Raw genomic sequence first — 113,238 nt, forward strand, 5'->3', positions numbered from 1 at the left:
CGGCGGTGTGTAGTTGAATGCGTTGAAGAAGCTGTAGGGCGCAAGGTTTCGGACACCCGATGGGCTGATCGAGGAGATCCAGCCGATCGGCCGGGGCGCAACGATGGCGTTGAACGGATCGTGGGGCAGCCGGCAACCGGCGGAGGGCTGATAGTAGTGGGCATCGTCTCGCGCCATGGTGCGTGCCAACCTCATTTCGATATCAGCGATATGTCGAGAGAATAGTCGTACGGTGGTTGGCGGGCCGTTACCGCCGGGTGCTGGCGTTGTGCAGTGCACGCACGATGCTGTGCTTGGCCAGATCGACTTTGAACGCGTTTTCACTCAGTGCGACAGCATCAGCCATGGCCAATTCGGCAGCGACACGGAAAGTTTCGGTGTCGGCGGGTTTTCCGATCAGTGCAGCTTGGGCAGCGGGTACCCGCCAGGGCTTCGCGGCCACGCCACCCAGCGCGATCGCCGCGGAGGTGACGATGCCGTCGTCGATGGTCAGACCGACGGCCACCGACACGAGGGCGAACGCGTAGCTATGCCGGTCGCGGACCTTGAGATACCAACTGTGGTAGGCATATTCAGATGGCGGTAGCTCGATGCCGACAATCAGTTCACCCGGTTCCAACGCATTGTCGCGCGATGGGCGGTCTCCGGGGAGCTGGAAGAACTCCGACAGCACGACGGTGCGGGAGCCCGCGCGCGACCGAACGTGCACGACGGCATCGAGGATCTCCAGTGCCACTGCCATGTCGGAAGGGTGCACTGCCACACAGGACGGGCTGGTGCCGAACAGCGCGTGCTCGCGGTTGAATCCGTTGCGTGCGCCGCATCCAGAACCAGGCTGACGCTTGTTACAAGCGGGGAACGAGAGGTCCATGAAGTAGGGGCACCGGGTGCGTTGCACGAGATTGCCACCGGCAGTGGCCATGTTTCGCAATTGCGTTGTCGCACCGGACAGAATCGCCTGCGAGAGCACGGGATAGCGGGTGCGGACCAGGTGGTGATTGGCGATCGTGCTGTTGGTCACGCCGGCGCCGATCAGGACGCCGCCGTCAGCGGTGCCGGTGATCTGATCGAGGCCGAGCCTGCCGATATCGACCAACGATGATGGCTCGGCGACGCCGAGTTTCATCAGGTCCAGCAGATTGGTGCCGCCCGCGTAGTACACGGCCCCGGTGGCGCCCGCAGCGTCGAGGGCATCGTCGACGTCACGGGCCCGATGGAAGCCGAAAGTTCTCATCGGCGGCACTCCGGCAGGCACGAGGCGATCGCGTCGACAATGTGCGGGTACGCCCCGCAGCGGCAGATGTTTCCGGCCATCCGTTCCCGAATCTCGTTGGTCGACAGGGTTTCAGGGCCTCTGGCGAGATCGTCGTAAGGGCCGTCGAACGATGCGGCGGACAGGTCGCCACGGGCGTGCTCGCTGAGCATCGCGTGCGCGGAGCTGATCTGGCCGGGAGTGCAATAGCCACATTGGAAGCCGTCGTGGTCGATGAATGCCTGTTGCAGTGGATGGAGCTGGTCGCCGTCGGCGATACCCTCGATGGTCAGCACGGTGGCACCGTCGATCGACACCGCGAGGGTCAGGCAGCTCAGCACGCGGTGGCCGTTGACGCTGACCGTGCAGGCGCCGCAGAGGCCGTGGTCACAACCCTTCTTGGTTCCGGTGAGCTGGAGGCGTTCGCGCAGCAGATCGAGCAGGGTCGAGCGGACATCGGTTTGTACCGTGAATGGGTCACCGTTGATCGACAGTTCGATGGTGTACCTGGAATCGCTGGCAGGGGTCATGGTGTTGGGTCCTGGTGTGTTTCGCCGAACGGGGACAACAGGTTTCCGATGGTGATCGGCAGGTCGCGCAGGCGCCGGCCGGTGGCGTGGAAGACGGCGTTGGCGACCGCGGCAGGCACACCGCAGATGCCGATTTCGCCGATGCCGCGCGCCCCGAATTCCGTCAGGTGGGTATCGGCGCCATCAATGAAGGTGATGTCGAACGATGGGATGTCGGCGTGGGTCGGCACGTAGTACTCGCCCAGTGAGTGGCCGGTCCCCGGGGAGTACGGAACCTGTTCCAGCAAGGCCATGCCGAGCCCGAACGTGATGCCGCCGAATACCTGACTGCGCGCCAGCTTCGGGTTGATGACCCGGCCGCAGTCCATCACCGCGACCCACCGTGTCACCGATGCCCGTCCGATTTGTTCGTCCACCTCCACCTCGCAGAAGTGGGCGCCGAATGATTGCGACATCGGGCCGCCCTGTGGTGCGCCATCGCTGGAACCGGTGAAGGTCAGGTGGTCGAGCAGTGCGGTATCGGCGGCGGCCAGCAGTGTGGCAATAGTGGTAATGGGGTGTGCCGGGTCAGTGCTGACGACATTGCCGCCGCGGATGTCCATCGAGGACAGGGTGTTTCCGGCATACGGCGCGTCGGCGTCGGCAATGAGGTGCTCAAGCAGCCGGCGCTTCCATTCACGGCCGGCGTTGAAGACCGCCGAGCCGACGGCGGCGGTGGTTTGCGATGCTCCGCTGTAGGGCGCGGTGGGAAAGTCCGAATCGCCGGAGAAGAACATGACCTGTGGCAATTGCAGGCCGGCGGAGTCTGCGGCGATCTGGGTCATCACGGTTCTGACGCCGGTACCGACTTCGTGGGTGGCTGAGGAGAATTCGACCGTGCCGTCGGGCTTGGTGTGGACGTGACAGCCGGCCGGCATCCGGCGTCCCGGGTAGGTGGCGGTTGCCATGCCCCAGCCGACCAGGATGCCGTCGCGCCGCAGCGAGCGGGGTTGGTGCGGTCGGTGCTCCCAACCGAACCGGTCAGCCCCTTGCCGATAACACGCGATCAGGTGCTCCGCGGACCACGGCCGACCACTGGCCTGGTCTTCATCGGCGTAGTTGGTGATCCGCAGGTGCAGTGGATCGACATCGAGCGCGTAGGCGAGTTCGTCCATGGCGACTTCCAGGGCGAACAGACCGGGCGCTTCGCCCGGGCCGCGCATGAAGCACGGGGTTGGGTTGTGCACCCGGGCCACGGTGTGCGACACCACCATTCGCGGTGACTCATAGAGAAATCGCGTGGACAGCCCGGTCGGCTCGCAGAAGTGGGCGATGGTCGACGTTTCGGTGAGGGTGTGGTGCTCGATGCTGGTCAGCCGGGCCTGTGCATCGGCGACCAGGCTCAGGTGCTGTTCGGTGGGCGGACGGTGCCCGGTTGAGGTGAACATCTGGGCGCGGGGCAGGACGAGCTTGACGGCCCGTTCCGTCATCCGTGCCGCGACGGCGCACAGCACCACGTGCATCCACATGAAGCTCTTCGAGCCGAACGCTCCGCCGACCAGCGGTGAGACGATTCGGATGTTTTCGACCGCGATGCCTAGATACGTTGCCAGCGTTTGCCGTTCGCCGGCAATCCACCGGGTACTGTCGTGCACGGTCAGATGGTCGCCGTCCCACCTCGCGATCGTCGATGCCAGTTCGATCGGATAGTGAGCGTTCTCCGGCGTGGTGTATCGCGATGCGATCTTGATGCCGTCGACGGGTTCGTCGGCGGGACCGCGGTGGTCTTGGAGCTTTTCCTCTTCGAGCTTCACGAAATGATCGGGCTGGTACACGCCGCTGCGTACGATCTCGTCGCGGTCCTGATGCTCTGGCCGGTCGAGCACGTCCCATGCGGTCAGCAGGGCCGGCAGCTCGTCATAGGCCAGATCCATCAGCGAGGCTGCGTACCGCGCATTCTCCAGAGTGTCCGCGACCACCAACGCCATGTGCTGACCGCGGTGCTGGACCGTCAGATCCGATAGCGGTGGGCGCCGTTCCAATGGCAGATCCCAGGTGAGATCGGTTGGAAGAATGCGCAACGCAGGACAATTCAGCGGCGACAATACGCACGTCACGCCCGGAGCGGAGTGGGCGCGGGCGGTGGCGGCCACCAGCGAGTCATGCGTGACGTGGCCGTGCGACACAGTGGACTGCACCATGACCGCATGCAGCACGTCGGGCAGCGCGGCATCGGCCGCATAGTGGGCCCGGCCGGTCACTTTGTCGCTGCCCTCGACCCGATTGACGGGCCGCCCGATTGCTTCGTCGCGTGTCAACGGATGGCTCGGTCCCAGACCGGGGCGCTCTCGGTGGTGCCGAGCCGCGATACCACCGCGCGGGAAACACCCACCGCCGCAATGTCCTGCAGTGACCGCAACCGATAGTTCTCCCATTGGCGTAGTGCCGGTTCCGGTAGCGGATCGTGCGCGGTCCGGCCCCGCAAGGCCTGCGCCAAGAACGCGGCGTCGCCGATCGATTTGGAGGTGCCCGACGCGGTATGGGGCCGTACGGTGCCTGCCGCGTCGCCGATGACAAACACCGGCCCGCGCCGCATTCGTCCGCTGGCCAGATCCATCACCGGCTGCAGAAACGGCTTCGACTGGGCGACCAGCTGGGCCATCAAGGGCGGAAGTTCGTTGGCGGCCGATGATTCCAGGGTGGCCGCGCTCGCGGCAGACACATCCGCGGCCGGCAGAAAGTACTCGTATCGTCGGCCGGACCGGCCGGTCATGATGTCGCCGAAGGCTTCTTCGGAGGCGTTGACGTACCACACCCAGTTGACTCGCCGCCGCCCCGGTTCGGTCTCGCCGTCGGGGCCGGGCACCAGATAGCACAGGAACTGAACGCCGTTGGCACTGAACATGGTGAACCGGTCGGTCAGTTCACTGGTCAACTCGGCGGGTAGGTCGCTTTCTCGTTCCAGTCCACGCCAGGCGACATACCCGCTGTACCGGGGATGCTCTGGCTGCACGAATTGCCGTACGGTGGAACCAATTCCGTCGGCTCCGATCACCACATCCCAGTCGGAGGTGGAGCCGTCGCCGAAGGTGAGGGTCACGCCACGTTCTCCCGGTGCCACCGCGGCCACCTCGGTGCCCGGTAAGTAGACGACGTCGCCCAGCGAGCCCCGAAAGGCGCGGTAGAGGGTATCCCACGCGGTCATTGTCTGCGGTTGAGTGAAGACTCGGGGCGGGCTATGCCGGTGCAGCAGTTGGCGTTCCACGAGCGGCACGCTCACCGCAGCGGGCGAGATATGCGAGATCGACAGCAGTGCTTCGATTTCCGGCTGCATTACGACGCCGGCACCGCGCCCTTCGAGTCGACCGGCGGTCTGTTCGAACACGGTGATGTCTGCGGTGGTGACGCGGCGCAGCTCCAGGGCTGCGGCCAGCCCGGCCAGCGAACCGCCGACGATCGCCACTGTCCAGCGTTCGGGATCGCCGGTCATAATTTGAGGATTCGATCGGCGTTGCCGGAGGCCACGCCGGCCAATTCGACCACGGGAATCGGTAGCCGCCGCAGGAATTCCGCACCGGCCAGCGGAGACCGGTAGGGATAATCCACCGAATACATCAAGCGCTCGGTGCCGACGACATCCCGGGCGCACATGAACGGCGGCGTGGTGAAGTAGCCGCTCGTGGTGATGGTGAAGTGGTCCAGAAAATAGTCGCTGACGGACCGCTGCAGGCCAGTGACGGATGTGGGTAACCCGTCCTGGGCGCGAAACAGGGAGTACGGCAAGTGTTCACCGAGATGTCCGATGATCAGCCGTGCCTTCGGGAAGCGATCGAGTACGCCGGCGAGAATGATTCGCAGACAATGTAATCCCAGTTCGGCATGCCAGGCGTACGCCGCGGTGGCCAAGAAGTATGCGCTGGTCTCGGGGAGTCCGGCGGTATAGGTCTCCTGTACGGCGCGCGGCGGCGGCGATGGGTGTAGATACAGCGGCACGTCGAGCTCTGAAGCAGCCTCGAAGATGGGACTATAGCGCGGATCGTCGAGAAACGATCCTCCTTCGGTGCCGTCGAGAAAGCCGCCGACGCAGCCCAATTCGCGTACACCGCGGTACAACTCGTCGGCAGCGCGGTCGGGCTGCCCGAGTGCCAGGCTGGCGAACATCCGCAGCCGGTCGGGGTGCCGGCGGGTCGCGGCGTACGCGGCATCGTTGGCGTCGCGGACCAGTGCGGTGGCGTCACGCGGCGTCAGCCGATGCTGAGCGCCGGCAGCCAGTGAGAGCACCTGGACGTCGATTCCGCCCGCATCCATGGCTGCGATTCGGGCGTCATCGAGATCGACCAGGGCGTTGTGCAGTGCCGCCGATTTGGCCGCCTGCGGCAGGAACTGTTCGGTGGCTGCCAGATATTCAGGGGTGGCGTAGTGCTCCTCAAGTGCGACCACCCGAACCGGGACCTCGGCAGGGCTCGCGGGAGACGGATACACCGTGATCGTCATGCAACCTCCTGGGCGCCCCGGGGCCCGGGGGAGCGGTCATCGGCGATTGTCGGCCGCATGCCAGAGTCCCAGCGCATCGTACGTCCCGTCATCAGTCAGGTGACTGCTGTCAATGTGCGGAACCATCGTGTCGCCGAGATTCGGCCAGTCATCCAACTGATCGCGAGCGCGTCGGCGTCGGCTATACAGAGGGACACGATTTCTCCAGGCACCGAGAGGAAGACCAGGTAATGATCTCCGTTGATCCGAGTCGGCGCCCGTCGATCGCTCGTCGGTTGCGTTGGTCTGCAGTAGGACTGGCCGGCCTGCTGGTGGCTGGCTGTGCCGGAAATCCGGCTGCGACCGGTCCCACCACCGCGCCCAGCCAATCGGCCAGTCAGGCAGTCGGCCCTCAATACGACTCTGTGCATGTCTACGTTGGGCCGGGTCAACTCGACACCTTTGTGCGCAGTTGGCTCGCCACCTTCGGCGGATCCACCAAGCCGGCCGCCGTTGCCACGGTCACCCCTACCCCCAGCCAGGCCAAGTCGCAGCTCATCTTGTCGCCGGTCGGCACGATCTCGGCGTTCGAGTACACCACCGCGGTGCCGTATCCGTTCGGTTCCGAGCGCACCGGCTGGCTGGTGGGCAACTTCGACGCCGGAGTTCAACAAGCCCGCGATGCCGGTGCTGCCGTTGTCGTTGCACCATTCCCCGACCCGATCGGCCGCGATACCGTCATCCAGTTTCCCGGCGGAGTCAATGCCCAACTCTATTGGCACACAACAACACCCAACTATCCGCCGGTGGCGTCGGTACCCGATAACCGGATCTACCTCCCTGCGGCGACCGTGGATCAGTTCCTGAAGAGTTATCTCCAGTTCACCCACGGAAGCATCGACACCGATGCGGCGACCGCCGATGGCGCCCTCGTTGGCAGGCCGGGAACCACGTTCCGCCGGATCCACCTCACGTCGGCTTTCGGCAACACACTGATCGCGGTCACCGACGGTCAGCTGCCGTACCCGTATGGACGGGAAGTCGCGGGGTATGCGGTGAATGACGTCGCGGCGATCACGCAGAAGGCAGTGGCCGCCGGTGCGCGGGAGCTGGCCCCGGCTGTGCATGCGGGCACCGCGACTTCGGCGATCCTGCAGTGGCCGGGTGGCTATATCGCTGAACTCCACACCGTTTGATCAGCTACGGTCTCCCGAGTGGGCGGCTAGGCCAGAGCGTTGGCATTGACTGTGGATGGGCAGGTCGACCAGCAGTCGTTCTTCCAGATTCGATAGTTCGCGCCGATCGCCGAACCGACTGTGCAAAAGGCCGACGGCCGGAGGCCGTCCTGTCGGACTGGCTTCCGGCCGTCGGTAGGCGGGCTTGTTCAGTTGGTTTTTGCCCTCTCTACCGCCGCCCGGAGGGTGCGACGAGGTGTTCGTCCACCCAGTCGCCGAAGGTCTGCCACCCGATTTCCGGATAGCGTCGGAGCAAGTCGGCGATATCGGCGCTATAGCCCTGCACGGACAGGAAGCTGAACATCGCCCGCATATCTGCGGAGGCGATTCGGGACGGGTTGTAGGTGATCAGTTCGATCGGGTAGCCCAACGTATGTTCGAGCGCGGCGGTCATCTGTTGCGGTGTCGGTGCATCCGATGCAATGTCGATGCGCAGCCCGGTAAACCGTTGCGGGTCAACCAGAATGGTGGCGACGAACCGACCCAAGTCGCGCCGGGACAACTGCTGCAAAGGTGTGGTGGCCGGAAGTGGCAGCGCGAATCGACCCGACTGAAGCTCGTTGATCCCGCCGAGCAGATTGTCGTAGAAGTAGGTCGGGCCGACGATCGTATGGGGCACACCGGAGGCGGCCAGTGCCTCTTCGATACGGGCTTTGCTTTCGAAATGCGGAATCCCGGTGTGCTGGTCGGCATTGGACACCGAGGAAAGGACCAGGTGGGGCACCCGGGCTTGCACGGCGGCACCGATGATGTGCAGTCCTTGCTGCACTTCGATGTCCGGGCCTTCCTCGAAGGGCGTGGTGACGGCGAAGACTCCCGCGACGTCCGTGAACGCTTCGGTCAGCGCTTGTTCATCGCCCAGGTCGGCCGCAGCGACCTCGATACCCGCCTGGGACAGCTTCTGCGCGCGAGACGATTGCGGGTTACGTGCAACGGCACGTACCCGTAGACCACGCTCGACGAGGGCGCTGGCGACCGCACCGCCGGTGGCTCCGGTGGCACCGATTACCGCGTACGTGTCAGCCATGTTGGTCTCCTTGCTCAGCGGCCTGTCGTTTCAGCACATAGGTGTGTTCGCCGTCGAGTACCAGCTCACCGCGTTGACTCTTCACGGACACGGCAGCGTTAACCCGGCCTGGGGCGCCGTCGGGGACCAGTTCGGTGATCTCCAGTTGTGGGTACAGGGTGTGCGGGAACAGCGTCGCGCCGGGCGCGGCGAAGGCCAGTACCTGGAGCCCATGGACCACCGGTGCCGAATGACCGTGGGTCCGAGCCCATTCCGCGTAGTAGTGCACCGGATGGTTGTCGGCCGATATCGCCTGGAAGGCCGACGCGTGGGCGTCGGTGACTGTGCGGCTGGGAGCGCGGAACACTTCTCCGACCAACAGGTCCTCGAATGTTCGCGCGGGCACCAGTCGGTGTTCGTTCGGGTCGAACGTGTCGGCGTCGCCGGGCACGTCATCTCCTTTCTGGTATCACGTACCGGGGTCGGCTACGTGAACGCTCGTCGGTAGTTCGGCGGGTAGGGCAGTTGATGTCCGAGGCGCTCGGCAGCCTGTCGGATCCACGAGGGGTTTCGGAGCAGGACACGGGCGAGGAACACGGCGTCGGCTTGTCCGCCGGCGATGATGCCCTCGGCTTGGTCGGCTTCGGTGATCAATCCGACCCCGGCAGTGGGCATCTGGGTGGCTTCGCGCACCTGGGTTGCGAACGGTATCTGGTAACTGGGGTAAACGCGGATGGCGGCATCCGGGGCCGACCCTCCACTGGACACATCGATGAGGTCCACGCCGAGTCCTTTGAGCTGACGCGCAAGTTCGATGGTGTCGGAGACGGTCCAGCCGGGGCGCTCGTCTGTGGTGTCGCCGCCGAGCCAATCGGTGGCAGACGCCCGGAAGAACAGTGGCAGGTGTGCCGGCCAGCTTCGGCGTACGGCCGTCGCCACTTCCAGCGCGAAGCGCATCCGGTTGTGCAGGGTGCCGCCATAGTGGTCGGTGCGCCTGTTGGAGTGTGGAGAGAGGAACTGGTGGATCAGATAGCCGTGGGCGCCGTGCAGTTCGAGAACCTGAAACCCCGCTGCGGCGGCGCGCCGGGCTGCATCGGCGAACCAGGTGACGACATCGGCGATCTCGGCAGCGGTCAGCGCGGCAGGGGCGGGCAACCTGCCGAATGGTAACGGGCTGGCGCTGACTGTGGGCCAGGTCTGCGGTGCCCGGTCGGGGTCGGGCCAGGGCCGGCCGGTGGCAGCCTTACGGCCGGCGTGCACGATCTGGATACCGGGGATAGAGCCTTGGGCAACAAGGAAATTGGTGATCCGGCGAAACGATTCGGCTTGGCGGTCATTCCACAGCCCGAGGTCGTACACGCTGCTGCGCCCCGCGGGGTCCACGGCGGTGGCCTCGACCATGACCAGCGCCGCGCCGGCGGCCGCACGCGAGCCCAGATGCTGCAGGTGCCAGTCGGTCGGCGTGCCGGCGTCGGGTCCGTCGGGCACGGCGGCGAACTGCATCATCGGCGACATCCACGCGCGGTGCGCGAAGGTGACCTCGCGCAGAGTCAGCGGGTCGAACAGGTGGGTCATGGTTGGTCCGACGGCTACTTCGGACGCGTGCGATAGGCGGGCAATGCCGTGGTGCTGCGGGTCAGGTCGACGAACAACGGCTCGTACGTGTCGTCGGCGTCGACCGCAGCCCAGAGGCGGTCGCGACCGGCTGCCGATATAGGCAATGCGGAAGGGTCATCGACCGCCGACAGCAGGGTGTCGAAGTCCTCCGCCGATGCCCGCAACGGCCGGGGATTGGATTCGTCCAGGGCCCGGTTGACCACCGCGGCCATCGGGCCGACACCGAACAGGCGCAATGCGGTCGGATAGTCACCGCCGAGTAGGTCGGTCAGGTCCAGGGCTTCGCGCAGGCCGACCTCGGCAGCCATCACAAACGCGTTGGTGATCAGCTTGTACGCGACCCCCGAGCCATACGGACCTACGCGTTCCACCGTGCCCAGCGCTGTCAGCAGGGGGTCGGCCTGCTCGAGCGCTTCGGGTTGGCCGCCGGCAAGGAACGTCACCGACTTCTCCCGTGCGTAGCGCACCCCGCCGACAATCGGCGCGTCGACCAGCAGCACGCCGTCGGGGGCATGCGCCTGAATCTCCCGGGCGGTGGCCGGTGTGGTGGTGGAACCGATCACCACAACCGATGCCGCACGGGCGGCTGTCAGTGCGCCGTCTTCGCCGAGCAGCGCGGAGGGGATGTCACTGGACATGGTCAGACACATCACGAGGTCAGCGTGCCGCGCACAGTCGGCCGCAGACGAGGCCCGCCGGGCGCCCGCGGCCACCGCCGCCTGCAGTCTGGGCGGATCGATGTCGTACGCACTGACGGCGAAACCGGCAGCGAGCAGATGCGGCAGCATGGCCGAGCCCATGTCGCCGACGCCGACGAGCCCGACAGAAAGCATGATCCTCCGATCGTCGACCCATCTGGCAGGTTTGCTTGCGTGCAACGTCGAGTCTGCAAGATGCAGCCGGCGGCGTCATCAGTCGGATGACTGGGGTCGCCGCGATGACCAGTGCAGGCCGAGGCGATCGGCGTAGAGTCCTCGGCACCGAAGGCCTCGTCGATTGGGAGGACATCGTGGGTCGCGACGTGGTGCTGGATCCGACGATTGCACGCCTGGTCGCGTCGATGGCGACACCTCCGACGCTGGGGCAGTTGGGACCACTGGACGGTCGGTTGGCGCTGCGTGAAGCGCAGCGAACCGTGATCGAGCAGCCCGGGACAGAGGCGCGGTTTCATGCCGCGCCGGTGGGTCCGTCTGGGCTGGTGGGGTTTTGGCTGGTACGGCCGCGCGACGAGCCGGGCCCGCTGCCGGCGGTTCTGTATGTGCATGGCGGTCGATTCATGTTCGGCGACGCCGACACCCACGGGCACGTCGTCGGGGCGATCGCCTCGCGGTGCCGGGCCGCAGTACTGGTTCCCGAGTACAGCCGGGCGCCCGAAGCGAGGCATCCGGTTGCGTTGGAGGAGTGCTATGCCACTCTGCTGTGGGCCCGTGACAACGCAGACCTGTTGGGTGTCGACGCGAAAGCGATTGCGCTGGCCGGTGATTGCGCGGGAGCGACGATCGCGGCCGCCGTCAGCATGGTGTGCAAGTCCCGCGGTGGCCCGCGGCTGCGTGCGCAGCTGCTGTACTATCCGCCAACTGATGCACGGTGTGAATACCCGTCCCACGACGCCTATGCGGAAGGTTATCTGCTGACCAGCGATGAGCAAGCCTGGTATTGGGATCAGTACTGCGATGGTGATGCTGATTGCCCGACGGTATCTCCGGTTCGCGCTGCGGTGGATGATCTCGCGGGGTTGCCGCCGACACTGATCGTCACCGCTGAGGCCGATGTGGTGCGCGACGAAGGCGAAGCGTTCGCCGATCGGCTGCGCGCCGCCGGGGTACCGGTGACGTGCACCCGCTACTTGGGAACGGTTCACGATTTCGTGGTGCTCACCCAGCTCAGCGACACCCCATCGGCGCGGGCGGCCCTTGATCAAGGTGTGTGGTTCCTCAATCAAGCGATACACCGATGACAAGACGCTGCCTGAATGTGCTGCGCAGGAGGCGGTTTACCCAGTGACGATGACACGTCCGGAGTTGCCCATCGTTGGGCGTGCTCAACTTATCGGTCTGATCACTGAAGTCGTCTCGGCGGCTGCGGCCGCTCCGCAGGCCGTGATTCTCGTCGGCGAACCCGGCATGGGAAAGTCGACGCTGCTGCGGTACGCGGTGGCATCGCCGGACTCGCGGCACGCGACTGTTCTCTTTGCCGGCGGTTCCGAACCAGATCACGTGCGGCCCTTCACGGCGTTGACGGAGTTGATCTGGCCTATCGTCGACCGGATCGCGGAACTGCCGGTGCCGCTGTGCGATGTGCTGCGTGACATCGTCGACGGGGGCGCTGCCGCCGACGATCACGGTCCGGCATTGATCCAGCAGGCGGTGCTGGCGCTGCTTGCGATCGCCGCCGCCGACCGGCTCCTGGTGATCGTGCTCGATGACTTCGACCGGTTCGATCCGGATTCGCGTCAGGTGCTCACCTACGTCGTCGGCAGGGTGCCGCACCTTGCCGTTCGCGTGCTGATCAGCGCGCGGCAGGTGGATTCCCTCAGCGGTATCGACCGTTCGGTCAGGGTGGTCGAGGTCGCGCCGCTGACCGACGCCGCGGCGGCGGAGTTGATCGAGACGCAATCCTTGGTGCCCGACGCGAGTGTGCGCGGCGAGATCATCCGCTGGTCCGGCGGGAATCCGTTGGCGCTGATCGAGTCTGCCCGCTTCTACGGCAAGTCAGGCTCGGCCAGCTTCCGCGGCAACTACATGGTCGGAACCGGATTCGCCCACGCGTTGTTCGCCGCGCAACTGTCGGAGCTGCCGGCCGATGCCCGCCGATTGACGCTGTTCGCTGCCGCCGGTGCCGGATACGAGACCATCGACACGATCACCGCCGCAGCGGGTTTCGGTGCGGACCTGTGGCGATGGGACCCGGCGATCGGCCGGTCGCTGGTGGCCGTCACCGAGGACCGGCGGGTGCGGTTCAGTCACCCCCTGCTGCGCAGCGTGGCCTACAGCGAGGGCGATCTGGCTGATCGCCGCACCGCCCATATCGCGCTCGCCGCCTCTCCGCAGCTGGATGTAGCTTGCCGCGCTTGGCATTTGGCGGCCGCGGCGCCCGGCCCGGATGAGTCGGTGGCGTCTCTGCTGGAACAGGGCGCCGAGCGTTCGCGGCAGCGGGGCGGATACCTGGAGGTGGCCAGGGCAATGCAGCGCGCAGCTGAATTGAGCCCGGGTTCTGACGATGCGGCTCGGCGGTTCACCTTGGCCTCGGTTGCGGCCAATTTCGGTGGTGATCCATCCTGGGCACTGGCGTTGAATGCCAGCGCCGTACAGCGCTCGGAGGACCCTGAGATCATGGGGCATGCCGCCTTGACCCGAGCCTCGGTGCTGCTGCAATCGGCGCGTCCGGCCGAAGCGGCTGAATTGGTTCGCAGCGCCCTCGACGGTGCGCCGCCGGTCAACTCGCGCCTGCGATTGGCCTTGATGTACGTCGGCGCCTCGGCGTCGTATTACTCGGGCGAATTGTCCCATCGGGCCCGTCTTGGGCCGTGGCTGCAGGAGACGGACCGAGACACCCTCGGCGACAGCGTATTTCCGACGCCGTTTCCGGCTGGGGCGGGTCCGGTGCAGCGGGCGTACATCGCCATGTATGCCCAGAGTGCAGGCAGCGCCCACGACCGTCCAGCGCCCTGGGACCGGCGTTGGCTGCACCCGATGCCGGCTTCCGTTGAGGCGTTTCGACGTCTGATCGTGGGGGCGATGGCCTATGCCACCGAGGACAGTGGCCTGGCGGTCACCGAACTGCGGGAAGCCGTCGAGCAGCTCAAGGCCGCCGGTGGCCTGCGCGGATTCACCTTCGCCATCGCGCCACTGGCGTGGGGACTGTACGACACCGGGCGGTGGTCAGAACTGCGGGCGTTGCTTGATGAGACTGAAACCTTGTGTGCAGTCTATGATCTGGCGTTGCTCCATGCCGAAAGCAATGTCGTGCGTGCCCATCTGCTGGCCTGCGTCGGTAACACGGATGCGGCGGATGCGGCCGTCAGTGCCACCTCCCGTGTGATCGCCGACAGATGTGGCAGTGCGACACGGGCGGCGCTTACCTGGGCCATCGGGCGGAACGCGCTGGCGCGCGGTGAGTTCGCGACGGCCTATCAGGCATTTCGCCAGCTGTTCGACTCCGAGGGCGAGCCGGCCCATTTCGTCGTGTCACATCGCGCGATCGCCGATCTGGCCTGGGCTGGTGCGCGCAGCAGTCACCTCGAAGAGATCAGGCCCCTGGTGGCCTCGATCGGGCGTCAGCTGGGCTCCAATCCACCTGTGCGACTGCGGCTTCTGCGGCACCAGGCGCTGGCGTTGACCACGACGACGCATCTGGCCGAACGCCACTACCGCCTGGCGGTCTTCGATCCGGCCGGGGACCAGTGGCCCATGGAACGTGCGCGAGCACGTCTGCATTACGGCGAATGGCTTCGGCGGGTGCGTCGCCCCGCCGAGGCCCGGACGCAGCTCACCGCTGCCTTGGAGGTTTTCGACCGCCTGGGTGCGGCGCCGTACGCGCAGATCGCGCGCGCCGAACTCCGTGCGGCCGGGGTCACGGGGTCTCCTGGGGCGACTGCGGTTTTCGGCTTGGATTCACTGACGGCGCAAGAACGCCAGATCGTATCGATGGCGGCCTCCGGGCTGACCAACCCCGAGATCGGCCAGCGACTCAATCTGTCGCCGCGAACGATCGCCTCCCACCTGTACAACGTGTATCCCAAACTCGGTGTCAGTCGGCGCCATCAACTGCGCGATCTGTTGGGGGACTAGGCGCGTCTCCCCATCTTTGGATGTGCTCGCCTCAGCCGCAAATTCCCTTGGTAGCCACATTGATTCGACTAACCGTATCGCGGGAGAATCCGTCTAGTTCGTTGGTGGTGGGTGGAATGGTTGGTACCACCACCATTGGGCGTGTTCGCCGGTGGGTCCGGGGCATGGTGGGACGTCGGGTGGTGGGGTGGTTGGTGGTCGGGCCAGTGAGCTGTTGGTGAGTTGTTGTCCGGTGGTGTCGGTGACGATGAGTTGGTCGGCGGGTCCGGTGATGGTGATGGCGCCGCGGTGATGCAAGCGATGATGGTAGGGGCACAGCAGTGCCAGGTTGTGTAGTTCGGTGGGGCCGCCGTCTTCCCAGTGCTGGAGGTGGTGGGCGTGCAGGCCGCGGGTGGCCCCGCAGCCGGGCACCACACAGCACCGGTCGCGGTGTTCGAGGGCGCGGCGTAGGCGGCGGTTGATCTGCCGGGTGGTACGTCCGGCGCCGATCACCTTCCCGCGGCGCTGCAGCCAGAGCTCGCAGGTCGCATCGCACAGCAGCAGTCGACGTTCGTCCTCATTCAGCAACGAGCCCAGATGAAGTGACGCAGCATCATTTTCGACATCGAGGTGTACGACGACGGTGGTGTGCTGTCCGTGCGGGCGGCGGGCCACCTCGGTGTCCCAGCCCGCTTCGATCAGGCTCATGAACGCATCGACGGTGTCGGGGAACGGCGGCGCCTGCTCCGACACCGACGCCTCGGTGTCGTGGTCGCGTTTCCAGTCGGCGATCAACCCATCGTGATGGGACTGCAGTCCGGCGTCGAATGTCGCGGCCTGCAGCTTGGGTAACCGGATCCGCCAGGTGGTGTACTGGTCGCTGGTGGTCTTGGTGATGAAGCGTTCCGGTTCAGGCCGTGGATCGGGGTCAGGGCGTGGTTCCAGTTTGATGGCGGTGCGTAGCTGGTTCACGGTGGCCACCGCGGCCAGCTCGGCGTAGTGCGCATCGGAACCCTCGGCGGCGTGTTCGGCGATCACCCCGACCTGATCCAACGACAGTCGACCCGCACGCATCCCATCGGCGCAAGCCGGGAACTCCGCCAGCCGCTGGGCGACGGTCACCAGGGTTTCGGCGTTGTGTGGTGTGACCCCGGTTTTCCAGGCCACCAGCGCCGGCAGTGACCGGGCTCCGGTAGCGCCCCACAGTTCGTCACGTTCGATCTCCGCGACGATCTGCACCAGGCGCCCGTCGATCGCGTTGCGCTGACCGGTCAGCTCCGCGATTTCCTCGAACAACACCTCCAGCCGCTCACCGGGGTGCACCCCGGCGGCCAAAGGTGTTGCGGCGGTGGACATGACACCATCATCGCAGAGGGGTCCGACACGTTTCCGACGCCGACAACTCGACCAGCAAAAGCCACGCGCCCTAGTGACTGCTCGGGTCGGTGATGATCTCGACCATCGCCGGACCCGGGTGGTTGAGTGCGTCTGCGATGGCCTCAGATAGCTCCGCTGGATCGGTGATCCGTCGACCGTAGGCGCCGCAGTCTCGTGCGAACGCGGCGAAGTCTGGATTGTGCAACGACGTCTGCCAGACCGCGTATTCGGCGCCGCGTTGCTCCTCGCTGATCTTGGCGAGTTCACCGTTGTTGAGCAGGATGTGGGTGATGTTCATGCGGTACTTCACCGCCGTGGTGAAATCGGCGAGGTACTGACCGAAGCCGCCGTCGCCGGTGATCGCCACGATGGGACGGTCGGGTGCCGCCGCCCAGGCGCCCAGCGCCGCGGGGAAGCCGAACCCGATGGAGCCGAGATACCCGGACATCAGCACCGACTGTTCCGCGGTTTCGAAGTATCGGCCGAACGAGTATGCGTGGTTGCCGACGTCGACGGTCAGGACGGCATTCGCCGGCACCAGACGGCTGAGGTCATCGAAAACTGTTGCGGCAGCGACCCGTCCGCCCGGCTGCTTGACGGCCCGGCGGGCCTTCTCCGCCCGCCAGACGGCCCAGCGCTGCGCCATCTCCGGGCGCTGGTCCACCAGCGCCGGGTTCGGGCGAAGGCCGTCGAGAACGGCGGCCGCGGTGACTCCGACGTCGCCGAGCACCGGTACCGTGACGGGACGGAACCGGCCGAGCATCATCGGATCGGTGTCGACCTGGACGATCGGCTTGTACGGAGAGATTCCGGTGTGATTCGAGAACGAGGCACCGAACACCAGCAGTATGTCGGCTTTGTTCATCATCCACGACGCGACCGGAGTTCCCGACCGCCCGAGCACGCCGCAGGCGAGCGCGTGCGTGTCTGAGATCTGTCCCTTGGCTTTGAACGTGGTCAACACCGGTGCGTGCAGACGTTCGGCGAGGGCGATGATGGCCGGCATGTCGAACTTGGCCCCAGCGCCGACGATGACCAACGGCCTGGTTGCCGTTCCGATGAGCTCGAGGGCCTGCTCCAGCGCGGCCGCCGGAGGCGACACCCGAAGGTCGGGCATACGGCCTTGTGGCCCAGAGGGTTTCTGATCCGGCGCCTCGAGAATCTGCACCTCGTCGGGGAGTACCAGGTGGCCGACACCGCGTTCCAGGATGGCGTGTTTGAGGGCCATGGTCATCAGTTCGGCGTGGTCGGAGCCCGAGCGCACCATGGCCGAGTAGACGGAGACATCGGCGAACGCCGCGAGCAGGTCGATGTCCTGGAATGCGCCCTTGCCTGCGACCGACGAATCCACATTGCCGGAGAGCGCAAGGACTGGGGCACGGTCGGATTTGGCGTCGTACAGGCCCGTCAGCAGATTGGTCGATCCCGGACCGGCGATGCCGAAACAGGCGGCGGGCCAACCGGTGAGCTTGCCGTAGGCGGCCGCGGCGAATGCCGCGGCACCTTCGTGCCGGATGCCGAAATACCTTAACTTGCCGGCTGTTTCGGCGCGGTGCATGGCTTCGGCAACACCGAGATTGGAGTGGCCGACCATGCCGAAGACGGTGTCGACGCCCCAGTTGGTCATGGTCTCCACCAGGACGTCGCTGACGGTCCGCGGGCGCACGGCAGGGGGCGGAGTGCCGACGTAGATACCGTCCTCGCGGACCTCCACCGGGTAGGTCCGGACGTTGAAGTCGGGGCCACCCGCGGCCTCGCCGGTGAACGGATCGAAGTCGAAACCGTGCCAGGGACAACGGATCTTGTTGTTCTCGACGGTTCCCTGGCCGAGCGGTCCGCCCTGATGGGGACAACGGTTGTCGATGGCGCCATAGCGGCCGTCGAGCTTGGTCAGCGCGACGGTCTTGATCCCGACGGGGCACATGGCCACTTCGCCGTCGTCGAGTTCGCCTGCATCGGCGGCCTTGTGCCAGTTGAGATCCTGCTCGGTCACAGTGGAACGGCTCCTGCGTAAGGGACTCCACTCAGATAAGCGAAATCACGGTCGAAGGTGACGAGATCGTCGATGTGGAAGTCGGCCAGACTCCGGTGACCGCACGCACGGGCCAGGACCACCATCAGATCGACCGCCGCGCGCAGGAATCGGTTCAAGCGTTGTGCGCCGGCCGGTATGGGCAGTCGGGCGCGCAGGTGGGGATCTTGCGTGGCGATACCGGACGGGCAGGTGTTGGTATTGCACGCGCGCATTCCGACGCATCCGATGGCTTGCAGCGCCGCGTTGGACAGGCCGATGGCGTCGGCGCCCAACGCCAGCGCTTTGACCATGTCGGCCGGCGTGCGGATCCCCCCGGTCACGGCCAACGTGACGTGATCGGCTTGGGAACGGTCGAGGTGCCGGCGGGCGCGGGCCAGTGCGGGGATGGTGGGCACGGAGATGTTGTCGCGGAAAATCGTTGGGGCCGCACCGGTTCCGCCGCCTCGGCCGTCGAGGATGATGTAGTCGACCCCGATCTGGAGTGCGGCGTCGATGTCGCGTTCGATGTGTTGGGCGCTCATCTTGTATCCCACCGGGATACCGCCGGAGAGCTCGCGCACTTGCGCGGCGAATTCTTCGAACGGTTGCAATGACGTCCAGTCCGGGAATCGCGCCGGTGAGATGGCCGCGGTCCCCGGTGGGAGTCCACGAACCTCGGCGATCTTGCCGACCACCTTGTTGCCGGGCAGATGGCCGCCGGTGCCGGTCTTGGCACCTTGGCCGCCCTTGAAGTGGAATGCCTGCACCTGACGGATCCGGTCGAAACTCCACCCGAATCTGCCGGATGCGAGTTCATAAAAGTACTTCGAATTATGTTGCTGCTCTTCGGGAAGCATGCCCCCCTCGCCCGAGCAGATACCGGTTCCCGCCAGTTCGGCGCCGGCGGCCAGAGTGGTCTTGGCTTCCTCGGACAGCGCGCCGAAGCTCATGTCGCTGACAAACAGCGGGATGTCGAGGATCAGCGGTCGCTGGGCCGCGGGCCCGATGACTGTCTGAGTGCTCACCGGTTCTTCGTCGAGCAGTGGCAGCCGAGCCAGCTGTGCGGTGACGAGTTGGATCGACTCCCAGGAGGGGAGCAGATCGCGCGGCACGCCCATGGCCGCGGTCGGGCCGTGTTCGCTGTTCAGTCCGTGCGCAGCCCAGTCATGGATCTGAGTGACGAACGGTTCCTCGGCTGTGTTGGCCGGCTTGATCCACTTGCCCTGGTAACCGTCGTCGTAGTAGCTCTGCGGGTTGGCGCGGGCATAGGCGTCCACCGCTGCCTGATCAACGTAGACAGATCCGTCGGATATCCACGTGGGGAATGTCGCCAGCGCGACAGCGGGGTTCACCGGTGCGACCCCGGTCTGGATCTCGTAGCGCCAGCCGTGCACGCCGCAGACCAGCAGGTCTCCGTCGATACGGCCGTCAGACATCAGTGCTCCGCGGTGCGCACAACGGCCGTACAGTGTCCGGACGTCGTCTCCTTGCCGAACCAGCACGAGGTCCACACCGGAAACTCTGGCAGGCGCCGGTGTGCCTTCGACCAATTCCAGCAGTGATGCGACCCGCACCGCCGCTGTGAGATCAGAGGCCATGGGTGGTGTGCATCAAAGTCATGTCGCTCCTCGGCCAGTGGGCGCCCGCGGGAGCGGGATGGCCAGTGTAGGCAGAACTGTCTACTGAACTCTGGCGGATTGACGCCCCTGAGCACATCAGTCACCTGACTGATGCGCCGCGCGGGTGGGCGTCGGAGGCTGTTGGGCAATTACCAAGGAGTGAATGCGATGACCACTGTTGCCGACCACATCATCGCCACGTTGCGGGCCAGCGGCGTCAGGCGGGTCTATGGGTTGCCCGGCGACAGTCTCAACGGGTTCACCGATGCGATCCGCCGGGCGGGTGGTTTCGGCTGGGAGCACGTGCGGCACGAGGAAGCAGCGGCGTTCGCCGCCGCGGCCGATGCTGCGGTGACCGGTCAGCTGGCAGTTTGCGTCGGCAGCGCCGGTCCGGGAAATCTGCACCTGATCAACGGCTTGTTCGATGCGCAGCGCAGCAGGGTGCCGGTACTGGCGATCGCCGCGCACATCCCCATGGCAGAAATCGGATCCGAGTACCACCAGGAAACCCATCCGCAGGAGCTGTTCCGCGAATGCAGTGTGTACTGCGAGATGGCCAGCACCCCGGAGTCGGCCCTGCGGATCTTGGAGATCGCCATGCGAACCGCGATCGAAGAGCAGGGCGTGGCAGTGGTGGTCATCCCCGGTGAGCTCTTTCTGCATCGGCTGCGTGATGTCGGCCCGGTCCGGCCGGTGCTGCCCAGCCAGTCGGTACTACGGCCATCGGCAGAATCGCTGCGCCGCGCCGCCGACATTCTGAACGCGGCAACCCGGGTCACCATCCTCGCCGGCGCGGGTGTGGCCGGCGCCCATGCGCAGTTGGTCGAGTTGGCGCGGACGTTGCAGGCGCCGATCGTGCATGCGTTGCGCGGCAAGGAGTTTGTCGAGTACGACAATCCGTACGACGTCGGGATGACGGGGCTGTTGGGTTTTGCCTCAGGCTATAAGGCCATCAAGGAAGCCGATGTGCTGTTGATGTTGGGTACTGATTTTCCGTACCGACAGTTCTACCCGGAAAATGCCACGGTCATTCAGGTCGATATCCGGGGAAGACACCTGGGGCGGCGCACAGATGTCCACCTGGGACTGGTCGGCGCGGTGGGCGACACCCTTCCCGCCTTGCAACCGCTGGTGGTTGCCAAGGCCGATCGCACGCATCTGGACCGTGCACTCGGCCACTACCGCCGCACCCGTGAGCGGCTTGATGCGCTGGCGGTCAACGACCGCGACCGTACCCCGATCCGCCCCGAATACGTTGCCGCACTGGTCGACCGCGTTGCTGCCGATGACGCCGTCTTCACGGCTGATGTGGGTTCGCCGGTGGTCTGGGCGGCCCGCTACCTGACGATGAACGGCCGACGCCGGCTCATCGGCTCCTTCAACCACGCCACCATGGCGTGCGCCTTGCCGCTGGCGATCGGTGCTCAGACCGCTTTGGGTGCTCGCCAGGTCGTCGCTCTGGCCGGTGACGGCGGCCTCACGATGCTGTTCGGCGAGCTGATCACGTTGGTACAGAACCGATTACCGGTCAAACTGGTGCTGTTCAACAACGCCTCGCTGAATTTCGTAGAGCTGGAAATGAAAGCCGCCGGGATCGTCAACTACGGCACCGGCCTGAACAATCCCGATTTCGCACGCGTCGCGGAAGCCATCGGACTGTTCGCCCGCCGGGTTGAGCATCCTGCAGATCTGGAGTCCGCACTCGCAGCGGCGTTCGCCCACGACGGACCTGCATTGGTCGATGTGGTCACCGCACGGCAGGAACTGACCATCCCGCCGACGATCACCGCCGAACAAGCGAAAGGTTTCTCCCTGTTCGCCATTCGCACCATTCTCGCGGGCCGCTCTGACGAGCTCCTCGACCTCGTCACCACCAATGTCGCCCGCCGGATCCTCGACTAGCCGTCAGTTACCGTAGTGGCCTACCCACCGCTTGCCCTGCTGCCCAGTGGAGGTGACCTCGATGAGAAATAGGGCCGTGCTCCAATGGATTCACCACAGGTATGAGCGCAGCGAGGACGTCCTTGCCGCGACCGTCATCGACACCTTTGATCGGTCTCCGTACCCGGCCGGAGCGATGATGGCTTTTGACCGAGCCGGGCTGTTCGAAGGCAGTGTGTCCTCGGGCTGCGTCGAAGCGGATCTCTATGAGCGTACCCGGGCCACGTTCAGCGAATGTCCGAGTACGATTGCCGAAATCGGTTGTCAAATAATCGATTTCGAGGCCAATCGCCCCGACGGCGATCCGTTTGCCCCGCCGGGCCCATGCCGCGGAACTCTCAGGGTGGCGGTGCACCCGGTGACACCACTGCATTTTCCGGAATTCGCTACCTTCATGCTCGCGCTGCAGGGTGGTCTGCCTGCGTGCACCTTCTTGAATCTGCGTACGGGGCAGACTTCGCTGACGCAGCCTGACGATTCGCCGGTGTTCTGCACGCACTACGTTCCGGCGCCGCGGATGTTGATCTTCGGCAGCAGTGACATTGCCACGGGGCTGGCGGTATTGGCCCGGCAGATGAACTACTCCGTGACCGTGTGTGATCCGCGGTCCGCATTCCTGCAAACGGAACGCTTTGCGCCCGCGGTGGAACTGGCTGTGGACCGGCCGGATCGCTACCTGCGCCAGGAACGAGATGCCAGCCGTATCAACGCGCAAACGGCGATCGTCGACCTGACGCATGACGACCGGTTCTCCATTCCGTTGCTTCTAGAGGCCCTGGATTCGCGGCGGTGGCGGGACAGCAGCCGGCCGAGATTCGTCGGGGCCCTCGGATCGAGGAGTCGCTCGGCACGTAAGCGTCATAGCCTGCGCGAAGCAGGATTACTGCCCGACGACGTGAACCGGCTGCAGGCGCCGATCGGCCTGGACCTTGGTAGCCCAGAAGCGCCGGACATTGCGTTGTCGATTGTCGCCCAGGTCGTCGCGGCTGCCAATGGAGGCAGCGGGTTACCCCACTGCACCGCAGACACGGCGGTCAGCAGTCAGTCGGTCGACTGATGACGAGCTACGTGGCGCACCGGACACTCGTCGGGGGACCAGGCGACCGATGAGGAGACGAGATGGCTGACCTGACAGGCAAAGTGGCGATTGTGACCGGTGGCGGGTCGGGAATCGGGGAGGCGTCCGCGGTAGCGATGGCACGAGCCGGCGCCGCGGTGGTCATCGGTGGCCGGGATGCGGGAAGGGCGGAGGGAGTCGTTGCGGCCATCCGGGGCGCAGGAGGCCGGGCGGTATTTCAGCGGACCGACGTGAGCCAACCTGCTCAGGTGAAGGCTTTGGTCGAGCGGACCGTCGATGAGTTCGGTCGTCTCGACATCGCCCACAACAACGCCGGTGCAGACGGCGAGCAGGTCCCGCTGCACGAGCAGGACATCGACGGGGCGTCGTTGCTCTTCGATGTGAACATCAAGGGGGTGTTCTACTGCATGAAGTACGAGATCGAGCAGATGCTGAAAACCGGTGGGGGAGCGATCGTCAACACGTCCTCGATCTTCGGCTTGAACGGCTATCCCGGCTGGTCCCTGTATACCGCAACCAAACACGCCGTCACCGGTATGACCAAGGCCGCGGCCCTGGACTACGCCACCCAGAACGTCCGGGTGAACGCGGTCGGCCCGGGGCCGGTCGAAACCGCGCTCTTGGCCAACGGTACCGGCGGCGACCCGCACAGCTATGCCGCGTTCGTGCCCATGGGGAGAATCGGGCAGCCCGCCGAAGTCGCCGATGCGGTGGTCTGGCTGCTGTCTGACGAAGCGCGTTACGTCACCGGCCACACGCTGCCGGTCGACGGTGGGGTCTGTTCGCAGTAAACCGTACGAGTCACGGCGTGATCATCGTCCGAGACACCGGTTCGGCGGCCTGTTGCCGGGCAGATAACCCGCGCTGCAGCCCGAGCAACAACGCGTTGCGGGTCTCCTCCGGCGAGATCAGCTCGTCGAATCCGAGACGCTCGGCGGATCGGATCGAGGCCTCCAACTCCATCTGCTTGAGCACCTCGCTGAAGTCCTCGCCCGCGTGTGAGGCCCGGCTCATGGCGGCTGCACTCATCGCGCCCATGGTCGCGCCGGGGTAGGCGAACGTGGCCACCTGATCGTCAAAACCCAACAGCGACATCACCATTGAACCGAAGCCGAACGCTTTGCGCAGTGTCACGTGCAGTTTCAGTGTGGTCGCTGCGGTCTGTGCGGCGAACATCCTTGCGCCGCTACGCAACACACCGCTGCGCTCTGATCGGCTACCGGGCAGCATTCCGGGGTTGTCGGCCAGGAACACGATCGGCAGGTGGAATGAGTCGGCGACCATGATGAAATGCGCTGCCTTGTCGGCGGCATCGGCGTCGATCGACCCGGCCAATACCTTGGGCTGGTTGGCCACCACCGCCACCGGATGCCCGCCGAGGTGGGCCAGCGCGCAGATGATGGCCGGCCCGAACTTGGGCTGTACCTCGAACCAGTCCGCGGAATCGAACACTACGTCCAGCACCGATCGCATGTCGTAGCCGCGTCGATTGTCCCGGGACACGATGTCGAGAAGTTCAGGGGTCGGCCGGGCGGCCGCGTCATCGGAACCCATGAGGTCCGGCGGGTATGACCATGCGCTGGAAGGGAAGTAGGACAGGTAATACCGAATGTCGTCGAGTACGGCGACGTCGCCGGCGGCGTGGTTGTGGATCACGCCGCTGGCCAGTGCGACGGCGGGGCCGCCCAGGTCTTCCTTCGTAATCTCCTCTCCGGTGGCCTCTTTCACCACCGGCGGCCCGGCGGTGAAGATGGCGCCCTTGCCGCTCATGATGGAGAAGTCGCACACCGGCGCGACCAACGCGCCGTGTCCGGCCGATGGGCCGAGCACCGCGGCGACGGTCGGGACTTTGCCCGAGCATCGGGCCTGGGCCAGCAGGTCGGTGGGGGTGCGCCCGTAGTGCCCGCCGCCGGGCCGAAAACCCGCACCTTCCAATAACATCACCAATGGCACCTTGGTGCGCAGCGCCAGTTCGGCGAGGCGGTAGCGTTTGGCGTTGCCGCCGGGCCCGATGCTACCGGCCAAGGTGGTGAAGTCTTCGGCGCCCAGCATCACGGGTCGTCCTTCGATGGTGCCTGAGCCTGCGACGATGCCGTCGGCCGCGACATCGCCGCCCACCAAAGTGCCGAATTCGCAGAATGATCCGGGGTCGAGCAGATGCTCGATGCGTCCGCGGGCGTCGAGCTTGCCGGTGGCGTGGTGCGTGTCCAGTCGCTCCGGTCCGCCCATGGCCCGCGAGTGGCGCCGCCGTGTGGTGAGGTCGTCGAGGGTGTGCTGCCAGCCCTGCGCATTGCTCATCGGTCGGTCCATCCCTCTCGCGCCGTTGACCCTACTGAATTGCTTACTGTAGCGTCTGCGGTCATGTCCGTCGGCACTGTGTCGAAGCTCAAGATCGACGGGGGCATCTTCGGCGATCTGCGAGGTGCCCCGCAGATCGCGCGGGATCTGGAGCGCGAGGGTTTCGACGGCTGCTGGACCGGCGAGATCAACCACGACCCGTTTCTGCCGCTGCTGCTGGCGGCCGAACACAGCCGGCACCTGCAGATCGGCACCAGCATCGCGGTGGCCTTTGCCCGCAGCCCGATGACCCTGGCCAATCTCGGCTGGGACCTGCAGGCATATTCACAGGGGCGATTCATCCTGGGCCTGGGTACCCAGATCCAGCCGCACATCGAGAAGCGCTTCAGCATGCCGTGGTCGCACCCGGTTCGGCGAATGCGCGAGTTCATCCTCGCGCTGCAAGCGATCTGGGATTGTTGGGGGCATGGCACCGAGCTGAGCTTCGACGGCGAGTTCTACACCCACCGCCTGATGACGCCGATGTTCACCCCCGAACCCCAGCCGCACGGCACTCCGCCGATCTTTGTCGCAGCCGTCGGGGAGCGGATGACCGAGATGTGCGGTGAGGTCGCCGACGGTCTGCTGGCACACGCCTTCACCACCCGCCGTTACCTGGACGAGGTCACCATCCCCACCTTGCAGCGCGGACTGCAGCGGTCGGGCCGCAACCGGGCAGACTTCACCGTGGCCTGTCCGGTGTTCGTCGTGACCGGTACCGATGAGGCGTCGATGGCCGGCGCCGCCACGGCAACCCGCAAACAGATCGCGTTCTACGCCTCGACCCCGGCCTACCGTCCGGTGCTGGAACTGCATGGTTGGGGGGATCTGCAGACCGAGCTGCGGCACCTGTCGCTGGACGGTCGATGGGACGAGATGGGCACCCGGATCGACGATGACGTGCTTGATGCGTTCGCCGTGGTGGCGCCGGCGGAGTCCTTGAGCGCCGCACTTCACGAGCGCTGCGCGGGGGCGATCGATCGCGTGATGCCGGCGTTCCCGTCCGGGCTCCCGCGGGGCGTCGTGACTGACGTCTTGGCCCGGTTACGCCAGTGAAGGGACACCCGTGAATACCCGCATCATCGATCAGGCCGCCAGCGTGCTGGCCACCCCGTCGGCGTACACAGATGAGCCGAAATTCCATGCCGCACTGGCACATCTGCGTGTCGCCGCGCCGGTGTCCTGGGTTGAGGTTCCTGGATATCAACCGTTCTGGGCGATCACCAAGCACTCCGACATCATGGACGTCGAACGGGCCAACACGTTGTTCAGCAACTCGCCCCGGCCGGTGCTGGTCACCGCCGAGGCCGACGAGGTGCAAGCCGACATGGGCATCAGCACGTTGATCCACATGGACGACCCCCAGCACCGCGTGGTGCGGGCCATCGGTGCCGACTGGTTCCGGCCGAAGGCCATGCGGGCCTTGGAGTTACGCGTCGACGAGTTGGCCAAGCGCTACGTGGACGAGATGGTGCGGGTCGGGCCGGAATGTGACTTCGCGCAACAGGTGTCGGTGAATTTCCCGTTGTACGTGATCATGTCGCTGCTCGGCGTCCCCGAGCAGGATTTCGCTTCGATGCTCAAATGGACCCAGGAACTGTTCGGCAGCGACGACGACGAGTACAAGCGCGGCGCCAACATGGAGGACAACGTCGCCACCATGATCGAGCTGTTCGGCTACTTCACCGAGTTGACGGCGTCGCGTCGGGCCACCCCGACCGCCGACCTGGCATCGGCGATCGCCAATGCAACCGTTGATGGACAACCGCTTTCGGACATCGAGACGGTGTCGTACTACATGATCGTCGCGGCGGCCGGACACGACACCTCCAGTGCGACCATCTCCGGTGGACTGCACGCGTTGATCGACAATCCCGATGAGTTGGCCCGGTTGCGTGCACATCCGGAGCTGATGCCGTCGGCCGTCGAGGAGATGATCCGATGGGTCACTCCGGTGAAGGCGTTCATGCGTACTGCGACCGCGGACACCATAGTGCGCGGCGTGCCGATCGCGGCCGGGGAGTCGGTACTGTTGTCCTACCCGTCGGGTAACCGCGACGAGGATCTGTTCGACGAGCCGTTCCGTTTCGACATCGGCCGAGATCCCAACAGACACGTGGCGTTCGGGTACGGGGTGCATTTCTGTCTGGGCGCGGCGCTGGCCCGAATGGAGATCAACAGTTTTTTCACCGAACTGATCCCGCGATTGGCAGCCATCGAATTGGCCGGCCGGCCCGAGTATGTCGCGACCACGTTCGTCGGTGGCCTCAAGCATCTCCCGATCAGGTACCGCGTCACCTCTTAGCGCGAGCAGACACAAATGTGCCCGACACGCCGGGAAATTGGGGACATATGCGTCTGCTCGCGGGACTAGCAGCAGCGCGGGTCGGCTGAGGACAGGCTGTACCGCAGCTTCCAGTAGTCGCGCTCGGAGAGCACCGGCTCGCCCGGGTGCGTGCGGCGTCGATGCTGCAGATACCGGTCGTAGTGGTTGTCGCCCATCAATGACCGGACGTACCAACCGATCTGCTGGGTCAGGAGGGCAAGGCGTCCCATTGGCGCTGCACCTCCTTCTCTGTGGCGGTCGGAATCAGCCCCCGCGGTGCAAACAGCTTGGATGGCAGCGGTTCATCCTCGGTGAGCGGCCTGCCGCCGCCGCGCGCGGCTCGGATGGCGGCGACCACACCGACCAGCACGACAGTCACCACCAGCACGGCGAACACGATAGACAGCGTGCCCTGAATGGCGGTATTGCGGATGACGGCGTCGATCTGTTCGGGCGTCTTGGCCGAGCCGAACGAGGTCTTACCCGCTGCCTTGGCCGCGGCGTACACCGAATACTGCTGCCAGTAGCCGATTTTGGGGTCGGCAGAAAATATCTTCTGCCACGACGCGGTCAGCGTCACCAGGGTGTCCCACAGCAAGGGCAGCGCAGGTATCCACGCCCACTTGAGCAACCCCTTCTTGATCACCACGACGGTCACCAACGTCAGTGCGATCGCCGCCAGCAGCTGATTGGCGATACCGAACAACGGGAACAGTGTGTTGATACCACCGAGCGGATCGGTGACACCCATCAGCAGGATGCTGCCCCAGCCGGCGACCACGAGCAGGCTGCATGCCCAAGCTCCGAGCTTCCAGCTCGGGTCGCGCAACTTCGCAAGGGGCCCACCGAGATTGCCCAACGCGTCGGACAGCATGAACCGGGCCACCCGGGTTCCGGCATCCACCGTGGTGAGGATGAACAGCGCCTCGAACATGATCGCGAAGTGGTACCAGAACGCCTTCATGCTGGTGCCGCCGAACACCTGATGCATCACCTCAGACATGCCCAGCGCCAGCGTCGGAGCACCGCCGGTGCGTGAGATGATCGAGTGCTCACCGACTTCGGTTGCGGCACTGGTGATCTGCTGTGCGGTGATGGGAACGCCGGACAAGCCGAGGCCGTTCGCGTAGGCCGCGGCGCTCGAGGCAGTGGTTCCGGTCGCTGCGGTCGGAGAGTTGAGCACGAAGTACAGGTGCTGATTGAGGATCGATGCGGTGATCAAGGCCATGATCGCGACGAACGACTCGGTCAGCATGCCGCCGTAACCGATCAGCCGCATCTGTCCTTCCTTCTCCAGCAGCTTCGGCGTAGTTCCCGATGAGATCAACGAATGGAAGCCGGACAGTGCCCCGCAAGCAATGGTGATGAACAGGAACGGGAACAGTGCTCCGGCGAACACCGGACCGTCGGCGCGGGTGGCGAACTGGGAGACCGCCGGTGCCTCCATGACCGGACGGGCGATCAGGATGCCGACCGCCAGCAGTGCGATGGTGCCCACCTTCATGAAGGTCGACAGGTAATCGCGCGGTGCCAGCAGCAGCCAGACCGGCAGCACCGACGCGGCTAAGCCATAGCCGATGATGCACCAAGTCAGCGTGACCTTGGACAGGGTGAACCATTCTGCGCCCCAAGGTGTTTGGGCCACCCAGCCGCCGCCGGCAACTGCGGCGAGCAGCAGCACGACGCCGATCAACGACACCTCCGATACCCGGCCCGGGCGCACGAACCGCAGATACAGGCCCATGAATATCGCGATCGGAATGGTCATGGAGATGGAGAAGACGCCCCACGGACTTTCGGCCAGGGCGTTGACCACCACCAGCGCCAGCACCGCGAGCAAGATCACCATGATGACCAGGACCGCGAGAATTGCTGCCGTGCCGCCGAACCCACCGAGTTCGTCGCGCACCATCTGGCCGAGCGACCGACCGCGCCGGCGCGTCGAGATGGCCAGCACCAAGTAGTCCTGCACGCAGCCGGCCACCACCGCGCCGACGATGATCCAGATGGTGCCGGGCAGGTAGCCCATCTGGGTGGCCAGCACCGGCCCAACCAACGGCCCGGCGCCGGCGATGGCGGCGAAGTGATGGCCGAACAGCACCCGCCGGTCGGTGGGCAGGTAGTCGGTGCCGTTCTCGAAGATCTCCGCCGGGGTGGCGTGGTCGTCGCGCGGCCGGACGATCTTCATCTCGATGAGCCGGGCGTAGAACCGGTACCCGACGACATAGGAGCAGATCGCCGCGATGACGAACCACACCGCGTTTACGCTCTCGCCGCGGGCGAAGGCGATGACCGCCCACGCGGCCGCACCCAGCACCGCGATGATTCCGAATATCACCCGGTGCCGCACGGTGATGGACGAGCGGTCGATGATCGCGACGGGCGGCAGATCCGGATCGGTGCGGACATACGCGATGTCACCGTCGGTCGATTCCAGACTGCCGGTTGTGGTGGCCATGGGCCCATCCTGTCATCGCTGCTGGCGGTGCGAGAGCGAACACACGGGTAATGCTCAGCGCTCGTACAGAGAACGCACCGTGTCGATGGTGTCGGCTTCGTCCGGTCGCTTGTCGTTGCGATAGCGCCGCACCCTGGCGAACCGCAGGGCCATACCGCCCGGGTAGCGCGATGAGCCCTGAATGCCGTCGAACGCGATTTCTACGACCTGCTCTGGGCGCACTTGCACCACGCCGCCGGCGGTGCCGGCAATCCGGCTGTAGCCGTCTGTCGGACCGTCCGCGAGCTCGGTGAAGCGCTGGGTCTGCCAGTCCAGCATCTCGTCGGTCATTCCTTTGAATGTCTTGCCCAGCATCACGTATCCGCCGGTTTCCGGGTCCCGGGCACCCAGGTGGATGTTCGACAGCTTGCCGGTGCGCCGCCCCGAACCCCATTCGACGGCGAGCACCACCAGATCCAGTGTGTGGACCGGCTTCACCTTGAGCCAGCCCGCCCCGCGGCGACCCGCCTCGTATCGCGCGGCCGGGTTCTTGACCATCACGCCTTCGTGGCCGGCGGCCAGTGTTTCGTCGAGGAAGCGTTGGGCTGCAGCCGGATCGGCCGTCATCGTGCGTTGCACCTGCAGGTGCTCGGGCACCACTTCGCCCAGTGCTGCGAAGCGTTCAGTGGCCGGTAGGTCCAGCAGATCGGCGCCGTCGCGGTGCAGCACGTCGAAGAAGAATACCGACAGCGGTTGGGTCTGCTCGGCTCCGTGTTTGGCAACCCGGGCGGCGGTGACCTGGAACCGGTGCGGCCGGCCGTCGGGGCGCAGAGCGATGGCCTCGGCGTCGGCGATCAGGTCGGTGACAGGCAGATCCAACACGGCGTCCACCACGTCAGGAACCCGGGACGTGATGTCCTCCAGGCTGCGGGTGTACACCGACACCGCGCTACCGTGGCGATGGATCTGCACCCGGACGCCGTCCAGCTTCGTCTCGAATATCGCAGTGCCGCCGATCTTTTCCAGGGCGTCACTGACGGTGACCGCGGTCTGCGCGAGCATCGGACCCACCGGCCGTCCGACGGTCAGGGTGAAGCGCGCCAGGCCCCCTGCGCCGTCGGATATCGCCGCGGCGGCCACGGTGGCGAGGTTGCCGCTCAGCATGGCTGCGCGTTGTACGTCCGGGGTGGGCAGGTTCGCCGCACGTGCAACCGCGTCGGTCATCACCCCACCCAGTGCGCCCTGGCGCAGTTCGCCGCCGAGCAACCGGTGCAGAAAGGTCTGCTCGGCTGCGGTGGCCGCGCCGAACACCGTGTGCAGCAGCTGTGCGCGTTTGGCTACCGAGCCGGGGCCGTTGACCGCCTTGATCGCGGACAGCGCACCGTCGACGTCGGTGACCGTCAGCACCGCATGGTCGGCAGACGGGGGGAGCGACCGCAACGCCGCCCAGCCCACGCCGATCTGCCGTTGCGGTAATTCACCGGAGAGCCAGTCGACGACGACGGCGATGATGGCCGGATCCGCGGTCGCGGTGAGTAACTCCGCGATCCGTTTGATCTTCGCGGACCGGGCCGCAGCCGAGCTCACCTCGGCAGAGGCCAGCGCGACGTCGGCGAGCATCATGAGCTCAGCGTGTCATGCGGGTCCGACAACATTCAGCAGATCGGCCAGCGCCGCCGCCTCGGCTCCAAGTTGTTCGACGCGGTCATGATGCCCGGCGGCAAGCAATGTCATTGCGGCGCTGTGACGTTCGTCGATCTCGGTCTGGATCAGTGCGCGAATCTCAACGTCGGTCAGGCTCCGTCGCGTCACTTCGGCGGCGCCCAGCCCGCTGGCGCTGTCGGCGATGGCTCCGGCTTTGGGCACGATGATGTCCGGTGTTTCGGCGTTGTCGATCGCGCTGAGCGCGGACCGCAGCGCAGCTGTGCGCACGGTGGCGCGCGCCTTGCGGGCGATGAGCAGTTGGTCACGCAGGGTCGTACGCCACCGGACGGCGGGTTGGGTCATCCCGACGACCGTAGTGGTGTGGCCGGGGTTCGTCATTTGACTTTTTCGGTACCGCCGAGCAGAGGCGCGGCCGTCGAAGTGTTGTGGTGTCCCGCCCAGTGTCGTACGGTCAACCTACTTGATTAGCTGTTCTAGAAGAATTTGCCTACGCTCCACGCCTGTCGAGGGTCGCTGAAAGGGTCACGGTTGCAGAGGGTTTCGATCGGGCGCCGACTGAGCCGACGCTGGATGCTGCTGGTGGCGGCGGTGGTCATTGCGCTGGCCGGATTCACTGTGTACCGCCTGCATGGCATCTTTGCCTCACACGACGTCACCTCCACACCCAGCGGCTCGGGCAACGACATCGTGCCGTTCAACCCGAAGCATGTGGTCTTGGAAGTCTTCGGCCCACCCGGCACGGTGGCAACCATCACCTATCTGGACGTCAACGCCCAACCTCAGCGCGTCGATGGTGCCAAGCTGCCCTGGTCCTACGACACGACAACGACTCAGCCGGCGGTCTTCGTCAACGTTCAGGCGCAGGGGGACAGCGACTCGATCGGCTGCCGGATCAAGATTGACGATGTGGTCAAGGACGAGAAAACGGTGCACACCTTGAACGCCTACACCTCCTGCCTGGACAAGTCCGGATGAGCAGCCACCGGATTCCAGACCTCATCCGGCGGCTGTCGGTGGTGATCGCGCTGTTCTGGCTGGCCCTGGCAGTGGTGACCAATGTCTTCGTGCCGCAGCTGGAGACGGTTGCCGAAGCACACAACGTCTCGCTGAGCCCTCACGACGCACCATCACTGCAGGCCAGCAAACGCATCGGCAAGGTTTTCCAGGAGTTCGACTCCGACAGTTCGGCGATGATCGTGCTCGAGGGGGACAAGCCGCTCGGTGCCGACGCACACCACTATTACGACGGCCTGGTGCAGAAGCTTCTCGGTGACACCAAGCACGTCGAACACATCGACAACTTCTGGGGCGATCCGCTGACTGCGGCCGGCTCGCAGAGTGCAGACGGCAAGGCCGCGCTGGTGCAGGTGTACCTCGCCGGCAACCAGGGCGAGTCGCTGGCCAATGAATCGGTCGACGCGGTGCGTAACATCGTCGACCACACTCCGCCACCTCCGGGCATACGGGCCTATGTCACAGGGGCTGCACCCCTGGTCACCGATCAGTTCGAGGTGGGCCGCCACGGCACGCTGAAGACCACCCTGATCACCCTCGGGGTGATCGCGCTGATGCTGTTCTCGCTCTATCGCCGGCTGACCACGGTGCTGTTCGTGATCTTCACCGTGATGATCGAGTTGACGGCATCCCGCGGTGTCGTCGCCGTGCTGGCGAATGCCGGGATCATCCAGCTGTCGACGTACTCGACCAACCTGCTGACGCTCTTGGTCATCGCCGCCGGCACCGACTATGCGATCTTCCTGCTCGGCCGCTTCCACGAAGCGCGCTATGAGGGGCAGGACCGGGTCTCGGCATTCAACACGATGTACCACGGGACCGCGCACATCATCCTGGGATCGGGCTTGACGATTGCCGGTGCGGTGATGTGTCTGACCTTCACCCGGCTCCCGTACTTCCAGACCCTGGGTGTCCCTGCCGGTGCGGGCGTCCTGGTCGCCGTGGTGGCGGCACTGACCCTGGCGCCGGCGCTGCTGTGCATCGGCCGGCACTTCGGCCTTTTCGAACCCGTACGCCGGCTGCAGACGCAGGGCTGGCGGCGCATCGGCACCGCGATCGTGCGCTGGCCCGGGCCTATTTTGGCGGTGACGGTCGCCATTGCCCTCATCGGTCTGCTCGCACTACCGGCATACAAGACGAGTTATGACGCTCGGCCCTACATGCCCGCCAGCGCACCGGCCAATGTCGGTTATGCCGCCGCGGAACGGCATTTCTCGCAGGCGCGGCTCAATCCCGAGCTGCTGATGATCGAAGCCGACCACGATCTGCGCAATTCAACCGACATGATCCTGCTGGAACGTGTCGCCAAGGCGGTCTTCCACACTGACGGCATCGCCCAGGTGCAAGCGATAACCCGACCGCTGGGCACGCCGCTGGACCACACGTCGATACCGTTCCAGATCAGTGCGGGCAACTCATCTCAGATCAACAACTTGCCGTTTCAGCAGGCGCGCGGTGCCGATCTGCTCAAACAGGTCGACGTGATCAACAACTCGATCAACATTCTGCGGCAGCAGTATGCGTTGCAACAGCAGTCCGGGGCGATCACCGATGAGCAGGCCAAGGCGTTCCAGCAGACGGTTGCGACAGCGAACGACCTGCGCGACAAGATAGCCAACTTCGATGACTTCTTCCGGCCGCTGCGCAACTACTTCTATTGGGAGCCACATTGTTTCGATATCCCGGCCTGCGCCGCTTTGCGGTCGGTATTCGATGCACTGGACGGCATCGATGCGCTGGCCGATGAATTGGGCAACGTCTCGGGCAGCATCACCAAGCTGGACGAATTGCAGCCGAAGCTGTTGGCGCTGATCCCGCCGCAGATCGCCACGCAGCAGAAGAATCGCGATCTGACGCTGACGAACTACGCCACCACCTCGGGTATCAACGATCAGACCGCCGCGGCACTACAGAATGCCACCGCGCTGGGCCAGGCCTACGACGCCTCGAAAACCGATGACTCCTTCTATCTGCCGCCAGAGGCATTCACGAACCCCGAATTCCTGCGCGGGATGAAGCTTTTCATGTCGCCGGACGGGAAAGCTGCCCGGATGATCATCACTCACGACGGCGATCCCGCTACGCCTGAAGGTATTTCGCACATCGACGCCATCAGGCACGCCGCGCAGGGAGCGGTCAAGGGCACGCCGCTGGCGGGATCCAAGATCTATCTCGCGGGCACGGCGGCCACCTACAAGGACATTCAGGACGGCGCCAAATACGACCTCATGATCGCCGGCGTCGCCGCACTCAGTCTGATTCTGCTGGTGATGATGTTCATCACCCGAAGTATTGTCGCGGCGGTCGTCATCGTCGGCACCGTGGCGCTGTCGTTGGGCGCCTCGTTCGGGCTTTCGGTGCTGATTTGGCAGGACCTTCTCGGTATCCAGTTGTTCTGGATCGTGTTGGCATTGGCCGTGATCCTGCTGCTGGCGGTCGGCTCGGACTACAACCTGCTGCTCATCTCCCGATTCAAGGAGGAGATAGGCGCAGGCTTGAACACCGGCATCATCCGGGCGATGGCCGGGTCCGGCGCGGTGGTTACCGCAGCCGGCCTGGTGTTCGCGGCCACCATGGCCTCGTTCGTCTTCGCCGATCTGCGGATCCTCGGTCAGATCGGCACGACGATCGCGCTCGGTCTGCTCTTCGACACACTGATCGTGCGTTCGTTCATGACCCCGGCAATCGCAGCCCTGCTCGGCCGATGGTTCTGGTGGCCGCTACGGGTACGGCCCCGCCCCGCAAGCCAAATGCTGCAACCCTATGGATCACGCGCAGCGGTTCGACAGCTCCTGTTGTGGGAAGACGGTGACCCCGTCTCCGGGGTGTCGACACACTCTGGTTCATGACGACCGGGGCCGCCGAAGATGTTCGGCAGCGGCCAGTTTCATAGCGGGGGGCAGATCAGACAGTGAGCCCGTCAGCTGTTTCGGGCTCCGTCACCGGCACGTCCTGCAGGTTCTTCTTCAGCCGTGCGACCCGGCGGAGCTGCGCGGCGATGTTCATGGAAGTCAACATGGGGATCCCGCCGATGAACGTGCGGAAGGAGGGGTTCCCGCCGTGCACGTGCAACTCGAACAGGCACCCGACCACGTAGAAGAATCCCATGCTGAAAAGCACCGCGGGCATGGCATACGCCAGCGGTGATCGAGCATCGGTCACCAGTTCGGTCGCATACTCGAATTCGTCCCGGGACAGCGGTTCGCGCTTGCGCACCTTGACGAGAATCGCTTTGTGGGCGCCCACTTTTTCACCCAGTACAGCGGGTGTCCGCTTCTCCAGCCGACCGATGTACACAAACACGCAAGTGGCGAAAGCGGTTGCCATCGCACCGGCGAGGATGGTGAGCTCACCCCACAGGCCGATATCTGTCATGGGCGCTCCTTTGCTTCCGACCAAATGTCGCAACATGTTTCAACTGACAGGGCCGCGCTGGCGGCTGGTGAGGAACTGAGGAAAACGCTACCTGATCTGCGGGCGCCGCGACATGACATCGCGTTCGGGCGTTCAGGCGGCCACGCTGAAGGACACCGAATGCCAGCCACTTGCGCCGTCAGGCATCACATCGGCCTGCTGGGATGTCTGCACTGCTCCGGTGCCATCGGTGGCGCGCACGGTGATCAGATGCGGGCCGGTGTCCTGCGCGTGCCACGGCACGCTCCACAGTCGCCAGGTGTCGTTGGAGTAGTTCGCACCGAGTTGGGCGGCTTGCCATTGTCCGGTACCGCCAGGAGTGTCGATTCGTACCTCGACCGCGCGGACCCCGCGGTGCTGGGCCCACGCGACACCGCCGAAGGTCACCGGTCCTCGAGGTATCTGGGCGCCGTCGCGGGGTACGTCGACGCGGGACTCGGTCTTGATCGGGCCACGTTCCGCCCAGCCCAATCGAGTCCAATATGCCTGCGCTCGATCAAATCTGGTCACGTCGAGGTCGACGAGCCATTTGGTGGCCGACACGTAGCCGTACAGGCCCGGCACCACCAACCGGGCCGGGTAGCCGTGTTCGGTGGGCAGCGGTTCGCCGTTCATCGCCACCGCGAGCAACGAATCCCGGTCATCGGTGAGGGCCTCGATCGGGGTGCCTGCGGTGAAGCCGTCCACGGATCGGGACAGCACCATGTCGGCGTCGGCGTGTGGACCCGCATGAGCCAGCAGGTCTCGCACGCGATAGCCGGTCCAGGTGGCGTTCGATATCAGGTTGCCGCCCACCGGATTTGACACGCAGGTCAGCGTTACCACCTTGTCGACCGCCTCGAACTGCGCCAGATCCTCGAAGCGGTAGGTGATTTCGCGGTCGACCATGCCGTGGATCCGTAGCCGCCAGTCCTGGCGGTCCAATTGGGGAACGCTCAGGGCGGTGTCGATCCGGTAGAAGTCGGCGGTGGGCGTGATGAACGGCGCCAGCTCCACGCCGGCTGGTTGCACGGTCGCCGGGACGGGAGCGGCGGACATCTTGGGCACCGGCGGGGCGAAGGCGTTGCGGTCACCGGCCACCGATGACGTCACGCGGCTGAGTATCGCGCCGGCCACTCCGGATGCCGTTCCGACCGCCAGGAAGCCGACAGTGGTCAGGGTTCGACGCCGACCGAGGTCGGTGTCGGTGCCGGGACTGGCGTCGGCACGCCGACCGAGTCGCTCGGAAACCAGCAGACGCAGCACGGTGATGCCGGCGACCGCTCCGAGGAGCGTGGGGATGACGTCGACCGGGCGGGCGCCGCTGCGGGTCAGCACCGCCGCACCGGCCACGACGCCGGCCAGGCCGATCGCGACGCTGCCGGCCAGCACTGCCTCGAATTGTGCTGTCAGCGTTGCGATCACCGCGATGACCACGAGCACCGATATCGAGAGAAACAGCTTGTCGTTGGTGCCGAAATTCTGGATCGCCCACTCTTTGACCGGACCGGGGGTGAGATCGATGATCGCTGACCCCACCGCGGTGCGCGCATCCGCGTGCGGTCCGAACGGTACCGCCACCAGGGTGGCCACGCCGAGGGCGATGGCCGCGGCCGCCAGTCCGCGCAGACGCAGGCTCGGGTCGCGTTGACGTGCCACATGGCCACGGTACTGCGCAGCCGGTCGGAAAGGTCTGACGAAAGTGTGACATCAGCTAAGTTGGGTTTACAGTTTTTGGACCTTTTGGAAAGGCGACCATATGGAGATCGCAGGTAAGAAGGCCGTCGTCGTGGGCGGCGCATCCGGATTCGGCAAGGCCACCGCGGAGCTGTTGGCCAAGCGCGGCGCCGCGCTTGCGATCCTGGACCGGCCGCAGTCCGACGGCAAGGCCGTGGCCGCGGAGATCGGAGGCTCGTTCTACGAGGTCGACATCACGGACTTCCCCGGCACCGAGACGGTGCTACAGCAGGCCATCGACGACCTGGGTGCGTTGCACGTCATCGTGACCACTGCCGGTGGCGGTATCGGCGAGCGCACCGTGAAGAAGGACGGGCCGCACAGCCTGGAGTCCTTCCAGAAGACCATTGATCTGAACCTGGTCGGCTCGTTCAACATCAGCCGGCTGGCCGCGTGGCAGATGAGCAAACAGGAACCGGTCGACGCCGACGCGGAGGAGCGCGGCGTCATCATCAACACCGCATCGATTGCGGCGTTCGAGGGGCAGATCGGTCAGATCGCCTACACCGCGTCGAAGGCCGGTATCGCCGGTATGTGCCTGACCATGGCCCGTGATCTGGGCAGTCTGGGTATCCGGGTGCTCGCCATCGCGCCGAGCCTGTTCGCCACCGGGCTCACCAAGGGCATCCCCGACGAGTTCGCGGCCGCGCTGACCAAGGATGCGGCCTTCCCGAAGCGACTGGGCAAGCCCGAAGAATATGCCAAGCTGGTCGCCGCGATCGTCGACAACCCGATGCTCAACGGTCAGTGCCTGCGACTGGATGCGGGTCAGCGCTTCGCTCCCAAGTAATAGAGTGGCTTGGGCGCGTCGCGTCATGCCGAGCGAGACCAGACGCGCCCACATCACTGATACGGGAGGCGCTTGTGGTCACTGTCGCTACTCAGATCATCTCCGCGTTGGCGCGCAACGGAATACAGCGAATTTACGGACTACCGGGCGATAGTCTCAACGGCTTCACCGATGCGATCCGGCGCTCCGACGAGATCTCCTGGCAGCACGTCCGTCACGAGGAGACCGCAGCCTTCGCTGCGGCCGCCGACGCCGCGCTGACCGGTGACCTGGCGGTGTGTGCGGGCAGCTGTGGGCCCGGCAACCTGCACCTGATCAACGGCCTGTTCGACGCCCAGCGCAGTCGGGTCCCGGTGCTGGCGATCGCCGCCCACATCCCGCGCGCCGAGATCGGCTCGGACTATTTCCAGGAGACTCATCCGCAGGACCTGTTCGCCGAATGCAGCGTCTACTGCGAACTGGTGAGCACGCCGGAGATGGCGCCCCGGATCATCGCGATGGCGATGCGGGCCGCGGTCGAGGAGAACGGCGTCGCCGTGGTCGTGGTGCCCGGTGAGATCTTCCTGGCGCGCGGCACCGATTCTGGTTGGCTGGAACAGTCTTTGGTCGCGACGCATTCGGTGATCCGGCCTGACGACGCGTCGCTGCGCCGAGCCGCCGACATCCTCAACGTCGCCGAGAACGTCACCATCCTGGCCGGAGCCGGTGTCGAGGGCGCGCACGACGAGGTGGTGCGACTTGCGGCCACACTCAACGCGCCGATCGTGCATGCGTTGCGCGGCAAGGAATTCATCGAGTACGACAACCCATACGACGTCGGCATGACGGGTCTGCTCGGATTCCCGTCCGGCTACAAGGCCATCAAGGAAGCCGACACCTTGCTGATGCTCGGCACCGACTTCCCCTATCAGCAGTTTTATCCCGACCACGCCCGCGTCATCCAGGTCGACATCCGGGGCCGCAACCTCGGGCGGCGTACCCCGTTGGAGCTCGGCCTCGTCGGCACCGTCCTCGACACGGTGACCGCGTTGCAGCCACTGATTCGACCGAAGGTCGCCCGGGAGCATCTCGACCGCTCGTTGCGGCACTACCGCAAGACCCGCGCCTCGCTCGACGCACTTGCGGTCAATGATCGGGACCGCAGCCCGATCCGGCCGGAATATGTTGCGGGACTCGTGGATCGGATTGCCGCCGACGACGCGGTGTTCACCGTCGATGTGGGCTCGCCGGTGGTCTGGGCGGCCCGGTACCTCACCATGAACGGCCGTCGCCGGCTGGTCGGCTCGTTCAATCACGGCACCATGGCCTGCGCACTGCCGCACTCCATCGGTGCCCAAACGGCATTCCCGGGTCGACAGGTGGTCGCCCTGGCCGGCGACGGTGGGCTGACGATGCTGTTCGGTGAGCTGATCACGTTGGTGCAGAACCGCTTACCGGTCAAGCTGGTGGTGTTCAACAACTCGTCGCTGAACTTCGTGGAGCTCGAGATGAAGGCGGCCGGCATCGTCAACTACGGCACCGATCTGATCAACCCGAACTTCGCGACGGTGGCGCAGGCGATGGGCATCTTCGGCCGCCGCGTCGAACAGCCCGCCGAGCTGGCAGTCGCGCTGTCGGAGGCCTTCGCCCACGACGGTCCGGCGGTTGTCGATGTCGTCACCGCGCGCCAGGAACTGTCGATTCCTCCGGCCATCACCGCCGAGCAGGCAAAAGGCTTCTCGCTGTACGCGATTCGCACCATCATGGCCGGCCGTGCAGACGAATTGCTCGATCTGGTGACCACGAACGTCGCCCGGCGTCTGCTGGATTGACCCGATCCGATGACCACCATTCCCGAGCGCGCACAGCCGACGTTGTCCGACCATGACCGCGATGCCGTGTCGGCCTGGGTCCGTGCCGAGGGTCTGGGGACGGAGATCACCGACGTCGAGCCACTGACCGGCGGCACCCAGAACATTGTGGTGCGGCTACGGATCGACGGGCGCGCTGTGGTGCTGCGCCGACCTCCGCTGCACCCGCGGCCCACCAGTGACAAGACCATGCAGCGCGAGATCGCGGTATTGCGGACCCTGGCCGGTACGGGGGTGCCACACCCCGAGTTCATCGCCGGTTGTGAGGATCTGAGCGTCCTCGGTGTCGTCTTCTATTTGATGGCCGAGGTGGACGGTTTCAACCCGGGCGAGGAGTTATCTCCGGCGTATGCCGCCGACGCGGGGCTGCGTCACGATGTCGGGCCATCCTACGCGGCCAGCCTGGCGCAATTGGGCAGCGTGGCCTGGGAGGGCAGCCCGCTGGCGGTGATCCGGAAGCCGGGATCCTTTGTAGCGCGCCAGGTTCCACAGTTCGTCGGGCTATTGGGCAGCTACCGGCACGAGCACTACGACCCGGCTTCACTCGATGGCGTCGCCGAACTTGCGTCCTGGCTTGCCGAGCACCAGCCGCCCGACGGCGAGCCTGGAATCATGCACGGCGACTGTCACCTCAACAACGTGCTGCTGTGCCGTGATCGGCCGGCGCTGGCGGCGTTTGTGGACTGGGAGATGTGCACCATCGGCGACCCGCTGCTGGACCTGGGGTGGATGCTGGTGTGCTGGCCCACTCCGCCCAACAGCATCGTGGTGGGATCGGCGCTGGCGGAGGCCGGGGGACTGGCCTCGCGTGCCGAATTGCTCGAGGCCTATCTGGCGGCCGGCGGACGGCGGACCGATCATCTGGATTGGTACATCGCGATGGCCTGCTTCAAGTTGGGCATCGTCATCGAGGGCACCTGGTCGAGATTCCTGGCGGGACTGGCCGACCGGGAAGCCGGGGAGAAACTGCATGCCTCGGCGGCGTCGCTGATCGCACTGGGTGTCCGTGTTGCCAAGGGAGACAATCCCTTCAGCTAACTTACGGCAGATCGGGACCACCCGTGAGACGATCGTGCGGTGCGGTTGGGATTGCATGCGCTGGGAATAGGCTCCGGTGCAGATCGTGCGGTGATCGACGCGGTAGCGTCCGCGGCCGACGAGTGCGGCTTCAGCACGCTCTGGGCGGGTGAACACGTGGTGATGGTGGACCGATCGGCCTCCCGATATCCGTACTCCGGCGACGGGCTGATTGCGGTTCCGGCGCAGGCGGATTGGCTCGATCCGATGATCGCGCTGAGCTTCGCTGCGGCGGCCTCGTCCCGGATCGGCGTGGCGACCGGCGTGCTCCTGCTGCCCGAGCACAACCCGGTTGCAGTGGCCAAGCGGGCGGCCAGCCTGGACCGACTCAGCGGTGGTCGGCTGACGCTCGGGGTCGGCGTCGGTTGGTCCCGGGAGGAGTTCGCCGCGCTGGGAGTGCCATTCGAATGTCGGGGCGCCCGAACCGCTGAGTATATCGCGGCGATGCGGACGGTGTGGCGTGATGACGTGGCGTCGTTCAACGGCACCTTCGTGGGTTTCGATGCCATCCGGGTGAATCCCAAACCGGTTCGTGATCGGCGCATTCCGATTGTGGTCGGGGGCAACAGTGATGCGGCGCTGCGCCGGGTCGCTGCCTGGGCGGACGGCTGGTACGCATTCAACCTCGACGGGGTGGCGCAGGTGCGCGAGAGGCTTGGCCGACTCGATCGGTTGTGCGCCGACGCGAGCCGGCGGCGCAGGGAACTGCGGATTGCCGTCGCGTTGGTGAACCCTCAGCCCGGCGACCTGGGTGCACTGGCGGAGTTGGCTGTCGATGAACTCGTGCTCGTGCAGGCCCCTCCGGATGACGCTGCGGTAGCCGCTGACTGGGTCCGCGCACTGGCTGACCACTGGATGCCGCGACTCTGATGGCCGCCATGCCTACCGGTAGGCGTCGACCCCCAGTTTGATCGCCAGCGCCAGACCGGCCACTGCGATCGCGAGCCTCAGCGGTGTCGCCGGAGCGTGGCGGACCACCGCCGGCCCCAGCCGTGAGCCGACCAGGCAGCCCGCACCCAGCGGTACCACGGCCAGCCAATTCACCGGTGCGAACGCGATGAAGCCCACTGCCGCAACACCATTGGCAGCTCCCAGGAGAACATTCTTGGCGGCGTTCGCGTGCGCCAGCGACCGGCTGCCGGTGTGCAGGAACAGCGCCAGCATCACCACACCGGCGGCCGCGCCGAAGAAGCCGCCGTACAGGCAGATGGCGAACAGGGCCGCGCCGACCCAGAATTCGCGGAAGCGCATGCCGTCTGTCGACCGGCGTCGCGGAACGGCGATAGTCACTGCCGAGAGTCCGAGCAGCACCGGTACCAGCGCCTCGAAGCCCTTGGCGGGAATGGTCAACAGCAGTGTCGCTCCGGCTGCACCACCGGCGGCGGCAATCGGCAACATGCGTCGTAGCCAGGGGCCCATGCCATCGAGTTCGGGTAGTGAACCCCAGACCGAGCCGATGGTGTTGAAGGTCAGGGCGACGGTATTGGTGACGTTGGCCGCCACGGGCGGCAGGCCGACCAGGAGCAGAGCAGGATAGGTCGCCACCGAGGCCAGGCCCGCAATACTGCCCGTCAGGCCACCGGCGATACCTGCAGCGACCAGAAGTAGCGCATGCTGCCAGCTCATCGCGGCAAACCCTACCCAAGGCGGCGATCTGAGTGTGTTCGGTACCGGTCAGCGATACCGAACACACCGAGATTGCCTATTTGCGGCGGACCAGGGCGTCGACCGGCTCGGGTGCGCCATCGCGATCCCGGACCACCCGGTGGGCGATGAACCCGATGACGGTGATGGCCGCGATGAAGATGATCGCGAAGTACTGCAGGAACCACGAGCCGCCGGCCGGGTCGTAGACCTCCTCGCGCGGCCAGCCGATGTTGATCACCAGCAGGCCGCCCATCACCACGGCGATCAGATTGACCGGCACGCCCCACTTGCCGAGGTCCATCACGGGTTTGCCGTGCGACAGCTTGGTGCCGCGCAACCGGTGGATCAGTGCCGGCAGCGTCACCATCAGGTAGGCGATGTACACGATCACCACGGACACCGAGGCGATGGCGGCGAACACGCTGGCCTGACCGATGTTCAACAACAGCACGCCGATGGCCAAGGCGCTGACCGAGATACCGGTGAGCACCGGGGTGCCGGTGCGCTTGTTGACCTTGGCCAGAGCCTTGCCGAACGGCAGCCTGTTGTCGCGGGCCATCGAGAACATCACCCGCGACGCCGATGCCTGGATGGCCAGCGTGGCCGAAAACATTGCCACCGCAACCAATCCCAGAAGGATCTTGCCCAGCGGTGTGCTCAGCTGGCTCTGGATCACCCATGCGATACCGCCGGTGCCCAGGTCGTTGCCCGGGGTGGATGACGGGTCGAAAGTCGGTGCGGCCATAAGTGCGGCCAGGATCATCAGCCCACCGCCGACGAACGACACCAGCAGCGCGTTGACGATGGCCTTCGGCGCCGTCTTGCGGGGGTCTCGGGTCTCCTCGGAAAGTTCAGCGGCACTGTCGAATCCGTACATCACATAGGCGGCCATCAGCATCGAGGCCAGGAATGCGCCGACATAACCAAGCCCGTGCCCGTGGCTGCCGTCGTTGGCGACGGCGGTGGCGGGGCTGCGCTGGGCGTGCAGGAACATTGCGCCGACGATCAACACCACACCGATGATCTCGAGTGTCACTCCGGTGACGGTGATCCGGCCCATCAATCGAACGCCGGCCGCGCTGATGACGGTGCACAACACGATGGTGATCGAGCCCAGGATGATGCCGTTGGTGGCGCCGTCGACCGACATGGGGTCGGTGTTGGTGCCGATCAACTGGAATCCGCTCCAGATCGGGGGCAGCACTGTCTGCATGGCGATGGCCAGCGCCGCGACGGACACGATGTAGCCGATCAGCATGAACCAGCCGGCGAACCATCCGACCGTCTCACCGGCCAGTCGTCGGGACCATTGGTATATGGCACCGGCGACCGGGAACTTGCCGGACAATTCGGCGAACACCAGGCACACGCAGAACTGGCACAGGAACACGATCGGCCAGGTCCAGGCGAATGCCGGCCCGCCGAGCGAGAAGCCCAGTGGGAAGAAGGCGAACACCGTGGTCAGGATCGAGACGAAGGAGAAGCCCGAGGCGAATGCGGCGTACGACCCGATGCCGCGATGCAGCTCCTGCGTGTAGCCGAGTTCCTCGAGCGTCGCTGCGTCTTCGCGCGAGGAAACCGAATTGTTGGCGCTCATGCGGTTCTCCTAGAACAAGCGGGAATAACTATCATGCGATAGAAATACCGGTACTTCTTGTTGCTGGGATTGCCGGTTTGTGACAACTGTGTGACGTGATGCTTTGGAGGTAAAAATCATGTGCATGTCCTCCTCAGAAGCCATCGACGGCATCGATGGTGCAGTTCGTGCCATCGAGACTGCCACCGACGACGTCACTTTGCGGGCCGGAATCGACGACGGCCTGGCGGCCGCCCGGGCCGCGGTGCGCAATCAGATGCCGGCCGTCGACGCGGCGGCCGGGTGGTCGAGGGTACTGCGCAGCGGCGTGGCCGCCGCGGTCAGGTTGACGGCGGTCGACCTGTCGTGGTCGTGGTTCGTTTCGGGCAGCGTCGCGCGTGGGGAGGCGGTGGCCGGGTCCGACGTCGAGACCCTCATTCTCTTGGGTGATGACGTGGACCGCACGGATGTGGCGGTCAAGGCAGCCGATGTCCACGAACTCCTGGAGCGCGCTGGAGTGCGGGCGGACGCCAATGGCGTGCTGGCCAGTCGGCCGCGGTTCTGTCGCACCGGCGGCGAATGGGCCGACGGGATCGCCCGCTGGACCGCCGACCCACGGCAGGATCGCGGCGTGGTGATGACCGGCGTGCTGGCGGACTCTCGCGCCGTGCACCTGGGGGCGCATGGAGTGACCGAGGATCTGCTGCGAGCAGAGGTGGTCCATGCCGCCAGGACGAACTACCCCGCACGACAGTTCATGTTGCAAGACGCCACCACCTTGCGTGCGACGTTGCCATCACGGCTGCGGCTGCTGACCAGCCAGTCCGACACCGTCGATATCAAACTAGCCGCGCTCGACCCAGTGGTGAAGATGGCGCGGTGGGCGGCGCTGTCGGCGGGGTCGACGGCAGTGTCGACGTTGCGCCGGCTGGATGACGCCGGTGCCGCGAATATTCTTGATGCCGAGGATGTTTCGAGCCTTCATGAGTGCTTCACCTGGCTGGTGCGATTCCGGTGGACGTCGCGTTCCGATGGAGACTCGGTAGTGCTGTCGCAGTTGGCGCCGCAGGAAAGGACCACCTTGCGTAGTGTCGCGCGGGAGGTCGCCGGGCTGAGTCGCAAACTGACGTACCTCGCATCGACCTCGGCCTTCCGCTGATGGCCGCGGACCCGTACGCGGTGGTGCTGCAAGTGCATCGTGCCGTCGAGCAGACGGTGATCGCGCACCGGATCGAGGGTTGGGATCCGAAACCCGATGACATTGCGGCGCTGAACGCGCTGGCCGCCGGCGACCTGCGCTTCGGTGACTATCTGGCCGCGCAATGTCGGGCCTACCCGCCGCCCTCGGGCCGGGTCCGCAGGAGGCTCTTGCGCCGCGCGGTGCCCTACCTGATTCCGGGAACGACGGTGCTGCGCAACAGTTTCGGACTGCGTGATGGCCGACAGCTGGCGGCACTGGAATATGCGGTGACCGCCGGCCGGATGGTGCGGTGGCACCGCGATCAATTGGTGCTGTCGCATCGGGAGCGGTCCGTGACCGAGTCCGGTGTCGACGTTCAGGTGTTGCACCGGGAGCTGTTCGGCGACGTCTACACCTGGGCGGGCGAATTTCGGAGCGTCGACATCCGCCGCGGTGAGTCGGCTTTCAGCTGGGCGTCGGACATCTCCGCCGGCATCGACGAAATCCATTACAGTGCAAAGGGATTGGTCAATACCGGGCGCGGCCTGGACAATCCGAGGCTGGCCTGGGAACTGGCCCGGATCTACGTCCGATACAACCGGATCCATCCATTCCGGGAGGGTAACGGCCGCACTGGGATGCTGTTTTTGCACGCCTTGACCGCCAAATGCGGCCGCCGATTGGACCTGTCCGGCGTGACCCGAGCGGACTGGTACGAAGCCGCCAGGGACAGCATGCCGTCGCGGCGCGAGGGAACCCCGAGTCACCGGCCGTTCCTGTGGCTGTTGAACAAGGCCGTGAAATCGCCTTGACCGGAGCGCAGATCAGCCGCTAGCCTTCCCGATCGTGCATCACATTCTCGTAGTAGCCAGCACCCACAGCGGGGTCTGATCCAGACCGACCCCTCGCTGTGGGTCGGAAGCTACTACCCGTCGGTCACTGGATTCCAGCAGAGAAGACCGGCTCATGACTGCACCAACCTTCACCTCCACCGCCCGCTTCGCGGAGCTGTTCGACCGCCCGTTGCCCCGTGACCTGCGTGAAGACGCCGAAGCGATGTGCCACGACGCGTTCATCGACCGCTACGGGCATCAGCACGGCCCGGTGCGCCTCGGCAATTGGGAGGCCGTCGGCCGCCAGGTCAGCGGCGTCGGTGATTACCGGGCGACCATCGCAGTCGGCGATCGGATCGCCACCACCACAGCAGCGGCGACCGGGTCTATTGCAGCGTTGACTGCGATGCTCGCCGAACGTGGTGTTGCGATCGAGGCACTGCGGTTCCACCAGTTGCCGACGGTCGGCGGAGCCACCGCAACTTTCATCCGTGGCACCGACGGCGTGCGCGACACCTGGGCGATGGGCTGGGCGCGTGACCCTGTGCAGTCGGCGCTGCGGGCGATGATCGCCTGCGCAAACCGGTTGGCCGCGTGAACGAGTTGGCGTGCTACGAAATCGGCCGCAGCACGATCGGCATACCGTCGACCGGAACGGCCATGCCGCCGTAGTCGTACCAGGGTGTGTAGCCCGGACGGGTCAGCTCCAAGCGGTACCGGCGCAGCAATCGGTGCATCACGGTCTTGATCTCCAACTGACCGAACACCATGCCGATGCACTTGTGCGCGCCACCGCCGAACGGGGCGAATGCATACCGGTGCGTCTTGTGTTCGCTGCGCGGCTCGGCGAATCGTTCGGGGTCGAAACGCTCTGGGTCGGGCCACAATTCGGACAGCCGGTGGTTCATCCCCGGCCAGGTGACGACGTCGGTTCCGGCCGGGATGTAGTAACCGAGCAGCTCGGTGTCGCGAACGGCCCGCCGGAAGTTGAACGGCAGCGGCGTCTGCATCCGGAGCGACTCGTTGATCACCAGGTCGTAGGTTTCCAGCTTCTCCAGCGCCTCGATGTCCAGCGGTGCATCGCCGATGCGGGCCGACTCGTCACGCAGCCTGTCCTGCCACTCCGGGTTGGCCGCCAGGTGATAGGCCATCGTGGTCAGGGTCGACGTCGTGGTGTCGTGAGCGGCCATCATCAGGAAGATCATGTGGGCGACGACCTGATCGTCGGTGAAGCTCTGCCCGTCCTCGTCCTGGGCGTGACAGAGCACGCTGAACATGTCGGTGCCGTCTGAACGGCGCTTGTCGGCGATGGAACCGGAGAAGTAGTCCTCCAAGGTCTTGCGCGCCTGGATGCCGCGCCACCAGCTCAGTGGTCGCACCGGCTTACGGACGATGGCGTTGCCGGCTCGGGTGGTGGTGGTGAAGGCCTGGTTGATGGTGGTGACGAGTTTGCGGTCGGTGCCCGCCGGATGGCCCATGAAGACCTCTGACGCGATATCGAGCGTCAGCTCCTTGACCGCGGGATAGAACAGGAACCGCGGGTCGTTGGCCACCCAGTCGTTGGCCAACACCTTGGTCGACACGGAATCGATGTGGGACACGTAGCCGGTCAGCCGCGAGCGGGTAAATGCCTCCTGCATGATCCGGCGGTGGAACATGTGCTCGTCGAAGTCGAGCAGCATCAGCCCGCCTTCGAAGAACGGCCCGATCACCGGATCCCAGGCGCGCTGGGAGAAATCCTTGTTGCGGTTGGAGAACACGGCCTGCGTGGCGTCCGGGCCCATCGCCATCACCGCCGGCAGTGCCGGTGTCTGGGCGAAGTACAGCGGACCGTGCTTGCGGTACAGCTCCAGCACGTAGTCGGGACCGGCCCGGAAGGTCTCGATCAGATGGCCGATGATCGGAAGTCCGGAGTCGCCCATGATCGGCTTGAGTCCGCTGCCCGCCGGCGGCTCGGCGAACACGAACTCATCCCATTTCTTGGCCCTGAGCTGCTGCTCGATGATGCCCATGCCGGGCACGGTCACCGGCGTCGGCTTGAACCGACGGATGGCCTGGTCGAGCAGGTACCGAGGGGTGCTGATGGTCGTCATGTACCACTCCTGGGGACGGTCTTTGTGGCGAATGTCACCACATGACGTCATCCTGACTGGCACACTTGACGCATGTCAAGTTTTGAATCGGTGTGGCGGCGATGACATCGTTGACACCCATGAGCGCCGAACTTGAGGTCGACAAGAGCCGCAGCCGCGGTGACCGGCAACGCGACGCCATCATCACCGCCGTTCGCGAGCTCCTGCAGGAGCGCCCGTTCGCCGAGCTGTCGGTCAGCACCATCAGTGCCCGGGCCGGGGTGGCCCGCTCGGGCTTCTACTTCTACTTCGATTCCAAGTACTCGGTACTGGCCCGCATCGTGTCCGAGGCCATGGAAGAACTCGACGCGCTGACCCACAACTTCGCACCGCGCGAGCCGGACGAGACGCCGGAGTCGTTCGCCAAACGGATGGTCGGCAGTGCGGCCGCGGTGTACGCGACCAACGACCCGATCATGTCGGCCTGCACTGCCGCGCAGAACACCGACGCCGAGATCCGCGACTTGATGGCCGATTTCGAGGACGGGGTGATCGCCAAGATCGTCGGGCTGGTGCAACAGGACGGGGGCGCCCGGCCGATTTCCGGCGACCTGCCCGCCCTGGTGCGCACTTTGACCTCGTTGACCGCCATGACGCTGTCCCGTGACCCCGCATTCGTCGGACGCGGCGACGATCCGCAGCGTGCCTTGGAGATCGTGGAACGGTTGTGGCTCAGCGCGTTATGGGGCGGCGGCGGCAGCCTGCCTGTGTAGGGTTCGGGCATGACGCAGTGGAGCTACGCCGGTAAGCGATGCTTCGTGACCGGAGCGGCCAGCGGGATCGGCCGCGCGACAGCGCTCAAACTCGCCGAACAGGGGGCGGTGCTGTTCCTGACCGACCGCGACGATGCGGGCTTGGCGACGGTCGTCGCCGATGCCCGGGCGCTCGGCGGGCAGGTGGCCGAACACCGGGCCTTCGATATTTCGGACTATGACGCGGTGGCGGCATTTGCCGAGGACATCCACAGTCAGTACCCCGCAATGGATGTGGTGCTCAACATCGCCGGAATCTCGGCGTGGGGCACGGTCAGCACACTGACCCATCAGCATTGGCGCTCGATGGTCGAGGTCAATCTGATGGGGCCGATCCACGTCATCGAGACCATGGTGCCGCCGATGGTCGCGGCCCGGCGCGGCGGGCGGCTGGCCAATGTGTCCTCGGCCGCGGGAATCGTCGCGCTGCCGTGGCACGCGGCCTACAGCGCCAGCAAGTACGGGCTGCGCGGCCTCAGTGAGGTGCTGCGCTTCGACCTGGCCCGGCACCGGATCGGGGTGTCGGTGGTGGTGCCGGGTGCGGTGAAAACGCCTCTGGTGCAGACGGTTCAGATCGCGGGGGTTGACCGCGAGCATCCGCAGGTGCAGAAGTGGGTTGGCCGGTTCGCCGGGCACGCGGTGTCGCCGGAGAAAGCGGCTGACAAGATCCTGGCCGGCGTCGCCAAGAACCGGTTCCTGATCTACACCTCGTCCGACATCCGTGCGCTGTACGCCTTCAAACGCGTCGCCTGGTGGCCCTACAGTGTGGCCATGCGCCAGGTGAACGTGGTATTCACTCGCGCGCTGCGGCCAAAGAAAGCCTGAGCCTCAGCGCTTTCCCCAGTCCCATGGGGGAGCGTCGAGGAGCGTCTGCCCGTCGATCTGCGTCTCGCCCCACTGCTTGACGAGTTCGATTTCCGTTGCACCGCAGGCGTTGAGCCGCTCTCGCAGACGCGCCGAATGGGTGACCACCACCACCTGGGTCTGACGGGCCGCGGCCGCGATCATGTCTGCCAGCGGATCGACCAGGTCGGGGTGCAGCGAGGTCTCCGGCTCGTTGAGCACCATCAGGGTCGGCGGCTGAGGTGTCAGCAGGGCGGCTCCCCACAGCAGGAATCGCAATGTGCCATCAGATAATTCGGAGGCTCGTAGCGGGCGCAGCATGCCACGCTGGGCAAGCTGCAGTTCGAACAATCCATCGCGGACGGCCACCGACACCTCGGCGTCGTCGAACGCGGCGGCCACTGCGCGAGGCAGGTCGTCCAGGCCGGCCTCCAGGATGGTCTGCACGGCGGCGGCCAGGTCGGTGCCGTCGTCGCTGAGTACCGGGGTACGGGTGCCGACCTGGGGTTGACGAGCCGGCGCGTGCCGGTCGACCCGGAAACCGTCGTAGAAACGCCAGTCGCGCAACCGGTCTCGGACCGCAGCCAGTTCGGGCAGGGCGTCGGGATTGGCGTATTCGGCCAATACACTGCGATATGCCGGGAGGGTGCGGGACAGTTCGTCGAAACCGGAACCTGAGGCCACCTCCGCGTATTCGCGGGTGCGACGGACTAGCGTCGCACTGCGCCGCGGCACAGGTCCGGCGAACACCACCTCCCGCTTGATCTCCGGATCCAGCCCGAACATCGAGTTCGGACCCGCGTCCTGCGGCAGTCCGAGATCGATGAAGTAGCCGAAATCCGTTGTGGAGAAGCCGAGTTCGAGCGACACCGGTCGGGTCCGAGAGGTGCCCTGGGTGGCGCCGGTGCGACGCGCGCCCGTGGTGTTCTCCGGGCCGGCCCACAGCACCGACTGCAGGCCGCCCTCGCGGGCCAGCGAGCCGATCACCTCGCCGCGGCCGCAGTCGGCCAACAAACGCAGGGCCCGGTACACCGAGGACTTGCCGGTGCCGTTGGCCCCGGTCACCACGCTCAACTCGGTCAGCGGCAGGACTGCCTCGCGCAGCGACCGGTAACCCCGGATCGCGACGGTGTTCAACACGCGGGCATCTCCAATTCCAGACGTACCCCGAGCAGTCGGATGGGCCGGTCCAGGTCGAATTGATGGAGCAGGTCCAAAGCGGTCGCGGTGATTGCGTCCAGGTCGGTACCGGCCGCCGGCAACTTGCGAATCTTGGTGCGGGTGAAGAAGGTTTTGGTGCGGACGGTGACCGCCACCCGGGTGACCACGCGGCCCTGTTCCTCGACCTCGGCCAGGGTGCGCTGGGCCAGCTCGGCGACCGCCGCCTCCATCTCGGCGGTGTCGGTCAGGTCTTGCGGGAAGGTGACGACGTGGCTGCGTGAGCGTGGCACCCACGGCTCGGCGCTGACAGCGTCGTCACCACCGCCCTTGGCCAGCAACAGGATCCACAACCCGGTCGTGGGACCGAACGCCGCTGTCAACACTGTGGCCTCGGTATCGGCGAGGTCAGCGACTGTGGTGATCTCCAGGGAAGCAAGCTTTTTGGCGGTCTTCGGTCCGACACCCCAGAGTGTGTCGACCGGACGATCGCCCATAACTGTCATCCAGTTGGCATTGGTCAGCGCGAACACCCCGGCGGGCTTGCCGAACCCGGTGGCCACCTTGGCGCGCTGCTTGTTGTCGCTGATGCCCACACTGCACGACAGTCCGGTCTCGGCGGCGACCACGGTGCGGATCCGGTCGGCCAACTCGAACGGATCATCCACGGCTGCACCGATATACGCCTCGTCCCAACCCCACACCTCGACCGGATGGCCGAGGTCGCGCAGCAGCCCCATGACCTGATCGGACGCTTCGTCGTAGGCTGCGGCGTCCGACGGCAGGAAGACGGCCTCTGGGCATTTGCGGGCTGCGGTGCGCAGCGGCATCCCCGCGTGCACACCGAATTCACGGGCCTCGTAGGACGCGCAGGTGACCACCTTGCGCGGCTCGGTCGGGTCGCCGTTGCCGCCCACGATCACCGGCAGGCCGACGAGCTCGGGGTGGCGGCGGAGTTCTACCGACGCCAGGAACTGATCCAGGTCGACATGTAGGACCCAGCTCATCTCAGACGCCACAAAGCTTGCGCGCCAGGCTTTCCCACGCGTCGCCCTGGGCCGTCAAGCCGTAGCCGAGGTCGTCGTGCTGGTGGGTGATGTAGTCGGCGTCCAGCAGGGCCAGCAGCGCCGCGGTCTGGGCGTCGAGGTCCCCGGTGGTGTCGGCGGCGGTGAGGAGCATCCGTACGTGGGTGTGCTGCACGGCCGAGGGCGCGTTGTACCGGTTTGCCGGGTCGCGGCCGGCGTCGGATAGCAGGGCTCGATGATTCCAGACGAATTGCAGCCGGGCGCGCCCGTAGGCCATGAGTCGTTGCAGCGGCGATGCACCGGGCCCCAAGGGCGGAGGGCCGAACATGAACGACTGCTGCATGGCCTTTTCGTCCTCGTCGAGCAGCACCAGCATCAGGCCGGCGCGGCTGCCGAAGCGGCGAAATAGGGTGCCCTTGCCGACGCCGGCCGCAGCCGCCACGGCATCCATGGTGACCGCGTCGGTGCCGTGCTCATCGATCAGCCGACGGGCGGCGTCGAGCAGTAACGCCCGGTTGCGCGCGGCGTCGCCGCGCTCGGATGGCGCGGTGACGGTCATCGGCAGTCCCGCCCGCACCTCGGTCATATCCGCACTTTAGCTCAGCCGGAATGAATCGGACCACGGTCCGGTTATTGTGTGCAACGATCGGTTCACCGCGGACCGACGGAACACACGAACAAGGGGAATGACATGTCGGATATCAAGATCTTGGCACTCGTGGGCAGCCTGCGGGCGGCTTCGCTGAATCGGCAGCTTGCCGATGTCGCGGTGGAATCCGCGCCGGCGGACGCGACGGTCAAGGTATTCGACCGGTTGGGTGAACTGCCGTTCTACAGCGAAGACCTGGACGGCGAGACGGTGCCCGAGGTAGTGGCGGCGCTTCGCCAGGTGGCCGGCGAGGCCAACGCAGTGCTGGCGGTTACGCCCGAGTACAACGGCACCATCCCGGCCGTGCTGAAGAACGCCATCGACTGGCTGTCCCGCCCGTACGGCAGTGGCGCCGTGGTCGGCAAGCCGCTGGCAGTGATCGGAACCTCGGCCGGCCAGTACGGCGGTGTGTGGGCACATGACGAGACCCGCAAGTCGTTCGGCATCGCCGGCGCTCAGGTGATCGACGTCAAGTTGTCCCTGCAGGCGGCAGTGTTTGGCGACAAGCACCCGCGGGACAACGCCGACGTGGTCGAAGGCGTCCGGGAGGTCGTGGGCAAGCTGGCCGCCGAGGTCGGTTGATCCGACAGGCCGATGAGCCGCCGCCATCCCCGTGTCCGGATGGCGGCGGCTCATTGTGTGTCAGCAGGCGTCAGGGGTATCGCGGCGGGCGGCCACGGCGCGCACCACCGCTGTGACCGCTGCTGGACCGAGCACCGGCAGCAGCGCGATGAAAAGGATGATGACTGCGCCGGTGAAGGTCATGCCGGCACCGCGATTCGCTCGATCATCGTGACTCCAGTTCGTTGGGGTGGCTGCTGTATCCGTAACGCTATGAGTGCCGGCCGCTGCCTTCGATATCCGCGACCGACGAAAAAATCCGATCCCGACGTCCTGCGGCAACAATGGGGTGGGCTGGTCAGCTGGTTCGTTTGACCTCGCGGAGCTGTAACCCGGGTGGCTATCTTCTGGTTGAGGCGGTTTCGGGTATGCCGAGCCGCACCGGCGAGATGGGGCGAGCGTGTCCGCACAGCGCGATCCTGTGCACCGACCACCACTGCGGGTGGTGTCGTCGGATTCGCGCTATCCCGACTGGGAATCGGTCTACCAGGACAACGTCAGCTGGGTGTACCGCACTATTTATGCCCGAGTGGGCAACCAGGCCGATGCCGAAGACCTCACAGCCGAGGTGTTTCTGGCTGCGCTGCGACCGCTGCGGTTGACGGCCAGTGCGGCTGAGGTCCGGTCGTATCTACGCAGCACGGCCCGCACGGTGCTGGCCGCGCACTGGCGCGAGTCCATGGGGCGCGAGATCACCGAGATCGAGGTCGATATCGCCGCGCCGCCCGAATCGGAGCCGTCGATCAGTACGGCGCCTGCCCGTGTCGCCGCGGTGCTTGCGGCGCTACCGGACAACTATCGGCGGATACTGGAGCTGCGCTTTCTGCAGACCTGCTCGATCAAGGAGTCCGCGGCCGAACTCGGGGTGAGCGTCGCCAATGCCAAGGTGCTGCAGTACCGGGCGCTGCGATTGGCGGCACAGATCAACGAAAAGGGGGAGCCATGAACGCGCGCGGATTGCGCAGGTACCTCGATGATCTGCTGCGCGGCCGCAAACCCAAGAGCTTTGACGCCGATGACTTCGACGCCGCGCAACTGCGGATGGCGATTGATCTGACGGCGGCGCGACCGGGAGCTGACGAGCCGCGGCCGCAGTTTCTCGCCGATCTCCACGGTCGACTGGCCGCTGCGCTGGACGGCACTGAGGAGCCGGCCGGAAAGCCAAGTCGGATCGGCGCCAATCGTCGTCAGGTGATCGTCGGTACGTCGGCCGCCGCTACTGCCGCCGTGGCCGCGGTGGCCGTCGACCGGGGACTGGCCGAACGCGGAGGTCCGATGCCGCCGGCCGAACCGAACGAGGCGCGCCAGGAACTGGTGCCCACCGAAGGAACCTGGCAGAAGATCGCCAACAGTTCCGACGTATCCGAAGGTGCAGTACGGCCGTTCGACATCGGCTCAGTGGTGGGATTCGTCCGGCGGGTGGACGGCACCGTACAAGGCATTTCCGGTGTCTGCACCCATCAGGGCTGCCGGCTGTGGTTCGACGCGCCCGACGACCGGTTGCGGTGCCCGTGCCACTCCACGTCGTTCGCGACAGACGGTGTGGTACTGACCCACCAGCTGCCGATCGCACCGAAACCGTTACCCAGGTTGGATATTCGTGAGGTCGACGGCGTCATCGAGGTATTCGCGCCCGCCACTTGGAACGGCATGACCTGACGGTGTAACCCGCCTCCGTATCTCACGGTGAGGGTGCGCAACGCACGCCGCCCCACGATCACGGAGGTACCTGTCGTGTCCCGACGATTCCTGGCTGCGCTATCGGGCGCCGTCCTGTTGTTGGCCGCATGCTCCGCGCCGCCGCCGCAATCACCAACACCTACAATCGATTTCGGGCCATCCGCCAGTGACACACCCGGAATGACGGGTGGCGGCTCGCCGCCGAGCATGGGATCGATGCCCATGCCTGCGCCGAAATCCAGTGGCGCCGCGCCGGCGCCGGCGGGCGCCAATGCGGTGAACATCGACAATTTCGCGTTCGCGCCGGCGACGCTCACTGTCCCGGTCGGCGCCACGGTGACCTGGACCAACCACGACGAGGAACCGCACAACGTCGTGGCAGAGGGCGGCCAGTTCCGGTCCCCGACAATGGGTTCGGGCGCCACCTTCACCTACACCTTCAGTACGCCGGGCACCTTCGCCTATGTCTGCGGAATTCATCCGATGATGCACGGCACCGTGGTGGTGACCCCGTGAACGCCGAGTCGAAGCAGATGAGCCGGCGGCAGCTGATCCGCCACACGGCCTGGTTCGGCGCCGCCGTCGGACTGGCTGTCGCCGGTGGTGAAGTGATCTCCCACGTCGCGGGCAGCTCTGGCGGATCGGCGCCGCAGCGCCCCGCCCTGCGTTTCGCCCAGGTCAGCGACAGTCACATCGGATTCACCGGAACGGCCAACACCGATGTCACCGGCTCGTTCGCCCAAGCGATCGACACCATCAACAATCTCGACTACACACCGGATTTCGTGATCCACACCGGCGATCTGACGCACCTGGCCACGCCCGGACAGTTCGATCAGGTCAAGCAGATGATGGGCGGATTGCATACGCCGCATGTGTTCACCGTGCCCGGCGAACACGACACCGCCGATGATGCCGGCGCCAAGTACCGCAAGGTATTCGGGTCCGGAACCCGCGGTGACGGTTGGTACAGCTTCGATGTCGCCGGGGTACACGTCATCGGCTTGGTCAACACCCTGAACCTGAAGAAACTGGGGCACCTAGGAACCGATCAGCTCGAGTTCGTCCAAAAAGACGTGGCGGCGCTCTCCAGCGACACCCCGATCGTGATGTTCAGCCACATCCCCTTGTTCGCCATGTATCCGGACTGGGGCTGGGGGACCGACGACGCTGCCCAGGCGTTGAGCTATCTGCGTCGGTTCGCCTCCGTGACTTGCCTGAACGGTCATGTGCACCAAGTCTTTTCCAAGACCGAGGGCAACGTCGCGTTCCACAGCGGCACCACCACCGCCTATCCACTGCCGCACCCCGGAGACGGGCCGGCGCCCAAACCGGTGACCTTGCCGGCCGGCAAGCTGCACGACGCACTGGGAATCCGGGAGGTCAGTTACACCACCGGACAGCACACCCTGGCGCTCAAAGAGCAGATGTTGTCGTGATGCTGCCGTGGGCGACTACGGCTTTGGTGTGAGTTCGGAATGTCGATGTAGGAACGACGTTTCGACTCGCAGTACGTTCTCGTGGTCAAGACCGCCGGCGTAGACGTCGTAATGGCCACCGCGGCTTCGGTACAACTCTCCTCGGGGCGCGTTCGCGGCCACGCTCAGCGCCGGCCGAGTGGGCGCCATGGTGTCGTGCTCGGCCACCACCATCAGCAGCGGGCAGCGGGCATTCCCGGCGTGTTTGACCGGTCGGTGCACCGTCACATCCAGCAGCGACCGGGCGGTGATCTCGTTGGACCACGAACCGTCTCCGGGGTCGAGTCTGTCCATGCCGACCATTGCGTCGTCGGTCGCGATCACGCCGAATTGTCCTGGGGGGACACTGATCGGTAGGTACCGCGGGCGCCGGCCAAACACCGACCCGGCCAGGTCCGCCAGTGCTTGTGCGGTCAGGCGCAGCGCGCGGGTCGGCGGGATCTTGGTCAGCCCGGCCGGACCGTCCACCAGCGGGCACTGGGCAATCGCGCCGGCCAGGCCAGGTTCGCTGGCCGCCAGCTCGACGATGTGCATCCCGGCAAATGAGGTGCCCCACACGAATATTCGCGTCGCGTCGAATTCCTCTTGGTTGCGTGCCCACATCAGCGCACTGCGGTAGTCCTCCAGCTGCCGACGGATCGAGAGGAACTGCCTTGGCTCGCCCGTGGATTCGCCCCAGTGACGGTAGTCGAACACCACGGCCGCGAATCCTTCGCGCGCGAATCTTTCTGCGAACGGGGCCAATCCACCGGCCTTGATGCCTCCGATGCCATGTGCCATGACGACGACGGGAACAGGGCCTTGGCGGTCGGTGTCGGGCAAATATACCCAAACATCGAGCTCATCGCCGTGTGCCGGAATTCGTAACTGGCGGCGGCTGACAGCGTGCGCAGTCACGATGCCACCGTGCCCGGTGTGATGATCTGCGCGCCTGCGTCACGGGCCAATTCGGCGCCGAACAATGCACCCGGGGTGAACGCTCCGGGAAGGCCCCGGCCGTCGCTCAGCCGCGTGGCGGTGTGGGCGGCGACCCTGGCGGTGAAGCCGTAGCCTTCGCCGGTCCGCAGCCATGCCTCACGATGCGTGCCGTCGGGCCACTCGAGCCGGGCATACGCCCACGAGACGTCGCCGGACTTGGCCGGGGGAGTCAACCGAGCGCGACTGATCAGCCGCTGCAACCCGGTCCGGATCGATCGCACAGCCAACAGCGCCGACAGCACCGGTAGGGCCGCACGCACCATCCGCCCACTGGGCACCTCGCTGGAGAAGGCCACCACGTCGTCGGCGCCCGATGCGCGGCGCGCTGCTTCCAGCTCACCGGTTGGGACGGCGAGGGCCTGAATTGCGGGCAAGTCCGGCAACGGAATCCACGCGTGGTCGGCACCCAGGCGGGTCCGCTGCAGCTGTCCGTCGCGATAGCGCCGCCCGCCGTAGCCGACTGCATCGATCACACTGGCGAGCACGGCTGAGCCCAGGCCGTCCACGGTGGGCATCGCGGCCACCGTCGCGCGGGCTGCTGCCGGTTGGCCGCCGGCCAACTCGACGACGAGCGCCTCGGTGGCAAGCACACCGAAGCCTGCTCCGGTGACCAGCGTGACTCCCTGTCGACGTGCGTCGGCATCTATGTCCAGCACCGCCAGCACCGGCGGTAGCTCGTTCGCAAGATCCACGTAGTGGCTTCCGGCGGTCAGGCAGGCGCGGGCCAGCGGCCCACTCGTCTCACCGAATGGGCCGATCGTGTTCACCACGACGGTCGGCTTTTCGGCTGCGATCAGGGTGGCCAATTCGGCAGGCCCCGGCGCCACAATCGTGCGGCTGTGCCCGCCCAGCGATGCCGCGGCAGCGGCCAGTCGGTCGTGGTCACGTCCGACGAGCACTACGTCGGCGTTGGCGCCGATCAGTTCAGAAGCGATGGCGCGGCCGCCTTTACCGGTCGCGCCGAGTACCCAGATTGTCTTCATGCAGTTACGATACAGTGTGCATCGTTAATTGGTCAACGTTATGGTTCTGGTGATCACATGTCAGGTCTTCGAGGTCGCCCACGCGACACTGCTCTGGACACCGCCATCGCGAATGCGACTGAGGCGGTGTTGCTTTCGCATGGCTATTCGGCGGTGAACATCGATCGCATCGCCAAGATGGCCGGCACCACCCGTGCGGCGATCTACCGTCGAGCCAAGACGCCCGGAGAGCTCGTGGTCGCACTGCTGGTGAGTCGTTTCGGGATCGATCCCGCATCGGACACCGGCAATCTGCGTGAGGACCTGCGGGCGATACAGGAACTCCAGCGCCATTTCTTCGTCGATCCGATGGTCCAGGCGGCGTTGGCCGGTGTGCTGAGTGAACTCAGGAACGACGATCGGCTCGGCGAGGTGTTCTATGCGCGCTTCATGGAACCCCGGCGTCGGTCGGTGGCGGCGATGCTCGCCCGGGCCGCCGATCGCGGTGAGATCCCGCCGCCGTCGCATCCGGGCGTGATCTCAGACCTGTTGACCGGTCCGCTGCTGCTTCGTGCGGCATTGCCTCCGATCGGGCCGATTGACGACGTGCTCGTGAACGCCACCATCGAGGCCGCATTGACGGCGTGTGGCGCTGCCGGCTGACCGGTTACCCGAAACTGGCGGCACCCGCCCGCTTCGGTTGGGTTGCGGTCGCGGTGGCCGGTCCTGCCGCCGCCGGATTCCGCCGGGCCACGGGTCACCAATGCCTGGTCACGGCCGCTTGCAGAGGCGGTGCCAAGCCTCCCGGCGTAGGGTCGATGCGACTGAATTGGTGTGCCTGGGGGTACACGCCTCGAAAGGTTTCTGCATGACCACCGACAATGACCAGCATTTTCACGGCACAGATACGGTCCAAGCTGACGCCACGGTGACCGCGGCTCCATCTGACGGCGATGCTCAGACGAGTCAATTTCCGCCGGTTCCCGCGGTCCTGGCACACCCAGCAGTTCCTGCAAATGTTCCCTATGCGCCGTATGGCGGCGCTGAGCACTACGCACCGCAATACGGCACCCAGCCCCAACCGCAGGGACATTGGCCCGGTCTGCGGATGTCCCCGGATGCGGTAGCCAAACTGGGCCTGCCCACTGCGACCGAAACCATGGCGTCGGTTACCGCGCGCAGTGTCGCCAGACCCGCGCCGCGGCGGGGCTGGCGCCACGCCCTGTACGCCACAACCCGCATCAACCTGGGCCGCTCCCGCGACGAACTCTACGAACGCGACCTGTACGCACGTGTCCGCCGCAACGTCCTCGGCCCGTACCAGATCGGCGTTCTCGGCCTCAAGGGCGGTGCCGGCAAGACCTCGGTCACCGTGACACTCGGATCGCTCCTGGCGCGGGTTCGGGGTGACCGAATCCTGGCGGTCGACGCCGACCCGGACTGCGGCAACCTGGCCGACCGTGCTCACCGACGCCCCGAGACGAGCATCCTGGACCTGTTGTCCGACAAGAACATTCGCGGCTACAACGACCTGCGTGCGTACACTGTCATGAACGACGCGAACTTGGAAGTGCTGGCCTCGCCGCAGTACAGCCTGGCAGGCCGCGACTTCGACGAGACTGATTGGACAGGCACCGTCGAGGCGGTCTCGCCGTACTACAACCTGGTCTTGGCCGACTGCGGCACCGGCCTGTTCCACTCCGCGACCCGCGGCGTGCTCTCCACCGTCTCCGATGTCGTCATTGTCACCACCGCGACCGTCGACGGCGCCCGGCAAGCCGCGGTCACCATGGACTGGTTGCGCCAGAACGGATACGAAGACCTGGTGTCCCGATCATGCGTGGTGATCAACCACGTGACCAAAGGCGCGGCGACCGTCGACACCAAAGCCTTGATTGCGCAGTTCGAGCGACACATCATGCCGGGGCGCGTCATCAATCTGCCCTGGGACAAGCACATCGCAGCCGGTGTCGCCATCGATTTCGATTTGCTCGGTGACACCTACAAACGTCGGATCGCCGAACTGGCGGCAGTGCTGTCCGACGATTTCGGAGCGAACATCGGCCAGTGATGCGTCGGCTACGGGACCTGTGGATTGCGGCTCCGTTACTTTATGGCGCGGGGTCGGCCGGCCGGTGGTTGGGTGAGCCAGTCTCGGAGGGCTGCCGCGAACTGATCGGGAGCATCAGAGGGCACGAAATGGCCTGCACCGGAGATGATCACGGTGTGGTGGTCGGTGAAGGTCTGTTCCCATCGTCGCAGTTCCTTGGTGCCGAATGCGAAATCGGCGTCGCCCCACACGATGAGCGTCGGCAGCGATGCGAGGTCGGCAAGTCCGGCTTCGATCTGGGCGAGAAAGGCTCTGCTGGCGGTGATTTCGCGGGGAAAGACCGCGGAGGCCTCCCGTCGGGCGGGGCTGTCTAGGGCCTTTTGGTAGTGGGCCATCTGTCTGCCGGTGGGTTTGGTCAGCCGGTGCCCGATGGGGATCATGACGTTGACGAACAGGTTGAGCTGCCGAATCGCCAGGCGTCCGATCAGGCTGCCCATCACGTGGGACATGACCTGTATCAGTGGGTCGCTGACCGGCCATGCCCACGTGTTGGTCAACACCAGCCGGTCGAAGGCCCGAGGGTGTTGTTGCATTGTCGCCAACCCGATTGGACCGCCCCAGTCGTGAGCCACCAGTGTGATGCCGGTCAGCGCAAGGCATTCCGCGAACGCGCTGATTACCTGGGCGTGGTCGGCGGGTAGATATCGGTATCCCGGCGCCGCCGACGAGAGTCCGAAACCGGGGTAATCGACGGCGATGCAACGGTATTCGTGCCGCAGGGATTCGATGACTTTGGCGTAGTCGAATGACCAGGCGGGGTTGCCGTGCAGAAACAGCAGCGTCGGTCCTGAACCTTCATCGATGTAGTGCACGCGGTGCCCGTCGATTGTGATGAATCGGCTTTCAAACGGGAACAACTCGTCGTCGACCCAGGCGGGTCGCTCGGTGACGGTCATGGTTACCCTCTCCACGTTGCTATGCTTGGTATAGTCAAGTCAGCTTTAAAAAGTCAAGGAGTTGGGGTGGGTCGAAGTTACGGGCAGTACTGCGGGCTGGCTCGCGCGCTCGATGTGGTGGGCGAACGATGGAATCTGCTCATCGTCCGCCAGTTGCTCATTGCGCCGGCTCGCTATCAGGAGCTGCGCGAGGGAATTCCCGGCGTTGCCACCAACTTGCTGGCTGATCGGCTCCGCGATCTGGAATCTGCCGGTGTGATCGAGCGGCGGTTGACCGATGACAGCAGGGCGATCACGTACGTCCTCACCGCGTGGGGCGCCCAGTTGCGCGAGCCGATCGAGGGTCTGATCCGCTGGTCCACACCGATGATGATCCGCGGGCCCGAAGGCGACAGCTTCCGCGCTGATGGGCTCCTGGTCGCCCTGCCCGCGCTGCTTGGCGTTCGAGTGCCACCCCGTCGATCAGTGACTGTGGGGGTGGCCGTCGACGACGACCTCATCCAGATCCGTTCTACCCGTACAGGTTTCAATGTGACGGCCCCCGATGGCCGCGAGCTTGATGTCATCGTCAGTGGCGAGGGTCAGATCATTCTCGGGTTGGCCGCAGGTGTGTTGGCCCTGGACCATGTTGTGGGGCTCGTTGGCATCGACGGTGATGAATCTGCCGCGCGAGCCATCTTCGATGCTCCCCGCCGCCCTGGCGCCGAGACGCCGCCCTGGCTCACGCTCGGAGATGCCACTATCGGCGCCGGACTCCCGGAGTAAGCGGCGCGCGGCCGATCAGCGCTCGATGCCGATCTCGTCGAAATCGAGTGCCAGCAAGGTTGGTCGGGACGGGGCCCGCCCGCCGGGACCCCGTGGGCGCACTCGCCGCCTGGTAGGGAAGATCAGTCCACCGAACGGGCGGTGTCGGTCGCAGTACAGCGCCGCTGTGGCCCAGCGGCCGACGGGTTCTGCGACGAAGTCGTGCCGGCGGATCAGGCCATCGGCGTCGATGTAGAACGTCTGCTGCCGGCAGTGGGTGTCGATCTCTGCAGGGAACGTCGCATGCAGTCGGCGCCAACTCTCGCCAGAGCGCTGCCGCGGTCGGCCTTCCGTGACGGTGATGTCGTCGCGGGTGATCAGCAGTGGTGCGGTCAGATAGTTCCAGAAGGCGTATCCGGCGAAGTAGGTCAGATCGAGCGGATCCCAATGCACGTTGCGACGCACGCCGCTCAGCCCGAAAAACGCCGAACGCGGGTCGGTTCGACTGTCGATGAGTTGCCCGTCGCGAGTTTCAATCCGCACCTCGCCCCGGTCGAACACCGCACGCTCGCCGATATGCGGAAAGTCGTGCAGGACGGTGCGCCGCTCGGCTGGCTGGACCGTAACGGTGAAGCGTGCCAGCTTGTTGCTGGGAAAGCGTTGTGGCAGAAGGCCGCCGATGCGTCCGTGTGCCGTGATCGCGGATATGGACTGCCAACCCTGTGCGCCGCCGTGCGCGGTGAGAACTTCCTCGAGTAATGCGCTCATCCAGCCCGCCGCCCCTTGGCTTTAGTTTTTAATGTGAACTTTATTAAAACAAGTTAGCGCATTGCTGGCCAGTGCCGAAGGGGAGGCAACATTGCTGCTACGGACTTTCACTGGCTGCGGCCGGCTCGCTACCTCACGCCGTCCTTCTAAGCCGTCGGCGACAACCAGCTGCAACAGGGTCTGCTAGTGCAGTCAAAGCCCGTTACGGGTTCTCTCGGGAAACGGTCCTGAGTGCAGCGAGGATGTCGGCGACTTCGGTGCGGGTGGTGTAGTTGGGGTGCACGTCGATCCAGTGGATCACCCCCGCCGCGTCGACGATGACGACCGTGGGCATGGGGAGCTCAGCAGTGCCATCGGCGTTGACGCTCGGCAGATCGAGGCCGAGGGTGCGCTGCGCGGCCTGTGCACCCTCGGTGGGTGCGGTCAGCACGCCGAGACGAGCGGCGACGGTGTTGCCAGGGTCGGACAGGACGGTGAAGGCGAGCTCGTTCTTCTCCTGTGCGGACAATGACCCGTCCGGCTTCTGCGGGCTGATCGCCACCAGTGCGACGCCTTCGCGGGCCAGCGCCGGGGCCAGGTCTTCCTGATAGGCGCGCAACGCCAGATTGCAGTACGGGCACCACACACCGCGGTAGAGCACCAGGACCGCGGTACGCCCGGCTCGTGCGCTCGACAGCGTGATCGGGGCGCCGTGTGCGTCGAGCAGATCGAAGTCGCCGAGTGTCTCGCCGGCTTTGGCTACCCCAGACGGGATTCCGCGGGTATCGAGCCCTGCCTGATCGGCGGCAAACGCCTCCCGGATCTGGTCGGGGAGCTGGCCCGCCATGCCTGCCTGCATAGCGGCGACGCGGTCGGCGATCGTCGTGGGGTTGGTGCCGGCAGTGGTTGTCATCGATAGTGCCTTTCGGGTGGATGCCGATGCCGCACAACGGTTCCGATGTGCGCTCAACGTTCGACGGATCCCAGCCTGCGCGGGCAAAAATGGAGTGTCAACTCCAAAATGCGGACGGACTCTGTACCTAGTTTGGAGTTGACACTCCATTTTGCTGCGACTGCAATGAGCCTTGACCACGCGACAACCACGAGGTGCATGTGCTGACAGAATTTGCCGGGCAAACCGTGCTGGTCGCCGCAGGCGTCACAGGCATCTGGAGTGTGGTGGCGCCCAGTTGGCCGGCGGTATCGCCGCCTGGCGGAAAGGTCGCTGCACACCAACGTAGGTGGCACCCAATCATCGGTAACCGTGCAGAAAGCGACTCCCGTCTTGCCCACCAGTGCACCAGATAAACTCACCCCCAAAGGGCGCGCGACCCGGGAGCGGATCGTTGCGGCCGCGGCAGAACTGATGTCCCAACACGGCGTCTCACGAACCACGATCGAAGACATTCAGGAAGCAGCGACGGTCAGTACATCGCAGATGTACCACTACTTCGCTGACAAAGGCGATCTGGTAGCGGCGGTCATCGACTTCCAGACCGACCGGGTCCTGTCGGTACAACGCCTAGGTCTCGATCACCTGGAATGTCTCGATGACTTTCGCCGCTGGCGTGACATCATGGTCGGCCTGGTCCGTGAGCTGGGCTGTGTGGGAGGTTGCCCGATCGGGTCGCTGGCCAGCGACCTCGCAGAAATCGATCCGTTGGCACGCGCTCAGCTCACGCGCTCATTTGCGCAGTGGGAGAAAATGATTCACGACGGACTGACTTCCGTCGCGGGTCGCGGCGAACTACCGGCGGGCACCGATATCGATCGACTCGCACTGGCCATGCTGGCAGCGATTCAAGGCGGCCTGTTACTGAGTCAGATCCGCCGAAGCACTGCTCCACTCGAAGCCGCCGTCGACGCCATGATCGAGCACCTGCGCATCCTCGGCGTCCGCTAAGACACCGCAAATATTGGCATCGCTGATTTAGATGTGAGACAGCCCCAGGGTTCGCATCGAGGGTCGAAGTCGGCTCACAGCCAGCCCGAGCGCCGTCACGCGGCCGCTTCTGCGTTGGAACGGGGTTACCTCGAACCGAGGACCTTGTTGATCTGGGCGGCGATCGTGGCCATCGCTCGCAGGGTCGGGTGGTAGGCCATCGGCCCGTAGTTGAGCGGGCTCGCGGAGAACGTGTACCCGTAGACCCACGGATCGGCTGAGCAAATATCGTGACCGAGAGTCAGGTCGGCAGCGGAGACCAGCAGCGATCCGGTCACGCGTGCGGCTTCCTCCGTCTTGGCGATCAGTGTTTTCGCCAGCTGCGGCGCCCTGTCGAACTGCGCGTTGATGATGGGCAGCTTGTCGGGGCAGTATCCGGTATCGGGCAAGGACGGTGGTGTAGTTGACGTACACGACCGCCGCATTCGGCGCCCGTCTGTGTGAGCCGCGCAGCTGCGCGAGGCGCACAAGCGGATCAAGCTCCTCGAATATGACCCGTGTCCGTGGATTGCGGACCTGCAACCTGAGAGGGGCGCCAGATTCCAGCTGGGGAGAGTTGTGCGCAGCTGACCGCGGGGCCATGCTTGTCGGCTCCGCGCAGGCGCGTGTCCGCCACACCGGGAACAGAGTAGGCACTACTCTGTTCCCGGTGCGGCGTCCGTAGTCGACTTGGTTTCCGCGGCGGGGTAGTTCCTCCGGGATGATCGTCGAAACTACTGATAGCACTTCGGAGTTCGCTTATGGGTGATCACGCGGACGGTGTGGTCTTCGTCCATAGCGGCAAGCATGACGGCAGATGTTGGAGTCCAACCATCACGTCGCTCGCGCGCCTGCAGCCCGAGGCGACAACGTTGGCGGTGGATTTGCCGGGCCGGCGGGGGATGCCCGGTGATACCAATTTCAGTGCGTGCGTGCAATCAGCCATGCAGATCAACGATGCCGGTATCGACTCGATGGTCCTGGTGGGTCATTCACTGGCCGGTGTGACGGTACCGGAAATCGCCACTCGGCTGGGTGCTCGGCGGGTGAGGCGCATTGTGGCGGTGGCATGCTGCGTACCACCACAGGGGCAGACAACCGCCGACACCGTCAGTGTGCCGACTCAGCTGGTGGCCCGACTGTTGGAGAAGGTGCCGATGCCGCGCTGGCTGGCCCGACAGATGTTCTGTAACGGCATGTCGGCAGAACAAGCTGCGTTGTCCCTCGACCTGCTTGTCCCGGACGCACCGGATACGCCGGGGCTCACCCGTGAACGGGTGGACCGCAGTGCGTTACCTAGCGAGATCCCGCGGACCTGGGTTCTGACACTGCGGGACCGCACGCTGCCGCCGCGAGTTCAGCTTCGCTTCGCGTCGAACTTGGGCGCCCAGGAGATCGTGCCCATCGACACCGGACACAACCCGATGATCGCCGACCCCGACGGTCTGGCGGCGATTATCGCCGGCCGGCTGTCGCCGGCGTGCTGACTTCGCTGCGCGGACAAACCTTTTCGACCTCGTACTGTAGGAGCCTGGCAATGTCTGACGCACATACTTCTGTGCCGCGCGTGCTCGCTGATGTCGACCCAGGGTGGATGTCCGCGGTGTTAGGACAGCATTTTCTCGGTGCTGACGTCACACAGGTGAGGGTCACCGCTGCCAGCTACGGCTCGGCATGCCGCGCAACGCTGGCCATTGAGTACGGGCGGCACGGCGATGGTCCGCGTCAGCCACCGTTGTCTGCTGTCTTGAAGACCTCGCTGTCCGGGCAGCTCATCAGCGATACCGAGATGCCGGAATTCTGGTTGCCTACCATGAGGGCGCTCAACGCTGCAGAGATTCGCTTTTACCGCGGTGGTCACGGTGCAACCGTGCTCGGTGACCGAATACCGGAAAGTTGGTATGCCCGAGAGGAATCCGGCGCCACTGCCGTGCTGATGGAGGACCTGCGGCAACGCAGCGGTATCCGGTTCTGTTCCTTCGACAACCCCTTGGACCGCGATGCTATGGCCCAGGTCCTGGACGTCTTGGCGCGGCTGCACGCGGCACGCTGGGCCGATCCGGCCTTGCTTGCCGCACCTTTGCCTGATGGCCTGCAGTTCGGCATGCTCGACGCACTGCTGTCCGAGGAAAACTGGGTGACCCAGCTCAGCCGCCCTCGGGGGGCCCGTGTGCCCACCGAGTTGGGTGATCGTGCGCGCATCGTTCGCGCGTTCGCAGTGCTCAGCGCACTCAAACAAGATAGTCCGATCTGCCTGCTGCACGGTGATCCGCACATTGGCAACGTTTTTTTCGACGCTGACAGCGCGGGTCTGTATGACTGGCAGCTGTTCTCATCGGGGCATTGGGCCTACGACGTGGTGTGGGCGATGGCCGGCGCGATGACGGTCGAGGACCGGCGGGCCAATGAACGCGATCTGCTCGTCCACTACCTGGGTGCGTTGGCAGGCCACGGCGCCGAGGCGCCCGACTTCGATTCGGCGTGGAAGAGCTACCGTACGTTCGCGATCGCAGGTTTCTTGAACTTCTTAACACCCGGAGACACCGTGCAGACCGAGGACTACAACGCTGAGGTTGGTGCGCGCCATGCTGCCGCCGCGATAGATCTGGAGGCGCTTCGGTTGCTCGGAGTCTGACGGCTCCGCGGCGCGTGGCGCGCAAACACGACCGAACAGCGTTGGCTGATCACCTCGCGGTCGACCGCCAAGGCCCCCGGTCGTCAACGAACACTGTTGAGCGAAATTGTTTGCCTTACACCGAAATCCGCTGAAGGAGGAGGACCGTATGGGTGCGCGTCACGAGCGGGATGTTCCGATACGCGCCATCGCCCATACGAGACAGTGATATCCCCGGCAATCGTGCGTCGTATCGAACGACTCCGGAATGGACTGGTCTCCCAAAGTGCCCAAGTTACGGTTTGCGACTGGTCGACACGCTCAACGCCATCGCTGACACGCTTGCCGAACAGATTGATGAGGCTCACGGCGCCGAACCGGCGGATGTCAGCGGCAGCCTGCCCGACTACCTGATGGATCTTCCCGCCTTTGATGTGCTCATTGGCCCATAGCGGACGTCATCTGTTGTGCCTTGATGTGAAGTGTTGAGTCCTGAGCAGGCAGTACTGGTGCTCAGGAGCTAGGTTTGCGCGCCCGGGCAGGGACGGTCCGCTTGACGCCGTTTGCCGCCGGGATGACAGATACAACTTGTAAGTGCCAAATAAAACTTGTAGTCACACCTCCTCGATGTCGTCTGCCGCGGACGCCCGGACTTGTCGGTGGGCGGTGGTAGACCGGTGTTTGTAGCGCGAAACACCTCAAATGTGACGTGCGACACGCCGGGAGAATGTCGCGGCGTTGGGCTTGCGACCTGGGAATTTCACGAATGTTGTTCAGAACATGTTGTAGTCCTTCGCAATGTCGGCCACTAGGTGTAGTGTTTGGCGAACCGACAGGCCCCCACAGATTGAGGGCCGGCCGGGGCTGGGAAATCAGGTGCGGACGGTTTTCGTCCCGCAGGTGAGACACAGTCCGGGTCGGCTGGAAATCCGGGAATTTCGGGGGATAGCCGGGCCGCTGAAGGAAGTGAGATTTCGGCGGTGAGCAGTAACCCGAGTAGTTGCCAGTCAGTTTCTATCAACGTCTTGAGAGCTTCCAGGGGAAGAGGAGTCGAACCGAGATGACCGTCACCGTGTACACCAAGCCGGCATGTGTGCAGTGCAACGCGACCTACAAGGCGCTGGACAAGGCGGGTGTCGCCTACGAGAAGGTCGACATCAGCCTGGACGCCGAGGCGCGGGACTACGTGATGGCGCTGGGTTACCTGCAGGCCCCGGTCGTGGTAGCCGGCAACGAGCACTGGTCGGGCTTCCGGCCGGACCGGATCAAAGCGCTCAGCACGGTGGCGGTCACCGCCTAACGGACAAACAACCGGGGAAGGAGAAGGGAAACAATGAGCAATCTCGTCTACTTCTCCAGCGTGTCGGAGAACACCCACCGCTTCGTGCAGAAGCTGGGTGTCCCGGCCATCCGGATTCCGCTGCACGGCCGTATCGACGACGGGGTTATCACCGAGCCGTACGTGTTGGTGCTGCCGACCTACGGCGGCGGACGGGCCACCCCCGATATCAACGACGGTGGCTACGTGCCCAAGCAGGTCATCGCATTCCTCAACAACGAACACAACCGTTCGTTGATCCGTGGCGTCATTGCTGCGGGTAACAACAACTTTGGTGCCGAATTCGCCTACGCGGGCAACGTCGTTTCCCGCAAGTGCGGTGTTCCGTATCTCTACCGCCTCGAACTGATGGGGACCCCGGACGACGTTGACGCCGTTCGCGAGGGTCTACAAGAATTTTGGAAGGAACTCTCGTGCCACCAACCGTCACAGCTGCAGAGCCTGTAGCCGCCACCACGCACGCGCTGCCGGGTGAAAGCGACTACCACGCCCTCAACGCGATGCTCAACCTGTACGACGCGGACGGCAACATCCAGTTCGACAAAGACGTTGAGGCCGCGCGCGAGTACTTCCTGCAGCACGTGAACCAGAACACCGTCTTCTTCCACTCTCAGGACGAGAAGCTCGACTACCTGATCGAGAAGAACTACTACGAGCGCGAAGTGCTCGACCAGTACAGCCGTAACTTCGTCAAGGAGTTGCTGGACCGCGCGTTCGCCAAGAAGTTCCGTTTCCCAACGTTTTTGGGCGCGTTCAAGTACTACACCAGCTACACGCTGAAGACCTTCGACGGCAAGCGCTACCTGGAGCGGTTCGAGGACCGCGTCGTCATGGTGGCCCTCGCCCTCGCCGCCGGCGACACCGACCTGGCCGAGAAGCTGGTCGACGAGATCATCGACGGCCGGTTCCAGCCGGCCACCCCGACGTTCCTCAACTCGGGCAAGAAGCAACGCGGCGAGCCGGTGAGCTGCTTCTTGCTGCGCATCGAGGACAACATGGAGTCCATCGGCCGCTCGATCAACTCGGCGCTGCAGCTGTCCAAGCGTGGCGGCGGAGTTGCGTTGCTGCTGAGCAACATTCGTGAGCACGGCGCGCCGATCAAGAACATCGAGAACCAGTCCTCGGGCGTCATCCCGATCATGAAGCTGCTGGAGGACTCGTTCTCCTACGCCAACCAGCTCGGTGCCCGCCAGGGTGCGGGTGCGGTGTACCTGCATGCGCACCACCCCGACATCTACCGCTTCCTGGATACCAAGCGCGAGAACGCCGACGAGAAGATCCGGATCAAGACCCTCTCCTTGGGTGTAGTGATCCCGGACATCACCTTCGAGTTGGCCAAGAAAAACGAGGACATGTACCTGTTCTCGCCGTACGACGTCGAGAAGGTCTACGGGGTTCCGTTCGCCGACGTGAACGTCACCGAGAAGTACTACGAGATGGTCGACAACGGCGCCATCCGCAAGACCAAGATCAAGGCCCGCGAGTTCTTCCAGACCCTCGCCGAGCTGCAGTTCGAGTCGGGCTACCCGTACATCATGTACGAGGACACGGTGAACCGGGCCAACCCCATCGAGGGCAAGATCACCCACTCGAACCTGTGCTCGGAGATCCTGCAGGTGTCGACACCGTCGGTGTTCAACGACGACCTGTCCTACGCCAAGGTGGGCAAGGACATCTCGTGCAACTTGGGCTCGCTGAACATCGCCAAGACCATGGATTCGCCGGACTTCGCGCAGACCATCGAGGTCTCGATCCGCGCGCTCACCGCGGTCAGCGATCAGACCCACATCTGGTCGGTGCCGTCGATCGAGCAGGGCAACAACGACTCTCACGCCATCGGCCTGGGGCAGATGAACCTGCACGGCTACTTGGCCCGCGAGCGCATTCTCTATGGCTCTGAAGAAGGCATCGACTTCACCAACATCTACTTCTACGCAGTGCTGTACCACGCCCTGCGCGCTTCGAATCTCATTGCGATCGAACGGGGTTCGCATTTCAAGGGCTTCGAGAACTCGAAGTACGCCAGCGGTGAGTTCTTCGACAAGTACACCGAGCAGGAATGGGCGCCCAAGACCGAGCGCGTCAGGCAGCTGTTCGTCGATGCGGGCATTCACATTCCGACGCAGGACGATTGGCGCTTGCTGAAGGAGTCGGTGCAGGCCCACGGCATCTACAACCAGAACCTGCAGGCCGTGCCGCCGACCGGGTCGATCTCCTACATCAACCACTCGACGAGCTCGATCCACCCGGTGGCCAGCAAGATCGAGATCCGCAAGGAAGGCAAGATCGGCCGCGTCTACTACCCGGCGCCGTATCTGACCAACGACAACCTGGAGTACTACCAGGACGCGTACGAGATCGGCTACGAGAAGATCATCGACACCTACGCCGCGGCCACCCAACACGTGGACCAGGGCCTGTCGCTGACGCTGTTCTTCAAGGACACCGCCAGCACACGTGACGTGAACAAGGCGCAGATCTACGCCTGGCGCAAGGGCATCAAGACGCTGTACTACATCCGGCTGCGCCAAATGGCTTTGGAGGGAACCGAAGTCGAGGGTTGCGTGTCCTGCATGCTGTGACGCTTAACGTTCGATGGCCAGTTATTGCACGTGAATCGCGAAGAGCGTGCGATGACTGGCCATTTGGCGCTTAGCTGTGGTCATCCTTGTGCCGCAGCGGAGACCTCTGCGGCGACGGGGTCCATCCAGAAGATCTGCCAAGAGTGGCCGTCCAGGTCGTGGTAGCTGCGGCCGTACATGAAGTCCTCATCGTCGGTATCTCCGGCCGTGCCACCCGCGGCGATGGCGCAGTCCACCAGGGCATCTACCTCCGTACGGCTGTCGACGCCCAAGCAGATGACACACTCTTTCGTCTTCGACGCGTCGGCGGTCTCGGCCAGGTGCAACGAGTCGAAGGCCTCGCGCTGTATCAACATCGCGAACTGGTTCTCACCTAGCACCAGCGTCAGCGTGCTGTCGCTGCTGAACTTCTCGTTGAAGGTATACCCGAGCTCGGTGAAGAACTTCCGCGAGCGCTCGATGTCGGTGACCGGCAGGTTCACAAAAATCATGGCGTGCATCGGGCGGCTCCTCTGGTCCGTGGCGCCCGGGGGCGGGCACCGTCACAGGGGGGTAGACCGTCGGCCGCGCCCGAACTCATCGGTCCGGTGCCGTCTGCGAATCAGCTCTCGCGAGCTTGGTCCGCGTGCAGCGACTTCACCCGGCGCTGCTCCTGTAGCACCATCTTGTAGCTCTCGCGCTCCGCGGCCAGCCAGTCCGGCATCTCCTCGAGCAGCTGATCGATCTGCTCGGTGGTCAGTGCCTTCTCGACATCGCCTCGCGTGAGACCCGAGATCGAGATGCCGAGCTTGGCTGCCACCAGGTTCTTCGGGTGCGGGCCGTTCTTGCGGAGGTCCTTGAGCCACTGCGGCGGGTCCGCCTGCAGGGCGGCCAGCTCGGAGCGAGTGATGGCGTTCTGCTGGAACTCGGCCGGCGTCGCGGGCAAGTACACGTCCAGCTTCTTCGCCGCCGTGGCGGGTTTCATGGACTGTGCGTTCGGCCTGCTCATGGCATCAGCCTATCGGTAGCCTGATGCGGTGACTCAGCTCTCCCTGACCCTCGGGTACGTCCCCGGCGGGACGCCCGCGAAGTGGGCTCGGATCTGGGCCGAGCGTCATCCCGAGGTACCGCTGCAATTGCACGCCGTCGCTGCGGCGGACGCGGCCACCGCGGTGCGGGCCGGTACCGTCGATGTGGCGTTGCTACGGCCGCTGGCCGACACTTCGGGGCTGGCCGTCATCCCGCTTTACGAGGAGACCGCGGTGGCCGTGGTGCCGATCGATCACATTCTCAGTGCAGTCGACACGATCACCGCCACAGATCTTGACGGCGAGCCGACGTTGCTCCCGCTCGACGATGTCCTCGCCTGGGCGGGCGCTCCCGGTAGTCCAGTCGACCACCGACCCGAAACTACCCAGGATGCAATAGAACTCGTTGCTGCAGGAATGGGTGCGCTCATCGTTCCGCAGTCACTGGCGCGGCTCTATCACCGCAAGGACCTCACCTACCGCCCGATCGCCGATGCGCCTGCTTGCCCGGTGGTGCTCGCCTTCCAGGAAGGGCCGCAGCCGACGCTGGTCGACGAGTTCATCGGGATTGTGCGGGGCCGTAAAGCCAGTTCGTCGCGGGGGCAGGCCGAGCCAACGCCGAAACGCACTGCACGAGAGAAGACCCTCGCCAAGCAGGCCGCTCGCGCCGCTGCGGGTAAGGCGGCCCGAAAGTCAGGCCGGGCCGAACGTGGTCGACGCTGACGCAAACGCTGTGCGCGCTGGCGGTTGGACTGGTTCGAAAGCTGTTCGCGGATAACGGTATTCGGCGTTCTAGCCGCAGATGCGCCCGTGGCCGGACACCAGTCGTGCCCGGCCACGGTCAGCTCAGGTTGCCCACGCTTGACGTCCGCCGCTGCCTGGTTCGGTGGACTCTCGCCGAGCTTGATCGGCGGTGCTCGGCGGCGCCGCCCAGGTGTCCACACTGGCCTCCAGATCCGCCTCGATGTCCCCGAGGGTGCTCGGGCGGCGTCGGCTCACAACGGTGAGCCAGGCCAACCCGGCCAGCATGTAGGCAAGGAAGTAGTAGGGGAAGTACCGCACCGGCACCGGTGGGAGCGGATAGAAGCTGCCGATGGTCGGGACGAGTAGGCAGACCAGCGCGAGGGCCGAGATCGCGACGTTCTTGCCGGCAAGCTGCCCACGCTTGCGCAAGTACACCGGCGCCGCGATGGAGACCATGAAGTAGGCCAACAGGAATCCGAACGCGGCCAATGTTCCTGCGTCTCCGAACGTGGTCAGTGGGTCGGTGAAAATCTGCATCACACAGATGATTCCGAGCACCAGCAGGGTGTAGACGCTGACCGCGACGTGAGGCGTTCGATTCCGCGAGTGAATGCTTCCGACGTGTCGGCTGAGCATTCCGTGCCGCGCCATCGGTAGCAGGATCCGTGAGCCGGCATTGACACACGACAGAGTGAGCGAATAAAAGCTCAGGATGGCGCCGAGGCAGATCGGTGCCTTGAGGAACCCGACATGGTAGGCGTCGGACAGGGTTGACAGTGGAGCGTCCAGGTCTGCGAGCTGAAGATTGTGAGAGCCGGCGCCGATCACTTCGACGTAGCTGACGAACACAAAGAACAGCCCCGCGATCACCAGGCTCCAACGCACTGCGCGCGGAACGTTGTGTAGCGGGTTCTTCGCCTCGCCGCCCAATGCGGTGGCGCTCTCGAATCCGACCAGGCTGAAAATGCAGATGACGACGGCAAGGGTGATCCCGCTGACACCTACTCCGTGGAGGTGGAATTGCTGCGTGTCCACCATGGTGCCGTGTTTCGCCAGCACGGTGAGGCACAGCGCAATGATGAGTGCGGTGGAAAGGCCCTCCAGCACCAACATGAGGAGCGACGAAATGCGAATGTCCTTATATGCGACCAACCAACACAGTGCGGCGCTGACGCAGAACGCGACGATCGCCGGTACGCGGAAGGACGCGCCGATCGCTTCGAGGAACTGATTGACAAAGATGGAAAAGCCAGCGAGACCCGCGATCGCGATGAAACCGTACGACCACAGCAACGTCCACCCCGACAACACGCCGCCACGCGGGCCCAACCCGCGACCGATATAGGCGTACATGGACCCCGGTAGCGCCGACCGGCCGGCGAATACGTTCAGGTTCATCACGACGAAGGACAGCATGACCGTTGCGAACAGGTAGGCCAGCCAGGTTCCGTTGCCGGCAAAGGAAAAAGCCAGCGGCACGATGAGTACCGCTGTCATGGTGGGTGAGATCAAAGCCACCGATTGAGCCAGGAGCGTCGGAAATCCCAACGCCCCGGCGCGGACGGACAACGATTGTGCGGACTGCGATTTGGCAGGACTGTCGGGCGGAAGTTCCGCTGCTATAGCCATGGACTCAGCTCCTAGAGATGTTGACGCGCCGAGGAGTCGCGCGCCTTCGGCTTTGTTGAGTGCGGCACCACTCGCCGCTGACTCGACCGACACTAGAGCGATGTTGCCCAGCAGACAACAAATAGTTGTCTGAATTTAAGAGCTGGTAATGCGACGTTACGCCGGTGTCATGCCCGGGCGGTTGGGATGGCGACTCGGCGGGGCTTGGACTCGACTCGCACGAGGACTAGTGCTGAATGCGGCTCAGCTCGGCGTGGTCGGTGGACGACACCAGTAGCACCTCGGTCACCGTGCGCGCAGTCATCCGATGGGGTCGCGCCGCATCGAAATGCACTGCAGTACCTGATGGAATCAAGTAATCGGCACCGTCGTACTCGAACTTGAGCTCTCCGCTGACCACGTACAGCAATTCTTCGCCGCGATGCTGGACCGGAGGGCCGGCGGGCCGCCGCGGCTTGACCCGGACGCGGAGGGCCTCAATCCATTTTGAACCGAGATATCCACTGCAAACCGCGATTTCGAGTCCGCCGGCAGACTGGCGAGTGGCATCGGCCGGATATGTCGCCAGCACCGACCGGTCGGTATCTTCTCCCAGCAGGACGCTGACTCGAACTCCCAAAACTGTTGCCAGGTCTACCAAAGCGCCGATCGAGGCTTGTCGCTCGCCGGACTCCAGGCGCGACAGGTGGGCCTTGGACAGTCCGCACAGTTCAGAGACCTGCTCAAGAGTGAGCCCACGGTTCTCGCGGGCCGATTTGAGCCGCTGGCCGACTGCGTCAAGATCGACTGCCGATGACATGCACCGCAGACTATCCAAATGTTGTCTGACAGGCAACATTGACGGCCGGCGCGCAACGTCGGCACGCGGCGGCCGGGACTATCCGACTGCCGCGACCGTGAGTCCTTGGCAGCCGGCGGGATGCGTCATACCGTGGCGAGCATGGCCTGAAGCTCCGAGCGGGCCGATTCCTGCAACGGCAGCAGCGGTGGGCGCGGATCACCGACGTCACGCCCCAGCAATTCCAGCCCGGCTTTGACGGTGGTGGGCAGTCCGCCGCTGACGATGAATCGCAGCAATGGCGCAAGTTCGTCGTAGATGGACTGTGCGGCCTCAAGTTCCGCGTTCTGCACGGCGGCGTAGAGATCGAGGCAGGCCTGCGGCCGCAAATGTGGTGCGGCGGTGCACCATCCGCTGGCCCCGGCGGTCAGTGCATCGAGTACCAACGGGTTGCTGCCGTTGTAGAACGGCAAGGTCCCGCCGGACAGTTCCTTGATGCGTAGCATCCGAGTGAGATCGCCGGTCGATTCCTTGACCATGGTTACGTTGTCGATATCGGTGAACATTTGCAGCAGGAGTTCGGGGCTCATGTCCACTCCGCTGGTGGCCGGGTTGTTGTACGCCATGATCGGGATATCCAGTGCCGCACCGACGGTCGCGTAATGTTGAGAAATCTCGCGATCGTTGAGCTTCCAGTAGGACACCGGCAGCACCATCACCGCGTCGGCCCCGGCCCGTTGCGCATGGCGAGCCCTGCGGACCGTGTTTGCCGTAGTCAGATCCGAGGCTCCGACGATGACCGGCACCCGGCGATCGACGGCCCCGATGGTGGTATCGACGACAGTGTCGAATTCCTTCTCGCTCAAGTAGGCGGCCTCGCCGGTGCTGCCCAGAGGAGCGATCGCGTGGACTCCGGCAGTGACCAGGCCGTCGACCAATTCCGCCAGCGTTTCGGTATCGACGGCGGTGCCGTCTGCGGTGAACGGCGTGATGGGGTAGGCGATGATGCCGTGAATGAATGGTGTTGTCATGGCTGTGGTTTCCTTCGGCGGCGGGTGGGTTGCTAGGGCAGGGCGCTACTCGGACAGGACATCGGGATGCTGCGCCAGGGCGCGGCGCGCGTAGTAGGCGAAGTTCGCCTGGCTGCGTTTGGGCGCCAGGGTCCAGTCATGGGCCTCCCGCGCCAGACGCTCGGGCAGTGGCGCGATGGTGCCGGCCGACATCGCAGCCAGTTGCAGCTTGGCCCCACGTTCGACCAGCATCGCCAGCGAGCATGCCTCCTCGACGCTCGCGGCGGCGACCACCTGGCCGTGATGGGCCAGCAGGACCGCCTTCTTGGTGCCGAGCGCAGCGGTGATGATCTCGCCCTCTTCGTTGCCCACCGGCACGCCGGGCCAGTCGGCCAGGAATGCGCAGTCGTCGTAGAGTGGTGCGATGTCCATCTGAGACACCATCAGGGGAACTTCGAGCATCGAGAGTGCGGCAACGTGGAACGGATGCGTGTGCACGATGCACGACACGTCCGGCCGTGAACGGTATATCCAGGCGTGAAAGCGGTTGGCAGGGTTAGGCATTCCGTCGCCTGACAGGACGTTGAGATCCTCGTCGACCACAACCAGGTTGCCGGCCGTGATCTCGTCGAACCCTAGGCCGAGTCGTTGCGTGTAGAACGTGCCCGGTTCTTCGGCGCGCGCCGTGATCTGGCCGGCCAGGCCTGAATCGTGTCCGGCGTCGAACAACGCCCGGCAAGTCAGTGCCACCTTCTGCCGGATGGTCAAGCTGGAGTCGGCGACGTGTCGTGACATGTCACTTAGCGCCCGGCGCATGAGCTCGGCTTTTGACATGTCGAGGGTGGTGCTCATCCGATAGTTCCTCCAGCGATCGTCGGTCGGCAACTTGGACACATGGTAGCCGATAGGACACAATGTGTCATGTGGTGATGGGTATCCTTTGTCGGACCGAAACTGGTGAGAAGGAGCGGCGATGACCGATGTCTTGCGTGCAGTACGGCTCCAGCGCGCAATGACGTTGGAGGATCTTGCTGAGGCCACCGGATTGACGAAGAGCTATCTGTCCAAGGTGGAGCGCCGACAAAGCATCCCGTCGATCGCAGCGGCGATGAAGATCGCGCGGGCGCTGGAAGTCGATGTGGCCCGGCTGTTCGCCGACGACCCCGAGGCCAGTGCGATCACGGTCGAGCGGGCGATCGACCACCACCAGCGCAGGCATCACGCCGTGGCCACCCACATGCTCGGAAAGGCGATGTCGCCCTTCGTGGTACATCCCGGTTCGGAATTCGCCGAGCATCCGCACTCGAGTCACCCCGGTCAGGAGTTCGTATTCGTGCACGCCGGCGAGGTTGAACTCAGCTATGACGGACAGGTAATTGCCCTGAACTCGGGGGACTGCGCCTACTTCGACGCCTCTGTGCCGCACAAATTTCGGCGCTGCGGCGCCGATCCCGCTGTGGTGGTTGTCGTCGCCTACAGCGAAGTCCGCCGGACTGCGGGGTAACCGCTCGGCGGGCGAAAGACGGTGTGGATCCAACCGGTCAGGTGTGCGACGGGCCCTGGGCCTTCTTGTACAGCGACTTGAGCAGCAGATCCCGGAATGCGCGATTGTCCAGCGCCTTGAGTCCCGCGTCTGCGACCCGCGGCATGCCGGCCAGCTTGTGAAAGAAACGCCCACGCCGGTACTCGCGACCCCACGCCGCCCGGATGCGCTGCGTGTAGTTGGTGAAGTCGTCCGGCCCGCCGTTGGTGAGCGCGGCGATCGCGCATTCGCCTGCGGTCAAACCGGATTCGAGGGCCTTGGAGATACCGGCACCGGATGTCGGCTTGCCCGCACCCAGCGCGTCGCCGACGAAGAGCACGCCCGGCCGCCACGGTGGCCACGCGGTGAAGCCCATCGGTAGCCGCCAGGCCCGGACGCTCTTGTTCCGCTGCAACTCCTCGACCGATGGAAGTTTCCAATCGCGTGGCAGTGTCTGCAAGAACTCGTCCAGGAACCGGGCGGCGTTGATGGCCTGCCAGTTCTGGTAGCTGTTGATGTAGCCCAGGCCAATGTTGAAGGTGCCGTTGCCCATTGGGAACACCCAGCCGTAGCCGGGGAGCTGGTCACCTTGGAACATCAGCTTGAGATAGATGTCCAGGCTGTCCGAATCGGGCCGGTTTGCGGGCATCTCGGCGCGGATCGCGATGGCCGAGTAACCGTGGTACATCGAGTCGATGTTCAGCGCTCGTTTGATGGGGGAGTACGCACCGTCGGCGGCGATCACCGCCTCGGCGTAGATCTTCTCGCCGCCCTTGAGCACGACGCCGATGACGCGGCCGTTCTGATCCAGTTCGGGACCGGACACCTCGGCGCCCTGGCGGACCTCGGCCCCGGCCTCACCGGCATGCTCCAGCAGCAACGTGTCGAGTCGCGTCCGGCTGACCGTGCAGCCGTGGTCTGGCATCCCGGGCCGGCGCGGAAACGACAGCTCCCACTGTCCCGGGCTGAAAACTGTCACCCGGTTGACCCGATGGAACGTCGCCACCTGCTTCGACAAGCCCATCTTCTGCAGATAACTGACACCTCGGGCGGTCAACCCGTCACCGCAGGGTTTGTCGCGGGGGAAGTGCGCTTTGTCCAGAACCAGCACGCTGGCGCCGGTCTGCGCAGCCTGCCACGCCGCGGCCGACCCCGACGGGCCGCCGCCGGCGACAACAAGGTCGTAGCGCTGGGCCATGTGGTCAAGTCCTTGTCAACCAAGCATTCTCGGCGCTGATGTTACCCGCGTCAGCTGTCCTGGGAGTGGAAGCGCGGCCGGTCCGGCTTGGGAACTGCTGCGCCGCGCCGCGCGGTCTGGGCAGGTCAGGACCAGCCCGCCCGGTACAGTGGGCGGGTGCGCAGGCCATCGATTCCCCGTTCCGGCATCCAGGCCGGGGTGAAGGTTCCCGGTGTGCCGAGTGTGAAGGTGCCCTCGGTCACCGTGCAGGTGAAGGTCTCTACAGAGAAGGTGGCCACCGAAAAGGTGGATGCCCGCAGTGAGAGATGGCGCGAGCACCGCAAGAAGGTTCGCGAAGAAATCGTTGACGCCGCGTTCCGCGCGATCGATCGGCTGGGCCCCAACGTCAGTGTCCGGGAGATCGCCGAAGAGGCCGGCACCGCCAAACCCAAGATCTACCGGCACTTCGCCGACAAGTCGGACATGTTCTCGCAGATCGGCGAGCGGATGCGAGACATGTTGTGGGCGGCGGTGATTCCGTCTATCGACATCGAGAACGACTCGACCGGGGACATCATCGGCCGGGCCGTCGAGCACTACGTCGACCTGGTCGACCAGCATCCGAACGTGGTCCGTTTCCTGCTGCAGGGCCGTTTCGCCGATCAGTCCGCCGCCGCGATGACCACCGTCAACCGGGGCCGCGACATCACCCTGGCAATCGCCGCGATGGTCAGCGGCGAGCTCAAGGAGATGGACCTGGACTCTGCGGTCTTCGAGCTGGCCGCGTTCACCCTGTTCGGTGCGGCCGCGTCGGCGACCGATTGGTGGTTGGGCGGCAGCGACGAGAGTCCGCGCCGGATACCCCGCGATGAATTCATCACGCACATGACCACGATCATGATGGGCGCCATCAACGGCACCGGCGAGCTGCTGGGCATCTCGTTCGAGCCGGATCTGCCGGTGCACGACGCGGTGCAGCGTCAGCAGTCCGCCGACGAACGCGCCTGAACGCGTCCGACACGAAAACACAATGTCTAGCGGTTCGCGGCGGCACGAGATACCAGGGGTAGTGTCGGTGTTGCCGGTCCGGCAAACATATATCCAGCTTGAAACGGGGTCACGGTGTCTGAAGGTATGAAGCTCATCGACAGGGCCTCGGCGATCAACTGGAACCGTGTTCAGGACGAGAAAGACGCCGAGGTCTGGGACCGACTGACCGGCAATTTCTGGCTGCCCGAGAAGGTGCCGGTGTCCAACGACATCCCGTCGTGGGGCACCCTGACCGCCGGCGAAAAGCAGCTCACCATGCGGGTTTTCACCGGCCTGACGCTGCTGGACACCATTCAGGGCACGGTCGGTGCGGTCAGCCTGATCCCCGATTCGCTCACCCCGCACGAGCAGGCCGTCTACACCAACATCGCCTTCATGGAGTCGGTGCACGCCAAGAGCTACAGCAACATCTTCTCCACGCTGTGTTCGACGACCGAGATCGATGAGGCGTTCCGTTGGTCGGAGGAAAATCCGAATCTGCAGCGCAAAGCGCAGATCGTGATGGACTACTACCGCGGCGACGATCCGCTCAAGCGCAAGGTCGCTTCCACGCTGTTGGAGAGCTTCCTGTTCTACTCGGGCTTCTACCTGCCGATGTACTGGAGCAGCCGCGCCAAGCTCACCAACACCGCCGATATGATCCGGCTGATCATCCGCGACGAGGCCGTGCACGGGTACTACATCGGCTACAAGTACCAGCGTGGGCTCGCACTCGTCGACGAGGCCAAGCGCGATGAACTCAAGGACTACACCTACGAGTTGCTCTTCGAGCTGTACGACAACGAGGTCGAATACACCCAGGATCTCTACGACGGTGTCGGTCTGACCGAGGACGTCAAGAAGTTCTTGCGCTACAACGCCAACAAGGCGTTGATGAACCTCGGCTATGAGGCGATGTTCCCGCGTGACGAAACCGACGTGAACCCGGCGATCCTGTCGGCGCTGAGCCCCAACGCTGATGAGAACCACGACTTCTTCTCCGGCTCGGGTTCGAGCTACGTGATCGGCAAGGCCGTCAACACCGAAGACGAGGACTGGGACTTCTAACTCCCTGTTCCCGTAGTCCCTCGGGCGTATGGCCCGAGGGACGCCGCCGTGCGCAGGCACACGCGCAGGCGGGTCGATGCAGAACCGCCGGGCAAGTCCATCGCTGCCCTCGAACAACGCGCGTTGGTAGCCCGGCAAGCCCCTGATCCGGGACAGGCCACGGTTTCCTGGGCGGCTTGGCTGTCTACGGGTATCTATTTACCCGGGAGCAAATTCCCACTGTCTTCCCAGCAATTAATAACGGCACCCATAGACTTTTGCTTGTCGGGCGCGCTGATTCTGTGTGAAATACCATTAGTAGGGTTTTTCAAATTATTTCGCCAAACGGCATCTGAGCTATCGGCAGCGCTGAATGAAGTCGATAAATCAATCCACCTAACTGCAGTTATGCGCACCGGTCCGGTAATCGGCGAACTGCATGTCAATGGCCAAGTATTGATGCTGGTCGATGTCCACAGGCCATTCCCACGATTTGCACATTTGCAAATGCTGGGCCACGTGAGTTGCTTGGATATTGCGGTGAAATTCGTAGGTCAATAATGCTTCGGAATGAAAAGTTTGAAGTTAGTGTGCGTCTCATTCGCGGCCCGTTGAATTAATTCCGAGAGTTGGGGAACTCCATGTCTGCGCACGGCAATCTTCTCCGCGCCATTTCGGTATCCGTACTGACCGTTGCGGTCATCGGTGTCTCGACGGGTCTACATCCGTCCTCCGATTCGGGGATCGTCACCCGCAGCCAGCAGATTGAGCTGGCTGCGACGATCGACACCGCGTCGAGTGCCGTGGGCGTCTCGGACTCCAGCCTCTATTTCATGGATCAGAGCGACTTGAACACCGCGATGTCCGAACTGCAGACCATGGGTGTCACGCAGATCCGGGTGCTGCTGCCGTGGGAGGTGATGGAGCCGACCGACGGCACCTACAACTGGACCCAGGCCGACCAGCTTCTCAACACCGCCGCGAAGTACGGCATCGCGGTTGATGCGGATATCACCAGCACCCCGACCTGGGCCAGCAGCTACAGCAATAACGGCCTGATCCCGGATGCGCAGCCCAACGCTTCGGCCGATGCCGCCTATGCCGCTTTTGCCGCGGCTGTCGCGTCCCGCTATACGAGCAAGATCTCGGCGATCGAGGTCTGGAACGAACCCAACGGCAACACCGGCTGGTACCCCACGCCCAGTGCCGCGAGCTACACCCAATTGCTCAAGGATGCTTATACCGCAATCAAAGCGGCGGACCCGAATATCACGGTGGTCGCGGGCGCGCTGGGCGCCGGCATCTCGATCGGAACGTGGACCATCAACCCCGTCACGTTCCTGCAGCAGATGTACGCCGACGGTGCCCAGGGCTATTTCGACGCTTTATCGTTCCATCCGTACAACTACACGAGCACCTTTTCGGCCGGTACCACGTTCGCCAACTCGGCGATCGATCAGCTCGAGGCACTGCGCGCGCTGATGAACGCCAATGGCGATGCCGCCAAACTGATCTGGGCCACCGAATACGGCGAGCCGTCGAACGAATCGGGTGGTCAAGCTCAACAAGCCGCCTACATCCAAGACTTCCTCACCACGTGGTCTTCGTTGACCGGCGTCGGCCCGATGTTCCTCTACTCCCTGCTCGATGACAGTCAGGGCGACAACTTGGGCCTGTTCACCGACAACTGGACGGCGAAATCTGCTGTCGCGGTCGTCGAGGCGTGGATCGCCGCGCATCCCACAGTGGCAGCGGCGGCTTCCGCGGCCGGCTCCGTGGTCGCTGCTATCGGAACCGCAGTGCAGACCGTGGGCACCTACGTAAGCAATCTGGTCACAAACGCCGTCAGCTTCGTACAGCAGGTGGCCGCTTCGATAGCCACCGCCGTGGCCAAGCTCGTCAGTGGGTTGACCACCGGCGTGAGCGCTGCCGTCGCGGCCGCAACCAGCGCCGTGTCGCATGTCGTCGCGTCGCTCGCGGCTGCGATCACGCCGAAAGCGGCTACCAGTTCAGCGGCGAGCACGGAATCCGTGGGTACGACGAACATCGCTGTCGCCGCCAGTAGTGTGCAGACCGCTGCGGCCGCGAAGGTTTCGACAGCCGCGACGGCGGTATCGGACTCCAAGTCGACACCGGCTGCGGCCGCTGCCGCGGAGGGCTCCACCAAGTCCCGCGATACGAAGGACAGCAAGAAATCGGACAGCGCCGCCGCTGTGAAGCCGGCCAAGTCGGTGCAGCAGTCACATGCCAACACTGGCCAAGCCACGCATCACGGCCGCTGACGCCACTGACGGCCGAGGGCAGGGTCCAGCGCGGCCCAATCAGATTGCTACAGAGGGTCTTCGGCGTAACGAGTGGCCGCCCGGTAGACCTTGGCCCGGTACATCGCGGAGTCGGCGTCCTGCAAGATCTGAGAGGCGTCCCGTGGATCGTCGGGCCGCACTTGAGTGACGCCGATGCTGGCGGTGAGCCCACACGGGGTTCCGGCGATGTCGATGGGCGCGGCGAGTGCGGAGTGAAGGCGGTCGGCCAGCCGGTCGAGTGTGGCGCGGTCGGCCGGGCCGAACAGCAAGGCAACGAACTCGTCGCCGCCGTGGCGCGCGACGAAGTCCTCGGTGCGCAACGTGCAGCGCAGTCGCTGTGCCGCAGTCTTGATCACGGTGTCGCCGGCATGGTGGCCGAAGGCGTCGTTGAAGGTCTTGATGTTGTCGAGGTCGATGAACATCACGGCGACCAGCGGTGGCATCTCGGTCTCGATCGCTCGGGATACCCGTTTTTCGGCATAGGCGCGGTTCGGTAGGCCAGTGAGGGCGTCGTGGTGGGCCTGGTGGGTGAGACGCAGTTGCGCAAGGTGCTGGTCGGTGACATCGGTGAAGGTGATCAGCACTGCAGGCTGGCCGCTGTCGGCCGGATCGAGGAACCGGCAACTGACCGAGAGCCATTTGCGCGGACCGCCGGGCTGCTGATAGCCCACGATCTGGTTTCGCACTGCCGTGCTGGTGGCCATGATGGCGGCGAAGGGCCGCCGTTGGTCGGCGAGTGGGTGACCGTCCACGTCGTACAAAGGGAAATCGACTGAGGGGTCGACGTTTTCGAGCAGTGGGCCGTCGGGTGCCATACCGAGGATGCGGCGTCCGGCCGGGTTGATCCATTCGGGCTGACGCTGGGCGTCGAGGACCACCACCCCTTCATCGAGGGAATCGACGACCGTTTGGAACCGCTGTTCGGCGCGTCGTAACGCGGTGTGGTCCGAGCACACCAGGACGTAGCCGTCGTCCATCGCGGCGGCGCTGACCCGAACGGTGAGTACCGTACCGTCGGCGGCGCGATGGGAGGTGTGCTGCTCGACACCTCCTTGAGCGACGATGGCGGCTGGATCGACGGTGGCGCCGACGGCCTTGCTGATCGGGCATCCCAGGGCAGACGCTGCCGAGCGCCGGTAGATCGTTTGGGCCGCCGGGTTCCAACTGGTGACCACGCCAGTCGCGGTGGTGGAGATGATCGCATCGGTGGCATGGGCCACCAGGGCTGCCTGATCGTGCAGGGCTGCCTCGGCGGCCTTGAGCACCGTCAGATCGCGAAAGACCACTTGGTACGCGGGTTTACCGTCCCAACTGGTGAGCACCGATACCACCTCGACGGGTAGCGGGCTGCCATCGAGGCGCAGCATCGTCGCTTCCGACGGTGCAGTGTTGTCGCCCTCGCGCCGCAGGGAAGCGATGCGGGCCAACATCGGTGCGATGGAGTCGGGATGGACAAAGTCGGTGATCATCCGACCCACCACGTCATCAGCACTGCGGGCGGCGATCCCTTCGATACCGGCCGGGTTCACGTAGACGACGCGACCCTCGGAATGGACGCACATGGGGTAGGGGCTGTGCTCTAACAGCTGACGGTAGCGGCGTTCGCCGTCGTCTGGCGACGCGGCGGAGCTGGTGCTCGTGGACGCGTCACCGGGTCCCGTCGCCATCTACCTGCCCCCGTTCTCAGTGAATTCTCTGAAGTTAGCTGATGGCTCAACCCGCCAATCGCCGGACGACAGTGATTCAGTCGATATCGCCACATAATGCCTGGTCAAATGTGTCGGTGTGGGCGTTAATCAAATAACGATGCCCTCTCGGGGCGTCGAGAAACGAAGGAGGCAGCGGCACATCATGATCGAGGCTCAGACAACAATCACCGGGATCGGCGCCGTAACGGGGTATGGCTGGGGCGCCGACCCGCTGTGGAACGGACTGCTCAGCGGTAAACCCGCTGCCACGCTGGTCGGCGGGTTCGGGCCGACCGGCGAGGAGAACGCGTGGCTGGCCCGCATCAGAGATGAAGGAGACCCCCTCGACGGCTCCAGCCGGTTTGCCCGCGCATTGCGAGCAGCCGCCCGGGAGGCCATTGCAGACGCCGCGCAACGTGGCTGGGTGCCCGGATCTCGCGTGGGACTGCTTCACGCGGTGGTGATCTCCGAAGTGGAGGGCTGGCGCGACTTTTACCTCAAGGACGCCGCGTGCCGACGGGTACGTGACTACCTGACCCTCATGCCGTCAACCCCGGTGTCAATGCTGATGCGCGAGTACGGCTTTCATGGACCCGCGATGAACGTATCCGCCATGTGCTCCTCGGGCAACGCCGGCCTGATCACCGCGAAGATGTGGTTGGACAGCGGCTTCGTCGACGACGTCGTGTTCGTCTCGACCGATCTGTCGCTGACACCGGAGAACGTCGAGCACTTCGTTCGTCTCGGCGTCGGCGTCGTCGACACCGAGCCGCTGGACGCCTGCCGGCCGTTTCAACAGGGCAGCCGAGGATTTCCGGCCGGGGAAGCGGCGATCTCGTTCGTCTTGTCTCAACGTGCCGAGCGGGCCTATGTGCGAGTGCTCGGCGGCGACATGACCCACGACGCCTATCACCTGACCTCGGTCGACCCGGGCCGTACCCAGGTCGATCAGTGCGTGCGCAATGCGTTGCGCGCCGCGGATACCACCCCTGACCGGATCGCCTACCTCAACGCGCATGGTCCCGGCACCCAACAGTGCGATACCGCCGAAGCCGGACTCGTCGACGAAGTCCTGCATGGACGACCGGGCATCTACTCCATCAAGCCGATGGTCGGGCACTGCCAAGGTGCCGCTGCCGCTGTGGAGCTTGCTGCGGCCGCTCTGGGCTACGCCCGTGGTGTCGTGCCGGCAGCGCCAACCGTCGCCCCTGGACATCCGCGGTTGCTGGATGGGCCGACGCCGCTACAACCAGGCGCACTGACCCTCAAGACCTCACTGGGGATGGGCGGACACAATTCCGCGGTGGTGCTCGCACCGGTCGCCTGAGTAGGGCTTCCGGAGGTGTGCTCGAACCTGGTACCGCACAGAGAAAGCCGCTGTTGCAACTCTCCATTTGCCACAGCGGCTTGGCTGTTCCGGCGCAACAAGGTTGGCGATCGGTGACGGTAGGCGCCGAATGTCAGTGCACGTGAATGCTCGCCCGGCTCGTCAGGCAGTCGGTGCGCCTGCCACTCGGCGTTCGCCGCCGTTGTTCGCCTGCCAGAACCGGTACACGTCGATGGCCTCCGCACGCGGCTGGTAGCTCATCGGTAGCCGCCGCCGCGGCCACGGTTTGGCGAACTCGTCATAGAAGGTGGCCAATTCGAAGTACTTCCGGTCGTCCACGTAGTGGGGTTCGTAATCCTCACGGCTGGTGAGGAAGACGACCTCGTCGGGGGAGCAGTAGTACAGCGAGCCCAGGCACATTGGGCACGGATGGGCCAGAACGTAGATCGTCGTTCCGGTCAGGTGCTCGGTGCCCAACTTCGTGCAGGCCTCGCGGATGGCCAGAATCTCGGCGTGCGCGGTCGGGTCGCCGGTTTGGGCGACTTTGTTCGGGCTCTCGGCGACGACTTCGCCGTCCTTGACGATGACGGTCGCGAACGGGCGGCCGCCCTCGGTGACGTTCTTGCGGGCGATGTCGATGGTGCGTTGGGCGAAGTCCATCGAAGTTCCTTTCGAAAGTCGTTGGTACTCAGGATCAGAAGGGCTTGGTCGGTAGGTACTTGCCGTCCAGGGTGATGACCGCGCGTTCGCCACCCTCGGGATCGGCGACCTTCTTCACGTCCAGCTTGAAGTTGATCGCGGAGATGATGCCGTCGCCGAACTGTTCGTGCACCAGAGCCTTGAGGGTGGTGCCGTAGACCTGCAACATCTCGTAGAAGCGGTAGATGGTCGGGTCGGTCGGAATGCCGCCGGGGATGGATCCGCGCGTCGGGATGGTCTGCAACAGCTTCGCGTCGTCGGCATCCAGACCCAGCAGTTCGGCAACCGCAACGGCAGAGTGCTCCGGCAAAGGGTGCTGGCCGAGGACCGCGGCGGTGGTGAAGGCCACGGACAGACCCGAAGCGTCGGCGATCTGCTGCCAGGACAGGTCCTTGCGGGTCTTGGCCTCGACGGCGGCGATGGCGAGGACTTCACGGGCGGTGGGGTCGAACTGGGCGTGGATCATGTCTTTCCTTTTCTCCTGGGGTGAAACGCTTTACGTGAAAAGTAATGCTTAGGCCGACAATGCGGGAGGTGACAGATCCTCGACCTGCCCGGTGCCGATGTCGAACACCCAGCCGTGCAGGGTAACCGTGCGCAGGGCGAGGGCCCGGGCGACCGACGGATGAATCGCCAAGTTCGCCAATTGGGCAATGACGTTCTGTCGCACCAACTCTGGTACGCTGCCGCCAGCGGCCCGGGCGCGGGACGCATCGGCATGCCGCAGCCAGGCGGCGACCGCCGGGGCGCCGCTGAGGTCGTGACTCTGGGCGAGTGCGGTCATCGCTCCGCATGCGGAATGTCCGCAGACCACGATGTCCGTGACACCCAGTACCGCGACGGCATATTCGATGCTGGCCGCCACCCCGTCGGCTTCCGGCGAGTATGCCGGCACCAGATTGCCGGCGGTACGGATGACGAAGAGGTCGCCCGGCTCGGTGCCGGTGATCAGCTCGGGTACCACGCGCGCATCGGAGCAGCCGATGAACAGCGTGTGCGGTGTGTGATTGGCGGCCAGGCGGGAGAAGAGCTCAGCCTTGGCTGGGAAGACGTCCCGTTGGAACCGTGCGACGCCCTCGTTGAGGTCCTGCATGGACTGCTCCCTTCCTCGGTCTGTGCCGGCCCGGTGGGCCAGCAGTTCCACCATGCATGACCGGGAGGTATAGCGTCCAATACGCAGTAACCATGAATATCATTGGTTTCGTCTATACTTGCTGGCATGGCCGTGCTCGAACTGCGCCACCTGCGCTATCTGCTCGCGGTCGCCGAGCACGGCAACTTCACCCGCGCCGCCGAGGATCTGTACATTTCGCAGCCCACGCTGTCCCAGCAGATCAAGCAACTGGAACAGAGCTTGGGTGTGCAATTGCTGGACCGGACCGGCCGCACCGTACGGCTCACCGACGCCGGCGAGGCGTACGCCGACCACGCGCGGCGTGCGCTACGTGAACTCGCCGCCGCCGAACGTGCAGTGCACGATGTCCGTGACCTCTCGCGCGGTCATGTGCGGCTCGGTGTGACGCCGACCTTCATCGCCTACTTCGTCGGTCCGCTCGTCGCTGAACTCCACACCCGCCACCCGGGAATCGGCCTGACGCTAACGGAGCTATCTCAAGACCGAATCGAAACCGCGCTGCTCGCAGACGATCTCGACATCGGCATTGCTTTCACCGGGCCGCACGTGCCGGGCATCGCCGCGACCGCGTTGTTCACCGAAACCCTCAGCCTGGTCGTCGGCGCGGCCCGCACGCTATCGGGTCCGGTGCCGCTGAGGGCACTCAAGGATGAACAACTCGCATTGCTCAGCGGTGACTTCGCCACGCGCGGTCATATCGACGCCTACCTGGCCGACCATCACATCGCCCCGCGAATCGCGGTGGAAGCCAACACGATCCAGGCTCTCACCGAGATCGTCCAGCGCACCGGATTGGCCACGGTGTTGCCCGACGCCATCACCGACGACCACCCGAACCTCACGCCGATTTCCCTCGACCCGCCGCTGCCGGCGCGCACAGTTGCGCTGTTGCAGCGCCGCAGTGCCTACCACAGCGCCGCTTCGCTGGCCTTCGCCGAACTCATCGCCGACCTCGTCCAGGCCCGTGGCTACCGCCCGGCCTGATCGACGTCAAATATGAAGCGGCAGTGCCACTTACGTGGCTACGGTGCTCAGTACAGCGGGATCCACAAGCCGAAGAACCAGTAGCCCCAACCGCCGTACATCCAGTTGAAGACCGGAACAACCGTGAATGCGTTGAACTGGAACGGGCCGAAGTCGACCCGAGCCACATCGACGTCACGGTTCGGCGGTCCATCCCACCGACGGTTCCAGCCACCGGCCGGCGGTGGGCCGTTCCAGCCGCCGGACGGCGGCGGGCCGTACCAATTCGGCGGCGGACCACCCGGAGCCGGAGCGTCACCCCAGCCGTAGGCGTGCGGCGGCGGAGGGGGAGGTGCGCCGCGTCCGACGACGTTGAACCCGATGTTGATGTTGATCGGACCGCCGACCTCTGCATTGCCCTTGGCGATGATGTCTGTGCGCGGCGGCTGGTACGGCGGGTGCGGCGGCTGGGTGTCCCTGGCCTGCTCCCGGGTGAGGCGCCGGTCATTGACCGCGACGTCGACGGTGGCGCTCGGCGCAGTGCTGGTGTTCGACGCGGACGACTCGTGGCCAGGCTTGTTCTTGTCGCTTGGCTCGGTGCTCGGTGCCGAGCTGGTCGCCGAATTGGGTGACGACTCGGTCGTCGGGGTGCCCGAGCTCGGGCTCTGCGACTCGCGGGTCTCATCGTGCGACCGGGAGGTGGTCGACGGAGCCGAGCTTTCCGGGCTCTGTGGTTTGGCCGACTCGCTGGTCTGGGGCGGCTGTGACTTCGGGGCCTCGGTGGTCTCGGGCGTCTCTGATTTCGGCGGCTGAGTCGCAGGCGCTTGAGTCTGCGGTGCTTGGGTTTCCGGGGTTTCCGGGGTTTGCGGCTTGGGCGCCTCGGTGCTTTCCGGAGCCTGGGGCTTTGCAGGAGCGGACTCTCCGCCACCGTTGGCTGGGCCATTGCCGCCGGACGAACCACCGCCGGACTCACTGTGACCACCGGATTGGCTGCCGCCGCCGGATCCGCCGGGCCCGCCCGGGCTCGGACAGGTCTGCCCAGGTGGGCACGGCGGTGGTGCCAGCGGGTAGGCATTGGCCACCCCACCGTTGAGCGTCAGTGCTGCGATGCCGACATTGGCAACCGCAGTAGTAACAACACGGGTAATCGACATACCTGTTACCTCGTTTCCGGGCGTTTGTCCGCTACCGCGGTGGGCAGCTCTATGGGCATGTCACATCCAACTCGAATGGCTTGGTCACCTGCTGCGGTGACTGAGGGTTGCTCATATCAGTGCCGCTGGCGGTGCCCTTGATGGTGTACGACTTGCCGCTCACCGCGGCTCCGGCATTATTGGCCTGGCCGGGTGCGGCATCAGAAAAGCCCAGTGCGACACCGTTTACGGTCCCCAACCCGACCGCATGGACGATCGGCGGGTTATCGGTGCTCACCACGGCGCCGATACCGCCGGAGGCATCGCCGATGCCCATGGTGACGGCGTTGTTCGCGGTGTTGCAGCTGACCGCGCCGGTGACGTTTTGTTGCTGACCGTCAACGATGACCTGCGGCCCGGGTGGCGCCGCCGCGGCAGCCCCACTCGATGTGCTCGATGATGTGTTTCCGGATTTGGTGCTTGAACAGCCGGTGAGTCCCGCGACCACGGCGGCCGCGGCTGCGACTCCGACCACAAACCCACGCTTTATCAACGCTTTCCTCCTCGTCGCGGCGGGAGTGACCTCCCGCGTCACCGCGTTCTCGATCGAGCGCACGGGCTTCCCCGGATCGCTTTGCTCTGTGTAGTACCCGCACACAGGAATTTGAATCATCGACGGATCAGACAGTAGCGGCCGGGGGCGGTCGTATTCGCTGGTTGACGCAACGGATAAATATGGATCGGCTGTGAGCGCGGGCAGTAGGCGCGAAGTGGGCTCAGTTCAGGGCAGTGCGGCCGGCCGCCGGACTCCGTAGATGCTCGTGCGGCGCAAGGGAATTGGTCCACACGTTGCCGGACTGCGCTCAGTCGAGGTTGGTCCGGCGCCCACCGATATACGCGCGCAGGGCTGCATCGGCGGAACGCAAGACATCGACCTGTTCGCCGCCGTCGCAACGGAACAGTCCGACAGTCACTTCGTGGTCGCTGTGGCCGATGACCCGCCACCAACCGCCGGCGATCTCCCAGCGCTGCAGAACCTCCACGGGATCGACGACCATGCCTGCAGATTGTTGCCGATCCCGCAGCTGAACGAAATCAAATTGCTGTTCAACCAGGACTTTTCGAGACGTAGCGCAGACCTAGCGCACGCTTATCCAAAACATAGGCCCGCTATCTAACGTCTCCTTATCGAGAGCATCGAAGGCTCAGGTGAGGAGCTGTGGGATGAACCTGAAACGGGCACTCGCAAGCATTTCGGTCACCGGAAGTGTCGGACTGGCGTTGATCGCGGCCGGGTCGGGAGTCGCGTATGCGGCACCGGGTGGAGGCTGCGGCATGGCACCGCAGTGTTCCGGTCGTCCGGGCCCCGGCGGCGGTGACCGCGGCCATCAAGGTTTCCATGGTGGCGACGCACCGCGGGGCCCTGGCGGCTGGGGCGGCGATCACGGCTTCCGTGGCGGCCCCAGTGATTTCCGCGGGCCGGGTGATTTCCGCGGTGGCGGCCCGGGTGGTTGGGGTGGCGGCGATCGCGATTTCCGTGGTGGCCCTGGCGATTTCCGCGGACCGGGCCCGAGGGACTGGGGGCCCAGGCCGTCGGGGGCGTTCCAAGGATTCCGCGGTGCGCCGTGGGGTGAAGGACCGGCTCCGTGGGGCTGGGGCGCACCACCCCGGGTCGGTTGGGGCGGGCCCTTCCCGCCGCCGGGCGGTTTCTGGAACGCCGGTCCGGTCAACTACTGGGGCTTCAACGAGACGCCGGTTTGGGATCAGGGCTTCTCGCAGTGGGGTATCTGGCTGTTCGGAATCTGGATCCCGCTGTAGCGCAGGCCAATACCTGCTCCTTGCGGACGCTGTCTCGGCAGGCGGGCGATCGTCGCCGTTCGGCGCGCCGGGGATCGCGCTGAACGGATCGTGAATGGCGGGGCAACACGTCCGGAAATAGTGGCGTCGCCCGGCCGCGCACGGGACACTTGGCGACGTGACCGCAACCACCTCACTCCTCAGCCGGATCATCAATTGGCTGCGCGCCGGCTATCCCGATGGCGTTCCGGGACCCGACCGGGTCCCGCTGCTGGCATTGTTGCGCAGCACCCCGTTGACCGACGATCAGGTCAAGGAGGTGGTCCGCAACATCACCGCGTCTGGTTCGGAAGTCTTGGCTGCTGGTGCGATCACGGCTGACGAGATCGAGTCGTTCATCTCTGATGTCACGCACCATGACGCCGGCCCCGAGAATGTCCAGCGGGTCGCGGCGAAACTGGCGGCCGCCGGTTGGCCGCTGGCCGGCGCGCAATTGGACTGAACGACAAAGCATTTGGCGGCCGTCGGGTCAGCTCCGGAAGTCCGGGCTGATCCGACGGCCGCCAAAGTCGTTGGGCGAAGCCGAGATCAGATCGTCGAGGCGTCGATCACGAAGCGGTACCGCACGTCGCTGGCCACGACTCGCTCGTAAGCCTCGTTGACATAAGACGCTTCGATGACCTCGATCTCCGGGGTCACGTCGTGCTCGGCGCAGAAGTCCAGCATCTCTTGGGTTTCCGGGATGCCACCGATCATCGAACCCGAGATGCTGCGGCGCCCGCCGGCCAGCGGGAAGGCCGGCACCTCAAGCGGGTGCTCCGGGATGCCCAGTTCGACGAGCGTGCCGTCAACCTTGAGCAGGCCCAGGTAGGCGCCCATGGGGAGGTTGGCGGACACGGTGTTGAGGATCAGGTCGAACTTGCCCGCCAGCTTGCTGAAGGTGTCCCGGTCCGAGGTGGCGTAGTACTCGTCGGCGCCGAGGCTCAGGCCGTCTTCCATCTTCTTGAGCGACTGGCTCAGCACGGTGACGTGTGCACCCATGGCGTGGGCCAACTTGACGCCCATGTGACCCAGTCCACCGAGACCGATGATCGCGACCTGCTTGCCGGGACCGGCATTCCAGTGCCGCAGCGGCGAGAACAGGGTGATCCCGGCGCAGAGCAGGGGAGCGGCCTTGTCCAACGGAATGCTGTCCGGGATGCGCAGCACGTAGTTCTCGTCGACGACGATCGCGGTGCTGTAGCCACCGTAGGTGGGGCTGCCATCGCGCTCGGTGGAGTTGTAGGTGCCGTGCATGCCGTAGTCACCGGTGCAGTACTGCTGGAGGCCGGCCTGGCAGTTGTCGCACTCGCGGCACGAGTCGATGAAGCAGCCGACGCCGACGTGGTCGCCGACCTGGTACTTGGTTACCTCCGAGCCGACCGCGGTGACCACACCGGCGATCTCGTGTCCGGGTACCACGGGGTAATTGGCCGGACCCCACTCCGACTTGACGGTGTGGATGTCGGAGTGACAGATGCCGGCGAACTTGACGTCGAATGCGACGTCGTGCGGCCCCACCTCGCGGCGTTCGATGGTGGTCTTGACCAGCGGGCTGGTCGCTGAGGCTGCGGAGTAGGCGGAAACGGTTGTTGTCATGACTGATGTGTCCTCTTGGCTCTCGAATTGCCTTACGGGTGCGCGTCCGTTCGCCAAAAATTGGCGAGATCGACGAATCGGGTGCGACGCGGCCCCGTTGGATGTCAACAGGGCCGCGTCCTCAACTAGTCCCGGATTCGAGTGTGACTTACGCGGAAAGCCGTTGCTAAATGCCGGCTGCGCGGAACCCGGCGTTGAAGCTGACTCGCTCGTAGCTGGCGACGCCCGCCGCGACGTACGGATCGCTTGCGGTCAGGGCGTCGGCGTCCTCGGCCGACATGTCGGCGGCGATGAGTACGGCACCACCTTGGGATTCGAGTCGGCCGGCCAGCAGAATCCGCTTCTGTTCGACCAGGTCGCCCAGCCACTTCAGATGGGCGGGCCGGGCCTGGTCGACGATGTCGAGGGGCTGGGTGTAGGTGATATTGAGCACGTGAAACACGAGTGCCCAGACTAGTTGATCGGAGCGTTGAGCCAGTGCAGATCGTCGAGCATGCCCCGGGCTGCCACGATGCCCTGGCCGGTCTGCCACACCTCGTTGTTGACGACGAAAACCCGGTTCTCGTGGGTGGCCGACAACTTCTTCCATTCCGGGCTGTCGAAGATGGTCGCGGCGCGACTCTTGGCCGCCGCCGAATCGAACGACACGTAGACGATATCGCCGTCGGCCGCAGCGAAATCGGTCGACGGACCGAGCCGGGTGACATCGATCTCGTGGTAAGGCTTGTCGGTAAACCGTTGTGGGGCAGGGCGATCCGCGCCCATGGCGGCCAGCACACTGCCCGGGAAGTCGGCGACGCCCCACACTCGCATGGTCTTGTCGGTCAGCTGCACCACCGACACCTGGAAATGGTTGGCGTCGGTCTGGGCCCCGACCTTGGCCGCGTCGGCGGTGAATCCGTCGACCAGCGCGCCGGCCGGGCCGCCGCGACCCGTTGCGGTGCCCACCAGACGCAGGTTGTCTTGCCAGGCCGCGCCGGGGGCTCCGGTGAACACCGTCGGCGCGATCGCCGACAGCGCGCCGTACGCATCCGGTGTCAGTGCCTGTGAGCCCAGGATCAGATCGGGGTTGGCGGCCTTGATGGCATCCAGGTCGGGCTTGGTCTGCGACCCGGCGGCCGGCACGCCCCGCACCACGGCGCCCAGGTAGGACGGCTGGCCGCCGGCACCGTCGGCGATCGCAGCGGCCACGATCCGGGACTGCAACCCGAGGGCGCACAGTGTGTCGAGTGCGTCATCGGACAGCACCACGATGCGTTGCGGGTCCGCCTTCACCTGGCTGATACCGGCGGCGTGGTGCACCTCCCGGGTCGGCGGGCCGCCGGCGGCTGAGCCGCTGATCAGGTCGGGGTCGAGGGCAGCCGGGTCGGGCGCGCAGGAATCGTCGGGTCGGCGCTGATTGCCCAGCACGCCGGCGTTGGCGACCTGCGTGGTGCTGGTGATCGGGGCCGATCGCTGGGTCGGGCCGTTGGCATTGGTGTTGCCCGAGCATCCGGTCAACACGCCGACGGTGGTCGCGGTGACAATCGCTGCGCCGGCTGCCATGACGCGGACACGAGCGGGCGGGAGCTGCACGTCGCCGACGTTAACATCTGCCCAGTGCCGCCCTGGTGAGACGGCACGGCACAGGCTGTGGCGGTAGGGATTTCCACCAATTACGACAGTTTGTAGGACTCCTCGGCGCAGTGCGGGGAGATGGGGGATAAGATCACCGTCAGGTGAGCATCGGGATGCCCCCGCATGCACGAATACTTGGAGGATCTGTTGGTAGCCGAAGCGCCCCCAATCGGAGAACTCGAGGCACGGCGTCCGTTCCCGGAACGTATGGGGCCCAGGGGCAACCTGATCTACAACCTGGTGACCACCACCGATCACAAGCTGATCGGCATCATGTACTGCGTCGCCTGCTTCATCTTCTTCTTCATCGGCGGCCTGATGGCGCTGTTCATGCGCACCGAGCTGGCCATGCCCGGACTGCAGTTCCTGTCCAACGAGCAGTTCAACCAGCTGTTCACCATGCACGGCACGGTGATGCTGCTGTTCTACGCCACTCCGATCGTGTTCGGCTTCGCCAACCTGGTACTGCCGCTGCAGATCGGCGCGCCCGACGTCGCCTTCCCGCGGCTGAACGCGTTCTCGTTCTGGCTGTTCCTGTTCGGCGCGATGATCGCCATCGCCGGCTTCATCACCCCCGGTGGTGCCGCTGACTTCGGCTGGACCGCCTACTCGCCGCTGACCGACGCCATCCACTCACCGGGCGCCGGTGGCGACCTGTGGATCGTGGGCCTGGCCGTCGGTGGTCTGGGCACCATCCTCGGTGGTGTCAACATGGTCACCACGGTGGTCTGCATGCGTGCCCCGGGCATGACCATGTTCCGCATGCCGATCTTCACCTGGAACATCCTGGTGACCTCGATCCTGGTGCTGCTGGCCTTCCCGCTGCTGACCGCCGCGCTCTTCGGCCTGGCCGCCGACCGTCACCTGGGTGCGCACATCTACGACCCGGCCAACGGCGGCGTTCTGCTGTGGCAGCACCTGTTCTGGTTCTTCGGGCACCCCGAGGTGTACATCATCGCGCTGCCGTTCTTCGGCATCGTGTCGGAGATCTTCCCGGTGTTCTCCCGCAAGCCGATCTTCGGTTACACCACCCTGATCTACGCCACGCTGTCCATCGCGGCGCTGTCGGTCGCGGTGTGGGCGCACCACATGTACGCCACCGGCGCGGTGCTGCTGCCGTTCTTCTCGTTCATGACGTTCCTGATCGCGGTCCCGACCGGTATCAAGTTCTTCAACTGGATCGGCACCATGTGGAAGGGACAGCTCACCTTCGAGACGCCGATGCTGTTCTCGGTCGGCTTCCTGATCACCTTCCTGCTCGGTGGTCTGTCGGGCGTGCTGCTGGCCAGCCCGCCGCTGGACTTCCACGTCACCGACAGCTACTTCGTCATCGCGCACTTCCACTACGTGCTCTTCGGCACCATCGTGTTCGCCACCTACGCGGGCATCTACTTCTGGTTCCCGAAGATGACCGGCCGGCTGCTCGACGAGCGTCTGGGCAAGGTGCACTTCTGGCTGACCTTCATCGGATTCCACACCACCTTCCTGGTGCAGCACTGGCTCGGCGACGAGGGCATGCCCCGCCGCTACGCCGACTACCTGGAGTCCGACGGCTTCACCACGCTCAACGTCATCTCGACCATCGGCGCGTTCATCCTGGGCCTCTCGACGCTGCCGTTCGTGTGGAACGTCTTCAAGAGCTGGCGTTATGGCGAGCCGGTCGTGGTCGATGACCCGTGGGGTTACGGCAACTCGCTGGAGTGGGCCACCAGCTGCCCGCCGCCGCGGCACAACTTCACCGAGCTGCCCCGGATCCGTTCGGAGCGCCCGGCGTTCGAGCTCCACTACCCCCACATGGTCGAGCGGATGCGTGCCGAGGCGCACGTCGGCCGGTCCCACCACTAGAAATCAGCCGATCCGCCCGCGCCTCGTGCGCGGGCGGTTCTGCGTTACGGACGGTTATAGATGACCACGTCAAAGGTGTCGGTCCTGATCACCGTCACCGGACTCGATCAACCGGGCGTCACCTCCACGCTGTTCGGCGTGCTGTCCCGCCACAATGTCGAGCTGTTGAACGTCGAACAGGTCGTGATACGCGGTCGCCTGACGCTCGGGGTCCTGGTGGCCATGCCCGCGGCCGTCACCTGCGATGTGTTGGGCGATGACGTGCAGCAGGCGATCCGGGCTCTTGGCCTGGACGTCACGATCGAAGCAAGTGACGACCTGCCGGTGCTCCGCGAGCCATCCACGCACACCATCGTGGTGCTGGGCCGACCCATCACGGCGGAGGCCTTCACCGTGGTGGCGAGCGAGGTGGCCGCGCTCGGGGTGAACATCGACTTCATCCGGGGCGTTTCGGACTACCCGGTGACCGGCCTGGAGCTGCGGGTCTCGGTGCCGGCGGGAGCGGCCTACGGCCAGCTGCAGACGGCGCTGGCCCGGGTGGCCGTCGATGAAGGCGTCGACATCGCGCTGGAGGACTACAGTCTGGCTCGTCGCGCCAAGCGGCTCATCGTGTTCGACGTCGACTCCACCCTGATCCAGGGCGAGGTGATCGAGATGCTGGCGGCCCGTGCCGGTGCCGAGGACAAGGTCGCCAGGATCACCGAGGCCGCGATGCGCGGCGAACTGGACTTCGAGGAGTCGTTGCGCGAGCGGGTGGCGACCCTGGCCGGCCTGCCTGCATCGGTGGTCGACGAGGTCGCCGACGAACTGGAACTGACCCCGGGCGCGCGCACCACGCTGCGTACCCTGCGCCGGTTGGGCTACCACTGCGGCGTGGTGTCCGGCGGATTCCGTCAGGTCATCGAGCCGCTGGCCGAGGAACTGATGCTCGACTTCGTCGCGGCCAACCACCTGGAGATCGTGGACGGCAAGCTGACCGGCCGGGTCACCGGGCCGATCGTCGATCGGCCCGGTAAGGCAAAGGCGTTGCGGGACTTCGCCGAGCAGGCCGGCGTTCCGATGGAGCAGACCGTCGCCGTCGGTGACGGAGCCAACGACATCGACATGTTGTCGGCGGCCGGCCTCGGCGTGGCATTCAACGCCAAACCCGCCCTGCGGGAGGTCGCGGACGCCGCGCTGAACCACCCGTACCTGGACACCGTGCTGTTCATTCTGGGCATCACCCGCGGCGAGATCGAGGCGGCCGATGCCGCGGACGGTGTGGTCCGGCGGGTGGAGATCCCGGAGGCCTGACGCCGCGGGTGGTGGTCGGCCAAGTGGTTCTCCGGTTACAGTGGCAGGACGTCGGGGGACGAAAGACTTGTTGACGTTTGACGACGTGGGGAGTTGGTGACATGAAGCGTGCTGTCCTGATCGGTAGCTGCGCGGTCGGATTGGTCATGGGGACGCTGTCCGCCGGTGCGCTGTCGGCTTCGGCGCCGGCCTTCGCCTGCCCCTACGGCACGGTGCCAAGCCACTTCTCGGGCGTGTGCACCGCAGGCCAGGCCGGCAACGCAGGTCCGCAGGCGGTACCCCCGCAGACCACCAACAGTGGTTCCAATGGCGCGCAGATCACCCAGTCGGTCGGTGGGTTACAGACGGTCAACGGCATTCCGTGCACGCCCGAGCATCAGGGCACCTGCATCGGATTGATCCAGAGCCAGCAGCACTAGTTTTCAGACCACGAGGGAGTGCGCTTGCGGCGCACTGACCCCGGTGACGCTGTGCCAGGCCCGCGCCAACAGCTCGATCGCCTCCCGTAGCCGGTTTTCGGGCAGCGTGTAGGGCACCCGGATGAAACGTTCCAGGGTTCCGTCGACGCCGAACCGCGGGCCCGCCGGGATGGCCAAGCCCAGTCGGGAGGACGCGGCCGACAGCGCCGAACTCATCGGCGCCGGCAGCTGAATCCACAACGTCATGCCGCCGCCGCCCTGATTCGGCGTCCAGTCCGGGAGATGTTCCCGCAGAAGAGATTTGAGTAGTTCGCGGCGACGCCGCAACAGCTCCCGACGCTCCGGCAACAGCTCGTCCGCGCGGTCGAGCAACCGGGCTGCGGCCAGTTGGTCGACGATCGCGGTGCCCATGTCCACCGCCGGGCGTACCGCCGCGATGGTCGCCAGGGTGCTGCGTTCGGCGCGGATCCAGCCGATGCGCAGCCCGCCCCAGAAGGACTTGGACACCGACCCGATGGTGATGACCAGGTCTTTGCGGGTGCTCAGATACGACGCCAACGGTGGTGGTGGTGGTGGCTCGTCGAGCCAGATGTCGCTGATGGTCTCATCGATGATGGTGCGGGTACGGGTCTCCGAGATGATGTGCGCCAAGGCTTTTCGATCATCGGAGGACATGCACAGGCCGGTGGGGTTCTGATTGTCCGGCACCAGATAGGCCAGGCTGGGGTTGAGCTGGCGCAGCGCGGCATGCACCGCGTCGAGTTCCCACCCGTCCGCGGTCATGGCCACCGGTACCGGGCGCGCGCCGGAGGCGGAGATCGCCGAGAGTGCACCATGGTAAGTGGGCTGCTCGACGAGCACCCGGTCGCCGGGCTGGGTGTAGGTGGCCAGCACCAGCCCGATGGCGTGCAGTGCGCCACTGGTCACCATCACCTCATCAGGATCGGTGGGAAGCCCTCTGGCGCAATATCTTTCGGCGATCGCACGGCGAAGTTCGGGCACCCCTGCCAGTTCGATGCCGATATCGTGCAGGTAGGGCGTGGCGTCGTGGACCGCTTGTCCGAAGGCCTCCAGGGTGGCAGCGGCGGGCGCGGACAGCGCCGCCTCGGCCAGGCTCACTGTGTCGCCGCGGGGGTGCCCGGCGGTGGTCGGCGTGGTCGGCAGGGCCGTCGTGCTGCGTGCGCCGCGGCGGGCCCGCAGGTAACCGTCTTCGCGCAGCTGGGTATAGGCCGCGGTGACTGTCGTGCGCGACACGTGCAGAGCGTCGGACAGGGCGCGCTCGCTGGGCAACTGCGCCCCGACGGGCACCCGGCCATCGATGACCAGCAACCGCAGCCCGTCGGCCAATCCCAGGTAGGCAGGTCCGCTGGCGCCTGCGGTACGCCAGTTGCCGAGCTCGCGCGCCAAGAGGTCCACATCGAGCTTCCTGTCGGCGATGTCCTCGATCATAGGAGCCAGTTTGAGTTAACTGGATATTGATTGGCAAGCCAGATCTTCGTCAATATGGTCCCATGGTGCGAAATTGGACCTCGGTATTGGTGCGGCTCGGGATCACCCCGACGCGGAGCGCTGCGTTGTTGATCGGCCTGGCCGGCTATGGCTTCTCGATGGCGCTCATGGTGCAGGCCGGGCTCGGTCTGGATCCCTGGGACGTCTTTCATCAGGGGCTGGCCGGGCGTACCGGACTGACCATCGGGGCCGCCTCGGCCGTCGTCGGCGCGGCGGTGCTGCTGGGTTGGATTCCGTTGCGCAACCGGCCGGGTGTCGGCACCATCGCCAACGTCATCGTCATCGCGGTCACCGTCGACACCGGCCTGGCCGTGCTGCCGCACCCGACGTCGTTGCCGGTGCGGATCGCGATGATGGTCGGGGCGGTGGTCCTCAACGCGTTGAGCACCGTGCTGTACATCGGCGCGGGCATGGGGCCCGGCCCGCGTGACGGCCTGATGACCGGGCTGGTGGCCCGCACCGGATGGTCGGTGCGGCTGGTGCGGACCAGCATCGAAACCACCGTGCTGGCTGTCGGCTGGTTGCTCGGTGGCACGGTTGGCGTGGGAACTGTGGTGTACGCCTTGGGGATTGGTCCGTTGGTGCAACTGGTGCTGCGGTGCACCCCACGGCGGTGGTTGGCGGTCAGTGGTTGGGCACAGGTGGTGGGCGACCGGGTGAGCGAGCCTGCCGTGGCTACGATGAGCGAGTGCCCGGCGCCCCCAGCGACAACCACGCAGAATCCGACGTTGCGCCCGACCCAGACCTGCTGATCGAGTTCACCGACGTGGCGTTGCGCCGCAGCGGCGCAACGTTGGTCGGACCGGTCACCTGGTCGGTCGAACTCGACGAACGCTGGGTGGTTCTCGGACCCAACGGGGCCGGCAAGACCTCCCTGCTGCGGATGGCGGCGGCCGTCGAGCATCCGTCGTCCGGTACCGCCTTTGTGCTGGCCGAGCGGTTGGGCCGGACAGACATGTCCGAGCTGCGGTCCCGGATCGGGCTGAGCAGCGCGGCACTGTCACAACGGATCCCGGACGGGGAGCTGGTCCGCGACCTGGTGGTGTCCGCCGGGTATGCGGTGCTGGGCCGGTGGCGTGAGCAGTACGAGGACGTCGACTACCACCGCGCCGTCGACACCCTGGAGAGCGTCGGCGCCGAACATCTCGCCGACCGGATCTACGGCACCCTCTCCGAGGGTGAACGCAAGCGCGTGCTGATTGCCCGGTCATTGATGACCGACCCGGAATTGCTCCTGCTCGACGAACCGGCCGCCGGACTGGACCTGGGCGGCCGCGAAGAGCTGGTGGCGCGGTTGGCTGACCTGGCTGCGGACCCCGATGCGCCGGCCACTGTCCTGGTCACCCATCATGTGGAGGAGATCCCAGAGGGCTTCACCCACTGCCTGCTGCTGTCCGAAGGACATGTGGTGGCCGCGGGTCTGCTGACCGATGTACTGACCGCGGACAACCTGTCGGCGGCATTCGGCCAGTCGATAGCCCTGGACTACCTCGACGGGCGGTACTTCGCCCGTCGGACCCGCACTCGTGCGGCGCACAGGAGGCGAATGTGAGCGAAGCAGCTGACCCACTTACACCCAGGCCGGCGGCCACCGTGATGCTGGTGCGCGACGCCGCCGAGAGCATCGAGGTGTTCCTGATGCGACGGGTGCAGTCCATGCAGTTCGTCGCCGGTGTGACGGTGTTTCCCGGCGGCGGTGTCGACGAGCGGGACCGCGACGCCGACATCGCGTGGGCCGGCCCGGACCGGCACTGGTGGGCCGAGAAATTCGGTGTCGACCCCGTACTGGCCGGTGCACTGGTGTGCGCCGCGGCTCGCGAGACCTTCGAGGAATCCGGTGTGCTGTTCGCCGGGCCTGCGGGTGACCCGCAGGGGATCGTGTCGGACGCCTCGGTCTATCGAGACGCACGCGCTGCGTTGGAGAGCCGGGAACTGTCCTTCGGCGAATTCCTGGCCCGCGAGAACCTGGTGCTGCGTGCCGATCTGCTGCGGCCTTGGGCCAACTGGGTGACGCCCAAGGAAGAGCGCAGCCGGCGTTACGACACCTTCTTCTTCGTCGGCGCCCTGCCCGAGGGACAGCGTGCCGACGGCGATAACACCGAGAGCGACAAGGCCGACTGGTCCACCCCGCAGTCGGCGCTCGACGAGTTCGAACAGGGGCAGTCGTTCCTGCTGCCGCCGACCTGGACCCAGCTCGATTCGCTCAATGGCCGAACCGTCGCCGAGGTGCTGGCCGTCGACCGCAAGGTGGTGGCCGTGACTCCGAAGCTGACGGAGGATCAGGGCAACTGGGAGATCGAGTTCTTCAACAGCGACCGGTACAACGCCGCGCGCAACCACCGGGCGCCGTGATGGACATCGGGGAGTTCGTCCAGATCCACGTCGCCGACGGCATCGGCACGCTGCTGCTCGCGCGTCCACCGCGCAATGCCCTGACCCGCCAGATGTGCCGGGAGATCGGCACCGCGGCGCAGCAACTGGGGCAGCGCTCCGATGTCACCGCGGTAATCGTGTACGGCGGCCATGAGGTGTTCAGCACGGGCGACGACGACTGGGAGAGCAGCACTCTCGACGACGCCGAGGCCCAGGTGGCAGGTGCGGTGTGCCGAGCCGCGGTCGATGCGGTCGCCTCCATCCCCAAGCCGACGGTCGCTGCGGTGACCGGCTACGCGCTGGGCAGCGGCCTGACCCTGGCACTGGCGGCCGACTGGCGGATCAGCGGAGACAACGTCAAGGTCGGTTCGACCGAGATCCTGTCGGGCCGCGCTCCCGCGGAGGGTGCCGCGACGCGGCTGGCTGCGGTGGTGGGGGACAGCCGGGCCAAGGATCTGGTCTTCAGCGGCCGGTTCGCCGGCGCCGAGGAGGCCTTGTCCCTGGGCCTGATCGATGAATTGGTGGCACCCGATCACGTCTATGACGAGGCCCGCAAGTGGGCGGTACGGTTCGCTGACGCTTCTCCGGGGGCGCTGGCCGCGGCGAAGGCCTCGTTCGGCCCCTGCTGAAGGCTGCACGGATGTGAACTCCGGATGACCGGGCAGTTAGGCTGACCTGCATGACGAGTACCGACCACACGTCCGAGGCCGCCGCAGACGAGGCTGCCACCCAGGTGTCCGACATTCTTGACCAGGCCCCCAACCCGCACGCGACCGCGGAGCAGGTTGAGGCGGCGCGCCACGACACCAAACTGGCGCAGATCCTCTACCACGACTGGGAAGCCGAGAGCTACGACGACAAGTGGTCGATCTCGTATGACCAGCGGTGTATCGACTACGCGCGGGGTCGCTTCGACGCGATCGTGCCCGACGAGGTGCAGCGCCAGCTGCCCTACGACCGTGCCCTGGAGCTGGGCTGTGGTACCGGCTTCTTCTTGCTGAACCTGATCCAGGCCGGCGTGGCCCGCCGCGGTTCGGTCACCGACCTGTCCCCGGGCATGGTCAAGGTGGCCACGCGCAACGGCCAGGCGCTGGGCCTCGACATCGACGGCAGGGTTGCCGACGCCGAAGGAATCCCTTACGAGGACAACACCTTCGACCTCGTCGTCGGCCATGCGGTGCTGCACCACATCCCCGACGTCGAGCTGTCGCTGCGCGAGGTGGTTCGTGTGCTCAAGCCGGGCGGTCGGTTCATCTTCGCCGGCGAGCCCACCACGATCGGCAACTTCTATGCCCGCCGGCTGGCCGACCTGACCTGGAAGACCACCGTCGCGGCGATGAAGCTGCCGGGGCTGGGCTCCTGGCGCCGGCCGCAGGAAGAACTCGACGAGAACTCGCGGGCCGCCGCGCTGGAGTGGATCGTCGACCTGCACACCTTCGAGCCGGCCGACCTGGAGCGCATGGCCACCAACGCCGGCGCCGTCGAGGTTGCCACGGCCAGTGAGGAATTCACCGCGGCCATGCTGGGCTGGCCGGTGCGGACCTTCGAGTCGACCGTGCCCGCGGGCAAGCTGGGCTGGGCCTGGGCCAAGTTCGCCTTCGGCGGCTGGACCACGCTGAGCTGGGTTGACGCCAACGTCTGGCGGCACCTCGTGCCCAAGGGCTGGTTCTACAACGTGATGATCACCGGGGTCAAGCCGTCCTAGATTTCACCCTCGACGACGTCGCCTACCTGGCCGGACCCGGTCGGGAGGCGCTCGCCGAAGTGGCCGGCCGGTCATTGACCGATGCCAATCGAGTGGCTGACATTGCCTGGGCCCGTTCGCGTTTCGGTGACCGCGCGGCGGTTCTGGTGGAGACGGTGCTGTTGCGGCGCCGGGCAGCGGTGAAAATCGACGGTGCCGCCGACTGGCTGTTCACCGACGACGCCCTGCAGCAGGCCACGCCGGGGCCGGTCGCGGCGCACCGAGCGCGACGGCTGGCCGGGCGCACGGTGCACGATGCGACCTGTTCGATCGGTACCGAGCTTGCGGCGCTGCGGGATTTGGCCGACGCGGTGATCGGCAGCGACATCGATCCGGTGCGGTTGGCGATGGCGCAGCACAACCTCGGCGACGACGTACTGCTGTGTCGCGCCGATGCGTTGGCGCCCGTCACCCGGGACTGCGTCGTGGTGGTTGATCCGGCCCGGCGCAGTTCGGGTCGGCGGCGTTTCGACCCGCGCGACTACGCGCCCCCACTCGACGATCTGTTGGCCGTGTACCGCGATCGAGATCTGGTCGTAAAGTGCGCTCCCGGAATCGATTACGAGCAACTGGGTGAACTGGGGTTCCCCGGCGAGGTCGCCGTGACCTCACTGGCGGGCGGTGTCCGCGAGGCCTGCCTCTTCTCGCCGGGACTGGCCGAACCCTCAGTGACCCGTCGCGCCAGCGTGCTGGACAAGGCTGGGCAGCTGGTCGAGGAACTCACCGATGCCGATCCCGACGACTGCCCGGTCGCGCCGGCCGGACGCTGGATCGTCGACCCCGACGGCGCTGTGGTGCGCGCCGGTCTGGTGCGTCATTACGCTGCGCGACACCGACTTTGGCAACTCGACCCGGAGATCGCCTATCTGTCGGGTGACGAATTACCTGATGGGCAGCGGGGATTCGAGGTGCTCGATGAGCTGCCGTTCCAGGAGAAGCGGCTACGGCAGGCGCTCCAGGCCCATCGGGCGGGCGCCGTCGAGATACTGGTGCGCGGCGTGGACGTCGACCCCGACGCACTGCGGTCCAGGTTGAAGCTCAAGGGTCGCGGCGAGCAGCTGTCGGTGGTGATCACCCGGATCGGCGCTGCGGCGGCCGCTCGGGCAGTGGCATTTGTCTGCAGGCCATCGCGCTAGCGCGACGATTTGACGTGGGTTTGAGTTATCCCGACCACGGTATTGTCGTCGACAGCGGCGCCGGTGCCGCGTGACTTGGAGGAATCTGACACATGCGCGCCCTCGCCGCCGCTGCGGTCTTCGCTGCCGTCAGCGTGGTCGGTTGGCCGACGGCCCCGGCCGCGGTCGCGGTACCTGCGACGTGCGCCAGCCTGTCAGGCATCATCGATGGGTCGCAGACCTGCCAGATCCGGCGCACCGAGGCCGCTTACTCTCTCAACATCAGCTTCCCGGTGGATTACCCCGACCAACAGTCGATCTCGGACTACGTCGCGCAGACCCGTGACGGGTTCGTCAACGTGGCCAAGAGCCCAGGTTCCCAGGACAAGCCCTACGAACTGGACACCACGGCCACCAAATACAGCTCCTCGACGCCGTCACGCAGCACCCAGTCGATCGTCTTCAAGACCTTCCAGGACGTTGGCGGCGCGCGCCCGCAGACCTTTTACAAATCGTTCAACTGGGACCTCGGCGCACGCAAGCCGATCACCATCGAGAGCTTGTTCGCCCCTGGCACCCAACCGTTCCCGGTGATCCTGCCGATCGTGCAGGGTGAGCTGATCCGGCAGTCGGGCGTTCCGGTGCTGATCCCGCAGGGTGTCGGGTTGGACCCGAACACCTATCAGAACTTCGCGATCACCAATGATTCGTTGATTTTCTTCTTCGGCCAGGGCGAAGTATTGCCGGAATCGGCCGGCGCGCTGCAGGTCACGGTGCCGCGAGCAGCGATCGATTCGATGCTGGCCTGATATCGGGTCAGGCCGGCGCGAACGCGTAGACCTGACCGTCGCTGGTCGCGGTCACCACGCGCTTGTCGTGGCCGACCGACACTCCCACCGGCCAGCCGGTGGCACCGGGCAACGGATAGCTGTTCAGCGTGTGCCCGTCGGCGGGGGAGAACACCATCAGCGCCTGGCCCTGATCGCCACTGCGGACCACGGCATAACCGACTCCGGTTCCGGCCCGGGTCGAGGTGGTCAACGGCTCGACGTCGGCGCGTGTCCAGGTCACCGAGCCGTGATCGCCGTTGTCTTTGATCGCGGTCAGCTTGGTGTGCGGCCCACCGCCGGCGACGATCAGCCCGTCCGGGGTCACCGACGGCGGGGTCAGCGGCTGGTAACCCAGATCGACCGACCACTTGGCTTTGCCGTCGTCTGAGTTGAGCGCCCACAGATGTTGGTCACGACCGTTGACGTAGATGGTCTTGCCGTCGGCGGACAGCACCGGGCTGGCGATGGGGCCGCCGCCGACCGCGGTGCTGTTCCACTCGCGGCTCAACAGCGGGGTCTGTCCGGGCCGGTAGCGCAACCCGATCAGCGTCGGCGCGTCGGCGTTGGGCTGCCACAACCCGGCCACCACGATGTTGGTTGCCGCCGAGAAAGCCGGTGCGGCGGCGATCGGGCAGCCCGCCTTGGCCGGCTGGCAATCGGCCAGCCCGCGCTCGGAATTGGTCGGGTCGATGCCGTCGACCAGATCCAGCGGGGTGCTGATGACCGTGCCACGGTGCGCGTTGAAGACCAGCACCTGGCCCAGGTGGGTCATCACGAGCAGTTGGTCCGGCGCCAGGATGCGGGGTGTCATCGGCATGCCGATCACCGGTTGGCGCCAGCGGATCCACTGGGTGGGCGGGAACGACAGGATAGCGCCGGGTTGGCCCACGTACAGGTTGTCGAAGCCGTCGAACAACGGGCCGGCGAAGCCGCCGCCCTGCCACAGCCGGGTGCACCAACGCTGCCGGCCGTGCCCGTCGCTCTCCCAGACCATCAGGGAGCAGCCGGCCGAGGTCTGGGCGTTGACGGCGAGGTAGCTGCCCGAGCCGAGGACGACCTGCGAGCCGAGCGTGCCCCTGGTCGATCTGGCCCAGTCCTGCTTGAGGGTGCCGGCGCCACCCAGGGCGGTATAGCTGCTGTTGGCGGCATTGCCGTACTGGGCAGACCAACCGTCCGAGGCATGGGCCAGAACCCAGTCGTCGGTGTTGTCGCAGGCCGCTACGGTCAGTGTCACCGCCGCCACCGCTGCCGCGGTGAGTCGGCGTAATCCGTGTACAGGCATCGGGTCTAGAGACTATCCGTTGTCACTATCGGCCTCGCGTAGGCTGTCCGGCCATGACGACGATGTGGGGCGCACCGATTCACAAACGATGGCGGGGTTCGCGGCTGGGCGACCCGCGACAGGCGCGCTTCCTGACCCGTGAATCGCTCCGGTGGGTGCTGGCGAACAAGGCATACACCCCGTGGTACCTGGTGCGGTACTTCCGGCTGCTCAAGTTCAAGTTGGCCAACCCGCACATCATCACCCGCGGCATGGTGTTCCTGGGCAAGGGCGTGGAGATCCAGTGCACACCAGAATTGGCGCAGATGGAGATCGGCCGCTGGGTGCACATCGGTGACAAGAACACCATCCGCTGCCACGAGGGATCGCTGCGCATCGGCGACAAAGTGGTGCTGGGCCGCGACAACGTCATCAACACCTACTTGGATATCGAACTCGGTGACTCGGCACTGATGGCCGACTGGTGCTACGTCTGCGACTTCGACCACAAGATGGACAGCATGGAGCTGCCGATCAAGGATCAGGGCATCGTCAAGGGCCCGGTGCGGATCGGTCCGGATACCTGGGTCGCTGCGAAGGTGACGATCCTGCGCAACACCAGCATCGGCCGGGGCTGCGTGCTGGGCGCCCACGCGGTGGTCAAGGGGGAGATCCCCGACTTCTCGATCGCGGTCGGTGCGCCGGCCAAGGTGGTCCGCAACCGCAAGCTCGACTGGGAGACGTCGGCGGCGCAGCGCGCCGAGCTGGCTGCCGCACTGGCCGACATCGAGCGCAAGAAGAGCGCCACGTAGTTTTTTCCGCGAGCAGACACATATGTCCCAGACACGCCGGGAATTCGGGGACATATGTGTCTGCTCGGCGGCGGACCGTCAGGCGTAGTTGAGGGTGGTCATCATGCCCGCATCCTGGTGATAGGCGTTGTGGCAGTGCAACATCCAGATTCCGGGGTTGTCGGCCACCAGTGCCACGGTGACCTTCTGCCGGGGCAGCACGATCAGGGTGTCTTTGCGGGCCCCACGGCGACCGTCGGCGCCCAGCACCTGGAAGGTGTGGCCGTGCAGGTGCATCGGATGCCACATGGCGGTCGAGTTGGTGAATGTCACGGTGACGTTCTGGCCCTGCTTGACCATCAGCGGCAATCGGTCGCTGAACGGCCGGCCGTTGATGCCCCAGTCGTACTTCATCATCGAACCGGTGAGGTCGGCGGTCAGCGCCACATCCGGGGTCAGGGGTCCGAGGTCGTCGCTGTCGGTGGCGGTGAAATCGGTGACGGTGCCCACCCGGCGGGTCAATTCGGCGGGGCGGAACGCTGGAGCGGGCGCAGCCCCGGCTCCGGTGGACAGCAGGGCGCGGGCCAGGTTGTTTTTGCCTTCGGCCGAGGCAACCAGCGGGAACACCCCGTCACCCGCGGTCACGATGACGTCGTAACGTTCGGCCATACCGATCAGGAGGGCATCGACGGTGACCGGCCTGACCGGGAATCCGTCGGTATGGGTCACGGTCATGGTGTGTCCGGCCAGTGCCACCCGGAAGGCGGTGTCGGCGCCCACGTTGATGATTCGTATCCTGATCCGTTGGCCCGGTTTGGCGGTGAAGGTGGTCGGTGCGGTGGGAATGCGTCCGTTGATCAAAAAGTAGGGGTAGGTGACGTCGCCGGCGTCGCCACCGAGCATGTTGTCCGCCGACCCATCTTTGGTGCCCATGTCGCCCATGTCGTGGCTGCCCATGCCGGACATCGCGCGCAGTCCCTCGAAGATCTGCTCCGGGGACTTGCCTACACCCGAGGTCCAGTCATCAAGTACCACAATCCATTCCGCGTCGTATGCGGCGGGCTCGCGCGGATCGTCGATGATCACCGGCAGATACAGCCCGTAGTCGGCCTGCAGTCCGGTGTGCGGGTGCGCCCAATAGGTGCCCGCATAGGGCGACGAGAACGTGTAGGTGAAGTCGTTGCCTGGTTCGATGTCCGCCGTCGCCGGAGCCGCCCCATCCATGTCGTTACGTAGCGCGATGCCGTGCCAGTGCACCGAGGTGTCCCGGTCGAGCTTGTTGGACACCCGCACGGCCAGTTCGTCGCCCACCGACGCCCGAATCAGCGGGCCGGGCAGTTGATCTGCGTATGCCAACGTCTGTGCCGTCACGCCACCGAGGTCGACCGTCACCGGTTGTGGGGTGAGCGTGGCCGAGACGGTTCGGCCCGTATGTGGACGGGCCGCCTCAGCCGCAGCGATGGCCCCGCGTAGGTCTGCAGCTGCGGGGCCGGGGGGCCGGCCGCAGGCCGCCGTCAGGGCAGTGACCGCGGTGGTCAGTAGGAACGTGCGCCGGGTGAACACCCCTCCGTTGTACCCCCGGGGGGTATCTAGGTCAAGGGTCCGGATACTGGGCGGCCGTCCGTTGGACGGGCGGCAGCGTGGGCGTCAGCCGCGGTCGGGCAGCGGGCGCTCCACGATGGCACGGCGCGCATGCGGCAGGCGCTCACCGCGTTTGGCCGCCAGGTAGATTTCGGCAGTCTCGTCGGCCACTGTGCGCCAACTGAATTCGGAGTTCAGGCGATCCCGGGCCGCCACCGCGCGGTGCTGGGCGGCGTCGGGAGCATCGAGCACCTTGCGCACCGCAGAGGCCAGCGCCCCGACGTTTCGCGGCGGGAACGACACCCCGGTCTTGCCGTTGATCACCGCTTCGCCCAGGCCGCCGACGTTCGAGGTGACCAGCGGGGTGCCGGCTGCCGCGGCCTCCAGTGCGACGATGCCGAAAGGCTCGTAATGGCTGGGCAGAACAGCGGCATCTACCCGGTACAACAGCTGCAACAGTCCCACATGATCAACCCGGCCAACGAAATTCACGGCCTTGGTGACCTTGTGCTTACGGGTCTCCTCGACCAGCCAGTCGTACTGGGTGCCGTCACCGGCGATGGTGAGCGTGGTGCCGGGATGGGTACGGCGGATCCGGGGCAACGCGGCGATGACGTCGTGCACACCCTTCTCGTACTCGAGTCGGCCGAAGTACAACAGCTCCGCGGGCCCGTCGTGGGGACGGCGCATGGCGAACGGCCAACCCGCGGTGTCGATACCGTTGCAGATCACCTTCATGTCAGGCAGTTCGGGGCCGAACAGTTCGGTGATCTCTTCGCCCATCGACACCGAGCAGGTGATAAGCGAGTCCGACTCGTGCACCAGCCAGGACTCCAGCGAATGCACCTGGCGGCTCATCGAACCCGACAGCCAACCGGAATGCCGGCCCGCCTCGGTGGCGTGAATGGTGGAAATCAGTGGTACATCGAAGAATTCGGCCAGCGTCACGGCCGGGTGGGCGACCAGCCAGTCGTGCGCATGCACTACGTCGGGCACCCAATCGCGCAGCGCCAGACCGGCGCGCGTCATGGCATGCCCCATGGCCAGGGTCCAAGCCATCATGTCGGTACCGAAGGTGAACTCGTTGGGGTCCAGCGCGGCGAAGACAGCGCGCACCCCTTCGTGCACCTCGATGGTGGTCGGATGGCTCGCCGGGTCGGTGCCCGCCGGACGACGGCACAGCACGACCACCTCGTGGCCGTCGGCGGCCAACTCGACCGCCAGATGGTGCACATGCCGGCCGAGCCCGCCGATGACCACCGGCGGGTACTCCCACGAAACCATCAGGATCTTCATCGCGGCAGCCGCCTCGCGTCCAGGGCGCCGAACAATCCGTCGGCGCAATTCCAGCCCTCGGCCAGGCGCTCGGCCTGGTCCCGGCGGCCCGACGCGAGCGCTCCGGCGATCTCGCGGGTCGCGTGGGCATGCAGATGTGCCCGGTAACGGGCGTATTCGGCGGCAGTGTCCTTGCTAACCATGAACGGCCAGTCGCTGGATACCGTCAGCAACGCCTCGCGCAGGATCTGATCGGCTACCCGGTCGCGGGTCACCGGTCCGTCCTGGGCCAGCGCCTTGTCCACGGTGGTCAACGCGGTGTCGACCACCTCGGTGTTGAGTGCCACCAGGTCGGCCACTTGCTCGCCCGACCAGACCTGCCAATCCTTGCCGGAACCCCAAGAGCTGGGCGGCAATTCGGTCGGGGAGCCGACGAACCCGGCGTTGATCGCGTCGCTCAGGGTGCCCACCTGAACCCCGGCCTCGGGCAGTGCCCGCAGTACCCGCGCCAGCCATTCGGGTCCCTCGTGCCACCAGTGGCCGTACAGCTCGGTGTCGAAGGCGGCCACCACGTGGGCCGGTCGACCGATGCGCTCGGATTCCGAAATGAGTCGTCGCCGAACGGTATTCACGAAATCGGCGACATGGGTGTCGATGGACCGGTCGGCCCGGAACGGGTCGTATGGAGCCTTGGACTCCGAGGACACGTTGCGACCGGTCACCCGGGCCGGCTTGAGGCCGGTCAGATGGTCGTAGGTGTGGAAGTCGCGGTACGCGCCATGTCCGGGGTAGCCAGACTTGGGGGACCACACCCGGTAGCTGACCTGCAGGTCGCGGCCGAAGGCGATGACATCCGATTCGCCGACCGGACGTCCCAGCGTGGTATCGCCGTGCAGCGTCGGGCCGTCGACCATGAAGTGGGTTACACCGGCTGCGGCGTAACCGGTTTCCATGCCCGGGGCGTAGGCGCATTCGG

Annotated in this window: 109 protein-coding genes and 1 pseudogene (2 of these 110 running past the window's edge); 55 read left to right on the top strand and 55 right to left on the bottom strand. The window is 65.4% G+C overall.

Going from position 1 to position 113,238, the window contains the following annotated elements; all coding sequences use genetic code 11:
- From ABIA30_RS00270 to ABIA30_RS00295, 6 genes are all read right to left on the bottom strand, one after another.
- Window positions 1–177 carry the beginning of a flavin reductase family protein gene (locus ABIA30_RS00270; RefSeq protein ID WP_370060996.1) on the bottom strand. The gene continues 447 nt to the left of window position 1, outside the view, so 177 of the gene's 624 nt are visible here — the first part of the coding sequence; the start codon lies at window positions 175–177; its stop codon lies beyond the left edge, outside the window.
- A 70-nt stretch (window positions 178–247) separates the two neighbouring features.
- Window positions 248–1,234 (bottom strand): xanthine dehydrogenase family protein subunit M, encoded by a 987-nt coding sequence (locus ABIA30_RS00275; RefSeq protein ID WP_370060998.1) that lies wholly within the window; start codon window positions 1,232–1,234, stop codon window positions 248–250.
- Window positions 1,231–1,782, bottom strand: a complete 552-nt coding sequence (locus ABIA30_RS00280; protein ID WP_370060999.1) for a (2Fe-2S)-binding protein — start codon at window positions 1,780–1,782, stop codon at window positions 1,231–1,233. Before ABIA30_RS00280 ends, ABIA30_RS00275 begins: the two co-directional genes overlap by 4 nt.
- A complete protein-coding gene (locus ABIA30_RS00285; protein WP_370061001.1) occupies window positions 1,779–4,079 on the bottom strand; it encodes a xanthine dehydrogenase family protein molybdopterin-binding subunit in 2,301 nt (766 codons plus the stop codon). Before ABIA30_RS00285 ends, ABIA30_RS00280 begins: the two co-directional genes overlap by 4 nt.
- Window positions 4,076–5,251, bottom strand: coding sequence for an FAD-dependent monooxygenase (locus ABIA30_RS00290; RefSeq protein ID WP_370061003.1), 1,176 nt, complete (start codon window positions 5,249–5,251; stop codon window positions 4,076–4,078). Before ABIA30_RS00290 ends, ABIA30_RS00285 begins: the two co-directional genes overlap by 4 nt.
- Window positions 5,248–6,255, bottom strand: coding sequence for an amidohydrolase family protein (locus tag ABIA30_RS00295; protein WP_370061005.1), 1,008 nt, complete (start codon window positions 6,253–6,255; stop codon window positions 5,248–5,250). The genes ABIA30_RS00290 and ABIA30_RS00295 overlap by 4 nt, the downstream gene beginning before the upstream one ends.
- A gap of 230 nt (window positions 6,256–6,485) precedes the next feature.
- Between ABIA30_RS00295 and ABIA30_RS00300 the strand changes: the two genes are divergently transcribed.
- Entirely contained in the window at window positions 6,486–7,430 is a 945-nt protein-coding gene (locus tag ABIA30_RS00300) for a glyoxalase (protein WP_370061007.1), read from the top strand.
- A 208-nt stretch (window positions 7,431–7,638) separates the two neighbouring features.
- Here the strand turns inward: ABIA30_RS00300 and ABIA30_RS00305 are convergent, their stop codons facing one another.
- The 4 genes from ABIA30_RS00305 to ABIA30_RS00320 are packed head-to-tail and all read right to left on the bottom strand — an operon-like array spanning window position 7,639 to window position 10,925.
- Window positions 7,639–8,496, bottom strand: a complete 858-nt coding sequence (locus tag ABIA30_RS00305) for an NmrA/HSCARG family protein (RefSeq protein WP_370061009.1) — start codon at window positions 8,494–8,496, stop codon at window positions 7,639–7,641.
- On the bottom strand, window positions 8,489–8,926 hold the full coding sequence (locus ABIA30_RS00310) for a MaoC family dehydratase (RefSeq protein WP_370061011.1): 438 nt from the start codon (window positions 8,924–8,926) through the stop codon (window positions 8,489–8,491). Before ABIA30_RS00310 ends, ABIA30_RS00305 begins: the two co-directional genes overlap by 8 nt.
- 35 nt (window positions 8,927–8,961) lie before the next feature.
- Window positions 8,962–10,050 (bottom strand): NADH:flavin oxidoreductase/NADH oxidase, encoded by a 1,089-nt coding sequence (locus tag ABIA30_RS00315; RefSeq protein ID WP_370061013.1) that lies wholly within the window; start codon window positions 10,048–10,050, stop codon window positions 8,962–8,964.
- A 14-nt stretch (window positions 10,051–10,064) separates the two neighbouring features.
- On the bottom strand, window positions 10,065–10,925 hold the full coding sequence (locus ABIA30_RS00320; RefSeq protein WP_370061015.1) for an NAD(P)-dependent oxidoreductase: 861 nt from the start codon (window positions 10,923–10,925) through the stop codon (window positions 10,065–10,067).
- An 86-nt stretch (window positions 10,926–11,011) separates the two neighbouring features.
- On the opposite strand from ABIA30_RS00320, the gene ABIA30_RS00325 reads away from it, so the two are divergent.
- Together ABIA30_RS00325 and ABIA30_RS00330 are read left to right on the top strand one after the other, a co-directional pair.
- A complete protein-coding gene (locus tag ABIA30_RS00325; protein WP_370061017.1) occupies window positions 11,012–12,049 on the top strand; it encodes an alpha/beta hydrolase in 1,038 nt (345 codons plus the stop codon).
- Window positions 12,050–12,098: 49 nt separating this feature from the next.
- Complete coding sequence (locus tag ABIA30_RS00330) at window positions 12,099–14,882, top strand: AAA family ATPase (RefSeq protein ID WP_370061018.1); 2,784 nt, start codon at window positions 12,099–12,101, stop codon at window positions 14,880–14,882.
- 93 nt (window positions 14,883–14,975) lie between these two features.
- Here ABIA30_RS00330 and ABIA30_RS00335 read toward each other — a convergent pair whose 3' ends face one another.
- From ABIA30_RS00335 to ABIA30_RS00345, 3 genes are all read right to left on the bottom strand, one after another.
- Complete coding sequence (locus ABIA30_RS00335) at window positions 14,976–16,217, bottom strand: HNH endonuclease signature motif containing protein (protein ID WP_370061020.1); 1,242 nt, start codon at window positions 16,215–16,217, stop codon at window positions 14,976–14,978.
- A gap of 70 nt (window positions 16,218–16,287) precedes the next feature.
- Window positions 16,288–18,231, bottom strand: a complete 1,944-nt coding sequence (locus ABIA30_RS00340; RefSeq protein ID WP_370061022.1) for a thiamine pyrophosphate-dependent enzyme — start codon at window positions 18,229–18,231, stop codon at window positions 16,288–16,290.
- Window positions 18,228–19,850, bottom strand: a complete 1,623-nt coding sequence (locus ABIA30_RS00345) for a glutamate synthase-related protein (protein WP_370061024.1) — start codon at window positions 19,848–19,850, stop codon at window positions 18,228–18,230. The genes ABIA30_RS00340 and ABIA30_RS00345 overlap by 4 nt, the downstream gene beginning before the upstream one ends.
- 189 nt (window positions 19,851–20,039) lie before the next feature.
- Between ABIA30_RS00345 and poxB (ABIA30_RS00350) the strand changes: the two genes are divergently transcribed.
- The 3 genes from poxB (ABIA30_RS00350) to ABIA30_RS00360 all read left to right on the top strand — a co-directional run bounded on the left by poxB (ABIA30_RS00350) (window position 20,040) and on the right by ABIA30_RS00360 (window position 23,681).
- The gene (poxB, locus tag ABIA30_RS00350) at window positions 20,040–21,773 is read left to right on the top strand and encodes a ubiquinone-dependent pyruvate dehydrogenase (protein ID WP_370061026.1); all 1,734 of its coding nucleotides are present in this window, start codon (window positions 20,040–20,042) and stop codon (window positions 21,771–21,773) included.
- A 61-nt stretch (window positions 21,774–21,834) separates the two neighbouring features.
- Window positions 21,835–22,869, top strand: coding sequence for an XdhC family protein (locus tag ABIA30_RS00355; RefSeq protein WP_370061028.1), 1,035 nt, complete (start codon window positions 21,835–21,837; stop codon window positions 22,867–22,869).
- A gap of 62 nt (window positions 22,870–22,931) precedes the next feature.
- The gene (locus ABIA30_RS00360; RefSeq protein ID WP_370061030.1) at window positions 22,932–23,681 is read left to right on the top strand and encodes a glucose 1-dehydrogenase; all 750 of its coding nucleotides are present in this window, start codon (window positions 22,932–22,934) and stop codon (window positions 23,679–23,681) included.
- A 10-nt stretch (window positions 23,682–23,691) separates the two neighbouring features.
- Here the strand turns inward: ABIA30_RS00360 and ABIA30_RS00365 are convergent, their stop codons facing one another.
- Entirely contained in the window at window positions 23,692–25,188 is a 1,497-nt protein-coding gene (locus ABIA30_RS00365; RefSeq protein ID WP_370061032.1) for an acyl-CoA carboxylase subunit beta, read from the bottom strand.
- A gap of 63 nt (window positions 25,189–25,251) precedes the next feature.
- Between ABIA30_RS00365 and ABIA30_RS00370 the strand changes: the two genes are divergently transcribed.
- Both ABIA30_RS00370 and ABIA30_RS00375 read left to right on the top strand, forming a co-directional pair.
- Entirely contained in the window at window positions 25,252–26,283 is a 1,032-nt protein-coding gene (locus tag ABIA30_RS00370; protein WP_370061034.1) for an LLM class F420-dependent oxidoreductase, read from the top strand.
- Window positions 26,284–26,308: 25 nt separating this feature from the next.
- Complete coding sequence (locus ABIA30_RS00375) at window positions 26,309–27,532, top strand: cytochrome P450 (RefSeq protein WP_370063179.1); 1,224 nt, start codon at window positions 26,309–26,311, stop codon at window positions 27,530–27,532.
- Window positions 27,533–27,597: 65 nt separating this feature from the next.
- On the opposite strand, the gene ABIA30_RS00380 is transcribed toward ABIA30_RS00375, so the two are convergent.
- The 4 genes from ABIA30_RS00380 to ABIA30_RS00395 are packed head-to-tail and all read right to left on the bottom strand — an operon-like array spanning window position 27,598 to window position 31,997.
- Entirely contained in the window at window positions 27,598–27,783 is a 186-nt protein-coding gene (locus tag ABIA30_RS00380; protein WP_370061036.1) for a YbdD/YjiX family protein, read from the bottom strand.
- Entirely contained in the window at window positions 27,762–30,011 is a 2,250-nt protein-coding gene (locus tag ABIA30_RS00385) for a carbon starvation CstA family protein (RefSeq protein WP_370061038.1), read from the bottom strand. Before ABIA30_RS00385 ends, ABIA30_RS00380 begins: the two co-directional genes overlap by 22 nt.
- 54 nt (window positions 30,012–30,065) lie before the next feature.
- The gene (locus tag ABIA30_RS00390; protein WP_370061039.1) at window positions 30,066–31,613 is read right to left on the bottom strand and encodes an ATP-dependent DNA ligase; all 1,548 of its coding nucleotides are present in this window, start codon (window positions 31,611–31,613) and stop codon (window positions 30,066–30,068) included.
- Between the two features lie 12 nt (window positions 31,614–31,625).
- Entirely contained in the window at window positions 31,626–31,997 is a 372-nt protein-coding gene (locus ABIA30_RS00395; protein WP_370061041.1) for a GatB/YqeY, read from the bottom strand.
- Between the two features lie 186 nt (window positions 31,998–32,183).
- Between ABIA30_RS00395 and ABIA30_RS00400 the strand changes: the two genes are divergently transcribed.
- Window positions 32,184–32,630 (top strand): MmpS family protein, encoded by a 447-nt coding sequence (locus ABIA30_RS00400; protein WP_370061043.1) that lies wholly within the window; start codon window positions 32,184–32,186, stop codon window positions 32,628–32,630.
- A complete protein-coding gene (locus ABIA30_RS00405; RefSeq protein ID WP_370061045.1) occupies window positions 32,627–35,518 on the top strand; it encodes an RND family transporter in 2,892 nt (963 codons plus the stop codon). The genes ABIA30_RS00400 and ABIA30_RS00405 overlap by 4 nt, the downstream gene beginning before the upstream one ends.
- A 55-nt stretch (window positions 35,519–35,573) precedes the next feature.
- Here the strand turns inward: ABIA30_RS00405 and ABIA30_RS00410 are convergent, their stop codons facing one another.
- Together ABIA30_RS00410 and ABIA30_RS00415 are read right to left on the bottom strand one after the other, a co-directional pair.
- Window positions 35,574–36,044 carry a hypothetical protein gene (locus tag ABIA30_RS00410; protein WP_370061047.1) on the bottom strand — a complete coding sequence of 157 codons (471 nt, stop codon included), beginning with the start codon at window positions 36,042–36,044 and terminating at the stop codon, window positions 35,574–35,576.
- Between the two features lie 132 nt (window positions 36,045–36,176).
- Window positions 36,177–37,721: a molybdopterin-dependent oxidoreductase gene (locus tag ABIA30_RS00415; protein ID WP_370061048.1), complete on the bottom strand. Its 1,545-nt coding sequence runs from the start codon at window positions 37,719–37,721 to the stop codon at window positions 36,177–36,179.
- Between the two features lie 100 nt (window positions 37,722–37,821).
- Between ABIA30_RS00415 and ABIA30_RS00420 the strand changes: the two genes are divergently transcribed.
- The 4 genes from ABIA30_RS00420 (at window position 37,822) to ABIA30_RS00435 (ending at window position 42,386) form a co-directional block, all read left to right on the top strand.
- Window positions 37,822–38,589, top strand: a complete 768-nt coding sequence (locus ABIA30_RS00420) for an SDR family NAD(P)-dependent oxidoreductase (RefSeq protein ID WP_370061050.1) — start codon at window positions 37,822–37,824, stop codon at window positions 38,587–38,589.
- Window positions 38,590–38,663: 74 nt separating this feature from the next.
- Window positions 38,664–40,400 (top strand): ubiquinone-dependent pyruvate dehydrogenase, encoded by a 1,737-nt coding sequence (gene poxB, locus ABIA30_RS00425; RefSeq protein ID WP_370061052.1) that lies wholly within the window; start codon window positions 38,664–38,666, stop codon window positions 40,398–40,400.
- Between the two features lie 9 nt (window positions 40,401–40,409).
- A complete protein-coding gene (locus ABIA30_RS00430) occupies window positions 40,410–41,477 on the top strand; it encodes a phosphotransferase family protein (RefSeq protein ID WP_370061054.1) in 1,068 nt (355 codons plus the stop codon).
- Window positions 41,478–41,516: 39 nt separating this feature from the next.
- Window positions 41,517–42,386 carry an LLM class F420-dependent oxidoreductase gene (locus ABIA30_RS00435; protein ID WP_370061056.1) on the top strand — a complete coding sequence of 290 codons (870 nt, stop codon included), beginning with the start codon at window positions 41,517–41,519 and terminating at the stop codon, window positions 42,384–42,386.
- 12 nt (window positions 42,387–42,398) lie between these two features.
- Here the strand turns inward: ABIA30_RS00435 and ABIA30_RS00440 are convergent, their stop codons facing one another.
- Together ABIA30_RS00440 and ABIA30_RS00445 are read right to left on the bottom strand one after the other, a co-directional pair.
- Window positions 42,399–43,142 (bottom strand): sulfite exporter TauE/SafE family protein, encoded by a 744-nt coding sequence (locus ABIA30_RS00440; protein WP_370061058.1) that lies wholly within the window; start codon window positions 43,140–43,142, stop codon window positions 42,399–42,401.
- A gap of 76 nt (window positions 43,143–43,218) precedes the next feature.
- The gene (locus ABIA30_RS00445; RefSeq protein ID WP_370061059.1) at window positions 43,219–44,760 is read right to left on the bottom strand and encodes an amino acid permease; all 1,542 of its coding nucleotides are present in this window, start codon (window positions 44,758–44,760) and stop codon (window positions 43,219–43,221) included.
- Window positions 44,761–44,884: 124 nt separating this feature from the next.
- Between ABIA30_RS00445 and ABIA30_RS00450 the strand changes: the two genes are divergently transcribed.
- The 3 genes from ABIA30_RS00450 (at window position 44,885) to ABIA30_RS00460 (ending at window position 47,350) form a co-directional block, all read left to right on the top strand.
- Entirely contained in the window at window positions 44,885–45,898 is a 1,014-nt protein-coding gene (locus ABIA30_RS00450; RefSeq protein ID WP_370061061.1) for a putative nucleotidyltransferase substrate binding domain-containing protein, read from the top strand.
- Window positions 45,898–46,731, top strand: a complete 834-nt coding sequence (locus ABIA30_RS00455) for a Fic family protein (protein ID WP_370061063.1) — start codon at window positions 45,898–45,900, stop codon at window positions 46,729–46,731. Before ABIA30_RS00450 ends, ABIA30_RS00455 begins: the two co-directional genes overlap by 1 nt.
- Before the next feature lie 154 nt (window positions 46,732–46,885).
- Window positions 46,886–47,350, top strand: coding sequence for a homocitrate synthase (locus ABIA30_RS00460; RefSeq protein ID WP_370061065.1), 465 nt, complete (start codon window positions 46,886–46,888; stop codon window positions 47,348–47,350).
- A 13-nt stretch (window positions 47,351–47,363) separates the two neighbouring features.
- On the opposite strand, the gene ABIA30_RS00465 is transcribed toward ABIA30_RS00460, so the two are convergent.
- On the bottom strand, window positions 47,364–48,845 hold the full coding sequence (locus ABIA30_RS00465; protein ID WP_370061067.1) for a cytochrome P450: 1,482 nt from the start codon (window positions 48,843–48,845) through the stop codon (window positions 47,364–47,366).
- A gap of 119 nt (window positions 48,846–48,964) precedes the next feature.
- Here ABIA30_RS00465 and ABIA30_RS00470 point away from each other — a divergent pair, with 119 nt between their 5' ends.
- Together ABIA30_RS00470 and ABIA30_RS00475 are read left to right on the top strand one after the other, a co-directional pair.
- A complete protein-coding gene (locus ABIA30_RS00470) occupies window positions 48,965–49,597 on the top strand; it encodes a TetR/AcrR family transcriptional regulator (RefSeq protein WP_370061069.1) in 633 nt (210 codons plus the stop codon).
- A 9-nt stretch (window positions 49,598–49,606) separates the two neighbouring features.
- Complete coding sequence (locus tag ABIA30_RS00475) at window positions 49,607–50,461, top strand: SDR family oxidoreductase (protein WP_370061071.1); 855 nt, start codon at window positions 49,607–49,609, stop codon at window positions 50,459–50,461.
- Between the two features lie 3 nt (window positions 50,462–50,464).
- Here ABIA30_RS00475 and ABIA30_RS00480 read toward each other — a convergent pair whose 3' ends face one another.
- From ABIA30_RS00480 to ABIA30_RS00490, 3 genes are read right to left on the bottom strand one after another with little or no spacing between them, the layout of a single operon-like run.
- Window positions 50,465–51,619 (bottom strand): AAA family ATPase, encoded by a 1,155-nt coding sequence (locus tag ABIA30_RS00480; RefSeq protein WP_370061073.1) that lies wholly within the window; start codon window positions 51,617–51,619, stop codon window positions 50,465–50,467.
- The gene (locus tag ABIA30_RS00485) at window positions 51,613–52,644 is read right to left on the bottom strand and encodes a DNA polymerase IV (protein ID WP_370061075.1); all 1,032 of its coding nucleotides are present in this window, start codon (window positions 52,642–52,644) and stop codon (window positions 51,613–51,615) included. The genes ABIA30_RS00480 and ABIA30_RS00485 overlap by 7 nt, the downstream gene beginning before the upstream one ends.
- Before the next feature lies 1 nt (window position 52,645).
- The gene (locus ABIA30_RS00490) at window positions 52,646–53,248 is read right to left on the bottom strand and encodes a TetR/AcrR family transcriptional regulator (protein WP_370061077.1); all 603 of its coding nucleotides are present in this window, start codon (window positions 53,246–53,248) and stop codon (window positions 52,646–52,648) included.
- A gap of 105 nt (window positions 53,249–53,353) precedes the next feature.
- Between ABIA30_RS00490 and ABIA30_RS00495 the strand changes: the two genes are divergently transcribed.
- Window positions 53,354–53,893: an NADPH-dependent FMN reductase gene (locus tag ABIA30_RS00495; RefSeq protein WP_370061079.1), complete on the top strand. Its 540-nt coding sequence runs from the start codon at window positions 53,354–53,356 to the stop codon at window positions 53,891–53,893.
- A gap of 60 nt (window positions 53,894–53,953) precedes the next feature.
- On the opposite strand, the gene ABIA30_RS00500 is transcribed toward ABIA30_RS00495, so the two are convergent.
- Window positions 53,954–54,076 carry a hypothetical protein gene (locus tag ABIA30_RS00500; protein ID WP_370061081.1) on the bottom strand — a complete coding sequence of 41 codons (123 nt, stop codon included), beginning with the start codon at window positions 54,074–54,076 and terminating at the stop codon, window positions 53,954–53,956.
- 256 nt (window positions 54,077–54,332) lie between these two features.
- On the opposite strand from ABIA30_RS00500, the gene ABIA30_RS00505 reads away from it, so the two are divergent.
- From ABIA30_RS00505 to ABIA30_RS00520, 4 genes are all read left to right on the top strand, one after another.
- A complete protein-coding gene (locus ABIA30_RS00505) occupies window positions 54,333–54,878 on the top strand; it encodes an RNA polymerase sigma factor (RefSeq protein WP_370061082.1) in 546 nt (181 codons plus the stop codon).
- Window positions 54,875–55,591, top strand: a complete 717-nt coding sequence (locus tag ABIA30_RS00510; protein ID WP_370061084.1) for a Rieske (2Fe-2S) protein — start codon at window positions 54,875–54,877, stop codon at window positions 55,589–55,591. Before ABIA30_RS00505 ends, ABIA30_RS00510 begins: the two co-directional genes overlap by 4 nt.
- A 228-nt stretch (window positions 55,592–55,819) precedes the next feature.
- Entirely contained in the window at window positions 55,820–56,128 is a 309-nt protein-coding gene (locus ABIA30_RS00515) for a cupredoxin family copper-binding protein (RefSeq protein ID WP_370063181.1), read from the top strand.
- A 17-nt stretch (window positions 56,129–56,145) separates the two neighbouring features.
- Entirely contained in the window at window positions 56,146–57,051 is a 906-nt protein-coding gene (locus ABIA30_RS00520) for a metallophosphoesterase (RefSeq protein WP_370063183.1), read from the top strand.
- Window positions 57,052–57,066: 15 nt separating this feature from the next.
- On the opposite strand, the gene ABIA30_RS00525 is transcribed toward ABIA30_RS00520, so the two are convergent.
- The gene (locus ABIA30_RS00525) at window positions 57,067–57,987 is read right to left on the bottom strand and encodes an alpha/beta hydrolase (RefSeq protein WP_370061086.1); all 921 of its coding nucleotides are present in this window, start codon (window positions 57,985–57,987) and stop codon (window positions 57,067–57,069) included.
- Window positions 57,984–59,051: a saccharopine dehydrogenase NADP-binding domain-containing protein gene (locus ABIA30_RS00530; RefSeq protein WP_370061088.1), complete on the bottom strand. Its 1,068-nt coding sequence runs from the start codon at window positions 59,049–59,051 to the stop codon at window positions 57,984–57,986. Before ABIA30_RS00530 ends, ABIA30_RS00525 begins: the two co-directional genes overlap by 4 nt.
- 93 nt (window positions 59,052–59,144) lie before the next feature.
- On the opposite strand from ABIA30_RS00530, the gene ABIA30_RS00535 reads away from it, so the two are divergent.
- Window positions 59,145–59,693, top strand: coding sequence for a TetR/AcrR family transcriptional regulator (locus ABIA30_RS00535; protein WP_370063185.1), 549 nt, complete (start codon window positions 59,145–59,147; stop codon window positions 59,691–59,693).
- Between the two features lie 205 nt (window positions 59,694–59,898).
- Window positions 59,899–61,101: a MinD/ParA family protein gene (locus ABIA30_RS00540; RefSeq protein ID WP_370061090.1), complete on the top strand. Its 1,203-nt coding sequence runs from the start codon at window positions 59,899–59,901 to the stop codon at window positions 61,099–61,101.
- 35 nt (window positions 61,102–61,136) lie between these two features.
- On the opposite strand, the gene ABIA30_RS00545 is transcribed toward ABIA30_RS00540, so the two are convergent.
- Entirely contained in the window at window positions 61,137–62,051 is a 915-nt protein-coding gene (locus ABIA30_RS00545) for an alpha/beta fold hydrolase (RefSeq protein ID WP_370061092.1), read from the bottom strand.
- Between the two features lie 51 nt (window positions 62,052–62,102).
- Between ABIA30_RS00545 and ABIA30_RS00550 the strand changes: the two genes are divergently transcribed.
- Entirely contained in the window at window positions 62,103–62,801 is a 699-nt protein-coding gene (locus ABIA30_RS00550) for a winged helix-turn-helix transcriptional regulator (RefSeq protein WP_370061094.1), read from the top strand.
- A 15-nt stretch (window positions 62,802–62,816) separates the two neighbouring features.
- Here the strand turns inward: ABIA30_RS00550 and ABIA30_RS00555 are convergent, their stop codons facing one another.
- Window positions 62,817–63,548: a hypothetical protein gene (locus tag ABIA30_RS00555; RefSeq protein WP_370061096.1), complete on the bottom strand. Its 732-nt coding sequence runs from the start codon at window positions 63,546–63,548 to the stop codon at window positions 62,817–62,819.
- Between the two features lie 202 nt (window positions 63,549–63,750).
- On the bottom strand, window positions 63,751–64,440 hold the full coding sequence (locus tag ABIA30_RS00560) for a peroxiredoxin-like family protein (protein WP_370061098.1): 690 nt from the start codon (window positions 64,438–64,440) through the stop codon (window positions 63,751–63,753).
- A 351-nt stretch (window positions 64,441–64,791) separates the two neighbouring features.
- Between ABIA30_RS00560 and ABIA30_RS00565 the strand changes: the two genes are divergently transcribed.
- The gene (locus tag ABIA30_RS00565) at window positions 64,792–65,430 is read left to right on the top strand and encodes a TetR/AcrR family transcriptional regulator (RefSeq protein ID WP_370061100.1); all 639 of its coding nucleotides are present in this window, start codon (window positions 64,792–64,794) and stop codon (window positions 65,428–65,430) included.
- A 125-nt stretch (window positions 65,431–65,555) separates the two neighbouring features.
- On the opposite strand, the pseudogene ABIA30_RS00570 reads toward ABIA30_RS00565, so the two are convergent.
- Window positions 65,556–65,919, bottom strand: a pseudogene (locus ABIA30_RS00570) (SGNH/GDSL hydrolase family protein); the annotation flags it as partial.
- Window positions 65,920–66,209: 290 nt separating this feature from the next.
- On the opposite strand from ABIA30_RS00570, the gene ABIA30_RS00575 reads away from it, so the two are divergent.
- From ABIA30_RS00575 to nrdE, 6 genes are all read left to right on the top strand, one after another.
- Complete coding sequence (locus ABIA30_RS00575) at window positions 66,210–66,935, top strand: alpha/beta fold hydrolase (RefSeq protein WP_370061102.1); 726 nt, start codon at window positions 66,210–66,212, stop codon at window positions 66,933–66,935.
- A gap of 50 nt (window positions 66,936–66,985) precedes the next feature.
- The gene (locus ABIA30_RS00580) at window positions 66,986–68,083 is read left to right on the top strand and encodes a phosphotransferase family protein (protein ID WP_370061103.1); all 1,098 of its coding nucleotides are present in this window, start codon (window positions 66,986–66,988) and stop codon (window positions 68,081–68,083) included.
- A 281-nt stretch (window positions 68,084–68,364) separates the two neighbouring features.
- Window positions 68,365–68,514: a hypothetical protein gene (locus tag ABIA30_RS00585; RefSeq protein WP_370061105.1), complete on the top strand. Its 150-nt coding sequence runs from the start codon at window positions 68,365–68,367 to the stop codon at window positions 68,512–68,514.
- Window positions 68,515–69,122: 608 nt separating this feature from the next.
- Window positions 69,123–69,362: a glutaredoxin-like protein NrdH gene (gene nrdH / locus ABIA30_RS00590; protein WP_370061107.1), complete on the top strand. Its 240-nt coding sequence runs from the start codon at window positions 69,123–69,125 to the stop codon at window positions 69,360–69,362.
- 33 nt (window positions 69,363–69,395) lie between these two features.
- Window positions 69,396–69,848 (top strand): class Ib ribonucleoside-diphosphate reductase assembly flavoprotein NrdI, encoded by a 453-nt coding sequence (gene nrdI / locus ABIA30_RS00595; RefSeq protein WP_370061109.1) that lies wholly within the window; start codon window positions 69,396–69,398, stop codon window positions 69,846–69,848.
- Complete coding sequence (gene nrdE, locus ABIA30_RS00600; protein ID WP_370061111.1) at window positions 69,815–71,983, top strand: class 1b ribonucleoside-diphosphate reductase subunit alpha; 2,169 nt, start codon at window positions 69,815–69,817, stop codon at window positions 71,981–71,983. The genes nrdI and nrdE overlap by 34 nt, the downstream gene beginning before the upstream one ends.
- Before the next feature lie 80 nt (window positions 71,984–72,063).
- Here nrdE and ABIA30_RS00605 read toward each other — a convergent pair whose 3' ends face one another.
- Complete coding sequence (locus tag ABIA30_RS00605; RefSeq protein ID WP_370061113.1) at window positions 72,064–72,483, bottom strand: VOC family protein; 420 nt, start codon at window positions 72,481–72,483, stop codon at window positions 72,064–72,066.
- A 101-nt stretch (window positions 72,484–72,584) separates the two neighbouring features.
- Window positions 72,585–72,971 carry a DUF5997 family protein gene (locus tag ABIA30_RS00610; protein WP_370061115.1) on the bottom strand — a complete coding sequence of 129 codons (387 nt, stop codon included), beginning with the start codon at window positions 72,969–72,971 and terminating at the stop codon, window positions 72,585–72,587.
- Window positions 72,972–72,999: 28 nt separating this feature from the next.
- On the opposite strand from ABIA30_RS00610, the gene ABIA30_RS00615 reads away from it, so the two are divergent.
- Window positions 73,000–73,713 carry a LysR family substrate-binding domain-containing protein gene (locus ABIA30_RS00615; protein WP_370061117.1) on the top strand — a complete coding sequence of 238 codons (714 nt, stop codon included), beginning with the start codon at window positions 73,000–73,002 and terminating at the stop codon, window positions 73,711–73,713.
- A gap of 123 nt (window positions 73,714–73,836) precedes the next feature.
- Here the strand turns inward: ABIA30_RS00615 and ABIA30_RS00620 are convergent, their stop codons facing one another.
- The 4 genes from ABIA30_RS00620 to ABIA30_RS00635 form a co-directional block, all read right to left on the bottom strand.
- Window positions 73,837–75,363: an APC family permease gene (locus tag ABIA30_RS00620; RefSeq protein ID WP_370061119.1), complete on the bottom strand. Its 1,527-nt coding sequence runs from the start codon at window positions 75,361–75,363 to the stop codon at window positions 73,837–73,839.
- Window positions 75,364–75,589: 226 nt separating this feature from the next.
- The gene (locus ABIA30_RS00625; protein ID WP_370061121.1) at window positions 75,590–76,162 is read right to left on the bottom strand and encodes a helix-turn-helix domain-containing protein; all 573 of its coding nucleotides are present in this window, start codon (window positions 76,160–76,162) and stop codon (window positions 75,590–75,592) included.
- A gap of 125 nt (window positions 76,163–76,287) precedes the next feature.
- Complete coding sequence (locus ABIA30_RS00630) at window positions 76,288–77,172, bottom strand: dihydrodipicolinate synthase family protein (RefSeq protein WP_370061123.1); 885 nt, start codon at window positions 77,170–77,172, stop codon at window positions 76,288–76,290.
- A 45-nt stretch (window positions 77,173–77,217) separates the two neighbouring features.
- Window positions 77,218–78,003 carry an aldolase gene (locus ABIA30_RS00635; RefSeq protein ID WP_370061125.1) on the bottom strand — a complete coding sequence of 262 codons (786 nt, stop codon included), beginning with the start codon at window positions 78,001–78,003 and terminating at the stop codon, window positions 77,218–77,220.
- A gap of 121 nt (window positions 78,004–78,124) precedes the next feature.
- Between ABIA30_RS00635 and ABIA30_RS00640 the strand changes: the two genes are divergently transcribed.
- A complete protein-coding gene (locus ABIA30_RS00640; protein ID WP_370061127.1) occupies window positions 78,125–78,655 on the top strand; it encodes a helix-turn-helix domain-containing protein in 531 nt (176 codons plus the stop codon).
- Between the two features lie 37 nt (window positions 78,656–78,692).
- On the opposite strand, the gene ABIA30_RS00645 is transcribed toward ABIA30_RS00640, so the two are convergent.
- Window positions 78,693–79,871, bottom strand: a complete 1,179-nt coding sequence (locus ABIA30_RS00645) for a geranylgeranyl reductase family protein (RefSeq protein ID WP_370061129.1) — start codon at window positions 79,869–79,871, stop codon at window positions 78,693–78,695.
- A gap of 243 nt (window positions 79,872–80,114) precedes the next feature.
- Between ABIA30_RS00645 and ABIA30_RS00650 the strand changes: the two genes are divergently transcribed.
- The 4 genes from ABIA30_RS00650 (at window position 80,115) to ABIA30_RS00665 (ending at window position 84,208) form a co-directional block, all read left to right on the top strand.
- Window positions 80,115–80,858, top strand: a complete 744-nt coding sequence (locus ABIA30_RS00650) for a TetR/AcrR family transcriptional regulator (protein ID WP_370063187.1) — start codon at window positions 80,115–80,117, stop codon at window positions 80,856–80,858.
- Between the two features lie 126 nt (window positions 80,859–80,984).
- Window positions 80,985–81,947, top strand: a complete 963-nt coding sequence (nrdF, locus tag ABIA30_RS00655; protein WP_370061131.1) for a class 1b ribonucleoside-diphosphate reductase subunit beta — start codon at window positions 80,985–80,987, stop codon at window positions 81,945–81,947.
- A gap of 48 nt (window positions 81,948–81,995) precedes the next feature.
- Window positions 81,996–82,487, top strand: a complete 492-nt coding sequence (locus ABIA30_RS00660; RefSeq protein WP_370061133.1) for a hypothetical protein — start codon at window positions 81,996–81,998, stop codon at window positions 82,485–82,487.
- A gap of 80 nt (window positions 82,488–82,567) precedes the next feature.
- Entirely contained in the window at window positions 82,568–84,208 is a 1,641-nt protein-coding gene (locus tag ABIA30_RS00665; protein WP_370061135.1) for a cellulase family glycosylhydrolase, read from the top strand.
- Window positions 84,209–84,255: 47 nt separating this feature from the next.
- Here the strand turns inward: ABIA30_RS00665 and ABIA30_RS00670 are convergent, their stop codons facing one another.
- Entirely contained in the window at window positions 84,256–85,896 is a 1,641-nt protein-coding gene (locus tag ABIA30_RS00670) for a diguanylate cyclase domain-containing protein (RefSeq protein ID WP_370061137.1), read from the bottom strand.
- A gap of 184 nt (window positions 85,897–86,080) precedes the next feature.
- Here ABIA30_RS00670 and ABIA30_RS00675 point away from each other — a divergent pair, with 184 nt between their 5' ends.
- On the top strand, window positions 86,081–87,244 hold the full coding sequence (locus ABIA30_RS00675; RefSeq protein ID WP_370061139.1) for a beta-ketoacyl synthase N-terminal-like domain-containing protein: 1,164 nt from the start codon (window positions 86,081–86,083) through the stop codon (window positions 87,242–87,244).
- Window positions 87,245–87,406: 162 nt separating this feature from the next.
- Here ABIA30_RS00675 and ABIA30_RS00680 read toward each other — a convergent pair whose 3' ends face one another.
- From ABIA30_RS00680 to ABIA30_RS00690, 3 genes are read right to left on the bottom strand one after another with little or no spacing between them, the layout of a single operon-like run.
- Complete coding sequence (locus ABIA30_RS00680; RefSeq protein WP_370061141.1) at window positions 87,407–87,904, bottom strand: nucleoside deaminase; 498 nt, start codon at window positions 87,902–87,904, stop codon at window positions 87,407–87,409.
- A gap of 34 nt (window positions 87,905–87,938) precedes the next feature.
- Window positions 87,939–88,409, bottom strand: a complete 471-nt coding sequence (gene cynS, locus ABIA30_RS00685; protein WP_370061143.1) for a cyanase — start codon at window positions 88,407–88,409, stop codon at window positions 87,939–87,941.
- A gap of 48 nt (window positions 88,410–88,457) precedes the next feature.
- Complete coding sequence (locus ABIA30_RS00690; RefSeq protein ID WP_370061144.1) at window positions 88,458–89,036, bottom strand: carbonic anhydrase; 579 nt, start codon at window positions 89,034–89,036, stop codon at window positions 88,458–88,460.
- Between the two features lie 126 nt (window positions 89,037–89,162).
- Here ABIA30_RS00690 and cynR point away from each other — a divergent pair, with 126 nt between their 5' ends.
- The gene (gene cynR / locus ABIA30_RS00695) at window positions 89,163–90,062 is read left to right on the top strand and encodes a transcriptional regulator CynR (protein WP_370061146.1); all 900 of its coding nucleotides are present in this window, start codon (window positions 89,163–89,165) and stop codon (window positions 90,060–90,062) included.
- 47 nt (window positions 90,063–90,109) lie between these two features.
- Here cynR and ABIA30_RS00700 read toward each other — a convergent pair whose 3' ends face one another.
- From ABIA30_RS00700 to ABIA30_RS00710, 3 genes are all read right to left on the bottom strand, one after another.
- Window positions 90,110–91,195, bottom strand: a complete 1,086-nt coding sequence (locus ABIA30_RS00700; protein WP_370061148.1) for an MAP_0585 family protein — start codon at window positions 91,193–91,195, stop codon at window positions 90,110–90,112.
- A gap of 49 nt (window positions 91,196–91,244) precedes the next feature.
- On the bottom strand, window positions 91,245–91,724 hold the full coding sequence (locus ABIA30_RS00705) for a lipoprotein LpqH (RefSeq protein WP_370063189.1): 480 nt from the start codon (window positions 91,722–91,724) through the stop codon (window positions 91,245–91,247).
- 313 nt (window positions 91,725–92,037) lie between these two features.
- Window positions 92,038–92,232: a hypothetical protein gene (locus ABIA30_RS00710; protein WP_370061150.1), complete on the bottom strand. Its 195-nt coding sequence runs from the start codon at window positions 92,230–92,232 to the stop codon at window positions 92,038–92,040.
- Window positions 92,233–92,398: 166 nt separating this feature from the next.
- On the opposite strand from ABIA30_RS00710, the gene ABIA30_RS00715 reads away from it, so the two are divergent.
- Together ABIA30_RS00715 and ABIA30_RS00720 are read left to right on the top strand one after the other, a co-directional pair.
- Window positions 92,399–92,992, top strand: coding sequence for a chitin-binding protein (locus ABIA30_RS00715; protein ID WP_370061152.1), 594 nt, complete (start codon window positions 92,399–92,401; stop codon window positions 92,990–92,992).
- A 157-nt stretch (window positions 92,993–93,149) separates the two neighbouring features.
- Window positions 93,150–93,473, top strand: a complete 324-nt coding sequence (locus ABIA30_RS00720; protein WP_370061154.1) for a DUF3349 domain-containing protein — start codon at window positions 93,150–93,152, stop codon at window positions 93,471–93,473.
- Between the two features lie 86 nt (window positions 93,474–93,559).
- Here the strand turns inward: ABIA30_RS00720 and ABIA30_RS00725 are convergent, their stop codons facing one another.
- The 3 genes from ABIA30_RS00725 to ABIA30_RS00735 all read right to left on the bottom strand — a co-directional run bounded on the left by ABIA30_RS00725 (window position 93,560) and on the right by ABIA30_RS00735 (window position 96,184).
- On the bottom strand, window positions 93,560–94,609 hold the full coding sequence (locus ABIA30_RS00725) for an NAD(P)-dependent alcohol dehydrogenase (protein ID WP_370061156.1): 1,050 nt from the start codon (window positions 94,607–94,609) through the stop codon (window positions 93,560–93,562).
- A 166-nt stretch (window positions 94,610–94,775) separates the two neighbouring features.
- On the bottom strand, window positions 94,776–95,051 hold the full coding sequence (locus ABIA30_RS00730; protein ID WP_370061158.1) for a YciI family protein: 276 nt from the start codon (window positions 95,049–95,051) through the stop codon (window positions 94,776–94,778).
- An 11-nt stretch (window positions 95,052–95,062) separates the two neighbouring features.
- Window positions 95,063–96,184: an iron-siderophore ABC transporter substrate-binding protein gene (locus ABIA30_RS00735; RefSeq protein ID WP_370061160.1), complete on the bottom strand. Its 1,122-nt coding sequence runs from the start codon at window positions 96,182–96,184 to the stop codon at window positions 95,063–95,065.
- 189 nt (window positions 96,185–96,373) lie between these two features.
- On the opposite strand from ABIA30_RS00735, the gene ctaD reads away from it, so the two are divergent.
- The 3 genes from ctaD to ABIA30_RS00750 all read left to right on the top strand — a co-directional run bounded on the left by ctaD (window position 96,374) and on the right by ABIA30_RS00750 (window position 99,783).
- A complete protein-coding gene (gene ctaD / locus ABIA30_RS00740) occupies window positions 96,374–98,071 on the top strand; it encodes a cytochrome c oxidase subunit I (protein ID WP_370063191.1) in 1,698 nt (565 codons plus the stop codon).
- Between the two features lie 60 nt (window positions 98,072–98,131).
- On the top strand, window positions 98,132–99,364 hold the full coding sequence (gene serB, locus ABIA30_RS00745) for a phosphoserine phosphatase SerB (protein WP_370061162.1): 1,233 nt from the start codon (window positions 98,132–98,134) through the stop codon (window positions 99,362–99,364).
- A 101-nt stretch (window positions 99,365–99,465) separates the two neighbouring features.
- Window positions 99,466–99,783 carry a hypothetical protein gene (locus ABIA30_RS00750; RefSeq protein WP_370061164.1) on the top strand — a complete coding sequence of 106 codons (318 nt, stop codon included), beginning with the start codon at window positions 99,466–99,468 and terminating at the stop codon, window positions 99,781–99,783.
- Window positions 99,784–99,786: 3 nt separating this feature from the next.
- Here ABIA30_RS00750 and ABIA30_RS00755 read toward each other — a convergent pair whose 3' ends face one another.
- Window positions 99,787–101,232 (bottom strand): PLP-dependent aminotransferase family protein, encoded by a 1,446-nt coding sequence (locus tag ABIA30_RS00755; protein WP_370061166.1) that lies wholly within the window; start codon window positions 101,230–101,232, stop codon window positions 99,787–99,789.
- Between the two features lie 62 nt (window positions 101,233–101,294).
- Between ABIA30_RS00755 and ABIA30_RS00760 the strand changes: the two genes are divergently transcribed.
- The 7 genes from ABIA30_RS00760 to ABIA30_RS00790 all read left to right on the top strand — a co-directional run bounded on the left by ABIA30_RS00760 (window position 101,295) and on the right by ABIA30_RS00790 (window position 107,333).
- Complete coding sequence (locus tag ABIA30_RS00760) at window positions 101,295–102,044, top strand: YitT family protein (protein ID WP_370061167.1); 750 nt, start codon at window positions 101,295–101,297, stop codon at window positions 102,042–102,044.
- A complete protein-coding gene (locus ABIA30_RS00765; RefSeq protein ID WP_370061169.1) occupies window positions 101,981–102,844 on the top strand; it encodes an ABC transporter ATP-binding protein in 864 nt (287 codons plus the stop codon). The genes ABIA30_RS00760 and ABIA30_RS00765 overlap by 64 nt, the downstream gene beginning before the upstream one ends.
- Window positions 102,845–102,888: 44 nt before the next feature.
- On the top strand, window positions 102,889–103,644 hold the full coding sequence (locus tag ABIA30_RS00770) for an NUDIX hydrolase (protein WP_370063193.1): 756 nt from the start codon (window positions 102,889–102,891) through the stop codon (window positions 103,642–103,644).
- Window positions 103,644–104,294 carry an enoyl-CoA hydratase gene (locus tag ABIA30_RS00775; RefSeq protein ID WP_370061171.1) on the top strand — a complete coding sequence of 217 codons (651 nt, stop codon included), beginning with the start codon at window positions 103,644–103,646 and terminating at the stop codon, window positions 104,292–104,294. The genes ABIA30_RS00770 and ABIA30_RS00775 overlap by 1 nt, the downstream gene beginning before the upstream one ends.
- 50 nt (window positions 104,295–104,344) lie before the next feature.
- Window positions 104,345–105,370, top strand: coding sequence for a class I SAM-dependent methyltransferase (locus ABIA30_RS00780; protein ID WP_370061173.1), 1,026 nt, complete (start codon window positions 104,345–104,347; stop codon window positions 105,368–105,370).
- The gene (locus tag ABIA30_RS00785; protein WP_370063195.1) at window positions 105,328–106,545 is read left to right on the top strand and encodes a class I SAM-dependent methyltransferase; all 1,218 of its coding nucleotides are present in this window, start codon (window positions 105,328–105,330) and stop codon (window positions 106,543–106,545) included. Before ABIA30_RS00780 ends, ABIA30_RS00785 begins: the two co-directional genes overlap by 43 nt.
- 92 nt (window positions 106,546–106,637) lie before the next feature.
- Window positions 106,638–107,333 (top strand): esterase, encoded by a 696-nt coding sequence (locus ABIA30_RS00790; RefSeq protein ID WP_370061175.1) that lies wholly within the window; start codon window positions 106,638–106,640, stop codon window positions 107,331–107,333.
- Between the two features lie 7 nt (window positions 107,334–107,340).
- Here ABIA30_RS00790 and ABIA30_RS00795 read toward each other — a convergent pair whose 3' ends face one another.
- Window positions 107,341–108,636 carry a PQQ-binding-like beta-propeller repeat protein gene (locus ABIA30_RS00795; RefSeq protein ID WP_370061177.1) on the bottom strand — a complete coding sequence of 432 codons (1,296 nt, stop codon included), beginning with the start codon at window positions 108,634–108,636 and terminating at the stop codon, window positions 107,341–107,343.
- Between the two features lie 53 nt (window positions 108,637–108,689).
- Here ABIA30_RS00795 and ABIA30_RS00800 point away from each other — a divergent pair, with 53 nt between their 5' ends.
- Window positions 108,690–109,427 carry an acetyltransferase gene (locus tag ABIA30_RS00800; RefSeq protein ID WP_370061179.1) on the top strand — a complete coding sequence of 246 codons (738 nt, stop codon included), beginning with the start codon at window positions 108,690–108,692 and terminating at the stop codon, window positions 109,425–109,427.
- Window positions 109,428–109,505: 78 nt separating this feature from the next.
- Here the strand turns inward: ABIA30_RS00800 and ABIA30_RS00805 are convergent, their stop codons facing one another.
- The 3 genes from ABIA30_RS00805 to ABIA30_RS00815 all read right to left on the bottom strand — a co-directional run.
- On the bottom strand, window positions 109,506–110,969 hold the full coding sequence (locus tag ABIA30_RS00805; protein WP_370061180.1) for a multicopper oxidase family protein: 1,464 nt from the start codon (window positions 110,967–110,969) through the stop codon (window positions 109,506–109,508).
- A gap of 84 nt (window positions 110,970–111,053) precedes the next feature.
- Window positions 111,054–112,283, bottom strand: a complete 1,230-nt coding sequence (locus tag ABIA30_RS00810; RefSeq protein ID WP_370061182.1) for a glycosyltransferase family 4 protein — start codon at window positions 112,281–112,283, stop codon at window positions 111,054–111,056.
- Window positions 112,280–113,238 carry the 3' portion of a 1,4-alpha-glucan branching protein domain-containing protein gene (locus ABIA30_RS00815; RefSeq protein WP_370063197.1) on the bottom strand. Its footprint extends 571 nt past the window's final position, so the window shows 959 of its 1,530 coding nt (coding positions 572–1,530); its start codon lies beyond the right edge, outside the window; it ends in the stop codon at window positions 112,280–112,282. The genes ABIA30_RS00810 and ABIA30_RS00815 overlap by 4 nt, the downstream gene beginning before the upstream one ends.

This window comes from Mycobacterium sp. MAA66 (assembly GCF_041261665.1).
Classification (GTDB): domain Bacteria; phylum Actinomycetota; class Actinomycetes; order Mycobacteriales; family Mycobacteriaceae; genus Mycobacterium.

Coding starts and splice junctions, on each gene's coding strand:
- ABIA30_RS00465 (WP_370061067.1), bottom strand. CDS start 48,845: ATGACGACCATCAGCACCCCTCGGTACCTGCTCGACCAGGCCATCCGT.
- ABIA30_RS00455 (WP_370061063.1), top strand. CDS start 45,898: ATGGCCGCGGACCCGTACGCGGTGGTGCTGCAAGTGCATCGTGCCGTC.
- ABIA30_RS00645 (WP_370061129.1), bottom strand. CDS start 79,871: ATGGCCCAGCGCTACGACCTTGTTGTCGCCGGCGGCGGCCCGTCGGGG.
- ABIA30_RS00385 (WP_370061038.1), bottom strand. CDS start 30,011: ATGGCCACCACAACCGGCAGTCTGGAATCGACCGACGGTGACATCGCG.
- ABIA30_RS00575 (WP_370061102.1), top strand. CDS start 66,210: ATGGGTGATCACGCGGACGGTGTGGTCTTCGTCCATAGCGGCAAGCAT.
- ABIA30_RS00325 (WP_370061017.1), top strand. CDS start 11,012: ATGACTGGGGTCGCCGCGATGACCAGTGCAGGCCGAGGCGATCGGCGT.
- ABIA30_RS00315 (WP_370061013.1), bottom strand. CDS start 10,050: ATGACCCACCTGTTCGACCCGCTGACTCTGCGCGAGGTCACCTTCGCG.
- ABIA30_RS00380 (WP_370061036.1), bottom strand. CDS start 27,783: ATGGGACGCCTTGCCCTCCTGACCCAGCAGATCGGTTGGTACGTCCGG.
- ABIA30_RS00810 (WP_370061182.1), bottom strand. CDS start 112,283: ATGAAGATCCTGATGGTTTCGTGGGAGTACCCGCCGGTGGTCATCGGC.
- ABIA30_RS00410 (WP_370061047.1), bottom strand. CDS start 36,044: ATGACAGATATCGGCCTGTGGGGTGAGCTCACCATCCTCGCCGGTGCG.
- ABIA30_RS00755 (WP_370061166.1), bottom strand. CDS start 101,232: ATGATCGAGGACATCGCCGACAGGAAGCTCGATGTGGACCTCTTGGCG.
- ABIA30_RS00775 (WP_370061171.1), top strand. CDS start 103,644: ATGGACATCGGGGAGTTCGTCCAGATCCACGTCGCCGACGGCATCGGC.
- ABIA30_RS00300 (WP_370061007.1), top strand. CDS start 6,486: ATGATCTCCGTTGATCCGAGTCGGCGCCCGTCGATCGCTCGTCGGTTG.
- ABIA30_RS00290 (WP_370061003.1), bottom strand. CDS start 5,251: ATGACCGGCGATCCCGAACGCTGGACAGTGGCGATCGTCGGCGGTTCG.
- ABIA30_RS00610 (WP_370061115.1), bottom strand. CDS start 72,971: ATGAGCAGGCCGAACGCACAGTCCATGAAACCCGCCACGGCGGCGAAG.
- ABIA30_RS00490 (WP_370061077.1), bottom strand. CDS start 53,248: ATGACCGAGGTGCGGGCGGGACTGCCGATGACCGTCACCGCGCCATCC.
- ABIA30_RS00635 (WP_370061125.1), bottom strand. CDS start 78,003: ATGAGCACCACCCTCGACATGTCAAAAGCCGAGCTCATGCGCCGGGCG.
- ABIA30_RS00560 (WP_370061098.1), bottom strand. CDS start 64,440: ATGACAACCACTGCCGGCACCAACCCCACGACGATCGCCGACCGCGTC.
- ABIA30_RS00460 (WP_370061065.1), top strand. CDS start 46,886: ATGACTGCACCAACCTTCACCTCCACCGCCCGCTTCGCGGAGCTGTTC.
- ABIA30_RS00555 (WP_370061096.1), bottom strand. CDS start 63,548: ATGAGCGCATTACTCGAGGAAGTTCTCACCGCGCACGGCGGCGCACAG.
- ABIA30_RS00510 (WP_370061084.1), top strand. CDS start 54,875: ATGAACGCGCGCGGATTGCGCAGGTACCTCGATGATCTGCTGCGCGGC.
- ABIA30_RS00500 (WP_370061081.1), bottom strand. CDS start 54,076: ATGACCTTCACCGGCGCAGTCATCATCCTTTTCATCGCGCTGCTGCCG.
- ABIA30_RS00365 (WP_370061032.1), bottom strand. CDS start 25,188: ATGAGCAATGCGCAGGGCTGGCAGCACACCCTCGACGACCTCACCACA.
- ABIA30_RS00430 (WP_370061054.1), top strand. CDS start 40,410: ATGACCACCATTCCCGAGCGCGCACAGCCGACGTTGTCCGACCATGAC.
- ABIA30_RS00625 (WP_370061121.1), bottom strand. CDS start 76,162: ATGTCATCGGCAGTCGATCTTGACGCAGTCGGCCAGCGGCTCAAATCG.
- ABIA30_RS00690 (WP_370061144.1), bottom strand. CDS start 89,036: ATGCAGGACCTCAACGAGGGCGTCGCACGGTTCCAACGGGACGTCTTC.
- ABIA30_RS00335 (WP_370061020.1), bottom strand. CDS start 16,217: ATGTCCACCGCCGCAACACCTTTGGCCGCCGGGGTGCACCCCGGTGAG.
- ABIA30_RS00440 (WP_370061058.1), bottom strand. CDS start 43,142: ATGAGCTGGCAGCATGCGCTACTTCTGGTCGCTGCAGGTATCGCCGGT.
- ABIA30_RS00760 (WP_370061167.1), top strand. CDS start 101,295: ATGGTGCGAAATTGGACCTCGGTATTGGTGCGGCTCGGGATCACCCCG.
- ABIA30_RS00360 (WP_370061030.1), top strand. CDS start 22,932: ATGGCTGACCTGACAGGCAAAGTGGCGATTGTGACCGGTGGCGGGTCG.
- poxB (WP_370061026.1), top strand. CDS start 20,040: ATGACCACTGTTGCCGACCACATCATCGCCACGTTGCGGGCCAGCGGC.
- ABIA30_RS00470 (WP_370061069.1), top strand. CDS start 48,965: ATGAGCGCCGAACTTGAGGTCGACAAGAGCCGCAGCCGCGGTGACCGG.
- ABIA30_RS00700 (WP_370061148.1), bottom strand. CDS start 91,195: ATGTCGATTACCCGTGTTGTTACTACTGCGGTTGCCAATGTCGGCATC.
- cynS (WP_370061143.1), bottom strand. CDS start 88,409: ATGATCCACGCCCAGTTCGACCCCACCGCCCGTGAAGTCCTCGCCATC.
- cynR (WP_370061146.1), top strand. CDS start 89,163: ATGGCCGTGCTCGAACTGCGCCACCTGCGCTATCTGCTCGCGGTCGCC.
- ABIA30_RS00630 (WP_370061123.1), bottom strand. CDS start 77,172: ATGACAACACCATTCATTCACGGCATCATCGCCTACCCCATCACGCCG.
- ABIA30_RS00405 (WP_370061045.1), top strand. CDS start 32,627: ATGAGCAGCCACCGGATTCCAGACCTCATCCGGCGGCTGTCGGTGGTG.
- ABIA30_RS00680 (WP_370061141.1), bottom strand. CDS start 87,904: ATGGACTTCGCCCAACGCACCATCGACATCGCCCGCAAGAACGTCACC.
- ABIA30_RS00295 (WP_370061005.1), bottom strand. CDS start 6,255: ATGACGATCACGGTGTATCCGTCTCCCGCGAGCCCTGCCGAGGTCCCG.
- ABIA30_RS00280 (WP_370060999.1), bottom strand. CDS start 1,782: ATGACCCCTGCCAGCGATTCCAGGTACACCATCGAACTGTCGATCAAC.
- ABIA30_RS00275 (WP_370060998.1), bottom strand. CDS start 1,234: ATGAGAACTTTCGGCTTCCATCGGGCCCGTGACGTCGACGATGCCCTC.
- ABIA30_RS00715 (WP_370061152.1), top strand. CDS start 92,399: ATGAACCTGAAACGGGCACTCGCAAGCATTTCGGTCACCGGAAGTGTC.
- ABIA30_RS00485 (WP_370061075.1), bottom strand. CDS start 52,644: ATGAGCTGGGTCCTACATGTCGACCTGGATCAGTTCCTGGCGTCGGTA.
- ABIA30_RS00725 (WP_370061156.1), bottom strand. CDS start 94,609: ATGACAACAACCGTTTCCGCCTACTCCGCAGCCTCAGCGACCAGCCCG.
- ABIA30_RS00790 (WP_370061175.1), top strand. CDS start 106,638: ATGCGCGCCCTCGCCGCCGCTGCGGTCTTCGCTGCCGTCAGCGTGGTC.
- ABIA30_RS00540 (WP_370061090.1), top strand. CDS start 59,899: ATGACCACCGACAATGACCAGCATTTTCACGGCACAGATACGGTCCAA.
- ABIA30_RS00355 (WP_370061028.1), top strand. CDS start 21,835: ATGAGAAATAGGGCCGTGCTCCAATGGATTCACCACAGGTATGAGCGC.
- ABIA30_RS00750 (WP_370061164.1), top strand. CDS start 99,466: ATGAAGCGTGCTGTCCTGATCGGTAGCTGCGCGGTCGGATTGGTCATG.
- ABIA30_RS00345 (WP_370061024.1), bottom strand. CDS start 19,850: ATGGCCTCTGATCTCACAGCGGCGGTGCGGGTCGCATCACTGCTGGAA.
- nrdI (WP_370061109.1), top strand. CDS start 69,396: ATGAGCAATCTCGTCTACTTCTCCAGCGTGTCGGAGAACACCCACCGC.
- ABIA30_RS00395 (WP_370061041.1), bottom strand. CDS start 31,997: ATGACCCAACCCGCCGTCCGGTGGCGTACGACCCTGCGTGACCAACTG.
- nrdH (WP_370061107.1), top strand. CDS start 69,123: ATGACCGTCACCGTGTACACCAAGCCGGCATGTGTGCAGTGCAACGCG.
- ABIA30_RS00670 (WP_370061137.1), bottom strand. CDS start 85,896: ATGGCGACGGGACCCGGTGACGCGTCCACGAGCACCAGCTCCGCCGCG.
- ABIA30_RS00320 (WP_370061015.1), bottom strand. CDS start 10,925: ATGCTTTCTGTCGGGCTCGTCGGCGTCGGCGACATGGGCTCGGCCATG.
- ABIA30_RS00640 (WP_370061127.1), top strand. CDS start 78,125: ATGACCGATGTCTTGCGTGCAGTACGGCTCCAGCGCGCAATGACGTTG.
- ABIA30_RS00420 (WP_370061050.1), top strand. CDS start 37,822: ATGGAGATCGCAGGTAAGAAGGCCGTCGTCGTGGGCGGCGCATCCGGA.
- serB (WP_370061162.1), top strand. CDS start 98,132: ATGACCACGTCAAAGGTGTCGGTCCTGATCACCGTCACCGGACTCGAT.
- ABIA30_RS00515 (WP_370063181.1), top strand. CDS start 55,820: ATGGGATCGATGCCCATGCCTGCGCCGAAATCCAGTGGCGCCGCGCCG.
- ABIA30_RS00770 (WP_370063193.1), top strand. CDS start 102,889: ATGCTGGTGCGCGACGCCGCCGAGAGCATCGAGGTGTTCCTGATGCGA.
- ABIA30_RS00620 (WP_370061119.1), bottom strand. CDS start 75,363: ATGGCTATAGCAGCGGAACTTCCGCCCGACAGTCCTGCCAAATCGCAG.
- ABIA30_RS00530 (WP_370061088.1), bottom strand. CDS start 59,051: ATGAAGACAATCTGGGTACTCGGCGCGACCGGTAAAGGCGGCCGCGCC.
- ABIA30_RS00330 (WP_370061018.1), top strand. CDS start 12,099: ATGACACGTCCGGAGTTGCCCATCGTTGGGCGTGCTCAACTTATCGGT.
- ABIA30_RS00305 (WP_370061009.1), bottom strand. CDS start 8,496: ATGGCTGACACGTACGCGGTAATCGGTGCCACCGGAGCCACCGGCGGT.
- ABIA30_RS00450 (WP_370061061.1), top strand. CDS start 44,885: ATGTCCTCCTCAGAAGCCATCGACGGCATCGATGGTGCAGTTCGTGCC.
- ABIA30_RS00710 (WP_370061150.1), bottom strand. CDS start 92,232: ATGGTCGTCGATCCCGTGGAGGTTCTGCAGCGCTGGGAGATCGCCGGC.
- ABIA30_RS00780 (WP_370061173.1), top strand. CDS start 104,345: ATGACGAGTACCGACCACACGTCCGAGGCCGCCGCAGACGAGGCTGCC.
- ABIA30_RS00445 (WP_370061059.1), bottom strand. CDS start 44,760: ATGAGCGCCAACAATTCGGTTTCCTCGCGCGAAGACGCAGCGACGCTC.
- ABIA30_RS00370 (WP_370061034.1), top strand. CDS start 25,252: ATGTCCGTCGGCACTGTGTCGAAGCTCAAGATCGACGGGGGCATCTTC.
- ABIA30_RS00580 (WP_370061103.1), top strand. CDS start 66,986: ATGTCTGACGCACATACTTCTGTGCCGCGCGTGCTCGCTGATGTCGAC.
- ABIA30_RS00795 (WP_370061177.1), bottom strand. CDS start 108,636: ATGCCTGTACACGGATTACGCCGACTCACCGCGGCAGCGGTGGCGGCG.
- ABIA30_RS00520 (WP_370063183.1), top strand. CDS start 56,146: ATGAGCCGGCGGCAGCTGATCCGCCACACGGCCTGGTTCGGCGCCGCC.
- nrdF (WP_370061131.1), top strand. CDS start 80,985: ATGAAGCTCATCGACAGGGCCTCGGCGATCAACTGGAACCGTGTTCAG.
- ABIA30_RS00475 (WP_370061071.1), top strand. CDS start 49,607: ATGACGCAGTGGAGCTACGCCGGTAAGCGATGCTTCGTGACCGGAGCG.
- ABIA30_RS00800 (WP_370061179.1), top strand. CDS start 108,690: ATGACGACGATGTGGGGCGCACCGATTCACAAACGATGGCGGGGTTCG.
- ABIA30_RS00675 (WP_370061139.1), top strand. CDS start 86,081: ATGATCGAGGCTCAGACAACAATCACCGGGATCGGCGCCGTAACGGGG.
- ABIA30_RS00390 (WP_370061039.1), bottom strand. CDS start 31,613: ATGATGCTCGCCGACGTCGCGCTGGCCTCTGCCGAGGTGAGCTCGGCT.
- ABIA30_RS00665 (WP_370061135.1), top strand. CDS start 82,568: ATGTCTGCGCACGGCAATCTTCTCCGCGCCATTTCGGTATCCGTACTG.
- ABIA30_RS00495 (WP_370061079.1), top strand. CDS start 53,354: ATGTCGGATATCAAGATCTTGGCACTCGTGGGCAGCCTGCGGGCGGCT.
- ABIA30_RS00605 (WP_370061113.1), bottom strand. CDS start 72,483: ATGCACGCCATGATTTTTGTGAACCTGCCGGTCACCGACATCGAGCGC.